Source organism: Micromonospora sp. NPDC051141 (assembly GCF_044455765.1).
Lineage (GTDB): Bacteria > Actinomycetota > Actinomycetes > Mycobacteriales > Micromonosporaceae > Micromonospora.
Window position 1 is genome coordinate 219937 of record NZ_JBITFD010000007.1, and the last position, 101473, is coordinate 321409.

The window sequence follows — 101473 nt, forward strand, 5'->3', positions numbered from 1 at the left end:
ACGAGGGCGGGTGTGGGCAGCCGGGCGGGTGGGGGCGGGTGGAGATCGGGCGGAGGCGGGACGAGGTGTGGGCGGAGGCCGTGGGGCGGGTACGGCGGGGGGCGGCGCTGGCCGTCGACTACGGGCACCTGCGGGACGCCCGGCCCGTCGACGGGACGGTGACCGGGTACCGGAACGGGCGGCAGGTGCCGCCGGTGCCGGACGGGTCGTGCGACGTGACCGCGCACGTCGCCATCGACTCGGTCGCCTCCGCCGGTGAGCGGGTCGCGCGGTGCGCGTACACCCTGGTGTCGCAGCGGGCGGCGCTGCGGGCGCTCGGGGCCGACGGCGGGCGACCGCCGCTGAGCCTGGCCTCCCGGGACCCGGCCGGCTACCTGCGGGCGCTGGCCACCGCGTCGGCGGTGGCCGAGCTGACCGACCCGGCCGGCCTCGGCGGGCACTGGTGGCTGTGGCAGCCGGTCGGCGTCGACCTCGATCCGCTTCTGGCACGATGACGGGCATGACCACGGACGCCGGCGACCTCCGCGAACTGACCGTCGGGACCGGCGCCGGCGGTGAGCAGCTCGGCACCGACATGGTGCTCAACATCGGGCCGCAGCACCCGTCGACGCACGGCGTGCTCCGGCTGCGCCTGGTGCTCGACGGCGAGCGGGTGGTCGCCGCCGAGCCGATCGTCGGCTACATGCACCGGGGCGCGGAGAAACTCTTCGAGGTACGCGACTACCGGCAGATCATCGTGCTCGCCAACCGGCACGACTGGCTCTCCGCGTTCTCCAACGAGCTGGGCGTGGTGCTCGCGGTGGAACGGCTGATGGGCATGGAGGTGCCGGAGCGCGCCACCTGGCTGCGGATGGCGCTGGCCGAGCTGAACCGGGTGCTCAACCATCTGATGTTCCTCGGCTCCTACCCGCTGGAGATCGGCGCGATCACGCCGATGTTCTACGCGTTCCGGGAACGGGAGACCATCCAGGCGGTGATGGAGGAGGTCTCCGGCGGCCGGATCCACTACATGTTCAACCGGGTCGGCGGTCTCAAGGAAGAGGTGCCGGCCGGGTGGACCGGCCGCGCCCGCGCCGCCATCGGCGAGGTCCGCCGCCGGATGCCGGACCTGGACAACCTGATCCGGCGAAACGAGATCTTCCTGGCCCGTACCGTCGGCGTCGGCGTGCTCTCCGCGGCCGACGCCGCCGCGTTCGGCGCGTCCGGGCCGGTCGGCCGGGCCTCCGGCCTCGACCTCGACCTGCGCCGGGACGAGCCCTACCTGGCGTACGACCAGCTCGACGTGCCGGTGGTGACGAAGACCGCCGGGGACTGCCACGCCCGCTTCGAGGTGCTGCTCGACCAGGTGTACGCGTCGCTCGACCTCGCCGAGCAGTGCCTGGACCGGGTGGACCGGATCAGCGGGCCGGTGAACACCCGACTGCCCAAGGTCGTCAAGGCGCCCGAGGGGCACACGTACGCCTGGACCGAGAACCCGCTCGGCATCAACGGGTACTACCTGGTGTCGCGGGGCGAGAAGACGCCGTGGCGGCTCAAGCTGCGCACCGCTTCGTACGCGAACGTGCAGGCGCTGTCGACGCTGCTGCCCGGTTGTCTGGTGCCGGACCTGATCGCCATCCTCGGCTCGATGTTCTTCGTGGTGGGCGACATCGACAAGTGATCTGCGGCGCGGCAGCGCCGACCCGGCGTCGGTGTGTCGGCGCTGTCGGCGCTGTCGGCGCTGTCGGAGCTGTCGGAGCTGTCGGCGCGGTCGGCGCGGTCGGTGCGTCGGGTCGGGTGCTGTCGGGGTCGGCGTCCGGCGCCGCGCGGCGCGGTCAGCGCCAGCGGTCGGCGGTGTCCCGGGGCGGGCGACCGTAACCGTCCGGCTCCGGGCGGCGCCACTCCGGCTCGGGCTGCCGTTCCGGCCCGGGCTGCTGCCACTCCGGCTCGGGCCGCTGCCACTCGGGCTGGGGCTGCCGCCACTCCGGTTGGCCGCTACGTGGGGTCGGCGGTCGCCACGCGTCCGGCACCGGCACCCCACCGGGCGGCAGCGCCGGCTGGCTCTCCCCCGACCAGCCGTCGCCCGACGACGGCTCCCGCTCGTGCCGCGGTCCCCCGACGTCGTGGTACGCCGGCTCGCGGTCGTGGCGGGTCGGGCCGGTGCCGTCGTGGCCGGGTGGCGTGGGCGTGCCGCGGACGGAGGCCCACCGGTCCTCGATCCGGTACCCGGTGCCACCGCCGTCGGCGTGCACCGCGGCCCGCCGTTCCCCGACCCGGACCTCCCGTCCCTGACCGTCGTCGCGGACCTCGGCCCAGCGGTTGCCGGCACGCAACTCGGACCAGTGGCCGCCGTCCGGCTCGCCGACCGCCGCCCGGCCGTACGGTTCGGGCGACGCCGTCCGCTCGGGCGTTCCGGTCGGCGGCCAACCGGCCTCCGCGGGCGACGGCCGACCGGTCCGGTCGTCAGCCGACCCGGACCAGGGGCGCTGCTCGTCCGCCGGCCGGCCCGCCCGCGAGCCGGTCGACCACCCGTCCTCGGCCGGCCGCGCCGGCCAACCCCGCGCACCGCCTGTCGCACGACCGACGCCGGCCCAGGGATGCTCCCGCCCGTCACCGGTGCCGGTGCCGGTGCCGGTGCCGGTGCCGGTGCCGGTGCCGAATTGTTCGTCGCCCGGTGTGTCAGACCGGAAGCCGTCAGCCCGTCCACCCTCGTTCCGCGAACCGGGCCACGCCCCGCCGTCCCGCGCGCCGTCGTCTCGTACACCCGGCCACGCGCCGCCGTCGTCCCGGGCAGCGGACCAGGCACCGCCGTGATCCCGCGAACCCGGCCACACGCCGCCGTCCGGTCCGCCGCCGTCCCGGCTGTCGGGCCACGCCCGCTCCGGGCCGGACGAGGAGGGCCCGGGCCAGGCATCCTGCCCGGCACCCGGCCAACCGGCGCGCGCGTGGTCGTCCCCGGCCGGCTCACGGTGGCCGGCACCGCGCCGGCCGGCCGGTTCCGCACCGGGCGGCCGGTCCTCCGCCGACGGGGACCAGCGGCCGGCGTACCCCCCGTACCGGGTGCCGGCCGGGTCGCCACCGCCGTCCACGAAGGTGTGCCGCGTGGTGACGTGCACGGTCTCGGTGTGGTGGACCACCCCGACCGGACGGGATTCCGGTCGGGCAGCCGGTCCGGGTGCCCGCGCCGCGCCGTACCCACCGCCGGCGGACCGTTCCGCGTCCCGCCCGGTGGGCGGCGGCTCCGTGCCGTAGCTGCCGAACTCCGAGCGCTCGGCACGCCGGGCCGGGCCGGCCGCGTGGCTGCCGGGCTCCGCGTACTCACCGGCCGGGTGGTCGCGATCGACGCCGGGCGGCCCGGGTCGCGCCCGGCCCGCCACGGCGTACGCGTCGGATCCGGACCGCTCGGCCCGGTCGTCGACGTGGCTGCCGGCGGCATCCGAACGACCGGCCCACGGCGGGTCGACCTGCTGGTCGGTGCCGAAACGACCCCCCGTCACCGGGTTCGGCTCATCCTCGTCGGGGCCGGCCGGATGGGCCCGTCCCGCGTCGTACGCGCCGGCGACCGGGACCCGGGCCCGCCCGCCCGGGCGTTCCTCGGCGGGTGGGGTGGCCAGGCCCGCAGCCGCCGCGTCGAGCCGTCGGCGCACCGCGCCGGCCGCTTCCTCCGCCCGTTGGGCCTGGTCGAGCGCCTGGTTCCCGCGTTGGGCGGCGGCCACGATCTCGGCCCGCAACTCCCGGCGGAGCTGCTCCAGCTCCTCGCGCAAGCCCTCGGACACGGCCCCGTCGCCGCCGCTGTCGGACCGCAGCGCGATGGAGAGGCCGATCAGCACGACCGCGAGGATCGCGAGCACGGCACCGAACCGGAGCGTGCCGTTGCCGTCGGCGACCAGCAGGATCAACGCCGCCAGGGGGGCCAACCCCACACCGATCCAGAACAGGATCGTCAGTGGCGTCGGGGTGCGCTTGTCGGCGGGGATGACCGAGGCTGGCATGGGTGAGCAGAGTACCGAGAGTTCCATCGGAGTGGAACGGGTCGGCACAGTCGGATGCCCGCACCGCCGGCCGGGTCGCCGGTTCCGCCGCACCGCCGGCCGGTCACACCGGCCGGCGGCAACGGCGAGCGATCAGCTGGTGGCGAGCGCGGCGTCGGACGAGAAGACCAGACCGACGCTTGCGGAACCGGTCTTCAGCGCGTTCTTGGTCTGCGGGCCGCCCGCGTCCAGCGAGCTGAACGAGCCGGCCTTGAAGTCGTAGACCTCGACGAGCCCGGCCTGGCACTTCGGCCGCTGCGGGCACTCCGGCGGGCCGGCCAGCACGGTGGCCTGACCGGAGCACTTCGCGGCCAGATCGGAGAGCGTGGAGACGCCGTACTTGTCGGCGAAGGCCTTGGTGACGGCGAACGCGTTCTGGTCCTGCGCCTGGGACGGCTGGCCGAACACCAGGCCGGACTTGTCGCCCTCGGTCTTGAGCGCGGCGACCGTCTTCTCCAGCTCGGGCGAGGAGATCGGCTGGGCGTCCTTGCCGTTGGCCTTCGTGTTGAGGAACTCCGCCATGGTGGCGGCGTACTCCGGGACGACCTGGATCTGGCCCTTCTCCAGGGCCGGCTCGTAGAGCTCCCGGTTGCCGATGGTCTGCACCTTGACCTGGTATCCGGCCGCGGTGAGCGCGATCTTGTAGAGCTCGGCGACGGTCTGGCTCTCGCTGAAGTTGCCGGCGCCGACCGTGACCTGGCCGCCCGGCCCCTTCTCGATCCCGTCGGTCACGCCGTTGGCGCCGGCGAACTCCTGCGCCGCCACCTGGGGCGTCTTCCGGTCGACGTCGACCGCCCGGTTGAGCTGGATCAGCTTCGGGGTGTCGAGCTTCGCGGAGACCTTGTCCAGCGCGGCGACCAACTGCGGGGTGGCCGCCTTCTTGTTGATCGCGGGAAGGACGTTGTCGGTGTTCTGGAGCTTCTTGTCGTCGGTGAGGACGACGAGCTGGTCACCCGCCACCGGGGCGCAACCGGCACCCGAGGCGCCCGCCTCGGGCGCGTCGGTGCCGGACGAGCCGGCGTCACCGCAGCCGGTGAGGAGACCCGCCGCGACGAGGGCGCCGAAGGCCCCCGCGAGCAGCCGTGAACGTGCGCGCATCAGCGCCCGCCTTCCGTGTCCCGGCGCGACCCTCCGGGCCGGCCGCGTGTCCGACGGGCGATCCGAACGCCGCCCGCGACTTCACCCAACATCCTCCGGAACCGACCGACAAACCCGAGGGCGTTTTCGTCATCCGATCGTCACCGGACCGTCGACATCACGGTGACCGGCGTCTCACGGCCGCGTCGGCGAGGGCCAGCGGACGGGTCAGCCGCCGGCCGTGGCCGCCACCGCACGGCGGTTCGCCCGCCGCCGGGCCCGCCGCAGCGGGCGCGGCGTGACCAACCGCTCCACCACCGCGAGCACGCCCTCGACCAGCAGCGCCAGGCCGGCCACCAGGACCCCGCCGGCGATGATCTGGCCGCCGCCGGCGGCGATGTCGAGGCCGAAGCCGGCGCGGATGATCTGGCCCAACCCGCCGCCGTTGACGAAGGACGCCAGCGCGGCGGTGGCCACCACCTGCACGGCCGCGGTCCGGAACCCGGCCGCCAGGTAGGGCACCGACAGCGGCAGCTCCACCCGGCGCAGCACCTGCCCGCCGGAGAGCCCCATGCCGCGCGCGGCGTCCCGGGCCTCCGCGTCGGCCTGCCGGACCCCGGTGTACGCGTTCGCCAGCAGCGGCGGCACCGCGAAGACGGCGAGCGCCACCACCACCGAGGCGCGGCCGAACCCGAGGAAGGTCAGCGGCAGGATGGTCAGCAACGCCAGCGTGGGGATCGCCAGCGTGACGTTGGAGACCAGCAGCACCACGCCACCGCCCCGACCGCTGTGCCCGAGCCAGAGGCCGATCGGCCAGGCCACCAGGCAGCCGAGCAGCACCGCCAGGGCGGACATGCTCAGGTGCTCGCCCAGCCGGTCCAGCACGCCACCGGGGTTGGTCCAGTTCAGCGGGTCGTTCAGCCAGGTCACCGCCGCCTCGACCGGGTTCACCGGGCTGACCTTCCGTTCGCGACTGCGGGGCTCCGCCGCGCCGCACTCCGCACGCTCACGAGTTTCTCCCGCGCAGCCAGGGGGTGAGCAGCCGGCCCACGCCGGCCAGGACCAGGTCGAGCACCAGCGCCAGCAGCACGCAGAGCACCGTGCCGGTCATGATCTGCGCCTTGTAGAAGTTGTTCTGGAAGCCGGCGAAGATGAGCTGGCCGAGCCCGCCCCGGCCCACCACCACCCCGACCGTGACCAGCGCGACCGTGGAGACGGTGGCCAGGCGTACGCCGGTGAGGATGCCGGGCAGCGCCAGCGGCAGCTCGATCCGGAACAGCCGGCCCCAGCGGCCGTACCCCATGCCCTCGGCGGCCTCCCGCACCTCGGGCGGCACCTGGTTCAGGCCGGCCATCGTGTTGCGCACGATCACCAGCAGCGCGTACAACGCCACCACGGTGAGCACGGTCACCGCGCCGATGCCGAGGTACGGGGCGAGGAACGCGAACAGCGCCAGCGACGGGATCGTGTAGAGCACCCCGGTCAGCGCCAGGATGGACGCGGCCAGCGACCGGAACCAGTACGCTGCCACCGCGAGCGGCAGCGCCACCAGCGCGGCGATCACCACGGCCCGGGCGGTCAGCCAGGTGTGCTCGCGCAACGCGGCGAGGATGCTGTCAGAGTTGTCCCGCACGTACCGCCAGGAGAACCACGGATTACCCGGGGCGGCCCGGTAGCTCAGGTGGAGGAACACACGTGGACGTTACCCCGGAGACCCCCGCCGGTCACGGCGCCGCCTCGATCACGCTGGAGCGCATCCGCAAGCGCTACCCGGACGGCACCGAAGCGGTCCGTGAGCTGAGCCTGGAGGTGAGGGCCGGCGAGCTGGTGGTGCTGATCGGCCCGTCCGGCTGCGGCAAGTCCACCGTGCTGCGGATGATCAACCGGCTGATCGAGCCGACCGACGGTCGGATCCTGCTCGGCGACGACGACGTCACCCGGGTCGACCCGGTGACGTTGCGTCGCCGCATCGGCTACGTGATCCAGAACGTCGGCCTCTTCCCGCACCAGACCGTGGCCGCCAACGTGGCCACCGTGCCGGGGCTGCTGGGCTGGTCCCGGGACCGGACCCGGGCCCGGGTCGGCGAGCTGCTGGAGCTGGTCGGGCTCGACCCGGCGCAGTTCGGCAGGCGCTACCCGCACGAACTCTCCGGTGGCCAGCGGCAACGGGTCGGGGTGGCGCGTGCGCTCGCCGCCGACCCGGTGGTGCTGCTGATGGACGAGCCGTTCTCGGCGGTCGACCCGATCGTCCGGACCCGGTTGCAGGAGGAGTTCCTCCGGTTGCAGGCCGAGGTCCGCAAGACCATCGTGCTGGTCACCCACGACCTCGACGAGGCGGTCCGGCTGGGCGACCGGATCGCGGTGCTGTCCGAGGGCGGGGTGTTGGAACAGTACGACCGGCCGGCCGCGCTGCTCGGCTCGCCCGCCTCGGCGTTCGTCCGCGAGTTCGTCGGCGCCGACCGGGGCATCCGGCAGCTCGCGGTCACCCCGGTGACCCGCGCGGTGCTCGACCCGCTCCCGGCCGGCGACACCGACGGGCTGCCCACGGTGGCGCTGGGCAGCTCGGCCTACGACGCGCTGGGCACGCTGCTCACCGCCGGCGCCGACCGGGCCGTGGTAACCGAGGACGGCCGTCCACTGGGGCTGCTCGCCCGCACCCGGGTGCTGACCCTGGGCGCGGTCGACTGAGCCGACCCGGCCGGATCATCGCCCCGGCCAGGCCGATGATCCCGGCGAGGTCAGGCCGGCCCGACCTGGCCAGGCCGACGATCCCGGGTGCGGTCAGGCCCGGCCGCCCAGGCTGGCCAGGCCGACGATCCAGCCGGCGAAGAAGCCGTACGCGGCGCCGGTGCTCGCGGCCTGGAACGCGGCGTAGAGCGTGCCGTGCGGCCCGAGCAGCGTGGCGAGCAGCGCGCTGAGCCCGGCGGCCAGGGCGTACGCGCCCCAACCGGAGAGGAACTGGCTGCCCGAGGCCGCCACCCGGTCGACCTGCGGACCGGGCAGCAGGTAGAGCAGCGCCGCAGCCAGCACGATCAACAGGATCGCCCGCAGGTTGGTGGCGAGCATCCCCTCGTCCGCGTGCCACCGCCAGGCCGGCCAGGCCAGCAGCCGCAGGAACCAACCACCGGCGCCGGTCGGGTCGGTGTGCTGCTGCGCCCAGTCGACGTACATCGGGCTGCCGCCGACCGCGACGAGCAGGAACGCGGCGAGCGTGCCGGTACCGGCGGCCGTGCCGTACCGGCTGACGGTGCGCGGGCGGTTGGTGAGGGCCATGGCACGGCCAGTTCCCGGGGCACCGCGGCGGGCAAACCTGCCCGGTCGTCGGACCGCCGCCGGCCGGCGTACGGCCACCGGATCAGTGCTTCATCAGGTAGTCCATGAAGGCGGCCCGCAGCAGCGGCGCGGACTCCTCGTACCCGTGCCCGGTCAGCTCGCGCCACAGCGCGTTGGCCTCGTCGATGGTCGGCCCGACCGAGTTGGGCGCGCCGTCCAGGGCCGCCGCCTCGTCGGCGTTCGGCAGGTGCCGCAGCACCGACCAGAAGAACCTGACGTCGCGACGCTCCCGGGCCAGGTGGAACGCCTGCTCGCGCAACTCCTCGGTGGAGAGCTTGTCGAGCTCGTCGAAGGTACGGCCGCCGGGGGCAGGAGTCTCCGTCATGCCGCCGAGCCTAACCGCCGAGATCAGCTCCGGCCCGCCGGACGCGACGCCACCGGCCGACGTCAGCGGCCGTCGGTGTCCCAGCGTCGCGGCTCGTTCTCCCAGCGCGGCGCCTCCCAGGCGTCGACCGGGGTGTCGGTGTCCCGCACCGGCAGCACCGACGGCCAGGTGTCGGTCGGCTCGGGCCTCGGCGGCATCACCCAACCGCCGCTGATCGTGCCGTCGCCGGGCGGCCGGGGCGGCGCGGGCGCGCCCACGGCGGGCCCGGCCGGGCGGGGCCGGCCGAACGTCTCCACCAGACGGGTGACCACCAGCCCACCGCCGAGGACGGCGCCGCCCACCGCCCACCGGCTGATCGTCCAGCCGTGCGCGTCGGCCCAGATCTGGAACACCACCACCAGGCAGACCGCCAGCAGCGCGCCGAAGATGCCGCCACGCCGGCCGTACGCGCTGGTGCCGCCGAGCAGCACGGTGCCGACCGCCAGCACGGACCAGTCCAGCCCGGTGCCCGGCGGTACCGGGCCGTGCCCGTTCGCGGCGATCAGCACGCCGCCGAGCATGGCCAGCACGGTGGAGCCGACGAGCGCCAGCGCGGTCACCGTGGCGGCCACCGCGCCCCGCCGACGCGCCGGGTCGGCGACCGGACGGAACCGGCCGAGCAGCCGGCGTACCGGTTTGATCGCGCCGAACAGACCGCCGAGGACGGCCACCGCGGCGAAGCCGACGAAGAGGTAGAGCGCGGTGCGGCGGGGGTCGTAGTCGCCCTGGACCGCGACCGGGACGGTCCGGCGCTCCAGCCAGACGATCACGCCGGCCGCGCCGGCCAGGCTCGCCGCCCAGCCGGGCACGTGCGGCACCACGACGGCCAGGGCGAGCGCCAGCCCACCGACCGCCGCCACCGCCAGCGCCGGCAGCAGCGCGTCGCGGAGACCCCGGTCGCCCTGCTCGGCGAAGTGCACCGCGGCGGCCAGCGCGACCGGGCCGACCGCGAGGTTCACCGCGGCGGCCCGCAGGCTCAGTCCGGCGGCCAACGTGAGCAGGCCCAGCCCGGCCACGTCGACGAGCAGCATCTTCAGCGCGCCGCCGCGCAACGCGTCCGAATCCTCCCGCCAGAGCAGCCAGGTCACCGTGATCAGGCCGGCCAGCAGCAGGAACTCCCAGACCACGTGCACCGCGATCCGGTCCCGGCCGGGCTCGCCGTGGGAGGGGTCGTCGAAGACGTTCTCCAGCACCGCGGCGGGCACGCCGGACGGCGTGTCCGGTGGCAGTGTCCGGCCCGACTCGTCGTACCCCATTGGCCCGTGCCTCCCAGGTGGCCGCGTCCGGCCCACTCGCGGGCGGACCGGCGGCGGCCGTCGCTCTCCGGTCGCCAGGGACGGTACCTGCGGGCGGTGACGGGGGAAACCCTGTGCTCAGCGGCGCCCGCGCGGCGTCTCCCGATCGCCCGGTTCCCGGTCCTCGTCGTCCTCCTGCTCGGGCACCCGGCACGAGCGCTCCAGCCAGAGCGCCGCGGCGACCAGGGCCAGCGCGGCGACCAGGCCGGCCACCGCGGCCGGACGGTCGCCGGCGGCGGCGTTGGTCCGCTCCACGAAGAGCCAGCCGGCCAGCCCGGCGTAGAAGCCGGCGAAGATGGCCCCGGCCAGCGCGGACGCCTTGGCGAGCACCACGAACCGGGCGACCAGGAGCGGGTTCACCGGCTCCCGGCCGGGCCGGCGCTCGACCCGGGCGCGGGTGTTGGCCGCCGCGTAGCCCTCCAGCACGGCCAGCCCGGCCAGCGTGATCACCGGCAGCCACGGCAGGTCGGGGGCGAAGTCGTAATAGAAACCGCTGATCAGCAGCCAGGCCACCGCGGCGGCGGCCAGACCGGCCACCACCAGCGTGGAGACCCGGGTCGGCCCCATCCGGAAGCGGTCGGGGTCCTGCGGGGGCCGGGCCGTACTCATGCGTCCGACTCTAGCGTCAGATCGGGCCGTGGGCTCAGTTCCAGGGCGTCGGCGGCCAGCGGCTCGGCGTTGAGCAGGTCGGTCAGCCAGCCGTGCCCGGGCAGCCGGCCGTGCGGCTCGATGTCGATCCACGGCCGCAGCACGAACGCGCGCAGGTGCGCCCGGGGGTGCGGCAGGGTCAGCTCGGGATCGTCGCTGAGCACCGGCTGCCCGGCGGCGTCCCAGACCGCGACGACGTCCACGTCGAGCGTGCGCGGCCCGTACCGGCGGGCCGGGTCGCGGGTCCGGCCGGCCGCCGCCTCCGCGGCCCGGGCCCGCGCCAGCCAGTCCGCCGGCGCCGCCGCCGGGTCCGCGACCATCACCGCCGCGTTCAGGTACGCGGGCTGGTCGGCGTCCCCCCACGGTGGAGTCTCGTAGACGCCGGAGACCAGCAGCACGTCGCCGCCGAGCGTGGCCACCGCGCCGCGCAAATGGTCGAGGCGGTCGCCGAGGTTGCTGCCGATCGACAGCACGGCCCGGCTCACCGGGTACGCCGCATCGTGACGGCCACGTCGTGGAAGGCGTGCGGGATCGGAGCCTCCGGCTTGTGCACGGTCACCGTCGCGGCGACGACCAGCGGCTCGGCCAGGCAGACCGCGAGCAGCCGGTCGGCGAGCGTCTCGATCAGGTTCACCGGCTCGCCGGTGAGCACCGCGACCAACCGCTCGGCCAGTTCGCCGTAGTGCACGGTGTCGGTCACCTCGTCGGACCGGGCGGCCGGGGCCAGGTCGAGTTCGAGCACCGCGTCGACCACGAACTCCTGCCCCTGGGCCCGCTCGAAGTCGTAGACCCCGTGCCGCCCGTGCGCCCGCAGGCCGGTCAACTCGATCCGGTCGGTCATCGGTGTCCCTCTCCGGCCGTGCCGGCGCTCGTGGTGGCCAGTCGGGGGCGGCCGGTGGCCCGCCAGACCGCGAGCGCGTCGGCGGTGCCGCGGACGTCGTGCACGCGTACCCCCCAGGCGCCGGCGGCGACGGCGAGCACGCTTGTCGCGATGGTCGCGGCCGCCCGTCCGGCGGTGGGGCGCGGCTCGCCGGCCGGGTCGGCGAGCAACCGGCCCAGGTAGGACTTGCGGCTGGCCCCGAAGAGCAGCGGGAAGCCGAGGTCGACCAGCTCGGGCAGGCGGGCGCTGAGTTCCCAGTTGTGCGCGGCGGTCTTCGCGAAGCCGAGCCCGGGGTCGACGATGATCCGGTCGGCGGCGACGCCGGCGGCGAGCGCCGCGTCGACACGCTGGCCCAACTCGGCCCGGACGTCGGCCACCACGTCGGTGTAGGTGGCCAGGTCGCGCATGCCACGCGAGTGGCCCCGCCAGTGCATGAGCACCCAGGGGCAGCCGGCGTCCCGGACCACCCGGGCCATGTCCGGGTCGGCGAGCCCGCCGGAGACGTCGTTCACCACGTCCGCACCGGCCGCGAGCACCGCCTCGGCGACGCGGGCCCGGCTGGTATCGATGCTGACCGGGATGCCGGCGGCGCTCAGTTCACGGATCACCGGCAGCACCCGGGCGGTCTCGGTCTCCGCGTCGACCCGGTCGGCGCCGGGCCGGGTGGACTCGCCGCCGACGTCGACCAGGTCCGCGCCGGCCGCGCGGAGTCGCACCCCGTGTGCGACGGCGGCGTCCAGATCGGCGTATCTGCCGCCGTCGGAGAAGGAGTCGGGGGTGACGTTGAGGACGCCCATCACCACCGGGGCGTCCGCTCGTACCAGATCGGTCACGGACCCGACAGTACCGTTCGCCAGCAGGGCTTCCGGCGACCGGGCGCGACCCGGATACGACGCCCCTGACGTGCGCATTGGAACAGGTGTACGATCGGTCGTCCGGGTCGAAGCGGGTCCACTCTTCGCGGCTTGTCGCAAAGGTGGCCGGCCCGTACGCTTTGGAATTGCCCAGCATCGAGATGGCGAAGCCCGGAGGGGAGGGCCGAAGCGGGAAGAATCCGCCCAAAGCTCACCACTCTTCGTGGTGGGTGACGGACGCAGCGTCGACGGCGCTGTTCCCGTCGAGCACCATCCCGCCAGGCTTGTCCAACTGCACCATCGCGGCGCCGCCGGCCGCGACCTTTGGGGAGGTTTCCAGTGATCGCCATCGAGCTCATGGCAACGGCGTCCACCGCCGTCGACCACGCGCTCCACACCCTGGCGTCGACTCCACTCGCCGAGCCGGCTCCGAAGGGCATCGACACCGACAACGTCGTCACGTTCTTCGCCAGCAAGGTCGCGCCGATCCTGCTCGCCGTGCTCGGCGTGATCTTCATCGGGCGGGCCAGCCGAGGTGAGATCTCCAAGGTGCTGACCAGCTCCGCCATCGCCATCATCGGGCTGGCCTTCATCGCCGGCGCGGCCACACTCTTCTTCGTCGGCGACTACCTGATCAACCTCATCTTCGAGTAGGGCGTTGGGCGACGATGCGGCTGCGCACCGACGACGACATCTACCGGGCTCGCCTCGTCTACCTGGGGCCGCCCGGCTACACCCTGCCCGTCCATCTGCCGTACGCCCAGTACGGCCTGTTCATGCTGCTCGTACCCCTCTACGTGTTCATCCACTGGTTGTTCACGCTCCAGGTCGAGCTCTTCCCCGCCTGGGAGATCTCGCTCGCCATCGTGACGACCTCGTTCATCTTCCGGTACGTCGACCCGGACCGGCCGGCGCGCATGGTCATCCGGACCGCGCTGACCGACTGGCGACGCACCCGGGAGCCGGCCGCCGAGCTGCGGGACCCGCGCCTCGTCGCGAGCCGGATCAGGATCCGGGAGGAACTGGCATGACCGGGCGCAGGCCGACGACGCAGACGAACGACGCGGGTGAGGCGGTCGCATGAGTCGCTCCTCCACGCCGGGTTCCCCGGCCGGACGCCCGGCCGACACGCCTGGTAACCGTGCGCGATCGTTCGACTACCCGCCGGACGAGGATCTGGACGAGGTCGTGCTGGACCCGGCGCTCGTCACCAGCCCCGGCCACGGTCGCGTCGGCGTATTCCAGCCGCCACGCCCGCTCGGTCCGCGCGGTGGTGACGCCGCTCGCGAGCCGGTCCGTCCCGACGGCGACATCGACTCGCCGTTCCTCGACCTGTTCGGCGGCGCGCAGCCCCGGATCCGCCGCCCCGCCGCCGCCACCCCGCCGGCCCTGCCGGTCGAGCCGGTGGTGGCCCCGCCCCGACGCGGCGTCGGCGGCGTCGGGCGCGACGCGCTGCCGATCCCGCACCAGCCCGCCGCGCCGGCCGAACCCGCGCCGCCGGCCCGGCCCGAACCGCCGGCCCGGGAGCCCGCCCCCGGCGTACGCGCGGTGGAGCGACAGCGGCCGGAGCACGCGCTCGCCGCGCCCGCCGCGCCGCCCGCGCTCGACCCGCCGCCGGCGACCCGCAGCCGGGTGCCGCTCCAGGTGGGCGACCGGCTAGCGCTCCGCCCCATCGCCGAGCCGGAGCCGGCTGTCGAACCCGTGCTCCCGCCGGCCGCGCACGCCGAGCTCGGAGCCGCCGCGCACCGCACCGACCCGCGTGAGGCGGCACCCGACCTGCTGGACCGGCCGGCGCCGTCCCGGGAGGTCGGCTGGCCCGCGCACCGTGAGGTGACGCCGCCCCGGCAACGCTCGGCCGACCGCCGGAACAAGCCGGCCAAGCCGGTCCGGGTCCGCGCCCCGAAGATCAAGTTCGGCGACCGGGACCCGGCCGTCGAGCTGGCCATCACCGAGATCGCCGGCCACCTCACCTTCACCCCCAACACGGTGACCGCCTGGTACTGGCTGCCCGAGGTGCGCTGGGCGTTCCGCCCCGACGCGGAACGCGAGGCGCTGCTCTCGGCCATCTCCGAGCAGTACGCCGGCCTGGCCGGATTCCGGCTGCACCTGCGCCGCACCACCCGGCCCTTCCCGGCCGACGAGTGGGCGCGCACCATCGACGCGCACACCGCCACCCCGCTGCCCGACGTCCCCGGCACCGCCGGCTGGGCCGACCACCTGGTCGCCGCCCAGCGACACCTCATGTCCGTCAACCACGCCGAGGGCCAGACCTACCTCGGGGTCACCTTCGCCCGCCGGTCGCTCGGCGACTCGCTCACCGAACGCCTGCTGCGCACGTTCGGCCGGGGCACCGCCGACGGCGAGCGGCGCCGGCTGGGCCGCACCGTCGAGCAGTTCGACGAGGTGCTCGGCGCGTTCGGCATGCGCGGGCGCCGGGTCACCGCGCCCGAGCTGGAGTGGCTGCTCTACCGCTCGGTGGCGCTCTGCATGGCGCCGCCCGGCGTGCTCTCCCCGATCACCAACGGCCGGTGGGAACGCGGCGACCTGCTGGCCCTCACCGAGCAGGTCGAGCGCTACCGCACCCCGTACGGCTCCACCGTGAAGCTGGTCAACCGGATGACCGGCGAGGAACGGCACGTGGCCGTGCTCGCGGTCGGCCGGATGGAACCGCTGGAGATCCCCGAGCGGCACGAGCCCTGGCTGCACTTCCACGAGCGGCTGCCGTGGCCGATGGAGCTGTCCACCCGGGTCGACCTCCTCGGCCCCAACGACTCCTTCCGGAACCTCGAACACCGGCTCCGGATGATCCGCTCCCAGCAGCTCGACTACGCCGAGCACGGCATCGACGCCCCGCCCGAGCTGGAGCGGCTGGCCAAACGGGCCCTGGTGATCGGGGATGAGATGACCACCGGGCTGCCTGTCGACTCGGCCCGGGCGCACGGCTGGCACCGGATCGCGGTCGGCGGTCGCACCCGCGAGGAATGCCTGGAGCGGGCCCGCCGCCTGATCCAGCTCTACTCCCGCGAGCTGCGCATCTCGCTCCAGCACCCGAAGAACCAGGACTGGCTGGCCCGCGAGTTCATCCCCGGCGAGCCCATCGCCAACACCGGATACGTCCGGCGGATGCCGGTCCAACTGCTCGCCGCCGCGCTGCCCCAGGCCGCGTCCACGGTCGGCGACCGGCGCGGCGACCTGATCGGCCGGACCGCCGGCACCTGCCGTCGCCCGGTCTTCCTCGACCTGCACTTCCCGATGGAGGTCCGCGAACGCTCCGGGCTCGCCGTCTTCGTCGCCGAACCGGGCGGCGGCAAGTCCACGCTGCTCGGCGCGCTCGGCTACCTGGCCGCGCGGCGCGGCGTGCAGGTGACGCTGCTCGACCCGTCCGGCCCGCTGGCCCGGCTCTGCGCCATGCCCGAGCTGGCGCCCTACTCGCGGGTACTCAACCTGACCGGCTCGGAACAGGGGACGCTGGCCCCGTACGCGCTGATCCCCACGCCGCTGCGCAGCGAGTTCGGCACCGGGGCGGCCGGCGACCGGGAGTTCGAGATCGCCGTCTCCAACGCCCGCGCCGAACGCCGGATGCTGGTGCAGGACATCTGCATGATGCTGGTGCCACCGCAGGTGGCCCGGGAGGCGTCCACCGCCACCCTGTTCCGGCACGCCGTACGCCAGGTGCCGGCCGAGGAGACCTCCACCCTGGACGACGTGGTCGCCTGCCTCCAGGGGCTCGACGACGACGCCGGCCGCGAACTGGCGAACCTGCTGCTCGACACCGCCGAGATGCCGCTGGCGATGCTCTTCTTCGGCCGCCCGCCGGAAGGACTGCTCGGCGCCGACGCGGCGCTCACCGTGATCACCATGGCCGGTCTCCGGCTGCCCGACCTCAAGATCGAGCGCGAGTACTGGTCGGCCGAGGAGGCCCTGGCCCTGCCGATGCTGCACACCGCGCACCGGCTGGCGGTCCGCCGCTGCTACGGCGGGTCGATGGCGTCCCGAAAGCTCGTCGGCCTGGACGAGGCGCACTTCATGGAGGGTTGGCGCTCCGGACGGTCGTTCCTGGTCCGGCTCGCCCGCGACTCCCGGAAGTGGAACCTCGCCGCGCTTGTCGCCTCGCAGAACCCGAAGGACATCCTCGGCCTCGACGTGCAGAACCTCGTCTCCACCGTCTTCGTCGGCCGGATCGCCGAGGACAGCGAGATCGCCTCCGAGGCGCTGCGGCTGCTCCGGGTGCCGGTCGACGACGGCTACGAGGCCACCCTCGCCTCGCTCTCCCAGGCCGACAGCGGTTCCGCCAACCGGCTCGGGTTCCGTGAGTTCGTCATGCGCGACGTCGACGGACGCGTGCAGAAGGTCCGGGTCGACGTGTCGTACGTCGACGGGCTGCTGAAGCACCTGGACACCACCCCTGCCGCGGTCGCCCAGGCCGCCGGCCAACTGCCGACCGTGCTGGCTGATCTGGAGGCGTGACATGGCGAGGGCCCGGGCACGGATCACGGCGCTCCTCATCGCCCTCGGCGTGCTCGCCGGGGCCACGATCTCCTGGCCGCTGATCGGGGCCACACCGGCGTACGCGGCCGGCCCGGTCACCCAGGCGCGGGCCGAACTGTGCAGCACCAAGGAGTGGCAGGCCGACTTCCGGGCCTGCGTGGGCAAGCTCAAGGCGGTCAGCGAGGACCAGGTCGAGTGCCGCAACGCCCCGGTGCCCGGCGCGCCGGACTCCGGCCTCGCCGGCTGGTTCGCGGCCCGTCCCGACTCCGCCAAGCAGCCCGGCCCCAAGGGCCTCTACAGCGACTACGGGTACGCCGGCTACAGCTACACCACGTACGACGTGGACGGCGGCTGTGCCTCGTCCGTGCTCCACCCGGACTACCGCTTCACCACGATGGTGGCGAACGGCGAGTTCATGTTCGCCAACGCGGTGATCGGCGCGTCGAACGCGCTGCGGGAGCGCGCGTGGGACCCGCGGACCATGTGGCGCTGGGCGGACCCGCTGGTGGAGCAGGCCACCAAGGCCGTCTACCAGAAGGTGTTCAGCGTCTTCGGCATCATCACCATCTGCGTGGTCGGCCTCTACCTGCTCTGGCGCTCCCGCCAGTCGGACATGAGCAACGCGATGACCACTGCCGGCTGGGCGATCCTGGTGATGGTGGCGGTGACCGCGCTGGCCGCCTGGCCGGTGAAGTCCGCGAACATCGCCGACAGCACGCTGATCACCACCCTCGGCGTGGTACACGACGCGGTCGGCCCGTCCGCGAAGGACACCCCTCCCGGTCAGTGCGATGACCCGAACCCCGAGTCGTGCAAGGACCATCGCCCCCCGGCCGTACGGGCCAGCGACACCGCGACCGAGACCATGCTCTACCGCAACTGGCTGCGGGGTGTGCTCGGCTCCGCGGACAGCGAAACCGCCAAGAAGTATGGCCCTGCCCTCTACGACGCCAAGTCGCTGACCTGGGAGGAAGCGGAGAAGCTCCGCCAGAACCCGGCGACCCGCGAAGGCACCATCAAGGCCAAGCAACAACAGTGGGCCCGGGTCGCCGAGCAGATCAAGTCGGAGGATCCGGAGGCGTACGAGTACCTCCAGGGCACCAAGGACATGGACCGGATCGGCGCCGGCTTCATCGCGGTGCTGGCCTCGCTGCTGTTCGCCATGTTCGACCTCACCGCGTCGGTGCTGGTGCTGCTCGGCTTCCTGATCTTCCGGTGGGCGGTGATCGCCGCGCCCATTCTCGGCACGGTCGGGTTGATGCGCCCGGCCAGCGCCGGGCTCCGCCGGCTGGCGAACGCCGTGGTGGCCGCCGTGTTCAACATCGCCATCTTCGGCACCGGCGCGGCCATCTACCTCTTCGCCGTCGACCTGATCATGAACACGGCCACCCTGCCGGGTTGGCTCCAGGTGGTCCTGGTCTGGCTCTGCGGGGTGGTGGGCTGGCTGTTGCTGCGGCCGTACCGGCGGATCACCCAGCTCGGCGGCAAGGACAGCAGCGAGGCGGTCAGCTCGGCCGGCTCGTGGCACCGCCGGTTCTTCCGGGACATGCGGGTCGCCGCCCGGCTGGACGTCGCCGAGCCCGGCGGCACCAACGAGCCGGCGTTCGGCCGGCGTCGCGGCGTCGTCGCCGACCAGCGCAGCCTCCGACCGGAGGCCCGGCACGAGGATCCCGCGCACGCCGCCACACCCGTCGAGCGGGAGCGGCCGGACGGACGGGAACGGCCGGACGAGGCGCCCGCGCCGGAGCGCACCGGCGGACGGCCCACCACTGCCCCCCGGCCGCGCCGGGCGCCGTCCACCTGGACCGAGCCGGACGTGCCCGAGGAGGTCCCCTCCTACGCCGTCTACCGACCCGACTCGGCGGACCGGGCGACCGCACCGGCCACCCGGCCGGCGCCGCGGATCCGCTCCGAGGCCAGGTGACCTTCGATGCGACGGGCGCTGGAGTTCCTCTTCACCCGGGTCCTCCGGTCCCGGCTCGGCATCGCCCTGGTGATCGCCGTTCTCGTCTTCGGGGTGATCGGCGCGGCACGGCTGGTCTCCGGAGCCGGCGACGGGGGCGTCGGCGTGGCCGTCCGTCCCACCCAACCGATCAGCACCGTGGATCCTGAGGCGGGTGAGGACGGGGTGCTGTCCAGCCCGCCGGCGGCGGTCGCCCCGAAGACCCGCCCCGGTGAGCCCACCCCCGAGCAGGTGGCCGGACGCTTCACCTCCGCCTGGCTGGCCGGTCCGGGCAGCACCGGCGACGCCTGGCAGGCCCGGCTGCGTCCGCTCTCCACGCCTGCGCTGGTGGAGAAGATGGCCGGGGCCGACCCGGAGACCGTGCCGGCCCGGCGGACCACCGGCCCGCCGACGCTCCGCCCCCGCACCGAGACCTTCGTAGAGGCGCTGATCCCGCTGGACGACGGCACGCTCCGGCTCGAACTGGTCGCCCCGGACGGGCCGTGGTTGGTGGACGCGGTCGACTGGGAGCGGTCGTGAGCGCCGTCGGGCAGGTCCGCCGCAAGGTCCGGGTCGGCGTGCTGGTCACCGCGGTCACCGGCGTACTCGCCCTACTCTGCTGCGTGGGTGGCGCTGCCGCCTTCTTCCTCACCGAACTGGGCGGCGATCGGGAGGACCCGAAGCTCGCCGGTCTGACCTGCGACCCCACCTATCAGGTGACCCTGACCGGGGACATGCCACGCTTCGCCGAGTACGGCGAGGGCCAGCTGCGCAACGCCGCCGCCATCATCAAGACGGGCCAGGACATGAAGGTGCCGGCCCGGGGATGGGTGATCGCGTTGGCCACCGCGATGCAGGAGTCGGCGCTGCGCAACCTGGCCAACAGCCGCGTGCCGGCGTCGCTGGCGCTGCCGCACGAGGGGGTCGGCGCCGACCACGACTCGGTGGGCCTGTTTCAGCAGCGGCCGGGCTGGGGCAGCGTCGAACAGCGGATGACGCCGTCGTACGCGGCGCACAAGTTCTACCAGAAGATGGTGAAGGTGCCGAACTGGCAGCAACGGCCGCTGTCCGTGGTGGCGCAGCGGGTTCAGGTCAGTGCGTTCCCGGATGCCTATGCCAAGCACGAGGAGCTGGCGGGGCGGATCGTCGACGCGCTCGCCGGTGGGGCGGCCCGGACCGTGGAGATCGCCGGCAAGGCGGTCTGTGACGCCGCCGCCGGGGCCCGGATCGCCGCCTCCGGCTGGACCGCACCGCTGCCCGGCGGGGTGGTTTCCGGTTTCCGGACCGATGCCCGCCCGAGCCACGACGGCGTGGACCTGGCCGCGGACAAGCGCACCGAGATCCACGCCGCGTCGGCCGGCCGCGTGCTGGTCGCCCGGTGCGACCCCGACCACTCCGGCCGGCGGGACTGCGACCGGGACGGCTGGCCGGACAAGGGCGGCTGCGGGTGGTTCGTCGACATCCTGCATGCCGGCGGCTTCATCACCCGCTACTGCCACATGATCGAACGACCCCGGGTACGTCCGGGTCAGGAGGTCGCCGCCGGTGAGGTGATCGGGCTCTCCGGCACCAGCGGCAACTCCTCCGGCCCGCACCTGCACTTCGAGGTGCACCACGACAGCGACCGGTCCAGCCGCGGTGCGGAGAACCCGGTGCCGTTCATGCGCGAGCGCGGTGCGCCCCTCACCGGGACCGGATGAGTTCGCCGCCGATGAGCAATCCGCTGCCCGACCCGTTCGCGGACCGCCCCGACTGGGCTCCGCTGCCACCCCGCCCGATCGAGATCGTGCCGGCCACCGGCGGAACCGAGCTGCGCGGCCGCCGGGTGCTGGTCGGCCTGCCCGGCCTCGGCTGGCGCGGTGACCTGCGCGCCGACGAGCGGGTGGTGCAGGGCAGCCGCACCTACGTGCCGGTCATCCCGGAACACGAGTGGTACCGGGCCGAGTCCGAGCAGGTGGAGGTGTTCGCGCCGCTGGTGCCGGTGGAACGCGTCTGGGTGGAGACGGTCGGCGGGCGGAGACCGCCGACCGGTCCGGCCGAGTCGGGCATCCGGCTGGTGTCGCTGGACGCGCCCACCCGCCGACCACCCACTCCGGTCTTCGAGACCGACGCGGTGACCGGACGGCGCGTGGTGCACGTCGACGACGGCACGGAGCGGCGTGACCTGCGGGCCGTCACCGAGACCTACTCCGGCGCGGACGGCGACATCTGCGTCCGGGTGGCATCCGAGCTGGAGTGGTACCGCTGGGCGTGGCGCGGACAGGCGCCGACCACCCTGGAGGTGCCGGTCCACCTGCTCTGGCTGGAGTAGCGGCCGCTAGCCGATCTTGCCGCTCCCGCACACTCGCCAGCCGTCCCGCTCAGCCACCCGGAACTGCCAGTCCTCTCGCCGACTGCTTCGGGTCTGTCCGTCAGCCGAGCTGGAAATAGTCAAAGTCGTGCTTACCGACTCATCAGCACCATTCTTGACTCTGGTTAGCGGGCCCCAGCTGACGCGGACTACAACACCGAAATTCGCCTCACGCTGTTCCACCTCCGCACGAAGACCGCGGATCGCATCAAGATCACCTTCTGAGGTGCAGGAGAATTCCTCTGCCTTGGTGTCGTTGCGCTCCACCAGGTAAGCCCGGAGATAGTTGTCCACCACCACGTCCGGGGCGCTGCGGTCCGGGGCGGTCGCCCGGTCGTACAGCACGAAGCCGACCACCGCGCCGCCCGCGCAGAGCAACGCCACCACTCCCGCGACGACCGCGAGCACGGTGCGCAGCGGGCGCTTGGGGCGGGCCGGAGCCGGCGCGGGCGCGGGCGGCGCCAACTGCTCCGGCGGGGTCCGCTGCGCCGGTACTCGGGAGACCTGGGAACCGGCGGGGGGCTGCACTGATTCCACCTCCTGAGGCTATCGGCTGCGGGCCGCGTACCCAATGCCTCAGAACTGGCGGATCGTGGCGAACCGCCGGGCGGACCTCGTCCGGCGACGGGTGAGGCTGCTCACCGGTGCGCAGCTCACCGCGCCGACCGACATCCCGGTGGACCGCTCCTGACTGGGTTACCGTCACAGCTCGGGGGGAAGATGTCGGCCTCGGGAAGAGAGGTGGACGCGGTGGCGACTCCGAAGGCGCGTGCCGGCCGGGCCGCCGCGCTGCACCGCAGGGCCGAGGCCGCGGCGACTGCGGCCGCCGGCATCCTCGACGAGATCCGGCCCGCGCCCGCCGACCACCACCGGCAGTACGAGCTGGCCGAGCGCCTGCGCGCGGCGGCCGAGCGGGTGGCGCCCGGCTGGGCCGGCGCTGCGTGGGAGTCCCTGGCACCGGCCACCCCGCCCGGTGACGGTCCGCCGGCTCGGGTGCGGGTCGGCAGCGCCGCGCCGCTCGACGACGCCCGCTTCCCGGCGCTGGTGCCGCTGCTCGGCAGTGGCCACCTGAGCGTCGACACCGATGCCTCCGAACCGCGGGTGGCGGGGCTGCTCCGGGCGCTGCTGCTGCGTCTGTTCGCGGCGACGCCGGCGGGCGCGTTGCTGGCCCGGGTGGTCGACGGGGGTCAGGGCGACACGTTCGCGGGTTTCGCGGCGCTGGCCGACGCCGGTCTGCTGCCGCCGCCCGTCACCGATCTGGCCGGGCTGCGTGCGGTGCTGGCCGAGGCGGAGCAGTGGGTGGCCGCCGGCACCGCCCGGCAGCGCGGCCACGACCGTACGCTGCTGCTCGTGGTGGCCGCCACGCCCGACGGCACCGCTCCGGCCGACGTGGACCGACTCGCCGACCTGGCCGAGCGTGGTCCCCGGGCCGGGTTGCACCTGGTGGTCGCCGGCTGGCCGGCCGGCGTCCCGCTGCCCCGGGCCACGCCGCTCGCGGTGCGCACCGCGTACGCGCTTGTCGGTGACCCGCCGGCGGCCGGGTTCAGCGGCCCGGGCGTCGAGGCGCCCGGCGGGTTGAACTCGCCGGTGTTCCTGGACGACGATCCGCCGGCCGAGGTGGTGGCGGAGGTGTGCCGGCGGCTGGCCCGGCAGATCGAGGACGGGTCGCGGCTGGCCCTGGCCGATCTGCTGCCGGCCGACGGGTTCTGGGCCGACGGTTCGGCCGACGGGCTCAGCACCACGGTCGGTGACGCGGCCGGGCGCCCGGTGAGTCTCGGGTTCACCGAGCTGACCCCGCACTGGCTGGTGAGCGGCCGGTCACAGGCCGGGCGTTCGGCGTTCCTCACCGACACGCTGTTCGGGCTGGCCGCCCGGTACGGCCCGGACGAGCTGGAGCTCTACCTGGCCGACCTGGGCGACGGGGAGTCCTTCGTGGAGTTCCTCCAGACCGAGCGGGACCGTTCCTGGGTACCGCAGGTCCGCGCCGCCGGGATGGCCGCCGACCGGGAGTACGTCGGGGACCTCTTCGGTGAGCTGGAGGCGGAGGCGCGCCGCCGTGAGGAGGCGTCCCGGCGGGCCGGCGGGCAGCGGTACGCCGAGCTGCGCCAGCACCAACCGCTGCCCCGGATCGTCTGTGTGATCGACAACTTCCCGCTGGTGCTGCGCGACCGGGACCGGCTCGCCACCGACCTGCTGGCCCGGTTGGACGCGTTGGCCCGGGTCGCCCGCGCGTACGGAATCCATCTGGTCCTGGCCGGCGAGGGTGACCTGGGCATCGGTGGTCCGCGCGATCCGCTGCTCGGCCAGTTCCCGGTGCGGGTGGCGCTGCCCGGCGGCTCGGCGGTGCTGGAGCCGGCGAACGACTCGGCGGCCGGCCTGCCGGTGGGCAGCGCGGTGGTGAACACGGCCGGCGGCCTCGGTGGCCCGCGTGGCGCGACCCGCGGCCACGAGCGGATGATCCGCTTCCCGGACCCGTACGGGGATCCGGACGTCCTCGCCGACCTGCGACGGCGGCTGTGGTCGGCGCGGCCGGAGACGGCGGTTCCGCCGGTGGTGTTCGCCGGCTACGCCCGCCCGCTGCTCGCCAACGATCCGCGGCACCGGGCCGCGCTGGCCGGGCGGGTGCCTGCGCCGGCCGCGCTGCTGGGCCGCGCGGTGGACGTGCGGCGCAGCACGGTGGCGGTGCCGCTCGGGCCGGTCGCGGGCCGGAACCTGGCGGTGCTGGGTGGGGACGAGGAGGCCGAGCGGCTGCTGGTCACCGCCGTGCGCAGCGCGGCGGCGGCGCATCCGGACGCCGGGCGGTTCGTGCTGGCGCCGCTGGCGAACGGGTCGGCCGAGCCGGCCGGCGTGCTGGCGGCCGAGCTGGCCGGGCGGCACCGGGTGGAGACGGTCGACGCCGGCGGGCTGCGGGCGGCCATCGAGGCGGACGAGCCGGGTTACCTGGTGGTGTTCGGGCTGGACGTGCCGGACGCCGCCGAGTTGCCGCCGGAGCTGCTGCGGTCGTTGCTGTTGGAGGGTCCGCCGGCCGGCCGGCACCTGCTCGGCTGGTGGCGTACCCCGGCGCCGCTGGCCGGGCTGCTCGGGCCCGGGGGCGAGGTGGACAAGCTCACCGCCGTGGCGGTCACCGACGTGCCGGGTGGGCGGCTGGAGCGACTCTTCGACCGGCCGGTGTGGTGGCATCCCCGGCCGGGTCGCGCGGTGCTGTGGGACGGCCCGGAGGAGCAGGGCACGGTCTTCGTGCCGTTCGGCACCGGGGAGGCGGCCCGATGAGCGGGGCTCCGACGGCGGTGCCCGGGCCGCGCGTGGGTGATCCGACGGTGACGGTGGACCCGGCCGAGTCGGCCTGGGCGGAGTACGTCGCGGCGGCGCGGCAGCTCGACGGCGTACGCCGGGCGGCGGCGACGGCCGCCGGGGAGCAGGCCCGGTCGGTGACGGCGGCCCGCGAGGAGCTGACCGGGGTACGCGAGCGGCTGGCCGCGCAGCAGTCCCGGCTGCGTGAGCTGGGCGTACCGGCGATCTCGCTGGCCCCGACGCCGCCGGAGGTGGGCGAGGCGGCCCGGTCGATGGCGGGTGGGCCGTCCGCCGTGCTGGCGGCGCTGCGGGCTGCCGGCGGCTGGGCGGACGCCGCGGACGACACGTTGGCCGCGCACGGCCTGCCCCGGCTGGCCCGCTGGCCGGCCCGCCCGCGCAACCTGCTGGTGTACGGGCCGTTGGCGTTTGTGGTGCCGCTGTTGCAGCTCGTCCTCTACGCGGTCGCGGGTGCCGGGCCGGTGACCGTGCTGGCGCTGCTGGTGGGGCTGCCGCTGCCGGCGGTGGCGTTCATGCTGGGTTGGCTGGCGGTCGGGCGGGTGTTCCGGCCGCGCCCGACCGACCGGGTGGACCGGACGCCCCGGTTCGGCGCGCTGGTCTGCCTGGTCCCGGCCGTGCTCACCGCCGCCGGTCTGCTGCTGGCCATGCTGCCCGGCTGACCCGACACCGGGGGGACGACCGCGGCCACACGGGAAGAGCGCGGGTCAGCGGTGCATGATCAGCGCCATCGCCTCGGCCCGCGACTTGGCGTCGTTCTGGAGGCCGCCCCGGACCGCCGAGGTGATGGTCTTGGCGCCGGACTTCTGGATGCCGCGCATCGCCATGCACATGTGCTCGCACTCGAGCACCACGATGACGCCGCGCGGGGCCAGGCTGGACATCAGCAGGTCGGCGATCTGCGACGTGAGCCGCTCCTGCACCTGCGGCCGGCGGGCGAACACCTCGACCAGTCGGGCCAGCTTGGACAGGCCGGTGATCCGGCCGTCCGGCCCGGGGATGTAGCCGATGTGGGCGCTGCCCCGGAACGGCAGCAGGTGGTGCTCGCACAGGCTCATCACGTCGATGTCCCGGACGAGCACCAGCTCCTCGTGGTTGGCCTCGAAGGTGGTGCGGAGCACCTGCGCCGGGTCGACGCGCAGGCCGGCGAAGAGTTCGGCGTACGCGCGGGCGACCCGGGCCGGTGTCTGCTGGAGGCCGTCCCGGTCCGGGTCCTCACCGACCGCGATGAGGATCTCCCGGACCGCCTTCTCGATCCGGCCGAGGTCGACGCTGTCCTCGACCGGGCCGCCGGTGAGCTTGCCGCTGATCAGGCGCGCGGCCACGTAGTCGAGCGCGTCGTCCCCGTCGGGCTCGGTCGCGGAAACGGCCGGCTCCCGGTGGGGGGAGCCGGCCGTCGGGTCGGTGCTCAGTGCGAACCGTCCGAGTTGTTGCTGGCGCCGCCGACCGAGATGCCGTCGGCGGTGGCCTGCGCCTTGAGCGCGTCCTTCTCGGCCGGGGTGAGCACGGGCGGCTCGGTGGAGGGCTGGCGCTTGCCGAAGCCGTGGTACGGCGCCATCGGCGGCCGCTTGACCACGCGGGCGCAGATCCGGGCCATGTCGGCGGTGGAGAGCGTCTCCTTCTCCATCAGCTCCAGGACCATGTTGTCCAGGACGTCCCGGTACTCCACCAGGATCTCCCAGGCCTCGTCGTGGGCCAGCTCGATCAACGCGCGCATCTCGCCGTCGATCTCGGCGGCCACCGAGTCGGAGTAGTCCCGCTCGTGGCCCATGTTGCGGCCGAGGAACGGTTCGTCGCCGCTGGTGCCGTACTTGATCGCGCCGAGCTTGGAGCTCATGCCGTACTGGGTGATCATCGCGCGGGCCAACTGGGTGGCCTTCTCGATGTCGTTGCCGGCGCCGGTGGTCGGCTCGTGGAACACGAGTTCCTCGGCCGCCCGGCCGCCCAGCGCGTACGCCAGGGTGTCAATCATCTCGGCCCGGGTCTGGGTGTACTTGTCCTCGGTGGGGAGGACCAGCGTGTGCCCCAGCGACCGGCCCCGGGACAGGATGGTCACCTTGTGCACCGGCGCGGCGTGCGGCAGCGCCCAGGCGACGAGCGCGTGCCCACCCTCGTGGTACGCGGTGATCTTCTTCTCCTGGTCGCTCATCACCCGGGTGCGGCGCTGCGGGCCGGCGATCACCCGGTCGATCGACTCCTCAAGCGAGTCGTTGGAGATCGCCCGCTGCTCCTTGCGCGCGGTGAGCAGCGCGGACTCGTTGATCACGTTGGCCAGGTCGGCACCGGAGAAGCCCGGGGTACGCCGGGCCACCGCGTCGAGGTCGACGTCGGGCGTGAACGGCTTGCCCTTGGCGTGCACCCGCAGGATGGCCTTGCGGCCCTCCATGTCGGGGGCGTCGACCGGGATCTGCCTGTCGAACCGGCCCGGGCGCAGCAGCGCCGGGTCGAGGATGTCCGGCCGGTTGGTGGCGGCGATCAGGATGACGCCGCCCTTGGTGTCGAAGCCGTCCATCTCGACCAGGAGCTGGTTGAGCGTCTGCTCCCGCTCGTCGTGGCCGCCGCCCATGCCGGCGCCACGGTGGCGGCCGACCGCGTCGATCTCGTCGACGAAGACGATCGCCGGCGCGTTCGACTTGGCCTGCTCGAACAGGTCACGGACCCGGCTGGCGCCGACACCGACGAACATCTCGACGAAGTCGGAGCCGGAGATGGAGTAGAAGGGCACGCCGGCCTCGCCGGCCACGGCGCGGGCCAGCAGCGTCTTACCGGTACCGGGCGGGCCGAAGAGGAGCACGCCCTTCGGGATCTTGGCACCCAGGGCCTGGTACTTCGCCGGGTTCTGCAGGAAGTCCTTGATCTCGTGCAGTTCCTCGACGGCCTCTTCCGCCCCGGCCACGTCCGCGAAGGTCGTCTTCGGCGTGTCCTTGGTGATCATCTTCGCCTTGGACTTGCCGAAGTTGAGCACCCGCGAGCCGCCGCCCTGCATCTGCGACATGAAGAACAGCAGCAGGAGCACGAGCAACGCGATGGGGAGGAGATTGACCAGCAGGCTGACCCAGATGCTGTCCGACGACACCTTGGTGTCGACCGGGCCGGTGATCCGGTCCGCCGCCTCGGCCTCGCGGACCTGGTTCCAGACCTGGCCGCCGACCTCGTACGGGAACTGCGCCTCGATCTTGTCGGTGGTGGTGTCGTCGAACTTGGCCTTGTCCTTCAGGTCGAGCTGGAGCGTCTGCTCCTTGTCCTGGAAGACGACCTTCTCGATACCGCCCTTGTTGAGCTGGTCGAGCGCGACGGACGTGTCCACCCGGTGGTAGCTCGGACCAGCGGTGAACAGTTGACTGAGCACAACGGCGCCGAGGATGACCAGGATGATCCAGACCACCGGTCGGCGGAAGAAACGCGTACGTTCCATGCTGTCGTCGGGCACCGAGGCGCCCGCATCCTCCTGATCGACGTCCTGACCGTCTGAATGGTGTCGCCGCCTCGGGCGGCGGCCGGGGCCGCCGTGCGGGCCGGCCCGACCCCCGGGGCGCGCGAACTGCCGCACCACGGTCACTCGACGGTACACCGTTCGTGCCGGATGTGAGCTTGCGAGCCCGGCACTTACGCGTACGGCGAACCAGGGTTTGAGCCGGCGTGGCGGGGAGCTCCGCACCCGACCGGCCCATGCCGCACGGTCACGCGGCTCGGAGGGTCGGGCGTGGAGAGTGCCTCCACGTCACCGGCCCCTACCGTAGACCGAAAGGCTGAGAGCCCGCTGAACGTCCGCTGACGAGCGGCTCGACGGCGGCGCTCAGGCCCGCGCGTAGACCTCGGGCTTGAGCACCCCGACGTACGGCACCTCGCGGTAGCGCTCGCCGAAGTCGAGCCCGTAGCCGACCACGAACTCGGTCGGGATGTCGAAACCGACGTACTTCACCGGCACCTGCACCTTGACCGCGTCCGGCTTACGGAACAGGGCGACCACCTCGACGCTGGCCGCGGAGCGCGACTCCAGGTACCGCAGCAGCCAGGACAGGGTGAGGCCGGAGTCGACGATGTCCTCGACCACCACCACGTGCCGGCCGGCGATGTCCCGGTCCAGGTCCTTGAGGATGCGGACCACCCCGGACGAGGTGGTGCCCTGGCCGTACGACGAGACGGCCATGAACTCCAGCTCGGCGGGCGGGCCCTGACGGCCCAACGCGCGGGCGAAGTCGGCCATGAACATGACCGCGCCCTTGAGCACGCAGACGAGCAGGAGACCGTCCTCGACGTGCGCGTAGTCCGCCGAGACCTGCTTGGCGAGTTCCGCGGTCTTCTCGCGGATCTGCGCCTCGGAGATGATCACGTGGTCGATGTCGGCGTCGTACCAGGAGCCGTCAGCCATGCTCCTAGCCTGCCGTACGCCGGATGGTCGCCGTCGGCGGGGCCGCCCCTTTTGGCGCGGTCCCGCCGGGGATCTTCGGCGCGAACAGAACAATTCACCTCAGCAGGTACGGGAGCGCCAGCGCCGCCCGTCGTCGGTGGGCTTCCAGTCGGCCGAGTCGCGGGTGTCGGCGGTGAACCCGAGGGCGCTGGCGCCGGCCAGCAGGAGCAGGAACAGCAGGAGCAGGAGGACGGTCATGGCGGCGCTCGCTTTCGCATGGTTGGTTCGCTTTTCGCCGCCGGTGCGCACCGGACACCACCAAGTCTGCGACCCGCCGTCCGACCCGGACAGTGGCAGAAATGCCCGCGAGCATCGATTTCCTGCCACCTGCCGGGTTACCCTCGTCACATGTTGCGCTCGGTGGCCGTGCTGGCGATGGACCGGGTGGCCACGTTCGAGTTGGGCGTGTTCGCCGAGGTGTTCGGCACCGACCGCACCGACGACGGCTTCCCCGCCTACCGGTTCCAGGTCTGCTCGCCGGACGGCGGGGCGGTGCGCACCTCGTCCGGGTTCCACCTCCAGCCGCACGCCGACCTGGCCCCGCTCGACGACGCGGACCTCGTCGCGGTCCCCGCGCACTTCAGCGGCGTCGCCGTGCCCGGCGAGGACGACCTGCGGGCCATCCCGCCCGCCGTGCTCGCGGCGCTGCGCCGGGCCGCCGCCCGCGGGGCGTACGTGTTGAGCGTCTGCTCGGGCGCGTTCGTGCTCGGCGCGGCCGGCCTGCTGGACGACCGGGAGTGCACCACCCACTGGCTCTACGTCGACGAGTTGCAGCGTCGCAATCCCCGGGCCCGGGTCCGCTGCAACTCGCTCTACGTCCAGGACGGCCGGCTGCTCACCAGCGCCGGCACGGCCGCCGGGATCGACGCCTGCCTGCACCTGCTCCGCCAGGAGCACGGCTCGGCGACCGCCACCCGGCTGGCCCGGCGGATGGTGGTCCCGCCGCACCGCGACGGCGGCCAGGCGCAGTACGTCGAGGCGCCGATCCCGAAGGCGCCGGAGGCGCCCACGCTCGAACCGGTGCTGGAGTGGCTGATGGGCCACCTCGACCGCGGCGTGACCGTGGACGAGTTGGCCGCCCGGGCCGGGATGGCCCCGCGTACGTTCGCCCGCCGGTTCCGCGCCGAAACCGGCACCACGCCGCACGACTGGCTGACCAACCAGCGGGTGCTGCTGGCCCGGCGGCTGCTGGAGGACACCCGGCTCAGCGTGGAGAGCGTCGCCGACCGGGCCGGCTTCGGTGACGCGGCGGCGCTGCGGCACCACTTCACCCGCCGGGTCGGCACCACGCCGCACGCGTACCGGACCACGTTCCGCGAGCGCGCCGACGCCTGAGCACCTGGTGTCGAGCGGGGCCCCGCCTATACCGGAGGCGTTAAGCGGGGGCCCCTCCTTGCACCAGGCGGGCGGCGTGGCGGCGCACCTGGTGGCCGCCGGGGAGGTGGACCGGGCCCTGGCCACGCCAGGCGGTGACGAGCGCGTCCAGCGCCGCCACGTGCCGGTGGGACAGCGCGGCCGGCGCGGCGCCCAACTCCCGCGCCCAGGCGTGCAGCACCCGGGCGCGGACCGCCGCCGGCAACGCGGCCAATCCGTCGACCGAGAGCCCGCCACCGGCGGCCCGGACGTCGGCGAGCGCGTCGCCGGCCAGCGTGTCGAGCGCGGCGGTGTCCGCCGCGAGCAGGCGTGCGGTCCGGGCGAGGTTCGCCACCACGCCGGGCCCGAGCGCGTCGACGAGCGCCGGCAACGCGTCGGCCCGGACCCGCGCCCGGGCGTACGCGGAATCGGTGTTGTGCGGGTCGGTCCACGCCGCCAGCCCGAGCGCGGCGCAGGCGGCTCGGGTGTCGGACCGGGGCACGTCGAGCAGCGGACGCAGCAGCGGCACCCCGTCCCGCTCGCGCCGCTCCGGCATCCCGGCGAGCCCGCGCGGTCCGGCGCCCCGGGCCAGCGCGAGCAGCACCGTCTCCGCCTGGTCGTCCCGGGTGTGCCCGAGCAGCACCCCGGCCGCGTCGTGTCGCCGGGCGACGGCGACAAGCGCCTCGTAGCGGGCCTCCCGGGCGGCTGCCTCGGGGCCGCCGTCGCGCCCGGCCACGCGTACCGCCACCACCTCGACCGGGTCGAACCCGGCCGCGCGGGCCCAACCGGCGACCGCGGCGGCCCGCTCGGGCGAACCGGCCTGCAGGCCGTGGTCGACGGTCACCAGGCCGGCCGCGCGGCCGAGCCGGGGCGCCACGAACGCGGTGGCCGCGGCGAGCGCCAGCGAGTCGGCCCCGCCGGAGCAGGCCACCAGCACCGGTCCGGGCCCGGACAGGTCGGTCAGCAGCCGGCGTACGGCGAGCCGCACGGCGGCCACCGACGGCGCCGGGGCGGGCGCCTGCGGCGTCACCGGTCCCGTCGGTGTGCCCGGTTCGGTCGACGCGGCCGGTACCGCCCAGGTGGGCGGCCCGGTCGGGGCGGCCGGTTCAGCCGGCGGTCGGGGTGGCACCGGCCGGCCCGTGCACCCGGGACACCCAGGCGTCCGGGTCGCCCAGCTCGTCGAGCCGGGGCAGCGTGAGCGGGGAGGAGAAGATCTTGTTGAAGCCGGCCATGCCGACCCGGTCCACCACGCCGTGCACGAACTTCCGGCCCTCGGCGTACTGACGCATCTTGACCTCGATGCCGAGCAGCCGGCGGATCGCCTTCTCCAGCGGGTTGCCGGACTCGCGGCGGCGGTTGAACGACGCCCGGATCGACTCGACGCTGGGAATGACCTGCGGGCCGACGCCGTCCATCACGAACTCGGCGTGCCCCTCCAGCAGCGTCATCAGCGCGGTCAGCCGGTCCAGCACGGCGCGCTGCGCCGGGGTTTGCACGATGTCGAGCACGCTGGCCCGGCTCTCCGGGTCCTTGACCGCGTCGGAGAGCGTGGCGACGCCGCGGCGCAGGCGCTCCAGCAGGTGCTCGCCGCCCTGCGAGGCGTCCACGAACGCCTGCACCTCGCCCAGGAAGTAGGCGCGCATCCACGGCACGGCGGTGAACTGGGTGCGGTGGGTGACCTCGTGCAGGCACACCCAGAGCCGGAAGTCCCGCGGGTCGGCGCCGAGCTTCCGCTCCACCTCGACGATGTTCGGCGCCACCAGCAGCAGTTGGCCGGGGTCGCCGGCGAAGACCTCGTACTGGCCGAGCACCCGGCCGGAGAGGTACGCCAGCACGGTGCCGGCCTGCACGCCGGTCACCCGGGAGCCGATCGCCTCGGTGAGCGCGCCCGGCCGCTTGTCCCCGGAGAGCCGTTCCACCAGCGGCGAGACGACCTCACGCAGCCCGGCGATGTTGGCCGCCGCCCAGTCGCGGCGGTCGACCACGCGGACCGGCGGGTGCGCCACCTGGGCCCGCAGGCCGGTGTAGTCGGCGACGTGCCCGGCGGCCTCCTCGGTCAGCCGGCGCAGGTCGCCGACCACGTCGGTGGCCTCGGCGTACGACACCCGGGGGCCCGACTTGCTCAGCGCCCCCGCGGTAGCGGCGGCCAGATCCCAGTCCACGAACTGCGCCATGAACCCACCGTACCCGCGCCGCGACACCCCCACCCGGGCTCGCCCGGCCGGATCGACGCCGGTCGGTCAGCGGCAGCCGCAGCCGGCCAGCGCGGAGGTGATCCGGTCGAGCGCCTGCCGGGTCTCGTCGAGCGAGCCCGTCGTCCGGTCGGTGAGCACGGCGAACGTGAGCAGCCGGCCGTCGACCGTGGTGACCGTGCCGGCGATGGCGTTCACCCCGGACAGTGTGCCGGTCTTGGCGCGCACCACGCCGGCGCCGGTCCGCGTCGCGGCCACCTGGTAACGCTCGTCGAGCGTGCCGGACCAGCCGCCGACCGGCAGGCCGCCGAAGATCGCGGCCAACTCGGGGTGGCTCCCGTTGCCGGCGAGCGTGATCAGGTCGGTGAGCAGCGACGGGCTGATCCGGTTGGTGCGGGACAGCCCGCTGCCGTCGGCCAGGCTGATCTCACCGGCCGGCAGGCCGAGACCGCCGAGCACCTCGTCGGTGGCCGCCGCGCCGCCGACGAAGGACCCGGGCTTGCCCTTGGCCAGCGCCACCTGGCGGGCCATCGCCTCGGCGATCACGTTGTCGCTGTCGCTGATCATGATGTCGACCAGCCGGATCACCGGCAGGGACTCGACAGTGCCCAGTTCGGCGCCGGGCGAGGTGCCGGAGCCACCGGCGGCCGGCGCGGTGCCCCGCGTCACCTGCGCGGCGCCCCCGGTGAGCCCGAGCAGCTTGGCGAACTGCCGGCCGGCGGTCAGGTCCGGCTGGGGGACCCGCTCGGCGGCGTGGTTGGTCTCCTCCGCGGTACGCCGGGCCTGCGCCGGGTCCTTCCGGGCGCCGTCGGTCATCAGCGCGGTGATCGCCGCGCCGAACCCGCCGGTGGGGATGTCGGCGTCCCAGCCGGGTTCGAAGACCGGGCCGCTGAACAGCGTCGCGTCCACGACGACCTTGGTCGGGGCGGTGCCACCGAGCGCGGTGCGCACCTGGGCGGCCAGGTCGTCCAGCCGGGCCGCGCCCGGGTAGAAGGCGTTCTTCCGGTCCACCGCGAGGGTCGGGTCGCCGCCGCCGACCAGGACCACCTCGCCCGGGTTCGGGCCGGCCACCGCGCGGGTGGGAATCCGGTACGCGGGGCCGCGCGCGGCGAGCACCGCGACGCCGGTGGCGAGCTTGGTCACCGAGGCGGGCACCGTCGGCGCGTCCGCTCCCCTGCCGTAGAGCGCCTGGCCGGTGGTCACGTCCGCCACCGAGACGTTCACCCGGTCCCCGAGTGCGGCAGCGCGCACCAGCGGGTCCAGCGCGGCGCGGAGCCCGGCCACGGTGGGCAGCGGGGCGTTGCCGTCCGGCCCGGCCAGCACCGCCGGCGGATCGGGCTCGGGCGGTGCGGCGGTCGCGCCGGACGAGGCGCCCCCGTTGCCCAGCCAGCCGGCCACCGGGCCGGGGCGGAGCACCGCCAGCCCGGCCACGGCCAGGATCAGCACCAGCACGCCGGCCAGCGCCGCGACCAGCCGGCCGCGGCGACGCGGCGGGACCGGGGGCGGGGCGGGCGGGGGCGGCGCGATGCCGGCCGGTGGGACCGGTGGGCTCACCGGCACCGGAGCCGGCCAGTTCCCGGCCGGCCGGTCGTCGGGGCGGGCCGCGCCGGTGGGCGGAGTCGTCCGGTGGGTGAGGTTGGCGCCCGGCACGGACACCCGGCCGGTGGCGCCGGCCGGGCCGGAACCGGATCCGACGGACCGCCGCCCGTCAACCCCTCCGGGGCGGTAGTGTGAGTCTTCCCTCCCCACGGCCCCCTCCTCCCCGCTCGAAATCACCTTGGGTGACACTACTTCGGTCCGAACACTATGCGGCGGCCGGAGCCGGCGGGGGCGTTCTCCCGTGCGGGCGGCGAGCCGGTGGTTCCGTTAGCCAGCGTGGGCAAACGAGGGAGCGTGGGAGATGGATTTCGACGTCACGGTTGAGATCCCGAAGGGTCACCGCAACAAGTACGAGGTGGACCACGCGACCGGCCGGATCCGGCTGGACCGCACCCTCTTCACCTCCACGCAGTACCCCGCCGACTACGGCTTCATCGAGGGCACCCTGGGCGAGGACGGCGACCCGCTGGACGCGCTCGTGCTGGTCCCCGAGCCCACCTTCCCGGGCTGCCTGATCCGCTGCCGCACCATCGGCATGTTCCGGATGACGGACGAGAAGGGCGGCGACGACAAGGTCCTCTGCGTGCCCTACGAGGACCCGCGCCAGGAGCACCTGCGCGACATCCACCACCTGGGCGAGTTCGACCGGCTGGAGATCCAGCACTTCTTCGAGGTCTACAAGGACCTGGAGCCGGGCAAGTCGGTCGAGGGCGCGACCTGGGTCGGCCGGGTCGAGGCGGAGGCGGAGATCGTCAACTCGTACCGCCGGGCCAAGGAGGCCGCGGAGCGCGGCGAGACGCTGCACTGACGGCGAGACTTCCGGGGCCCGGGTCGCATCGGCGACCCGGGCCGCTCGCTGTTCAGGCGAGCAGGCCGCGGGCCCGGTCGTAGAGGTCGAGCACCGCGCAGGCCACCGGCACCACGGCCACCACCAGCGCGGTGTCGGTCAGGTCGGCCAGCCGGCCGAGGTACGGCGAGACGGGCCGACGGGCGTACGTGGCGCCGGCGGTGATCGCGACCAGTGCCAGGGCCAGCCCGCCGACGGTCAGCGCGAGGCGGCCCCCGGGCCCGGCCCGCTCCGCCAGCACCACGCCGAGCAGCGCGTACCCGGCCAGGCCGGCGGCGACGGCCGGCACCCGGTGCCGCACCGCCACGAAGAGCCGGGAGCGCAGCAGCAGCACCCCGGCGGCGACGGCGACAAGCAGCCGCCCGGCGGCATCCCCGGCGGCGACGAGCACCACGACGGCGCCCACGGCCAGCACCGCGTGCCCGAGCAGCATCCCGGTCAACGCCTCCTCGGCGCGGGCCACGGCCGCGTGCACCCGTCCCCGGTCGGGCAGGTCGCGGGTGCCGGCGGGGGCGGGCAGGGTGAGCGGCGGCAGCGGCAGCTTGCCGACCCGGATGGCCAGCAGCGGCAGCCCGCCTAGCGCGAAGACCAGGACGGCGAGCAGCACGGCCGCGGTGCCGGCCGGGTCGAGCAGCAGCGCGCCGAGCGCGGCCACCGCGCCGACCGCGCCGACCGTCACGCCGGCCACCGGGACCCGGGACCGGTGCGCCACGCCGAGCAGGCCGAGCACCGCCACCAGCAGCACCGCCACCGAGCCGACAAGCAGTTCGGGGGCGCCGACCCAGCGCAGGCCGGGGATCGGGCCGACCGGGTCGCCGGAACCGACCGCGAGCGCGCCGGCCGCCGCCGCCCAGGGCAGCGCGTACCCGCCGAGCGTGACGCCGACCGGGCCGTCGCCGTAGGCCCGGGAGGCCGCGGTGGCGGCGAGCACCAGGATCAGGGCGCCCGCCGCGGCGACCGGCCAGCCGCGCCCGCCGGGACCGGCGGACAGCACCGCGACCAGCCCGACCGCCAGCGGCACGGCGGCGCCGGCCAGCGCGGCGGCCCGGGTCGCCCCGGCCGACCAGGCGACGCCCCGGCGGCGGGCGCCGTCCACGATCGCCTCGACCACGTCGTCGTACTCCAGCTCGGGCCACTCGGCGCGGGCCGGCACGAGATGCAGCACCTCGCCGTCGCGGACGCCCTGCGGCAGCAGCGCCTGGGCGGTGGCCAGCACCGCGCCGTCGGTGCGTCGCAGCACCCAGCCGCCGTGCCGTTCGCCGTCGTCGGCGAGCCCCTCCCCGGCGTGCCGGAGCACCTCGGGCAACAGCTCGGCCAGGGGAACCTGCTCCGGCAGGGCCACGTCGACCCGTCGCCGGGGCGCGCTGATCGTGACCCGGGCGAGCCCGCTTGTCATCGACGCATCTCCATCATCGAGCCGGAACGGTGGGCTGACGGACGGAAGGACTTTACCTACTATGAGCCAGGCTCGGGTTACCGAGAGCCATGGGAGGCCGTGTGTCCACTGTCGTCATCAAGCGACCGCCGCGCCGGCCGGCCCCGGAGATCCCGGTCGGTGAGCTGCCCGTCGAGGCGCCGCCGGAGATCCCGGTGGCGACCGGCGGGCGCTGGCAGCAGGCGCTGATGGTGCTGCCGATGCTCGGCGGGACGGTGGCCATGGCGATGATGTTCGGCCGGGGCGGCGGCGCCTACTCGTACGTGGTGGGCGGCATGTTCGGGCTCTCCTCGCTGGCCATGCTGGTGACCACCTGGGGCAGCGCCGGCCCGAAGAAGTCCGAGCTGATGGCCGCCCGTCGGGAGTACCTGCGCCACCTGGCCACGCTGCGTCGCCGGGTCCGGGAGACGGCCGGCGCCCAGCGCGCCGGGCTCGCCTACCGCCACCCGGAGCCGGGGCGGCTCTGGTCCACCGTCGACAGCCACCGGGTCTGGGAACGGCGGCCGGGTGACCCGGACTTCGCGGTGGTCCGGGTCGGCGTCGGGCCGCAGACGCTGGCCACCCCGCTGGTCCCGCCGGTCACCCGGCCGCTGGAGGAGCTGGAGCCGATGACCGCCGGGGCGCTGCGGCGCTTCCTGGACGCGTACTCGGTGGTGCCGGACCTGCCGGTGGCGCTGTCGCTGCGCAGCTTCGCCCGGGTCTTCGTGCGCGGCCCGGCCGGCGAGGTACGCGGCACCGGCTCGCCGGCCGCCCGGGCGCTGGCCCGGGCGGTGCTCACCCAGCTCGCCGTCTTCCACGCCCCGGACGAGCTGCTGATCGCGGTCTGCGCCGGCCCGGAGCGCCGGGACCGGTGGGAGTGGGTGAAGTGGCTGCCGCACGCCCACCACCCGGCGCGCACCGACGCGCTCGGCCCGGTGCGGCTGGTCACCAGCGCCGCCGCCGACCTGGAACGACTCCTCGACGACGTGCTCGGCAGCCGGTCCCGGTTCAGCCCGCACGGCCCGGCCACCGACGGGCCGCACGTCGTGGTGGTGCTCGACGGCGGCGACCTGACCGGGGCCGCCGACCTGGCCGGCGACGGCGGCATCGACGCGGTCACCGTGCTCGACCTGGACACGCCGCCGCCCCGGCTGCTCGACCGGTACGCGCTGCTGCTCGACCTGGTCGACGGCCGGCTGCACTCGCACTCGGCGGAGGGGCCCGCCGAGGTGGGCGCCGCCGACGCGTTGCCGACGGCCGACGCGGAGGCGGTCGCGCGGCGGCTCGCGCCGCTGCGGCTGGCCGGCGCGGTACGCGGGTCGGACGCGCCGCCCGGTGCCGAGCCGGGTCTGCCGGAGCTGCTCGGTCTCGGCGACCCGGACGGTTTCACCGCCGAGCAGGGCTGGGCGCCCCGCGCCGCCCGGGACCGGCTACGGGTGCCGATCGGGGTGGGCGCCGACGGCGGGGCGATCGACCTCGACCTCAAGGAGTCGGCGCTGGACGGCATGGGCCCGCACGGGCTGCTGATCGGCGCCACCGGCTCCGGCAAGTCGGAGCTGCTGCGCACGCTGGTGCTCGGCCTGGCCGCGACGCACAGCTCGGAGCAGCTCAACTTCGTGCTTGTCGACTTCAAGGGCGGCGCCACGTTCGCGCCGTTCGAGCGCCTGCCGCACACCGCCGCCGTGATCACCAATTTGGCGGACGCGCTGCCGCTCGTCGACCGGATGGTCGACGCGATCAACGGGGAGCTGATGCGCCGCCAGGAGCTGCTGCGCCGGGCCGGCAACTTCGCGAGCGTGCGTGACTACGAGCGGGCGCGTGCCGCCGGCAGTCCGCTCGCCCCGCTGCCGTCGCTGCTGCTGGTCTGCGACGAGTTCTCCGAGCTGCTCTCCGCCAAGCCCGACTTCATCGACCTGTTCGTGCAGATCGGCCGGCTGGGCCGGTCGCTCGGCGTGCACCTGCTGCTGGCCAGTCAACGGCTGGAGGAGGGCCGGCTGCGGGGGTTGGACACCCACCTGTCGTACCGGATCGGGTTGCGCACGTTCTCCACGTTGGAGTCCCGGACGGTGCTCGGCGTGCCGGACGCGTACGAGTTGCCCCGCAGCCCGGGGCACGGGTACCTGCGCTCCGGCACCGAGCCGCTGGTCCGGTTCAAGGCGGCGTACGTCTCCGGCGCGGTGCGTCGGCGCACCGGCCCGGCGGGTGCGTCCGGCGTCGGCGCCGCGCGGGTGCTCGCGTTCTCCACCCACCTCGCGCCGGTGCCCGCGCCGGCCGCGCCGGCCGCGCTCCCGGCCGAGGAGGAGAGCGGCGAGACGCTGCTCGACCTGCTTGTCGACCGGCTGGCCGGGCAGGGCCCGCCGGCGCACCGGGTGTGGCTGCCGCCGCTGGACGCCTCCCCCACGCTCGACGAGCTGCTCGGCCCGGTCGGCGTCGACCCGGTCCGCGGGCTCACCGTGGCCAATCCCGAGCTGCACGGCGCGTTGCAGGTGCCGGTGGCGGTGGTGGACAAGCCGTTCGAGCAGCGGCGGGACCTGTTCTGGCTGGCGTTGGACGGCGCGGCCGGGCACGTCGCGGTGGTCGGCACCACCCGCAGCGGCCGGTCCGCCGTGCTGCGCACGCTGGTCTGCGCGCTGGCGCTCACCCACACCCCGGCCGAGGTGCAGGTCTACTGCCTGGACTTCGGTGGCGGCACGCTCGGCGCGCTGCGGGACCTGCCGCACGTCGGCGGCGTGAGCGGGCGGACCGACGGCACCGCGGTGCGCCGTACCGTCGGGGAGGTCGCCGGCCTGCTCGCCGAGCGGGAACGGCGCTTCACCGAGTCCGGGGTGGAGTCGATGGCGGCGTGGCGCCGGCGACGGGCCGCGACACCGGCGGCCGGCACCGACCCGTTCGGGGACGTGTTCCTGGTCGTCGACGGCTGGAACACGCTGCGCGGCGAGTACGAGGACCTGGAACCGCTGGTCACCGAGCTGGCCACCCGGGGGCTGGCGTACGGGGTGCACGTGGTGGCGAGCGCGCTGCGCTGGTCGGACTTCCGCCCGGCGATCCGTGACCTGTTCGGCTCCCGGCTGGAGCTGCGCCTCGGCGACCCGGCCGATTCGGTGGTGGTCAAGCGCGCGCTGGCGGCCACCGTGCCGGAGGAGCGGCCGGGGCGCGGCATCACCGCCGGCGGGCTGCACTTCCTCACCGCCGAGCCCCGGTCGGCCGCGCTGGGGGACGCGACCGCCGACCTGGTGAAGGCCGTCGCCGACGGGTGGTCCGGCCCGGTGGCGCCCCGGGTGCGGCTGCTCCCGCCGGTGCTGCCGTACGCCGAACTGGACCAGAGCGCGACGACCGGGCTGGCGTTCCCGGTCGGGGTGGCGGAGGCGGATCTGGCCCCGGTGGTGCTGGACTTCGCCACCGAGCCGAACTTCGTGGTCTTCGGCGACGCCGAGTGCGGCAAGTCCTCGTTCCTGCGCGCGCTGGCCACCTCGATCGTCCGCCGGTTCACCCCGGAGCAGGCCCGGGTGATCCTGGTCGACTACCGGCGCAGCCTGATGGGCGCCATCGAGACCGCGCACCTGATCGGGTACGGCACGGCCGCGCCGCACACCACCGAGCTGATCGAGTCGGCGGCCGGTTACCTCCGGGGGCGGCAGCCCGGCCCGGAGGTGACCCCGACCGAGTTGCGTGCCCGGACGTGGTGGACCGGGCCGGAGCTGTTCGTGCTGGTGGACGACTACGACCTGGTGGCCGGCGGGCCGACCAACCCGCTGCGCGCGCTGGAGGAGCACCTGCCGCACGCCCGGGACGTCGGGCTGCACCTGGTGCTGGCGCGGCGCTCCGGCGGCGCCGGGCGGACCGCGTACGAGCCGATCATCCAGCGGCTGCGGGAGCTGTCCACCGCCGGGCTGGTGATGTCCGGCGGCCCGGAGGAGGGGCCGCTCGTCGGCCAGGTGAAGGCCGGTCCGCTGCCACCCGGTCGGGCCCGCCTGGTCACCCGGCGTGAGGGCGTCCGTCTGGTGCAGTTGGCTCATCTCCCGCCCGGATGAGCCGGGTGCGCCGAGTTGCCCCGGGACGGCCGGGACTACCGGTAATCTCCGAGCAGCATGTGTCGGCCGCGACGGAATGGCTGGGGAATGTGACTGGGGATCGGCAGGGGCTTCCCGGCGTGCCGTCCCGGCGTCTCGCCGGGCGTGCGCTGCTGGCCGGCGCGGCGGCGTTGGCCGTCACGGCCGGCCCGCTGGCCCCGCCGGCACACGCCGCGCCGGCCACCGTCCGGGTGCCGGCCTGGTCCGCGCCGGAGCGCGTGTTCCGGGCCGACCAGGTCCGCGACGAGCAGTGGCAGTTGGCGGAGCTGCGGGCGAAGACCGCCTGGCGGACGTCGACCGGGCGCGGCGTGGTGGTCGCGGTGATCGACTCCGGGGTGGACGCTTCGCACCCCGACCTGGCCGGTCAGGTGCTGCCCGGCCTCGACCTGGTCGAGCCGGGCGGCACGGACGAGCCGGACCCGGTGGGGCACGGCACCACGGTGGCCGGGCTGATCGCCGGGCGGGCCGACGACGACCACGGCGTGGTGGGGCTGGCACCGGACGCCCGGATCCTGCCGGTCCGGGTGCTGGACGCGGAGAACCGGTACGACGACGCGTTGATCATCGCGAAGGCGGTGCGCTGGGCGGTCGACAACGGCGCCCGGGTGGTGAACCTGTCGCTCGGGGGCGGCGGCGACAGCCCGGCGCTGGCCGCGGCGCTCGACTACGCGTTCGCCCGGGACGTGGTGGTGGTCGCCTGCACCGGCAACCTGGCCACCTCGACCACCACCCAGGTCTGGTACCCGGCCCGTGAGCCGGGCGTGCTGGCGGTCACCGGCCTGGACCGCGACAGCGAGAACCTCTGGTCCGGCTCGATCACCGGCCACGAGACCACGCTCAGCGCCCCGGCCACGGCGCTCTACGGCGCCCGCTCCCGGGGCGGCTACTGGCGGGTGCAGGGGACGAGCTTCGCCGCGCCGTTGGTCGCCGCGACGGCCGCCCTGGTCCGGGCCCGCTATCCGCGGATGTCGGCCGGGGACGTGGTGAACCGGCTGGTCAGCACCGCCCGGGACCTCGGCCCGACCGGCCGGGACGACCGGTTCGGGTACGGCATGGTCGACCCGGTGGCCGCGCTCACCGCCGACGTGGCGCCGGTGGGGCGCAACCCGCTCGACGACAACGCCGCCCCGGGCGTGGTGGGCTTCGGTCCCGCCCCGGGCGAGGGCCCGGACACCCGGGCCGCGGCGGCGGGGCAGGGCGGCGATCCGTTCGGTCGCCCGCGGCCGGCCGGTTGGTCGGCCGGCGCGGCGGGCCAGACCGACGACCCCGCTCCGGGACGGCTCTGGACCGGGCTGGCCCTGCTCGTCGCCCTGGTCACCGGCTCCGCGCTGGTGGTGCGCCGGTTCCGGCGGGCCCGCCGCTGACCGGCGGGTCTGACCACGCCCTGCCCTGGGTAGTGAACGCCGCATGAACAGCACCGGGCCGGCGTCCACGCGCGACCGGTCGTGGCGGAGCCGCCGCCTCGACCCCGACCACTCGCTGGGACTACGCCTCAGCCTGGCCGCCGCCGCGGCGATCCTGGTGCTGGTGCCGTTCGCCCTGCTCGCGCTTCTGGTGCTGGGCGCCTGGCCGCCGCTGCTCCGGCTGGACGCCTCGGTCACCGACGCGTTCCACGGATACGCGGTGCACCATCCGCTGTGGGTCCGGGTGATGACGGTCTGGACGCACGCGTTCGGGCCGGGTCCGCTGCGGGTGGCCGCCGCGGTGGCGGTGGTCTGGCTGCTGCGGCGCGGGGCGCCCCGGCTGGCGGTCTGGGTGGTCACCACGATGCTCGTCGGCGGCCTGCTCGGCGCGCTGCTCAAGCTGCTGGTCGGCCGGGACCGGCCGGACCTGCTCGAACCGGTGGCCCGGGCCGCCGGCTACTCCTTCCCGTCCGGTCACGCGCTGAACGCGGCGCTGGCCGCCGGGGTGCTGCTGTTGCTCTTCCTGCCGTTCGCCCGCGACAACCGCGCCGGCCGCATCGCGCTCTGGACGGCGGCGACGCTGCTCACGGTGGTGACCGGGTTGAGCCGGATCGCGCTGGGCGTGCACTGGACCAGCGACGTGGTGGGCGGCTGGGTGCTGGGGGTGGCCACGGTCGCCGCCACCACCGCCGCGTTCGCCACCTGGCGCGCCGGGGCCGGCCGGCGGCCGGCCCGCCCGCTGCGCGAGGGGGTCGAGCCGGAACTGGCCGACCCGGAGGATCGACACGCGTAACAGGACGGCCACCTGGGTAAAGGGCGGCTCATGTCCGATGTCGCGGTCCAGATCGCCCGGCGCGTCCTGCTGCCGGTGGCCCTGCTCTTCGCCGTGATGGTGGGGTTGGGCCTGCTGGTCACCCGGGTGCTCACGCACACCTGGCCGTTCACCGTGGAGGACGCGGTGAACCGCGAGTTCGCCGGTGACCGGTCGTCCGGCTGGAACGACGTGTCGCTGGTCTTCAGCACGCTGGCCAGCACCCAGATGATCGTCGTGGTGACGGTGCTGGCCGCGCTGGTGCTGCGGCTGGTGCTGCACCGCTGGCGGGAGCCGATCTTCCTCTGCGCGGCGGTCAGCGCGCAGGCGCTGATCTTCCTGTTCACCACCATGGTCATCGACCGGAACCGGCCGGCGGTGGAGCACATGGACGCCTCTCCCCCGACGTCCAGCTTCCCCTCCGGGCACACCTCGGCGGCGACCGCGCTCTACGTCGGCCTCGCGGTGCTGCTGGCGCTGCGGGCGCGCAGCACCCCGGCCAAGGTCACCTGGTGGACGCTGCTGGTGCTGGTGCCGGTCGGTGTGGCGCTCACCCGCATGTACCGGGGCATGCACCACCCCAGCGACGTGGTGGCCTCGTTCGTCAACGGCGGCACCTGTGTCGCGATCATGGCGCGGGCGGTGCTCGACCGCACGCTCACCTGGGGCCGGGCGAACCTGTCGCTGAGCCGGCCGGGCGACGACGTCGCGCCGGCGGGAGCCACTGCCGGCGGCTGAACCGTTCTCGGGCGGTGAGGATTCGACCGTCCGAATATCGTCATCATCGAAGCCGACTTTTCCCGGAATTTGCGGGACGCGCTCGTATCACTCTGGTGGTACGAGGGGCCTCGATGGGACGGAGAGCCGGAATGGCGCGACAGGAATCCTTCGGGCGGAGCCTGCTGGTGTCCGTCGACGCCCGCGGTTACGGCGCCGCGGACGGCCGCCGGCAGGCCAACTTCCAGGAAGCCCTGGTACGACTGCTCGACGAAGCCGCGGAGCGGGCCGACCTGCACCGTTCCTCGTGGCGACGGCAGCCGGCCGGGGACGGCGAGCTGGCCCTGCTGCCCCCGGACGCTCCGGAAGACCTGCTGATCGACGACTTCGTTCCCGCTCTCGACAGGTGCGTGGCCCGCCACAACGCCGACCTGACGACGCCGGCCCGGCTGCGGCTGCGCCTAGCCGTCCACCACGGTGTGGCCTTTCCCGGCGCGAACGGCTATGTGGGCGCGGGCGTCGTCGTGGTGAGTCGCCTGGTGGACTGCGGGGCCGCCCGCAGGATCCAGGACGCGGCCGACGACATCGGCCTGGTGCTCATCCTCTCCAACCGGGTCTACCTGGACACCGTGGCCCAGCGACACACGCATCTCGACCCGGCGCGGGATCTGGTGCGGGTGCCGGTGCAGGTGAAGGAGTACCGCGAGGACGCCTGGCTGCACGTGCCCCGCTACCGCGCCGAAGGGCTGCGTGACCTGCTCGACAGCCACCCGGCGCCCGACGTCGGGTCGACCGGCCCCGCCCGACCCGACGTCGAGGAGCGGTCGGACGCCACGGCTGCCCCGCCGGTGGCGGCGGCCCGGCCGGGCGAGCCGAACGCCTGGACCCGCCGGTACCAGGCGGAGGTGATAAGCGAGTTCAACGGGCCCGTCAAGGCCGAGGTGATCGGCATCAAGAAGGTGGACGGCCGTGGGTGAGGTCGCCGCCCCAGGGCGCGAACCCGACGACCGGCCGGCCCCGGACGCCTCGACGGCACCCGGCGGCGACCCCGGTGACCGCGGAGGTGCCGACGCGGACGGCCACCGGGGACCACGTGTGCCCCACGACGATCCGGTCCCGTCGGCGGGTGGCGGCAGCCGCGGCGACAGGCCGGACGCGCCGCCCGCGACCGACGCCGCGGGCACCGCGACGGCGGGGCCACGCGACGGCTGGCAGAACCACCTGCCGCAGGTGATGCAGGTCTTCAACGGCCAGGTCACCAGCGACGTGGTGGGCGTGGCCGGTGGGGAGGGCCGTGACCGCCGTCCTGTGACCGGCAAGCTCGAAGCCGCGGAGGTGGACCTCGAACTGGGCCACTTCATCCCCCCGTCGGCGTACGACCGGGCGCTGGAGGCGCTGCTCACCGAACGCATCGTGGTCCTGTGCGGGGCCACCGGCAGTGGAAAGCGGACCAGTGCGCTCGGCCTGCTACGCGACGCCACCCACCTCCCGCTCGTGGTGCTCTCCTCCGTCATCACGCTCAAGGAGTTGGCGCAGCGCAGCTACGAGCCCGGATACGGCTACCTGGTGGTGAACCACCAGGGCGAGGGCAGCGTCGCGGAACGGGACTTCACGTGGCGGACGGTTCGCGACCGGATCCGCGAGTGCGAGGCCTACCTGGTGGTGACCACCGCCGACCACGACGGCGTCGTGGAGACGGTCCGGCAGTTCCCCTGGCAGCGGCCCGACCTCCGGGCGGTGTTGCGGGGATGGCTGGCCGGCACGTCCGTCGAGCCGGCGCTGGCCGAGACCCTCGCGGATCAGCTCACCGACGAGTACACGATGGGCGACGTCGCGAGGATCGCTCGCCGGGTCGCCGCCGGCGAGCCCTACCGGGACGTCCTGGCCGAGTTCGAGGCCGGTTCCGCGTCCCGGGTCCAGGAGTGGTTCGACAAGGAGCCGAGCGTCCAGGAGGTGCTGGAGGTGACGGTGCTGGCCTTCCTGGAGGGCGTCAACCACCGGACGCTGGAGGCCCAGGCCGTCCGCCTGGAACGGCTGCTGGCCGACCGGCTGCGGGACGAGCAGCCCGGCCGGGAGCGGCCGGCCGTGGAACCCGGGTCGCTCGCGTTGCCCGCCGGTCGACGGCGGCGGACCACAGGCGACGGACTGATCGCGAGCGAACAGGTCAGCCTCGGTGTCACCACCCGCCCGCTGCCCGTGTTCCGCCGGCCCGAGTACCGCCGACACATCCTCGCCGAACTGTGCAGGCGTTACGACAGCCCGTTCTGGGACGCGATGCGGGAATGGCTACAGGCACTGGTGGTGGGCGAGTCCGCGGTGCGGTGTGCGCAGGGCCTGGCCTGGCTGGCCGCGGTCGACTTCGACGAGGTCGAGCAGTCGTACCTCGATCCGTGGTCGCGTGGCGAGGCGGGCTGGACCGGCCAGACGACGGCCGCCTATCTCCTGTGGTGGATGTGCCTCAACGAGGAGACCACCCCCGCCGCCCTCGGCCTGGCCAAGTACTGGGCCTCGCACGGCAACCCGCGGCAGCGGTGGACCGCGGCCATGGCGTACGGCGGCGAACTCGGCATCCGCGAGCCGACCCAGGCGGTCAACCGCCTGTGGCACCTGGTGACGACGAGCGCGGACGGCGACGAGGAGGCCGCGTCCGCCCTCGCCATGCTGTTCGCCACGCTGACCGTGCACACCGAGGAGGCCGGCCGGGTCGTGTCGCTCCTGACCCGCGTCCTCCGCCGGCCACCGCGCCGGCCGGGCGACGCGCGGGTCGTCGACCGGGCGCGGCTGGTGCTGTTCAAGGTGCTGCTGATCCGCGATCCGGACCGTGGGGAACTCGCTTCCTTCATGTTTCTCGACAAGCATCCGGAGCGCGTCGCCGATGTCTCGACGCTGTGGGCGGAGGCGATCTGCAACCGTCCCCACCGGGAGACGGTCCTGAACGCGCTCTGGTCGGGCCTCCACCGCCTGGGGCGGATCAGCGCGACACCTGTCGCGCACGCCCATGCCCTGGCGCAGGGCCTGGCCGCGGCGCTGCCCCCGGCCGAGGCGCTGAGCTTCCAGCACGACTTCCGACTCGTCGACGTCCGACGCGGCAACCCTTCCCGGCCGGCGCAGCAGTCCCTCGCCCTCGTCCTGTTGGACGTGCTCGAACGGTACTGCCGGGCCCCTCGACCGAAGGACTGACATGACCACCAGTTACCCGATCCTGAGCCAGGACTATCTCGCGCCCGCGCCGAGCAGAGGAATGCTGGGCATGCGCAGGAAGACGCGGGCCGGGCAGCGGCTGCCGCGTCCGCACGCACACCAGGTGCTGGTGTACCGCGTGGACGGGTCGTACGTCGTCGACGACGGACGGCTGCCGCCGGACGACGCACAGGTCGTCCGGGCGACGCACGTCAGCCTCGTCGACCGGGGCAGTGAGGTCCCGGTCGTGGTCCAGTTCACCGTCAGCTCGGCGGAGGCGAGCGACTTCACGGTGCGGGCGACGTTCGTCTGCTCCGTGACCGACCCGGTGCGGGTGGTCCGCGAGAACGTCAACGCCCACACCGCGCTCCTGACCTACCTGAAGCGCTACCACCGGTTGTCCCAGATGGGCGTGGGACATCGGATGTCCCAGGTCAACCAGGTGCGGCGCGCGGTCGAGGGCCACCTCCGGGCGTACACCGAGAAGCGTCCCGCGATGATCCCGGGGCTGCACGCCACGTTCGCCGCGGTGGAGGTGCTGACCCCCGACGAGGTGGCCGCCTTCGAAAAGGCCCTGCGGGAGAAGCACCGCAAGCACCTGCTGGACACCGCGGACCAGGACTACACGCACGCCCTGGCGACCGGGCAGGACCGGAACGTCCGCGACCGCGCGGACGAGGACCGCGAGCATCGGCAGCGGATCGAGGTGGAGACCGAGGAGCACGCCGACCTCGTCGAGTTGACGCGGCTACGCCGCCGGCTCCGGATCCAGGAGATCGAGAGCGAGGCGGCACGCCTGCGGGCCGCGCAGGCCGTGGACATGATCGGCGGCGATCCGATCAAGGCGCAGATCTACGCGCACACCGTGGGCGACCTCGGCGCGAAGGAGCTGGCGGAGAGCATGCTCGCGCAGGAGGAGCGCAGGGACGACGCGCGGCGCGCCGACGAGGCGCAACGCCTCCAGTGGGAACGGGAGGACCAGCTCCGACGGGGACGGGAGCAACGCGAGGACCAGCAGCGGCGGATGGCGATCAACGTCGAGGTGATCCAGGAGATGGCGAAGCACGGGCACGCCAACCTCCTCAACATCCGGCTGGAGCGCATCATCGCGGAGGTGACCGGCACCCCCCTCGACGAGCTGAGCGGGCCCCCTCCGGCGGCGGTCGGCCGCTCGGCGCACACCGAGATCGAGGCGTCCGAGCGGGCCGTCCCGGACGACGGCGGCGAGGCGCGCACCGGCGGCCGGGTGGACGACGACATGGGATTGCGGGAAGAGGATGACTGACACGCTGCCCGCCTCGTCCGTGACGGCCGGCGGCGACGTCGCCGGCACGGAGCCGTACCGCCCGGCCCCGCCCGCCCACGGGCCGGCGCGGTGGGCCCGGCGTCTCGTGGGGGTCCGGGAGGATCTGCTGGACTGGGTGCCCGAGGAGCGCCCCCGCTATGCCCGTCTCGGGCTCATCGTGGTGAACACGGGACTGATGGCGGCGCTCTCGCTGGCGACCGCGCTGCACCGGGTGGTGGACGTCCCGTGGCCGGCCATCGTGCCGGCGGCGCTCTTCTGGGGTTTCCTGGTCGTCACCATCGACAGTTGGTTGATCTCCAGCACCCACGGGCTGCTCGGCGGCCGGCGGCTCGCGCTCTTCGTCCCACGTCTGGTCATCGCCCTGCTGATGGGCGCCGTGATCGCGGAACCCCTGTTGCTGTGGGCCTTCCAGCCCGCCATCCACGCCCAGCTCGACCGGACCCGCAACGGCGAGGTCAACGAGATCGCCGGACGGCTCAAGCAGTGCAACCCGGCCGACGGCTCCGCTGTCGACGTCGACGCCTGCGGCACGTTCCGCCTCCCGCTGGCGAGCCCGGACGACGAGCGGGAGAAGTTGCGCCGGGCGACCGCGGAACGGAACCTGCTCCGCGCCCAGGTCGACAAGTCCAGCGCGGAACTGCGTCGCCGCCAGGCCTTCGCCGAGAAGGAGTGTGCCGGAAGGTCGGGGCCCGGCCTGTCGGGGACCGCGGGTAAGGGTTTCCGGTGCGACAACGCCTGGAAGGTGGTCGAGCAGTACCGCCAGGACAGCCGGATCGTCGAGCGGCAGGCCAGGCTCGACCAGTTGGACGCCGCCATCGCCGCCTCCACGAACACCCTGGCCGGCCGGACGGCTGACTACGCCGCGCAGGTCGACCGGGCCATCGCGGCCAGGCTGGACGAAGAACGGCAGATCAGGAAGCCGATCGGTGTGCTCGACGAGGACCGCGCCCTCGGCGAACTCTCCCGGCAGAGCGGCTTCGTGCTCGCCGCGCAATGGCTGGTCCGACTGCTGCTCATCACGATCGACTGCCTGCCGGTGTTGGCGAAGTTCCTCGGTGGCAGCACCACCTACGACCTGATCGTCAACCGGCAGATCGAGGCGGGCAAGCGTATGCACCACTCGCTCCTCTCCACCCACGAGCGCCGCACCCAGGCGGCGTCCGACGTGGCGATCCGAGAGATCGACCACGACCGGGACACCCGGATCCAGGCGGTGGACGAGGCCGACCGGGTCGCCCAGGCCCGCTACGACGCGGAACTGGACGCCGAGATCGATCGGCTGGCCGAGCGGTACAGCCGCGACCCCCGGGACGACGACTGATGCCCGGGACGGCAGTCGCCGCCCGCCACCGATCAGGCGGCCGGGAAGTCGAGCTTGGCGCGCAACCGGTGGAGATCCCGGACGACCAGCGAGCGGTATCCCGTCTCGACCAGTCCGTCCCGGCGCAACACGCGCAGCGCCCGCTGCACCGTGTCCTCGGAGGCGCCGACCATCGCGGCGAGTTCGCCCTGCCGCAGCGGCAGCGGAATCCGGACAACACCGGGTGCGGCGGGTTCACCGGCGAGGACCGCGAGTTCGACGAGGACACTCACCAGCCGGCTCTGCAACGGCTGGGTGGCGAACTCGACCCGGCGTCGGTTCGCCGCCGCGAGCCGCTCCGCGACGACGGCCGCCACCTGCACCGCGGCCTCCGGGTTGCGGCCGAGGAAGTGGCGGAACACCGACGCCACGATCACGCGCGCCGTGACCGGCGAACACGCCACCACCGAGGCCTGACGTGGGTGCCCACTGGTCGCCGCCAGCTCGCCCACCGTGTCTCCCGGGCCGCGTACCGCCAGGAGCGCCTGCCCCTCACCGGCCGCCATCGTCACCTTGGCGAACCCGCTGAGCAGGAGGAGCACATGGCTGTCGTCCCGTCCCTCGTGGATCATCCGGGCCCCGTCGGCGTACCGCCGCACCGCCCCCAGCCCGAGCAGTTCGTCACGCACCGGCGCCGACAGTCGGCCCAACAGGCTCCCGGATCTCCACGGTGGAGTTGCTCTCAATCGTCGCCCCCAGTCCACGGCCAGCCGATCAGGCAGGCAGTCGTCGCCCATCAGGCTGATTCATGGGCCCGGCCGGCACAACCACGTACCGGCCGGGTTCGGAGCCGAAAGCAGGAGCAGTCACCGGCGCACCGGTCGCGTCCCCCCGAAAGCGGCCCGACGCGGCCCTGCGGAAAGGCAAGGCCCATGCGACAAAAGACGTCTCGCCGCCCGGAACGGTCATCCGGACGCGGACGACCGCCGACCCCGTCCGCTCCGTCGGACGTCGAGCACGCGTGGCGGGCGCTGACCGTGGCGTTGGAGATGGTGAAGCACGCGGAGACGAAGGCGGCAGCCACGCTGGCCGCCGCCGGCGTGCTGGGCGGGGTTCTCTACACCTTCGCGCAGCGCCTCGACCGCCCCGGACCGGCTCTGGTGGTGGCGGTGACCGGTGCGGCCGTCCTCCTCGTCTCCGCGGTGATCGGCGCCGGGCTGGCGTTGCGTCCGAGGGCGGGCCCGCGCGGCGGACCGGTGAGTCTCCTCTACCACCAGAGCGTCGCGGACCTGTACCGGCGTGGCCCCGACGAGTACGTCGACGCGTTGCGGGGCCTGGTACGGGACCCGGACGCCCTGATCCGGGCCGTCGCCACCCAGGTCTGGGTCAACGCACACGTGGCGAGCGCGAAGTACCGGTGGGGCAATCTGGGCGTGTTCGGTCTCCTCGGCGGCACCTGCCTGCTGGCCGTCGCCGCGGCGGTCGCCCGGCACTCGTCCGGCTGATCGGCCGGGCGTCGCTCAGGTGCAGTCGCCGGTGGCCACGCCCCGGGTGCGTTCCGCGCCGGCCAGCGCCACCGACCGCGCCTCGGCGGCGGTCACCGCGAAGCCGGTGTTCGGGTCGTCCGCCGCCGCTGCGAAGATCACGCCGAGCACCAGCCCGTTCGAGGAGACCAGCGGGCCGCCGGAGTTGCCGCTGCGCACCAACGCGCGGATCGTGTAGATCTCCCGCGTCACGTCCCCGGAGGAGTAGATGTCCGGCCCGGTGATCCGGTCGACGTCCCGCACCCGGGCCGGTCGGGCGTCGTACGGGCCGTCCAGGGGGAAGCCGAGCACGATCGCGTCCGCCCCGCTGGCCGCCGCACCGGCGGCGAAGCGCAGCGACGGCCCGGGCAGCCCCGGCACGTAGAGCACGGCCAAATCCCGATCCGGGTCGTAGACCACCACCTCGCCGTCGTACCGCTCGCCGCGCAGTTCCACCGCCACCGAACGGGTGCCGGCCACCACGTGCGCGTTGGTCATCACCCGGTCGTCGGCGTAGACGAAGCCGGAGCCCTCGATCCGGCGGGAGCAGCTCGGCGCGGAGCCGAGCACCTTCACCACCGACCGCTTGCTGTTCTGCACCACCTGGGAGTTGGCCAGCGCCGGGTCGGGCGGCGAGACCTGCCGGGCGTTGGTGCTGCCCAGGCCGTTGAACACGTCGGGGAAGCCGTTGGTGTCGACGGTGTCCCGCAGGGCGGTGGAGAGTTCCTGCGCCCGGTCGGGCAGCACCCGGTCCACCACGGTGAGCAACGCGCTGTCCTTGACCGAGGCGGCCAGCCAGGGCACCGACGAGGAACCCAGCGGCACCGCGACCAGCCAGGCCACCAGCATGACCGCGATGACCGAGATGAACGCGCCGCCGACGTCGTCGACCTTCTTGCCGGCCGGCCCGGTGATGGCCGCGCGCAGGTTGGAGCCGAGCCAGCCGGCCAGCGCCTGCCCCAGCACGGCGAGCCCGAAGATCGCCACCAGGGAGATCAACACCCGGGTGCCGCTGGACGCGAACTGCCTGGCGATCAGCGGGCCGACCTGGAGGCCGAGCAACGCGCCCAGGAAGAAGCCCGAGAACGACAGCGCTCCGACGACGAAGCCCTGGCGGTATCCGCTGATCGCGAACACGAGCATGAGCAGGAGCAGGACGAGATCCACGGCGGACACGCCCCAAGGGTACGGGCACCGGGCCGGTGGCCGGCTCAGCGCTCGCTGAACGTGACCTGAGGATCCGTGCGGGTGATCAGCGCACCGGGCTCTCGTCGGCCGCGTCGGTGCCGGCCGAGGGGGCCGGGGTGGCGCCGACCGGCGGCAGTTCCCACACCCGCGAGCGGGGCCAGGGCCGGGCCCAGCCGCCCATCTCCAACAGCCGGTCGATCACGCCGCCGGTGAAGCCCCAGACCAGCATGCCGCGGACCGAGAACGCGGGGCCGATCCAGCCGCTGGGATGGCGTACCCGCATGCGGTTGTCCGGGTCGACCAGCTCGGCGACCGGCAGTCGGGCGACGTGCGCGACCTCGGCCGGCTCGCGCGGGTGGACCGGGTGCGGGTCGTGCCACCAGGCGAGCACCGGGGTCACCACGAAGTCGCTGACCGGGATCCACAGCCGGGGCAGTTCGGCCAACACGGTGACGCTGGCCGGGTCGAGGCCGACCTCCTCGTTCGCCTCGCGCAGCGCGGTGGCGCGGGCGTCGGCGTCCTCCGGGTCGGCCGCGCCGCCGGGGAAGGCCGGCTGCCCGGCGTGGTTGCGCAGCGTGGCGGCGCGCTGGAGGACCAGCATGTCCGGCCCGGCGCCGGGTTCCTCGCCGAGCAGCACCAGCACGGCGCTCTCCCGGCCGCCGGTCTCCGGCGTGGTGAGCTGGGTGAAGTCCTCGGCCCGGGCGCTGCCGAGCCGGCCCAGCAGCGGGTCCAGCCATCCGGGCGGCGTCCGGGTCACACCCGCACCCCGAGGTGCGTGCGGACCAGCGCGGCGAGGCGGGCGTCGTCGAGCGCGCCGGTCCCCTCGATGTGCCGGATCCGGCCGTCCGCGTCGACCAGGACGGTCAACGGGAACGCGCTGCGTTCGAGCGCGCGCTCGAACGCGTCGCCCTGGTCGAGCAGCATCGGGAAGTCGATGCCGAAGTCCTCGCCGAGGGACTGCGCGCCGCCGCGGCTGTCCCGGCTGTTCACGCCGATCACCTGGAACCGGCCGTCGGCCCGGTCGCTGAGCCGCTGGAACGCGGGCAGCTCCTTGCGGCAGGGCGGGCACCAGGACGCCCACACGTTGATCACGGCGGGGCCCTTCACGTCGCGCAGCTTCACCGGCGCGCCGCCGGTGAAGCAGTTGAGCGCCAGGTCGGGCAGCGGATCACCGGGCCGGCCGGCCGGCGACGGCGCGGCCGAGGCCGGCGCCGCGGTCAGCGGGGCGCAGTCGGCGAACGGCGAGGGACGCTCCGCGCGGGTGGCCGACGCCGGGCCGGCCGGCTCCTCGGCCGGGGCGGTGCAGCCCGCCGCCAGCAGCAGCGGGACGAGCAGGAACGCGAGCCGGCGGGTCACGGCACGTCCGCCACGGTCGCCTGCTGCGGCACCAGGTCCGGGTCGAGGCCGACGGCCGCCGCGAGGTCCCGCGCGCGGGGGCCCTTCAGCAGCTTGGCCGCGGCGGCCGGCTCGGTCGGCCCGGTGCCGTACGCGGGGCAGAGCTTCGCCAGCGTGCACGCGCCGCAGGCCGGCTTGCGGGCGTGGCAGACCCGACGACCGTGGAAGATGATCCGGTGCGACAGCATGGTCCAGTCCCGCTTGGGATAGAGTGCGCCGATCACGTGTTCGATCTTGACCGGGTCGGTCTCGGTGGTCAGCTCCCACCGCTGCACCAGCCGCTGGAAGTGGGTGTCGACGGTGATGCCCGGAACGTCGAACGCGTTGCCGAGGATCACGTTCGCGGTCTTGCGCCCGATCCCGGGCAGGGTGACCAGGTCGGCGAGCCGGCCGGGCACCTCGCCGTCGTACCGCTCGCAGAGCGCGCGGCCCAGGTTGATCAGCGATCTGGTCTTGTTGCGGTAGAAACCGGTGGGCCGGATCAGCTCCTCCAGCTCGACACGGTCCGCCCCGGCGTAGTCGGCGGCGGTGCGGTAGCGGGCGAACAGCTTCGGCGTGACCTCGTTGACCTTCTTGTCGGTGCACTGGGCGGACAGGATCGTGGCGACCGCCAGCTCCAGCGCGTTGCCGTGGTCGAGTTCACAGTGCGCGTCGGGGTGGGTCTCGGTCAGCACCCGCCCGATGCGGCGGGCCCGACGCGTACGGCCAAGATCGGTCTCGGGGGAGCGCGTGGTCACGCCGGCCAGCCTACGTCGCGGGGCCGACGCCCCGGTGGGTCGACGCGGGGCGGCGTGCGCTCAGCCACCCGCCGGTGCGCTGATCTTGCCGTTCGCGTCGAGCTTCGCGCCGGTGTCCGGGAAGTCCGCCCGGGTCACCTCGCGCACCAGCCCGAGGCCGCGGTCCTGCCGATCGACGGAGGGTCGGCCGACGCCGTTCATCACGGTGGAGGTGAACGTGCCGCCGACGAAGCGGCCCTCGGCGGTGAGCGACACCTTGAGCACGCCGCCGTAGCCGAGCCGACCGGCGCTCTGCAACGACTTCCCGCCGCCGGCGAAGTTGCCCAGGCTGTAGGCGATCAGCTTGCCCTGGTAGAACTCCAGGCCCCGCAGCACGTGCGGGCCGTGCCCGATCACCAGGTCCGCGCCGGCGTCGATCACGGTACGGGCGAAACGCATCGGGTCGCCCCGGTTCTCCCCGACGTACATCTCGGTGCCGGGCTTGACCCGGGTCTTGTCCGCGCCCTCGGCGCCCATGTGCACCTGCACCACCACGAGCTTGGCCATCCCCTTGGCCATCTCGATGACCTGCTTGGCGGCGTCCAGGTCGATCAGGCTGTTCGACCAGGGGTACGACGAGAAGCCCACCACTGCCACCTTGACGCCGTTGACGTCCACGACGGTGATCTCGCCGGGCGCGCCGGTGTGCTTGAGGCCGTGCGCCTCCAGCGCCGACTGGGTGTTCTCGTAGCCCTGTTGGCCGTAGTCGTTGCCGTGGTTGTTGGCCTGGTTGAGCAGTTGGAACCCGGCCGAGCGCAGGTGCGCGGCGTAGCCGGGCGGCGCCCGGAACTGGTAGCAGTTCTGCGGGTTCGGGCCGCACTTACCGGCGCCGGTGTCGTCGGTGAGCGGCTCCTCCAGGTTGCCCATCACCAGGTCGCCCTTGAGCGCGGACTTCACGTCGTCGAAGAAGCCCTTGCCGCCGTTGGGCGGCAGCCGGTTCGGCGCGTTCCCCATGATCACGTCACCGGTCGCGGTCAGCGAGATCGACGGCTCGGTCGACTCGCCGGAGGCGGCCGGCTGGTCGCCGGACGCGGGGCCGGCCGACCCGGTCGACCCGCCGCCCTGCCCGTTCTGCCAGAGCGGGCCGTCGCCGTCGCCGGAGTCCGAGCAGCCGGCGGCGAGCAGGACCGCGAAGAGCGCGGCCAGCGCGGCGAGGCGCGGGCGGGGGACGGCACGGCGTGGCACGGGACCGACGGGGCGGGGCCCGGCGACGCGGCGGGAACGGGGCACAGAGTGGGCGGAAGCGTACATCGTCGGCGACGCTACCGCCCCGGGGACGCCGCGACGAGGGCCGAATGGCCGGAATACCGGTCTGCGCACGTCAGCCGGCCCGCCGGTCGGACCAGGGCACGACCGGGCCGGCGCCGCCGGCGCGCACGGCGGCGTGCACGGCCCGGGCCAGCGGGGCGCCCCAGGTCGAGCGCGGGCCGCCGTACGGGGCCGGCACGCCGTCGGCGGGGCAGAGCACGGTGACCGCGTCGGTGGCGGTGCCGGTGGCCGGCAGCCCCAGCTCCCAGATCGCCTGCGCCTTCGCCTCGGTGGCGGTGGCCACCGCGTTGACAAGCGCGGCCTCCCCGAGCCGGACCGGCACGTGCACCACGATGTTGACGGTGCCGACCGGGTGGGCCGGCGCGGGCCCGGCCGCCGTGGCCGGGGCGTCGGTGGTCTCCCGGCCGCCGCCGACCGGCGCGGCGGCCCAGACCGGGGTGCCCAGACCGACCGTCGCCCAGACCCGCACGCCGCCGTCGTCGCGGTGCACCACCTCGGTCACGTCCACGCCGGTGAGCAGCCCGACCCCGGGCCCGCCCAGGCCCAGGTCCCGGGCCAGTTCGGCCAGGTGGGCGGCCGGGTCGTCCCGGTCGTACGTCATCGGCACGGTCGCGTTGACCACCCACCGGCGGACGCCGATCCCCCCGCCCAGCGGGGCGGAGCCGACCGCCAGCAGCGGCTTGTCGGCCCGCCACACCAACAGCGGGATGTCCCACCCGGCTTCGGACCGGCTGGTCAGGATCGGCTCGCACAGCACGCCGGTCACCCTACGATCAGATGGGGACCGGTGGCACCCGGCCCGGTGCCGGGGGGCCGGATCCAGGGGTGCACCTCCGATTCCTGCTCATGTGCGCCTAGACTGGCGGCGCGCGAGGGATCAGCGGACGGCGGACCCGGGCCGACGGACGGCACGCGCAGGCGGAGGTGCGCGATGGACGAGGTACTGGCCCGCAGCGGGATCTTCCAGGGTGTCGACCCGGAGGCTGCCGAGGCGCTCGCCAAGGAGATGGAGACGATCGAGGTCCGCAAGGGCGAGGTCGTCTTCAACGAGGGCGAGCCCGGTGACAGTCTCTACATCCTCCTGTCCGGCAAGATCAAGGTGGGTCGCCGCGCGGCGGACGGCCGGCAGAACCTGATCGCCGTGATGGGCCCGTCGGACATGGTCGGCGAGTTGTCGCTGTTCGACCCCGGCCCGCGGACGGCGACCGCCACGGCGGTCACCGACACCCGGCTGGTCCGGCTGCGCAAGCAGGCCCTGCGGCCGTGGCTCAACAACCGGCCCGAGATCGCCGAGCAGCTCCTGCGGGTGCTGGCCCGCAGGCTGCGCCGGACGAACGACTCGCTCGCCGACCTGATCTTCACGGACGTGCCCGGCCGGGTCGCCAAGAACCTGCTCCAGATGGCCGGCCGGTTCGGCACCCGCGACGGCGGCGTGCTGCGGGTGACCCACGACCTCACCCAGGAGGAGATCGCCCAGCTCGTCGGCGCGTCCCGGGAGACCGTCAACAAGGCGCTCGCCGACTTCGCCTCGCGCGGCTGGCTGCGGCTGGACGGCAAGAGCATCATCATCCTCGACCCGGAGCGCCTGGCCCGACGCGCGCGGGTCTGACCTTCCGCACCTCCGCCCCGGCCCGGCCCGCCCCCACGCGGTCCGGGCCGGCGCGTGTCTGCCCGGCGCAGAATTCCTGGACGTCCCCGGCGGCCGACGTCCAGGCTGGGGCGATGATCGATCGTGTCGCCGTCCTCTCCGACATCCACGGTGTGCTGCCGGCGCTGGAGGCCGTCCTGGCCGAGCCGGACGTGGCCGCCGCCGACCTGATCGTGCTCACCGGGGACATCGCCTCCGGCCCGCAGCCGGTCGAGGTGCTGGACCGGCTCGCCGCGCTCGGCGACCGCGCCCGCTGGGTCGGCGGGAACGGCGAGCGCGAACTGGTCGAGGCGCGGGCCGGGAAGCCGTCGGAGATCGAGGTCGCCAACTGGGCCGCCGCGCAGCTCCGGGACGACCAGGTGGCCCGGCTGGCCGCGCTGCCACCGCACGTCACGCTGCCGGTGACCGGGCTCGGCGACGTGCTGTTCTGCCACGCGACGCCCCGCGACGACGAGGAGGTCGTGCTCGTCGACTCGCGGCCGGAACGCTGGGCCGAGGTCTTCGCCGGCCTGCCGGCCGAGGTCGGCACCGTGGTCTGCGGGCACACCCACATGCCGTACACCCGGTTGGCCGACCGTCGCCTGGTGGTCAACCCGGGCAGTGTCGGCATGCCGTACGGGGGCGCGGGCGCCTGGTGGGCGCTGCTCGGTCCGGGGGTGCAGTTGCGCCGCACCCGGTTCGACGTGGACGCCGTCTGCGCCGAGGTGGTCGCCGGGTCCGGCTTCCCGGAGGCGGCGCAGTGGGCCGACGAGTACCTGCGCGGCGGATACTCCGACCTGGACGCGCTCACCGCCTTCGGCCCCCGGGACGGTCGCTGACGGGTACCCGACGTCCACGCTGGACGGGGGCGTCCTGAGCCGCGACTCTGCGATAGCGTGGCCTGATGGGACGGCGGTACCGGGTGCTTCTCGTCTCCAGCAGCGGTGGCGTCCTGCTGGACCTGCTGGCGCTCCGCCCCTGGTGGGCCCAGCACGATCCGGTCTGGGTCGCGGTCCGGGCCCCCGACACCGAGGTGGCGTTGGCCGGGCAGCGGGTGCACTGGCAGCCCGAGTTGTCGACCCGCACCCGGCTGCGGGTGCTGCCGGCGACCTGGCGGGCGCTGCGGCTGCTGCGCCGCGAGCGACCCGACGTGGTGGTGTCGGCCGGCACCGGCGTGGCCGTCGGCGTCTTCCTCGCCGCCCGCCTGCTCCGGGTGCCGGCGCTGTGGTTGGAGACGTTCAACATGACCGGGCCCGCCGGCTCCGCCGCCCGGCTCTGCTCCCGGCTCGCCGCCGCGGTGCTGGTGCAGCGCCCCGCCCTGCTGGCGTCCCGCCCCCGCGCGGTGCTCATCGGGGAGCTTTACTGACCATGGCCCGCGTCCTGGTCACCGTCGGCATGGGTCCGTGGCCATTCGACCGCCTGATCCACGGCGTCGCGCCGCTCTGCGCCGCGCACGAGGTGTTCGTCCAGACCGGCACGTCGACAGTGACGCCGCCGTGCCCGCACGAGGCGTTCCTGCCCCTGGACGACCTGCGCGAGCGGCTGGCCGCCGCCGACGTGGTGATCACCCACGCGGGGAACACCGTGCGCCTGGTCCAGCGGCTCGGCCGGGTGCCGGTGGCGGTGGCCCGGGAGGCCGCGCGGGGCGAGATGGGCAACGACCACCAGGTCGCCTACCTGCGCGACGAGGAGCGTTCCGGCCGGGTGATCGCGGTGTGGGACGCGGCCGACCTGCCGGCCGTGGTGGCCGCGCACCCGGAGCGGCAGCGGCGGTTGCTGGCCGACCGCCCGCTGCCCGGCGCGGTCGACGGCGCCCGGTTGGCCGCCACGTTGGACGCGCTCTGCGCCCGGCTGGTCCGATGAGCCGGGCCGACGAGCGCCCGGCTGGTCCGATGAGCCGGGCCGACGAGCGCCCGGCCGGTCCGACGAGCCGCGCCGACGAGCGCCCGGCCGGTCCGACGAGCCGGGCCGACGCGGCGACCCGCCGACCGGGCCCGCAGCCCTTCGCCACCCACCCGCTGCGCCGGTACGCGTTCGCCTGGTCCGCGCTGGCCGGCCGCACCGGCCGGCACCTCGACCTGGGCTGCGGCCCCGGGGACTTCCTCGCCGCGCTGCACGAACACGGCACCGTGACCTGCGAGGGCGCCGACCCGCACCCCGACTATCTCGCCGGGTTGGCCGCCCGCCACCCCGACCTGCCACTGCACCGGCTGCGGGTCGGTCGGCCGCTGCCGTTCACCGACTGTCGCTTCGACTCGGTCAGCCTGCTCGACGTGCTGGAGCACGTGCCCGACGAGGCCGCGCTGCTCGCCGAGACGCACCGGGTGCTCGTTCCCGGGGGGCTGCTGGTGCTCACCGTGCCGCGCCGGCACGTGTTCAGCTTCCTCGACCCCGACAACGCGAAGTTCGACTTCCCCCGGCTGCATCGTCGCGTCTACTCGTGGCGGTTCGGGTCGCAGGTGTGGCACAGCCGGTTCGCGGACCTCTCGAACGACCTGCGCGGGGACATGTCGGTCGGCCGGGACCGGCACACCAACTATCGCACCGCCGACCTGCTCGACCTGCTGCGCGCGGCCGGCTTCGCGCCGACCACGGTGACCGGCGCCAACCTGTTCTGGCGGTGGTTGCAGATCCCGGCGCTGCTCACCGGCGGTTCGGTACGCCGCCTGCTGGAGCGCGGCATCCACCTCGACGGCCGGCTGTTCCGCGCGGCCAACCTCTTCGTCGTCGCCCGGAGGCAGCCGTGAGCGTCACCCACCCCACCCGGAGGCAGCCGTGAGCGTGGCCGACACCGCGCGGCTGGCCTGGTTCTTCGGCCGGCTCGCCATCAAGGAGCGGGTCGCGCCCCGGCTGCACGTCCGGCCGCTGGTCGCCGAGCTGTTCCTCACCGACAACTGCAACCTGCGCTGCACGAGCTGCGGCTGCTGGACCACCAACACCAAGGGTGAGCTGTCCACCGAGGAGTGGCGGGACGTCCTGCGGCAACTCGTCGCGATGCGCATCCACAAGGTGAACTTCACCGGCGGTGAGCCGTTGATCCGGCCGGACGCGGTGACCCTGATGGCGTACGCCCGCCAGGTGGGCGTACGCCACCTGCACCTGAACACCAACGGCATCCGGCTCACCCCGCCCGTCCTCGACGAGGTGCTCGCCGCGGGCGTACGCAGCTTCAACGTCTCGGTCGACGGCCCGACGGCGCTGGTGCACGACCGGATCCGGGGCCGGCTCGGCGCGTTCGAGACAACCACCCGGCACCTGCGGAACCTGATCGCGGAGCGCGACCGGCTCGGCCTGAAGGTGCGGATGAACTTCACCGTCATGCGGGACAACGTGGACAGCCTGCCCGGCATCGCGGCGCTGGCCCAGGAGCTGGGCGTGGCGCTCTACCTCAACCTGGTCACCGACCGGACGTTCCTGTTCCGCACCGACGCGGTCACCGGGCAGACCGACGTGGCCGGCGACCGGCTCGACGCGGCGCTTGCCGAGTTGGAGGCGATGGCCCGGGCAGACCAGCGGTGGTTGCCGCGCTACTCGGAGCTGCGGTACCTGCGCGGGCACTTCGACGATCTCGTGCAACGGGACCTCCCCTGCGCCGAGTCGCAGCTCAAGCTGATGGTGCACTCCCGGGGCGAGATCGGCGGCTGTTGGGCGCACGACCCGACCGCCTCGGTCCGGCAGCGCCCGATCGCCGAGATCGTCGACGCCCCGGAGTACCGCGCCGAGCACGCGCGACTGTTCCGCAAGGAGTGCGTCGGCTGCGGCAGCAACTACAGCCTCAACCTGCGCTGGCGGCCGGGCACCTACCTGGCCGACCGGCAGTGGCGGCGCGGGCGGCGCAGCCTTGTCTGAGCCGATGCGCCCGAGCCAGCCGCTGTACGACGCGCTGGCGCCCGGCTACGAGGAGCACTTCGCGGTGCCGCACCGGCGCGCGTACGACGATCTGGCGTGGGAGCGGGTCAGCGCGCTGCTGCCGCCCGACGGCCCGGTGGTGGACGCCGGCTGCGGGGTGGGCCGCTGGGCCCGACGCCTGCTCGACCTGGGCCATCCGGTGACCGGCGTGGAGCAGGCGCCGGGGATGGTCGCCGAGCTGCGCCGCCGCCCGCCCGGTCCCGGCTTCACGCTTGTCGAGGGCTCGATGACGGAGGTGACGCTGCCCGCCACGGCCGGCGCGGTGCTGGCGATGGGTTCGCTGCAATACACCGCCGATCCCGAGCGGGCGGTGGCGCACCTGGCCGGCTGGCTGCGTCCGGGCGGGGTGCTGGCGGTGCTCGTCGACTCGCTTGTGGGCCTGGTGCTGGAGCTGGTCGGCGCCGGCCGGGACGACGAGGCGGTCGACCGGTTGGCCCGGCGCCGGGGCGTCTGGCGGGCCGACGGGCACGCTGCCGACCTGCACCTGCTGGACCGCGCCCGGTTGGTGGCGGCGTTCACCGCCGCCGGCCTGGTCGAGGTCCGCAGCGCCGGGTTGCTGGTCAGCGCCGGGCCGTTGGGCCGGGCGGGGCTGGCCGGGCGGCTCGCCGCCGACCGGGACGCGCTGCTGGCGTTGGAGCGCCGGCTCGGCGACGACCCGGTCCTCGCCGACGCCGGCAAGCAACTGCTGGTGACCGGCCGCCTCCCGACCTGACCGCCCGCCTGACCACCCGGCCCGCCAGCCGGCGCCGGCGAGTTTCAGCCCAGGCAGCGGCGCAGCGCGGCGACCACCCGTTCCGCCTGCTCCACGGTGAGTTCCGACGACATCGGCAGGGCGAGCGCCTCGGCGTCCAGCCGGTCGGTCACCGGCAGCCGTTCGCCGCCGCCGAGCGGGCCGCGGTGGATCGCCGCGAAGTAGGGCTTGGTCTGCACGCCGAGCGCGGCCAGCGCGTCCGCCACCCGGTCCCGGTCGGCGATCCGGGCCACCCAGTGCACCCAGCAGTGCCGGTCCCCGGGGCGGACCTGCTGGAACTCCACCGGCAGGGTGCGGGCGGCGGCGGCGTACACCTCGGCCACCTCGGCCCGCCGGCGGACCAGTGTGTCCAGCTCCGCGAGCTGGTCGACCGCGACGACGGCGTGCAGCTCGTTCATCAGCTCCGAGCGGGTCCAGCCGGCCGGCGCGGCGAGCACCGCCTCGGCGGCGTCGGCGGGCAGCACCAGGGCGCCGCCGGCCCCACCGGCGGAGACCACCTTGGCGAAGCTCATCGAGTACGAGTGGGCCAGCGCCTGCTGTGCCACCGGGCGGCCCTGGTGCAGGCTGCCGAGGGCAGCGGCGGAGTCGGCCAGCAGCGCCACGCCGGCGGGGTCGCAGACCGCCCGCAGGGCCGGGTAGTCGCACGGGTTGCCGAACGTGTCCACGGCGAGCACCACGCGTACGCCGCCCCTCTCGACGGCGCTGGCGACGGCCGCCGGGTCGAGCGTCCAGGTCGCGGCGTCCACGTCGACGAAGCGCAGCGCGTACCCGAGCTGGACCAGGATCTCCGCCGTCGCGGGGAACGTGTACGACGGCAGCACCGCCACGTCGCCGGGGCGGGCCGGGCCGACGGTGGCGGCCACCATGATCCGTAGTGCGGCGGTGCCGGACGCGGTGACCAGCACCCGGTAGTCGTCGTCGAGTTCCAGCTCCTTGCCCAGCCGTTCGGTCAGCTCCCGCGTCCACCGGTTGCCGTGCTTGACCTCGCCGCTGGCGAGCGCCGCCTGCTGGCGGTCGGCCACCAGGTCGGGGTGGGCGGGCGGCGGCGGCACGACGACCGGCAACGGCGGCCGGAACACGGGTGCCCGGTCGGCGTCCACCGCGTCGACCAGTTCCGCCAGGCGCGGGCGGAGCGGCGGCACGCGGTGACCGGCGGCGGTCAGCTTGTCGGTGACCACCAGGCCGGAGCTGTCCGGCGTACGGCGGGGGGTGGTCAGCAGCGGCGCCGACGACCCACACAGGTCGCGGATCCAGGTGGCGAGGTCGACCAGGGACACCGGCTCCCCGCCGACGTTCCAGACGCCGGGGCCGATCCCGTCGAGCAGCATCCGGGCGAGGGCGTCGGCGGGCAGGAAGCTGCGTACGGCGTCCGCGGTGACCGGCAGCGGCAGCCCCTGGCGGGCCCGGCGGACCAGCCGGGTGGCGACCCGGTGCTGTCCCGCGCCGAAGGCGTTCGCGAGCCGGAGCACGGTCAGCCGGTCGGGGTCGACCGCGCCGGCGACGAGCCGTTCCTGGGCGAGCTTCGCCAGCGCGTACGTCCACCGGCCGCTCGGGTCGGCGTCGGCCATGGCCCGGGCCAGCGGGGCGGCCCGCCAGGGCGGGCAGGGCGTCCGGGCCAGTTCGCGGGCGGCGGCGCACCAGCCGTCGAGATCCTCGACGGACCACGGCAGGTCGGGTGCGGTCTCCTCGGTGAGCGGACCGGCGGCGGCGCCGTACACCTCGACGGAGGAGGTCAGCACCACCCGGCGGCCGGCCAGCCGGGGCAGCAGCCGGGCGGTGCTGATCGCGTTGTCGAGCGGCAGCGTCCAGGGCCGGCGGGGGCGCGGCTCGCTGGCGCCGAGCAGCACCACGACGAGGCCGGGCGGCAGCTCGGGTGGGTCGTCGACCAGGAGGTCGACGCGGATCCAGTCGGGCGCGCCGGTGTTCGTGCCGGCCGGCGGATGCCGGTCCACGACGGTCACCCGCGCACCGGCGGCCAGCAGTGCCTCGGCGGTCGCGGCGCCCAGGAAACCGGAACCGCCGACCAGCACGAATTCATCCATCGTCGTGCCTCCCCGTGAACCGAGCACAGTATCGCGGAACGGACCGGTCGAGGGGTGTCGGATAGCGGCGGCAGAAAAAGTCAGGCTTGACTGTTTGTTTCCCGGGCGGGACGCTGTCCCCGTGCCCACCGCACCGACCCGCGTCCCGCAGCAGGAACGCAGCCGCGCCACCCAGGCCCGGCTGCTGGAGGCGACCGTCGAGTGCCTCATCGAACACGGCTGGTCCGGCACCACGACCACGGTGGTGGCCGCCCGGGCCGGCGTCTCCCGGGGCGCCCAGTTGCACCACTACCCCACCAAGGCCGCCCTGGTCACCGCCGCCGTCGCCCACCTCGCCGAACGCCGGGCGGTGGAGCTGCGCACCGAGGCGGACGCGCTGCCGGCCGGCCCGCGACGGCTGGACCGGGTGATCGACCTGCTCGGCGCCGCCTTCACCGGGCCGCTCTTCGTCGCCGCCCTCGAACTCTGGGTCGCCGCCCGCACCGACGCCGAGCTGCGCGACGCGCTGGTGCCGCTGGAGGCCACGGTGGGCCGGGAGATGCACCGGCTCACCGTCGAGCTGCTCGGCGTGGACGAACGCCGGCCCGGCATCCGCGAGGCCGTGCAGGCCACCCTCGACCTGCTCCGCGGGCTGGGCGTGGCCAACCTGCTCAACGACGACTCACCCCGCCGCACCGCCCTGCTGCGGATGTGGAAGCGCCAACTCGCCACCCTGCTCACCCCCGACGCCCCCTGACCGGCCCACCCGCCCGGAGGCACCATGGTCGACGCGACCGCACTGCTCGCGGATCTCACCGCCGAGTCCGACCAGCTCGACGCGCTCGTCAGCGCGCTGCCACCGGAGGACTGGGCCCGGGACACCCCGGCCGCCGGCTGGACCGTCGCCCACCAGATCGCCCACCTGGCCTGGACCGACCACGTGGCCGGGCTCGCCGCCACCGACCCCGACGCGTTCTACGCCTCGGTGCTGTCCGCGCCCGACCCGGCCCGGCTGGTCGACGACGGGGCCGAGTCCTTCCTCACCCCGCCGGCCGCGCTGCTGGCCCGCTGGCGGGACGGCCGCACCGCGCTCGCGGCGGCCCTGGCCGCCACCCCGGCCGGCGAGAAGCTGCCCTGGTACGGCACCCGGATGTCGCCCGCCTCGATGGCCACCGCCCGGCTCATGGAGACCTGGGCGCACGGCGAGGACGTCGCCGACGCGCTCGGTGTCACCCGCGCCCCGACCGCCCGGCTGCGGCACGTCGCGCACCTCGGCTTCCGTACCCTCGGGCACGGCTTCGCCGCGCACGGCCGCCCGGTGCCGACGGACCCGGTCCGGGTCGAACTCACCGCACCGGCGGGCGACGAGGTCTGGGCCTTCGGACCGGCCGCGGCGACCGACCGGTTGACCGGGCCGGCGCTCGACTTCTGCCTGCTGGTCACGCAGCGCCGGCACCGCGCCGACCTGTCCCTGGCCGCGACCGGGCCGGTCGCCGACGAGTGGCTGGACGTGGCCCAGGCGTTCGCCGGGCCACCCGGCGCCGGCCGGGCGGCGGAGGCCCGCCCATGAGCGGGGTGCTGCGCGTCGGCAACGCGTCCGGGTTCTACGGTGACCGGTTCGCCGCCTGGCGGGAGATGCTCGACGGCGGCGAGCTGGACGTGCTGACCGGCGACTACCTGGCCGAGCTGACCATGCTGATCCTCGGTCGCGACCGGATGCGCGACGCGTCGCTGGGGTACGCGAAGACGTTCCTGCGACAGGCGGAGGGCGTGCTCGGCACCGCGTCGGAGCGCGGGGTCACGCTGGTCACCAACGCCGGCGGCCTCAACCCGGCCGGGCTGGCCGACGCGATCCGGTCGCTCGCCGCACGACTCGGCCTCGACGTGCGGGTCGGGTACGTCGAGGGCGACGCGCTCCAGCGGCCGGACGCGCTGACCGCGAACGCGTACCTGGGCGCGTTCGGGATCGCGGCCTGCCTCCACGCGGGCGCGGACGTGGTGGTGACCGGGCGGGTCACCGACGCGTCGCTGGCGGTCGGCCCGGCGATCGCCCGGTTCGGCTGGACCCGGGACGACCTCGACGCGCTGGCCGGGGCGACCGTGGCCGGGCACCTGATCGAGTGCGGGGCGCAGGTCACCGGCGGCAACTTCAGCTTCTTCACCGAGCTGCCGGACGGCGGCCGGCGCCCCGGCTTCCCGATCGCCGAGCTGCACCCGGACGGCACGTCGGTGCTCACCAAGCACCCCGGCACCGGCGGCGCGGTCACCGTCGAGACGGTCACCGCGCAACTGCTGTACGAGGTGGGCGGGCCGGACTACCTCGGGCCGGACGTGGTGACCCGGCTGGACACGGTCCGGCTGGAGCAGGCGGGGCCGGACCGGGTACGCGTCTCCGCCGTACGCGGCACGCCCCCGCCGGACACGCTCAAGGTGGGCGTCAACAACCTGGGCGGCTTCCGCAACTCGATGACGTTCGTGCTGTGCGGGCTGGACATCCCGGCCAAGGCGGCCCTGGTCCGGGGTCAGGTGACGGATGCGGTGGGCCCGGACGGGCTGGAGTTCACGCTGGCCCGCACCGACCACCCGGACGCGGCCGACACCGAGGCGGCGAGCGCGCTGCTGCACGTACACCTGCGCGACGTTGACAGGGCGCGGGCCGGGCGGGCGTTCTCGGCGGCGGCGGTGGAGCTGGCGCTGGCCTCCTACCCGGGCTGCACGCTGACCACGTTGCCCGGCGACGCCACCCCGTACGGCATCTTCACCTCGGACACCGTGCCCCAGGACGCGGTGACGCACGTCGCGGTGCTTCCCTCCGGCGAGCGCGTGCCGATCCCCCCGCCCTCCGTGGTGGGTGGTTTGCCGGGGCCCCCTGTTATGCACCAGGCGTTAACGGGGAGCCCTTCCTTGCACCGCACGCGGCGGGGGGCGCTGGGGGAGCTGGTGGGGGCGCGGTCGGGGGACAAGGGTGGGGACGCCAACCTCGGCGTCTGGGCCCGCACGGACGCCACCTGGGCCTGGCTGCGCGGCTGGCTGACCGTGGCGCGGCTGGCCGAACTGCTGCCGGAGACCGCCCCGCTGAGCGTGGAGCGGTACGAGCTGCCGAACCTGCGCGCGGTCAACTTCGTGATCCGCGGGCTGCTCGGGGCGGGCGTGGCCGCGTCCACCCGGTTCGACCCGCAGGCCAAGGCGCTCGGCGAGCTGCTCCGGGCCCGGGTGGTCGACCTGCCGGCGGAGGTGCCGGCATGACCATCGTGGACACCCCGGAGCGTCGCCACCTTCGCGAGCTGACCCGCGCCTTCGTCACCCGGGAGGTGCTGCCGCACCTGGCCGACTGGGAGCGGGCCGGTGAGGTGCCCCGCTCGCTGCACGAGACCGCCGCGAAGGTCGGGCTGCTCGGCATCGGCTTCCCGGAGTCGGTCGGTGGCAGCGGCGGCGACCTGCTCGACTCGATCGTGGTCACCGAGGAGATCATCCGCTCCGGCGGCTCGTCCGGGCTGATCGCCGCGTTGTTCACGCACGGCATCGCGCTCCCGCACATCGTCGCGGCGCAGGACGAGCACCTGATCGACACGTACGTCCGGCCCACGCTGGGCGGGACGATGATCGGCGCGTTGGCGATCACCGAACCGGACGGCGGCTCGGACGTGGCCGCCATCCGCACCTGCGCGGTCCGCGACGGCGACCACTACGTGGTGAACGGCGCGAAGACGTACATCACCAGCGGCGTCCGGGCGGACTTCGTGACCACCGCGGTCTGCACCGACTTTCCCGGCTCCGGTTCGCTCAGCCTGCTGGTGATCGACAAGGGGACGCCCGGGTTCACCGTGGGCCGGCGGCTGGAGAAGCTGGGCTGGCACTGCTCGGACACCGCCGAGCTGTCCTTCGTCGACGTGCGGGTGCCGGTGGCGAACCGGGTCGGCCCGGAGGACACCGCCTTCCTGGCCATCATGCAGCAGTTCGCCGCCGAGCGGCTGTCGCTTGCCACGAGTGCGTACGCGACCGCGCAGCGCTGCGTGGACCTGGCGGTGCGGTGGTGCCGGGACCGTTCCACGTTCGGTCGTCCGCTCGCGAGCCGGCAGCTCGTCCGGCACCGGCTGGCCGAGATGCACACCCGCGCCGAGGCGGCCCGCGCGTACGTACACGAGGTGGCCGAGCGGGTGGCCCGACCACTCCAGCTCGGCGCGTCTGGCGCCGCGCCGCGACCTGGAGCAGTCGGCGGGCAGCCGGTGGTGACCGAGGTGGCGATGGCGAAGAACGTGGCGGTGGCCGCCTGCGACCACGTGGTGGACGCCGCGCTGCAACTGCACGGCGGCTTCGGCTACCTGCGCGACGCGGAGGTGGAGCGGCACTACCGGGACGCCCGCATCCTCGGCATCGGCGGCGGCACCACCGAGATCATGAACGAGATCATCGCGAAGGGCATGGGCCTGTGAGCACTGTTCTGGAAAGCGCGATCGACACCTCCGCGCCCGCCTTCGCGGCCAACCGGGAGGCGCTGCTGGAGCGCCTCGCCGAGTTGGAGACCGCGCTGGACCAGGCGCGGGCCGGCGGCGGCGAGAAGTACGTGACCCGGCACCACAAGCGCGGCAAGCTGCTCCCCCGGGAACGCATCGAGCTGCTGCTCGACCCGGACAGCCCGTTCCTGGAGCTGTCGCCGGTGGCCGCGTACGGCACGGATTTCCCGGTCGGCGCCAGCACCGTGACCGGGATCGGCGTGGTCGAGGGCGTGGAGTGCCTGGTCGTGGCGAACGACCCGACGGTACGCGGCGGCGCGATCAACCCGTGGTCGTTGGCGAAGACGCGCCGGGCGGGTGAGATCGCGCTGGCCAACCGGCTGCCGATGGTGAACCTGGTCGAGTCGGCCGGCGCGGACCTGCCCTCCCAGGCGGAGATCTTCATTCCCGGCGGGCGGGTGTTCCGGGACCTGACGCGGCTCTCCGCGGCGAAGATCCCCACGGTCAGCGTGGTGTTCGGCAACGCCACCGCCGGCGGCGCGTACGTGCCCGGCATGTCGGACTTCACCATCATGATCCGGGACCGGTCGCAGGTCTACCTGGCCGGGCCGCCGCTGGTGAAGATGGCCACCGGCGAGGTCACCGACGACGAGTCGCTGGGCGGCGCGACGATGCACGCCACCACGTCCGGCCTGGCCGACTTCCTCGCCGAGGACGAGCGGGACGGCATCCGGCTGGCCCGGCAGTGCGTACGCCGGCTCAACTGGCGCAAGGGCGGCCCACCGCCGCGCACCCCGTCCCCGCGTCCACCCCGGTACGACCCGGAGGAGCTGCTCGGCATCGCCAGCGCCGACCTGAAGGTGCCGTTCGACCCGCGCGAGGTGCTCGCCCGGGTGCTCGACGACAGCGCGTTCGACGAGTTCAAGCCCGGCTACGGCACGGCGCTGGTGACCGGCTGGGGCGAGCTGCACGGCTGGCCGGTCGGCGTGCTGGCGAACGCCCGGGGCGTGCTGTTCGGCGAGGAGGCGCAGAAGGCGGCCCAGTTCATCCAGCTCGCCAACGCGGCCGACACGCCGCTGGTCTTCCTCCAGAACACCACCGGCTACATGGTCGGCACCGAGTACGAACAACGCGGCATCATCAAGCACGGCGCGCTGATGATCAACGCGGTGTCGAACTCCACGGTGCCGCACCTGACGGTCAACCTGGGCGCCTCGTACGGCGCCGGCAACTACGGCATGTGCGGCCGGGCGTACGAGCCGAGGTTCCTGTTCACCTGGCCGAACGCGAAGTCGGCGGTGATGGGCCCGGCACAGTTGGCCGGCGTGCTGTCGATCGTGGCCCGGCAGGCCGCCGCGGCCCGGGGGCGCGACTACGACGAGGACTCCGACACCGCCATGCGGATGATGGTCGAGCAGCAGATCGAGTCGCAGTCCGGCGCGCTGTTCCTCTCCGGCCGGCTCTACGACGACGGGGTGATCGACCCCCGGGACACCCGTACCGTCCTCGGGCTCTGCCTGTCGGCGATCCACAACGGACCGGTGAAGGGCGCCGACGGGTTCGGCGTCTTCCGGATGTAGGGGGCTGGCAAATGATCACTCGACTTCTGGTGGCCAACCGGGGGGAGATCGCCCGCCGGGTCTTCGCCACCTGCCGGGCGCTCGGCGTGGCCACGGTCGCCGTGCACTCCGACGCGGACGCCGACGCGCCGTTCGTCGCCGAGGCCGACCACGCGGTCCGGCTGCCGGGGAACACGCCGGCCGAGACGTACCTGCGGATCGACCTCATCCTGGACGCGGCCCGGCGCTCCGGCGCGGACGCCGTCCACCCCGGCTACGGCTTCCTGGCCGAGAACGCGGAGTTCGCGGCGGCGGTGACCGACGCGGGCCTGACCTGGGTCGGCCCGTCCGCCAAGGCGATCGCCGCGATGGGCGACAAGATGGCGGCCAAGGCGCTGCTCGCCGACGCGGGCGTGCCGATGTTGCCCACCTGGACCGATCCCGACCAGGTCACCGCGTTCCCGGTGCTGGTCAAGGCCAGTGCCGGCGGCGGCGGCCGGGGCATGCGGATCGTCCGCGACGCGGCCGGGCTCGCCGAGGCCGTCGCGGGCGCGCGCCGCGAGGCGGCGGCGGCGTTCGGCGACGGCACCGTCTTCGTCGAGCGGTACGTCGAACGTGGCCGGCACGTCGAGGTGCAGATCTTCGGCGACAGCCACGGCACGATCGTGGCGCTCGGGGTACGCGACTGTTCGATCCAGCGCCGGCACCAGAAGATCGTCGAGGAGGCACCCGGGGTGCTGCCCGACGAGGTGCGCGAGCGGCTGCACTCGGCGGCGGTGGCGGCCGGCCGGGCGGTCGACTACGTCGGCGCGGGCACGGTGGAGTTCCTGCTGGCGCCGGACGGGCAGGTGCACTTCCTGGAGATGAACACCCGGCTCCAGGTCGAGCACCCGGTCACCGAGCTGACCACCGGCTTGGACCTGGTCCAGCTGCAACTGCTGGTCGCCGAGGGCGAGCCGCTGCCGGTCACCACCACGCCGGCCGCCGACGGCCACGCCATCGAGGTCCGGCTCTGCGCGGAGGAACCGGCCGAGGGGTTCCGCCCGGCCACCGGCACGCTGCACCGGTTCGCGATCCCCGGCGTCGACGCCGAGTTCGGGCCCACCCGGGCACTGCGCCTGGACTCCGGAGTGGTGGACGGCTCGACGGTGAGCGTGCACTACGACTCGATGCTGGCCAAGGTGGTCGCCTGGGCGCCCACCCGCACCGAGGCGGCCCGTGCCCTGGCCGGCGCGCTGGCCCGGGCCGAACTGCACGGCGTGGCCACCAACCGGGACCTGCTGGTCCGGGTGCTGCGCAGTCCCGAGTTCGCCGCCGCCGACGTGGACACCGGTTTCCTGGACCGGCACCCCGAGGTCTTCGCGCCCCTGCTGCCGGCCGACCAGCTCCCGGTGGCGGCGCTCGCCGCCGCGCTGTCCGGGGCCGCCGCGCGCCGGGCCGCCGCGCCGGTGCTGGCCGGGCTGCCGTCGGGCTGGCGCAACGTGCCGGCTCATCCGCAGGTCACCCGCTTCACCGATTTCGAGATCCACTACCGCCTCACCCGCACCGGCGCCCTCGCCGAGTGGACAAGCACGGGCCCCCTCTTAACGCCTGGGGTAGAGGAGGGGCCCCCTCTTAACGCCGACGCTCCCGAGGTGGAGCTGGTGTCGGCCGACCCGGACCGGGTGGTGCTCGACGTGGACGGGGTGCGGCGCGCGTTCCGCGTACACCGGGTGGGGTCGTCGGTCTTCGTGGACGGCCCGGACGGGGCGGCGAGCCTCACCGAACTGCCGCGGCTGCCCCGGCCCACCGCGGCGCTGGCGGCCGGGTCGCTGCTCGCGCCGCTGCCCGGCGCGGTGACCCGGGTGCACGTCGAGGTCGGCCAGCGGGTCGCCGCCGGTGACCTGCTGCTGACGCTGGAAGCGATGAAGCTCGAACACCCCGTGCTCGCCCCGGCCGACGGCGTGGTGGCGGAGCTGCCGGTCGCGCCCGGCGGCCAGGTGGAGACGGGTGCCGTGCTGGCCGTGGTCGACCCCGAGGAGGACCCGCAGTGAACTTCGACCTCACCCCCGAACAGGACCAGCTCCGCGACGCGGTACGCGCGCTGGGCCGCCGGTACGGCCACCCCTACTTCGTGGCCAAGGCCAAGGCGGGAGAACACACCACCGAGCTGTGGCACGAGGCCGGACGGCTCGGCTACCTCGGCGTCAACATCCCCACCGAGTACGGCGGCGGGGGCGGCGGCATCACCGAACTGGCGCTGGTCTGCGAGGAGCTGGCCGCGGCGGGCTGCCCGCTGCTGCTGCTCGTGGTCTCCCCCGCCATCGCCGCCACCGTGATCAACAAGCACGGCACGGAGGAGCAGCGCAAGAAGCACCTGCCCGGCCTCGCCGACGGCTCCCAGAAGATCGTCTTCGCGATCACCGAGCCGGACGCCGGGTCGAACTTCCACCGCCTCGGCACGGTGGCCCGCCGCGACGGCGACGACTGGCTGCTCACCGGCCGCAAGGTCTACATCTCCGGGGTCGACGAGGCCGACCATGTGCTGGTGGTGGCGAGGACCGAGGATGCCTCCTCCGGGAAGCTCAAGCCGGCGTTGTTCATCGTGCCGACCGACGCGCCCGGCCTGGAGAAATCCAGGCTGGACATGGAGATCCTCTCCCCGGAGAACCAGTTCCAGCTCTTCCTGGACGACGTCCGGCTGCCCGCCGACGCGCTCGTCGGTGAGTCGCTGGACGCCGGCCTGCCGGCGTTGTTCGCCGGGCTCAACCCGGAACGGATCACGGTCGCCGCGATGGGCGCCGGCACCGGCCGCTACGCCGTCGAGAAGGCGTCCGAGTACACCGCCACCCGCAAGGTCTGGGGCGGGCGCTCGATCGGCTCGCACCAGGGCGTCTCGCACCCGCTCGCGCACGCCGCCGTCCAGGTGGAGCTGGCCCGGCTCATGATCTACAAGGCGGCCAGCCTCTACGACGCCGGCCGCGACCTGGAGGCCGGCGTCTCCGGCAACATGGCCAAGTACGCGGCCGGTGAGGCCGCCGCGCTCGCCGTGGACACCGCCGTCCAGGCGCTCGGCGGGGCCGGCATGACCACCGAGTACGGCGTGGCGACGCTGCTCGGCGCCGTACGCGCCGGCCGGATCGCCCCGGTCAGCCGCGAGATGATCCTCAACTTCGTCGCCCAACACGTCCTGGGCCAGGACAAGTCCTACTGACCGCCGGCTCTGGCACGACGAGTGGAACGCCATGGGTGTCTCCGGCCCCGTTTGGCACCCATGACGTTCCACTCGCGCTCGTCATGGCACGACGAGTGGAACGGCATGGGTGTCTCCGGCTTCGCTTTCCCGGAGGGTGGGCGAGACTGGCGGAGTGGGGGCGGATGAGGTGGAGCGGGCGGGTGAGCGGCTGTACGCCGTGTTCGCCCGGCACCCGATGCCGGCCGACATGGCGGCGTGCGAGCACTGCGTGGACCCGGCCGACGTCGATCGCTTCCGGCGGACGCCGCTGCGCTTGCTGACGCCGGACCAGCTCGGCAGCTACCTGTCCAACCCCGGCACCTGGGGCGACGGGAGCGAACTGCCGCACCTGGTGCCCCGGCTGCTGACCGCGTACGCCGCCGGCGAGATGGTCGACCAGTCGTGGCCGGACACGCTGGCCCGCCGGATCGCCGGGCACTGGGCGGACTGGACGCCCGTCGAGCGGTACGCGGTGGAGGACTTCCTCCGCGCCTGGTGGCGGTCGACGCTGACCTCGTGGCCGTCCGAGCATCCGCCGGAGGACATCCTGGACGCGGTGGCCGCGCTGGAGCTGGACCTCGGCCCATACCTGGCGGCCTTCGCCGAGCTGCCCGGTCCGGCGTCCAGCCGCCACCTCGCGGAGATCGTGCGGTGGTCGGCACCCGACGATCGGGCGGGACGCGCACTGGACCGCTGGTTGGCCTCCGACACCCCGGCCGAACTGTTGTGGGCCGCGGCGGTCGTCGACGCGGGAACCCCGCTCGGCGACGAGCTGGCCGAGGCGGCCACCCTGGCCGACCTGCTCCGCAGGACACGCTGACCCGGGGTCGGGGCAGATCTTGGAAGCAAACGGCCCTCGGAGGGGGCCTCTTCTTCCAAGATCCGTGTGCGGGTTGCGAGCCGCGCCGGTCAGCGGACCGTGCGGCAGGCGGCGTCGATGCGGTGGACCGGGCGGACCCGGCGACCCAGCCCCTCCAGCAGGGAATCCTCCACGTGGAAGTCACGCACCCGGAGCTGCCGCCGGGGCAGCTCGTCCTCGCTCGGGCAGAGCACCTGCGCGCGTACCTGGCCGACCGGCAGGTAGCGGACGCCGCCACGCTCCTGGAGCAGCACGACGTCGACGTCGTCCACGGTGACCACGTGACCCCGGACGTCCTCGGTGACGCCGGGCGACGTCTCGACGGTGGTGACGGTCAGCGGCAGCACCGGCGTGCTGATCACCGGCAGCGCGGCCCAGACCAGCATGGCCAGCACCGCCGCCTCGGTGATCGAGGCGAGCGGCCGGACCACCGCCGCCGGCAGCGGACCGGTCACGAACAACGCCAGCACCGGGGGTACGACAAGCAGCGCCAACGCCAGCGCCTCCCCCTGCCGGCCGGCGTCGAGCAGGGTGGGCCCGAGCAGCCAGAGGTACCCGGCGAACCCGGCGGCGAGCAGCAGCAGCCGCGGCACCCGCTGCTCGTGCAGCCGTTCCGGGCGGAGCTGGAACGCGGCCACGAACGCCGGCAGCAGCAGCGGCAGGTAGAGCAGCGGCCAGGTGACCAGGGCGAGCAGGAAGCTGGCCACCGCGAACCAGGCCGGCGTGCTGTCCACCCAGCGGGCGAAGAGCGGCCGACGGATTCCGGGCGGCATCCGGTCCACGCTGACCCGCAGCACCGCGCCGAGCGCGAACACCGCGACCAGGGCGGTGGAGAGCAGCGCGGCGGCGGTGGTGAGGAAGCCGGCCAGCAGGTTCACCGTGCCGACGTTGGCGACCAGCAGCAGCGTGGTCTGCAACTCGCCGCCCGCCTCGACGCCGAGCCGCAGCACCGAGAAGACGGCTGGCACCCCGACGACCGCGGTCCAGAACGACTGGGTGGCCCGCGCACGACGCTCGGCCGGGTCGGCCGGCGGTGGCACGGCCCGTCCCGACGCGGCGACACCCGGGCCGGCGGTCCCGGCCGCGGCAGCCTCCGGAGCGGCAGTGCCCGCGCCCGGACCGGCAGTGCCCGCCCCCGGACCGGCAGTGCCCGCCGGGACGGCGTCCGGCGGGGCGGTCATCGCCGGGGCGCCTTGTCGTCGAAGTCGACGAGCTTCGGCACGTTCAGCGGCTGCGGCTGGGACTTGTCCGCCTTGAGCCACGGCCCGAGCGTGCGGTTGTACGCGGTCAGCCACGGGCTGCTGATCCCGTCCCGCCCTTCCAGGTAACTCTTCTGGAGCGCGAACGCGACCAGGTCACGCAGCGCCGGGTCGCCGATCGGCACACCGATGCCGAGCAGCTCGCTGGTGCCGAACGGCATGTCGACGATCTCGAACTCGGTGGGGTACTGGGACAGGAAGCCGGCCAGGATCGTCTCGTCGGAGCTGACCACGTCGTACCGCTTCTCCCGGATGCCCCGTACGCAGTCGCCGACGGTCTTCACCACGTACGCCCGGACCTGGTGCTTCTCCAGTTCCGCCTCGGTGGTGGAGCCGCCGCTGGTGCACACGCGCAGCCCCGGCCGGCGCAGGTCCTCGATGGTGCGGACCCGGTCGCGCAGCCGCGTCGGCACCATCACCTCCTGCGTGGTGACGAAGTACGGCCCGGCGAAGCTGATCAGTTTCTGGCGCTCCTCGGTCATCGAGAAGCTCGACACGATCAGGTCGACGGTCCCGCCCTGGAGCGCGGGGATGCGGTCCTCGGTGGCCAGCGCCACCCACTGGATGCGCTGCTCACCCTGGAAGCCGAGAAACGCGGCGATGTAGCGGGCGATCTCCACGTCGAAGCCGATGTGCGCGCCGTTGCGCAGCTCGCCCATCAGCGGCTCGGTCTCCGACACCCCGATCTTGATCTTCGCCTGACCGTCGATGTGCGAGTCGTGCAGCTTGTCGAGCACCGAGGGCAGCGGGGGTTCGCGGCGGTTGTCGCAGCCGGCGGCGGCGGCCAGGGTGAGTGTCAGCGCCACGGCCAGCGTGGTGGCGAGGGAACGGAGCCGGTGGGGAGAGATCTCGGGCATCGGACACCTCGATCGCGGGACACGACGACGGGAAACTCAGCGTAGCGGCCACCACACAATGCGCTGTGCCGCACGGCCCGGGGTACGGCGGACGCCCGATCGCCCGCCGCACCCCGGGGGTCCGTCAGCGGACGGTCAGCGTGCCGACCGCCGGCCGCGGCGTGCTCACCGGCGGCAGCCGCCTCGGCTCACCCCGACCGGGCGCGCCGGCACGGGCCAGCTCGCTCTTGGTCGCGGCCACCCGGCCGGTCGGCGGGTCCTCCCGGAACGGCTGGGCGTCACCGACGCAACGCGCGCCCTTGGCCGGCGGCTTGCCCGTGAGCAGGTACGCGTCGATCTTCCCGGTCACGCACGCCGAGGTGCCGTACGCGGTGTGCCCCCAACTGTCGCTGCTCAGCAGTCGACTGTTCGGCAGCAGCGCGGCCGAGCTGACCGCACCCTGGTAGCTGGTCGCCGGGTCCCAGTAGTTGCCGACCACGAGCACCGGGGCGGCGGTGGTGCGGTTGAACGGGCCGGTGTAGGCGTCCTCGTCGCGCACCGTCCAGGTGTCGCGGGCGCAGGGCGCGGTGCCCCAGGCCCAGAGCCGCCCGAAGTACGGTGCCCGCTGGTCCTCCCTGGCCGTCAGCGCCGGCCAGGCGTCCGCGTTCCTCGGGTGGTACGCGTCGGTGCAGTCGACGGTCAGGAACGTCTCCAGACCGTTGTTGTAGGGGAAGTCGTACCCCCGCTGCTGCCGGGCCTGCGCGGCACGGGCGGCGAGCGCCCTGCGGGCCGTCGCGGCGGCGACCCTGCCGGTGGCCGGGTCGGTCGCGGCCAGCAGTTGCACGGTGATGTCCACGACCGACTGCCAGCCGTACGGGTCGTAGAGCGCGTTGAGCGTGGCGCCGACGAAGTCGGCGTAGCTGACGGTGAACGAGCCGTACTCCGGGTCGTCGATCACGGCCGGCTTCTTGCGCAGCCGCTTCGCCACCGTGTCGTACCCGGCGACCGGGTCACCGCCGGCGGCCAGCGCGCACTGCTCCGCGCCGACCTTGCCGCACCGCACCAGGATCTCGTGCAGCGCCCGGTACGCGCCGTCGGCGCTGCGCAGCCGCGTCTCCTGGAGCTGGTTGCGGGCCGGGCCCCGACCGACCCAGGCGTTCGGGTCGAGCACGCCGTCGACGACGAGCGCGCGGAACCGGTCCGGGAACATGTTGGCGTAGTACTGGCCCAGCGCGGTGCCGTAGCTGAAGCCCAGATAGCTGAGCTTCTGGTCGCCGACCGCCCGGCGCAGCACGTCCATGTCGCGGGCCACCTCGGCGGTGGAGGCCGCGCCGGTCAGCGGCTTGCCGGTGGTCGAGCACGCCGTGCCGACCGCCTTCGAGGCGGCGACGTACGCCTTCTCCTCCGCCTTCGTCCACGGGAACGCGACGTTCAGCCCGGCGTACGCCCGGGTCTGCTCCTTGACGGTGCGGAAGCACCTGATGTTGTCGCTGGCCTCGACGCCGCGCGGGTCGACGCCGACCACGTCGAAGCGGTCGAGCAGGTCGTCACCGAGGAAGTAGGGCGCGGCGAGCGCGATGCTGGTGCCGGAGCCGCCCGGACCGCCCGGGTTGAGGAACAGGCTGCCGACCTTGTGCTGCTGGTCGCGGGCCCTGACCCGGAGCAGCGCGATCTCGGTGGTGGCGCCCTTCGGGTTGTCGTAGTCGAGCGGGAGCCGGACCGTGGTGCACTCGGCGTAGTCGTAGCAGGCGTACCAGTCCAGCTTCGGCGTCGGTACGCGGTCCACCCGACGTGCCTCGGCCGCGCTGGTGCGGTCGTACGTCGGCGGTTGAGGTGTCGGCGCGGCCACGGCGGGCGAGACGGCCGATCCGGCGAGGAGGATCCCGGCGATCCCGGTTGCGGCGAGGGGCCGGATTACACGGGGCATGTGACTGCCTTCCGGTGGGGAACAGATCCGTCGAGGAGCACCTCGACCCCGTCACTTTAGGATTCCCCCACGACCGGAAGTGACCCCCAAAGGCGGACTGATGCCGCAAAATGCCGAGTTATGTAACGATTTTTTCTCGATCGACGCTTTTCCCGATCCGATGTGGAGCCGGGAGTGACGGGAAGCCGTCCCGGGTCGACGGTTGACAGGTCGACGCGCTAAGCCATGCTTGTCGGGTGAGTTCGTTCCCGAGGTTCGATGCGCGGGTGAAGGCCGTCGCCGCGTCCGCGGCGACGGTGGCGGCGCTGGTGACGCTGGCGGTGTGGCGACCGCCCGGCATCCTGTCGGTGGTGCTGGCCCTGGTCTGCGTCGTGCTGGGCATGATCGCCGGCGTGACGATCACTGCCGCCCGGCACGCGCCCGGCGGCGGGGTCGCCGCACCGTCGGTCGAGGGCTGGCCGGCCCCCGACCCGGGGTACGGCGTGGACGCCGACACGCTGGAGGCGATCGACCCGCGTGCGGTGCGGAACCTGCGCACCCCGGGCGGCGCTCCGATCGACGCGGACACGTTGGAGGCGCTCGACCCGAGGGCGGTTCGCGGGCTGCGCGCGGCCGGCGCGCTCGACGCCGACACGCTGGAGGCGCTCGACCCGAGGTCGGTGCGACAGCAGCGGACGGTGAACGGGATCGGCGACCGGTGAGCGCGGCGATCGCGCTCCGCGACCGGTGAGCGCGGTGGACGGGCTCAGCGACCGGTGAGCGCGGTGGACGCGCTCAGCGACCGGTGAGTGTGGGGCGGGCCAGCGCGTTCACGCCCTGCCCGGCCAGGCAGCGGTAGGTGCGGTCGGCTTCGCTCTCGGCCGGTGGCAGCACCTCCAGGTTCCATCCGGTCCCCGACTTGACGCCGCTGACCAGCCGGAACGTGCCCGCGTTGCAGACCTTGCGGACGGCCGGATCGGCGGCGACCGCGTCGTGGCCGGCCCCGGTCAGACCGGTCGGCAGGTCACCGGCGGCGTAGGTCTCCCAGGTGTGCTGGCCGTCGCACGGCACCCGGCTCGCCTCGGCGCGTTCGCGGCGCAGGCGCACCGGGCCGTAGCACTCCAACTCGGGCGCACAGCGCGCACCGGCCGGAAGGCGGACGTCGGCGGACGCGCAGCCGGGCAGCGGCGTCATCCCGGCCGCGCCGCTGGCCACCGGTGTCGGCGACACCACCGGCGGGGTGCCGCCGGCCAGCCAGGCGCCGCCGGCGGCCGAGGCGGCCAACGCCAGCACCCCGGCTCCGCCGAGGAACCAGCGTCTCGGCCAGCGCCGGCTCCGCGCCGGCACGGTCGGGTGGTCGTCCCGGACCGGCTGCCGCGGGCTCGGCCCGCCGCTACGGTCGTACGGGCCGCCGGTGCGGTCGTACCGGCCGCCGGTGAACGGGGGCGCCGGGGTGCCGGGGTCGAGCGGGAGCGCGGCGAGCAGGCCGCGCAACTCCACGGCGGACGGCCGCTCGCCCGGGTCGTTGGACATGCCCAGGCGCAGCACGTCGATCAGTTCGTCGGGCACCCCGGGCAGGCCGGGGATCGGGTGCTGGAACATCTCCAGCACGGTGACCAGGCTCGGGTTGCGCTCGGACTGCCAGCGCGGCGGCCGGCCGTGCATCACCGCGTAGAGCGTGGCGCAGAGCGCGTACACGTCGACGGCCGGGCTGGGCGGGCTGTGGTTGAACATCTCCGGCGGCGCGTACGCCGGGGTGAGCACCTCCAGCGTCACCGACGCGTCGCGCACCTCGGCCAGCACCGCCAGCCCGAAGTCGGCGAGCACCGCCGAGTTGAACTCGGAGTGCAGGATGTTGGCCGGCTTGACGTCGCGGTGCAGCACGCCGGCCGCGTGCGAGTGGGCCAGCGCGTCGGCGATCTTCACGCCGAGGTCGCGGGTCTCCGACGCGTCGAGCGGCGAGGTGCGCATCCGTTCCGCGTACGAGCCGTCGCACAGCTCCATGATGAGGTAGGGGTGCTGGTCGACGGTGACCCCGACGTCGAAGAGGTCGACCACGTGCGGGTGCGACGACATCCGCCCGGCGGCGCGGGCCTCGCGCAGGAAGCGGGCCTGGTCGCGCTCGTTGTTCAGCGTCCGGTTCTCGACCTTGACGGCCACCTCGCGCCCCACCGAGATCTGGGTGGCCCGATAGACGGTGGCGTAACCACCACGGGCAAACACTGACAGGTCGGTCAGACCGGGCACGATGGGCAGCCGCATGGCGCCGGGCGGGGTCTCGGTCACGGCTCGAAAATACCCAACGGTCCCGGTCGGTCAGCGCGCCGCGTCGGAGGCGGGCGCCGGCGCGGAGTCGTCCGACCCGGTCGGGACCGCCGGATCGACGGCTCCCCGACGGGCGTCCCACCACAGGCCGGCGGCGGTCGCGAGCGCGCCCAGCCCCTCCCAGGCGGCCACCCCGAAGAACCGGTCCGGCGCGACGTCGGAGAGCACCGCGATGGTGAACACGGTGAACGTGACCAGCCGGAACCAGACCGTGAACCGGTAGAACGGCCGCCACTCGGTGGCCACCGCGAGCAGGTAGTAGACCCCCATGTTGAACGAGGCCATCGAGGACGCGGTGAGGAACGTGCCGGTGTAGTCACCAGGGGCACGCTCGGCCGGCACCTCGAAGCCGAGCAGGCGCAGCTGCGTCTCCGGCCAGAGCAGACCCAACGCGCCGAGCAGCAGCGCCAGAAGCCCGAAGACCGCGATCGTCCAGCCGGCGCCGGAGCGCGGCAGCCTCATCGTCCCTCCCCACGAACTCCTCCGACGGCGCTCGCCGGCCGCCCCACGCTAACCGGCCCCACCGACGAGCACATCCCCGGAACCGGCAGAACAGGGGGTGCTCAGCCGGCGAGGCGCGACCGCAGCGCGTCCGCGGCGACCCGCTCGCTGAGCTGCTCGGTGGCGTACGCCAGGCGGACCGCGTCCTCGGCGCTGGCCAGCGCCTCCGCAGGGCGGCCGGCGGCGTCCAGCGCCTCGGCCAGCGCCAGCCCGGCGACGACCTGGCTGCGGACGTCCTCCGCGGGGGCGGCGACCGCCCGCTGCGCCCAGTCCAACGCCTGCTCCCGCTGGCCGTGGGCGAGCAGCGCGGCAGAATACCGGGCCATCGTCTGTCGCCGGGAGATCAGCAGCGAGGGCGCGTTCGCCGCCACCATGGCCACCGGGGCGAGTAGTCCCACCGCGGTCCCCGGGTCACCGGCCGCGACCCGGGCCATCGCGAGCAGCACCCGCGGCGCGACCTGGGCCGGCGCCTGCGGGTTGTGCGGCTCCACACTGGTCAGCACCGACCGCGCCTCCCGCTCGGCGGTCTCGCAGTCGCCCATGTCCAGCGCGACGAAGCCGCGCAGCGTGCCGGCCATGCCGGTGAGCAGCGGATGGGTGGTGCGGTCGGCGTACTCCAAGGCGTCGGAGAACAGGTCGGCGGCGTGCTCCGGCTCGCCCAGCCCGCGCGCCACCACCCCGCGCACCACGAGCGCGAAGCCCTGCCCCCAGTCGTCGCCCACCTCGGCGAAGTCCCGGTACGCGCGCCGCGCCGCGCGGTCCGCCTCGGCGAGGTCGCCCAGCTCGGCGGTGGCGTACGCCTCGACCGCCCGCAGTGTGCCCACCGCCCACGCCTCGCCGACCCGCTCCCCGAACGGCAGGAACACCTGGGCCAGCCGGCACGCCTCGCGCAGCCGGCCGGCGAGCAGCCGGGCGAACGCGGTGGTGCCGCGCAGCCAGGCCCGCCCGTACGGGTCCTTCAGCTCGGCGAACAGCCGGGCGGCCCGGCCGAGCACCGCGTCGGTGCCGGCGAAGTCGCCCCGGGTGGTGGTCACCCAGGCCAGGTTCTGCAACGACCAGGCCTGCCCGCGCGGATCCTTCGCGGCGAGGCTGACCTGGTAGGAGGCGGCCAGCCGGCTGCTCGCCTGCCCCAGCCGGCCGGCGATGAAGTCGGCCATGCCGAGCCGGCGCATCGCCGAGGCCCGCAGCGTGGGCAGGTCGGCCGAGGTGGCCACCTGCAACGCCTCGGAGTAGCTGCGTTCGGCGCGCTCGGCGTCACCGAGCGTCTGCTGGGCCTGCCCGGCCAGCAGCAGCGCCGCGGCCCGGGTGGCGGCCTCGCCGGTGTTCGCGGCGATCTTCTCGGCCGCGGCGAGCGCGTCGGTCGGGCGGCCGATCTGCAACAACGCGCGGGCGTGCACCACCCGGTCGGCCGGGGGCACCGCGCCCCGGGCCAGTTCGGCCGCGCGTTCGGCGTACTCGACGGCGAGCGCCGGCTCGCCGACGCGCAGCGACCGGCGGGCGGCCCGGCCCAGCGCGGCCACGCCCAGGCCGGCGACCGCGCGGGCCGGCGCGTCCGGGCGGAGCTTGACCGCGTCGGCGAGCGCGGTGGCCCGCTCGACGTGCTCGGCGACGAAGTCGTCGCGGGCCGCCTCGGTGAACCCGCCCGCCGGGGTGCCCGCCCCGGTCACGCTCTCCGGGGCGGCCCAGCGGGCCAGCGCGGCGTGCCGCTCGGCCAGCTCCGCCTTGCTCACCCCGGTGTACGCGGCCTCCCGCATCAGCGGGGTGGCGAACGCGAACCCGGTGCGGGTGCGGTGCAGCATGCGACGTTGCAGCAGCTCCTCGACGGCGCGGTCCAGCTCGACCGCGGCCACCGCGGCGGGCCGCCCGTCCCGCCCGACCCGCTGCTCGCGCAGCGCCTCCAGCGCGCCGGCGGCCACCGTGTCGCCGACCACCGCGGCGTCGCGCAGCACCGAGCGGGCGTCCGGCGGCAACGCGTCGATGCGCGCCGCGAGCACGGCGGCCAGGTCCCGGGAGAGCAGCCGGCTGCCCAGCGAGCCGGGGGCCAGCCGCCAGGCCACGTCCGCGCCGCGCCCCACGCCGGCGGTCAACGCGCCGCGTTCCATCAGCAGCGTGACCAGTTCGGCCAGGTAGAACGGGTTGCCCTGGGCGGTGGCGAGCAGCCGGTCCGCGTCGGCCTGGGGCAGCCGGCCCCCGGCCAGGTAGCTGGTCAGCAGCCGGGCCGCGTCCGCGCCGCGCAGCGGCGGCAACGCGTGCACCTCGGCGTCCGCGAGCCGGGTGAGCGCGCCCGCGGTACGCACCAGCTCGGGACGGCCGAGCAGCAGCACCAGCACCGGGCCGGTGAGCCGGTTGAGGGTCAACGCGAGCGCCTTGACCGTCTCGGCGGTGGCGTCGTGCAGGTCGTCCACCACGATCACCAGCGGGGCCTCGCCGGCCAGCGCGCTGAGCAGGTCCGCGACCGCGTTCGGCACCACCTCGGCGTCCGCCGGGCCGGTGGCGGCGTTCCACTCGACGCTCTCCGCGGCGGGTGGCAGCTCGGCGTACCCGAGCAGGGCCAGGAGCTGGTCCACCGCGATCGGCGGCGGGTCGCCGGGGAGCCGGGCGAGGCGCTGGCCGAGCCGGCGCAGGCGTTCCTCGACCGCCGGCCGGGTCACCGCGGTCGCCGCGTCGCCGGGCAGGCCGACCGCGGCGCGGACCAGGTCGGCCAGCGGCGCCAGCCGGCGTCGTTCGCCGAACGCGGCGCAGCGGACCGACAGCACCCGGGCGCCGGTGTGCGCCGCGTACCGGCCGGCGCCGACGTCGTAGCCGGCGGCGAGGCGCTCCACCTCGGCGGCGAACCGGGACTTGCCGATGCCCGCCTCGGCGGTCATCAGCAGCACCCGGGGCTCACCCCGGTCGATCACCTCGGCGAGCCGGCCGGCCATCCGGCCGATCTCGGTCTCCCGGCCCACGTAGGGCGCCTCGTCGCCGAGGCCGGACCGGGTGCCCGGCGCGTCCAGCAGGCCCAGCAGCTCGTACGCCTCCACGGGTTCGCGCTTGCCCTTGAGCCGCAGCGGGCGCAGCGCCCGCCAGGAGGCGACGTGTCGGGTGGCGGTGGAGGTCCGCGCGCCGGCGTAGATCGCGCCGACCGCGGCGGCGTCGGCGAGGCGCGCGGCGGTGTTCACCGTGTCGCCGATGACGGTGTACTCGATGGCGGCCTGGATGCCGGCGATGACGTCCCCGGTGTTGAGCCCGACCCGCAGGCCGAGCGGCGCGCCACCGCCCCGCTCGTCGTCGAGCACCCGGCGGACGGCCCGCTGCATGGACAGCGCCGCACGGACCGCCCGCTCGGCGTCGTCCTCGTGCGCGACCGGCGCGCCGAAGACCGCCATGATCCCGTCGCCGGTGAGCTTGTCGACGTGCCCGCCGAACGTCTTGACCGCGCCGGCCAGCGCGGCGAGCACCCGGTCGGTGACCGCGCCGACCCGCTCCGGGTCCAGGTCCTCCGACCAGGAGGTGAATTCGGAGAGGTCACCGAAGAGCACGGTGACCACCCGGCGCTCGGCGGCCGGCAGCGTGGCGGCGGCCGGCAGCGCCGCCCCGCAGTTGTGGCAGAACCGCGCGCCGGGCACGGCGACGGTCCCGCACACCGGGCAGGTCACGGCTGCTCCACCCCGAGGTGTTCGAGCTGGGCGCGGACCGACCACTCGGCGGCCCACCACAGCGACCGGTCGACGTCGGCGTAGACCACGGCGACCACCTCGGGCGCGGTGCGGGCGCCCGCGGCCACCGCGGCGCGCACCTGGTCGAGCCGGGCCCGCCGGTGGGCCAGGTAGAACTCGGCCGCCGCGCCGCAGTCGGCGAGCGCCGGGCCGTGGCCCGGCAGCGCCGGGATCCCCCGGTACGTCGAGAGCAGTTCCAGGCTGGCGAGGTAGTCCCCGAGGTGCCCGTCCGGGTGGGCGACCACGGTGGTGCCCCGGCCGAGGATGGTGTCGCCGGTCAGCACCACCCGCTCCCCGGCGTGCTCGACCAGCAGGCAGACCGAGTCGGCGGTGTGCCCGGGGGTGGGCAGCAGCCGGAGGCCGAGGCCGGCGTCGGGCGTGGTCGCGGCGGTCAGTGGCTCGCCCCCGGCGGTGTGCGCCGGGTCGGCGGCCAGCACCGGCACGCCGCCGAGCAGCTCACGCAGTCGGGGCGCGCCCTCGGTGTGATCCGGGTGCCCGTGCGTGATCAGCACCCAGCCGACCGGCCCGTGCGCCGCGATCGCGGCCAGGTGCCCCTCGTCGGCCGGGCCCGGGTCGACCACCACGGCCGGCGCGTCCGGCTCGGCCCGCAGCACCCAGGTGTTCGTCCCGTCGAGCGTCATCGGCCCCGGGTTGGGCGCACGCAGCAGCGAAACCCATCCCGGCAACTCGTCCGCCAGCGCCCCTGCGGCCCCCGTCACACGCCCACCCATGGCAGCGATCGTACGACCCCACCCGCCATCCCCCGCGATCTTGCACTTCCGGCCCGGGGTTTGTCCTCGTTCGAGGCTTCTGCCGGGGCGGAACCTGCAAGATCGCGGGGACGGGGCGTTACGCGACCTCGACGATGACCTCGACCTCGACCGGGGCGTCGAGGGGGAGTTCCGCCACGCCGACCGCGCTCCGGGCGTGCCGGCCGGCCTCGCCGAAGACGGCGCCGAACAGGTCGGAGGCGCCGTTGATGACGCCGGGCTGGCCGGTGAAGCCGGGCGCGCTGGCCACGAAGCCGGACAGCTTCACGATCTTGACGACGTTCTCCAGCCCGACCAGCGCGTCGATCGCGGCGAGCGCATTCAACGCGCACCGCTCCGCCAGGTCCTTGGCCTGCTCGGCGGAGACACCGTTGCCGACCTTGCCGGTGGCGAGCAGCTTGCCGTCGGCCATCGGGAGCTGACCGGAGACGTAGACGTGCTGCCCGGACTGGACGGCCGGCACGTAGCTGGCCACCGGCGGCACCACCTCGGGCAGCGTCAGACCGAGTTCGGCGAGTTTCGCGTGGGGTCCGTTGCTCATTCGTCAGCCCTTCGGGCGCTTCAGGTACGCGACGAGCTGCTCCGGGTTCGGTCCGGGCACCACGGAGACCAGCTCCCAGCCGTCCTCGCCCCAGTTGTCGAGGATCTGCTTGGTCGCGTGGACCAGCAGCGGGACCGTGGCGTATTCCCACTTCTGCATCGGAGGAAGGCTCCCTTGCCTGACTTGGACTTCGGTCAGGCACAGCCTACGGTCCGACCGCCTCAGCCAGACGCGGGACGCTGCTCCGGGGCGGGCGACTCGCCGCAGGGGCCCTCGTGCTCGTAGCGCTGCGGGCAGCGACTGCGGTCGGGCAGCAGCAGGTCGCAGAAGACGCGGTGCCGGTTGTTCTGGTCGTCGGCGGTGGAGACGGTGGTCTCGCCGGCGTCCAGCTCGGCCAGGAAGCCGAGCGAGGTGGCCACGATGCCGGCGAGCGCGGTCGCGGCGGCCAGGTCGGGCACCCGCACCGGCAGGTGGATGACGTAGCCCGGCTCGTCCTCGTCCCGCCGGCGACCGGCCGGCCGGAGCAGCGTGCGGACCACCTCGACCGGAGGCCGGTACGAGCGCTCGTTGAACGGTGTGCCCGCGCCGGGGCCGTCGGCGTCCCCGGGCCGGGCGGCCCGGTCACCGGGGGGAAACTGGGCTCGGGGAATGTTCTCCGCGTCGCGCATCCGCTGCCTCCGGACGTCGTACCTGCTCATGGGCACCACCGCGCGGCTCGGAATCCCCCGGTCCGGCCGCCGTGTCGCGACGAACGTAGGACGTGGCCGGCCATCGCGACAACGGGACGCGCATGAATGATCACGTCGAGTCACATATGTGACACAAGGGTGGTCCGGAACGCGACGGCGCTCTCGCGTCCGGCACGCCATGACGCGGGGCTGGCAAGTGGCCCGCCGACCGCTACCCTTCCGGACTGGGCGCGCGCGGTCGCGCACCCATCCACCTCGACCCCGTGCCCGTCGCCTGGGGCGGCGACGGGCGCGCCGCAACCCGGGGGAGACCGATGACCCAACCGCCCGCCGGTGGCACGCCCGGCACGCCCGGCGAACCGATCCCGCAGCCCGTGTCCGCCGGGGCCCTCCCGCCGACCGGGCCCGGTCAGCCGCCACCCGGCGCCGGCCCGCCGCCGGGGCTCGGCCACCCGCCGTACCCGCCCGCCGCGCCGCCGCGCAAACGCCCGACCCTGCTGATCGTCTCGCTCGTACTGGCCGCGGCGGTCCTGCTGTGCGGCGGCGGTGGCACCGCCGCGTTCCTCGCCCTCCGTGACGGCGCGGACGGCCAGGGCGCGACGGAGCCGCAGGTGGCGGTGGACGGCTTCCTCAAGGCCGTCTACCAGGAGCGGGACGCCGACAAGGCGGCCACGTTCGTCTGCTCCGCGGCCCGCGACGACGAGAAGATCGCCGCCAAGGTCGCCGAGGTGCAGAAGTACGCCGGGCAGTACCAGAACCCCCGCTTCCGCTGGACCAACCCGACGGTCGACAACCAGACCGGGGACCGCGCCACGGTCTCCACCAAGGTCACCATGACCACCGCCGACGAGAAGGTCGCCGATCAGGACCTGCGCTTCACCGTGGTGCGGAAGACGGGTTGGTGGGTCTGCGAGGTCGGCTGATCCCGGCGGCTGGTTAGGCTCGACGGATGGCAGCGAGTGAGCAGCCGGCCGAGTCCGCCGGCAGATGGCCGGGCCGCCTGCACGTGGTGACCGGCAAGGGTGGCACCGGGAAGACCAGCGTGGCCGCCGCGCTGGCCCTCGGGCTGGCCGCCGGGGGCCGGCGCACGCTGCTGGTCGAGGTCGAGGGCCGGCAGGGCATCGCCCAACTCTTCGGCACCGACCCGCTGCCGTACGAGGAGCGGCACCTCACCGACGCGCCCGGCGGCGGTGAGGTGCGGGCGCTGGCGGTCGACGCCGAGGAGGCTCTCCTCGAATACCTGGACATGTTCTACAAGCTCGGCGCCGCCGGCCGGGCGCTGCGCAAGCTCGGGGCGATCGACTTCGCCACCACGATCGCCCCCGGGCTGCGTGACGTGCTGCTCACCGGCAAGGTGAAGGAGGCCACCACCCGCACCTCGGGATCCCGCCGGGCGTACGACGCGGTGGTGCTGGACGCGCCGCCGACCGGGCGGATCGGCCGTTTCCTCAACGTCACCGCGGAGACCGCCCGGCTGGCCAAGGTGGGCCCGATCAAGACCCAGAGCGAGGGTGTCTCCGCGCTGCTCCGCTCCCCGATGACCGCGGTGCACGTGGTCACGCTGCTGGAGGAGATGCCGGTCCAGGAGACGCTCGACGCGGTGGCCGACCTGACCCAGTTCGGCTTCCCGGTCGGCCGGGTGATCGTCAACGGCGTCCGTCCGCCGGTGCCGGCCGGTCGCGCGGTGACCTCGGCCGAGCTGAAGCGGGGGTTGGCCGCCGCCGGCCTGCCGACCGACGCCCGGACCGTGGCCGGCCTCGCCGAGGAGGCCCGCGACCAGCGGGTACGCCGCGAGCTGGAGGACTCGCTCCGCGGTGACCTGGTGGAGTTGGGGCTGCCCCTGATCGAGCTGCCGCTGCTGCCCGACGGGGTCGACCGGGCCGGGCTGGAGACGCTGGCCGAGACGCTCGTCCGGGCGGATTGACTCACACCTGAGGCCGGCTGCGGAGCAGAGAGCCCCTCGGGACCGATACGCTCGATTGGTGCCTTCCGAAGACGCGGCGCCTCCGCTGGACGTCGACCAGATCCTCGCCGACCCCGGCGTGCGGATCGTGGTCTGCTGCGGGGCGGGCGGCGTGGGCAAGACGACCACCGCCGCGGCGCTTGCGCTGCGGGCGGCCGAGCGGCACGGCCGGCGGACGGTGGTGCTCACCATCGACCCGGCCCGCCGGCTGGCCCAGTCGCTCGGCCTGACCGAGCTGGACAACACTCCCCGACAGGTCAAGGGCCTCGACGTCGAGACCAGCGGCGGCGAGCTGCACGCCATGATGCTCGACATGAAGCGCACGTTCGACGACGTGGTGCTCCAGCACACCGACCCGGCGAAGGCGGCGGAGATCTTCGCCAACCCCTTCTACCAGGCGATGAGTTCCACCTTCGCCGGCACGCAGGAATACATGGCGATGGAGAAGTTGGGCCAGCTCCACGCCCGCGGCGAGTGGGATCTGATCGTGGTGGACACGCCGCCGTCGCGCTCCGCGCTCGACTTCCTCGACGCGCCGGCCCGGTTGTCCCGGTTCCTCGACGGCCGGATGCTGCGGCTGCTGCTGGCCCCGGCGCGCAGCGGTGGGCGAAGCATGTTCAGCCTGGTGACGGCGAGCTTCGGGATGTTCTCCAAGGTGGTGCAGAAGGTGCTCGGCGCGCAACTGCTCACCGACCTGTCCGGTTTCGTCGCCGCGCTCGACTCGATGTTCGGCGGGTTCCGGCAGCGGGCCGAGCAGACGTACCGCATCCTCCAGGCCGACGAGACCGCGTTCCTGCTGGTCGCGGCACCGGAGTCGGACGCGGTCCGGGAGGCCGCCTACTTCGCGGGCCGGTTGCGGGACGAGCGGATGCCGCTGGCCGGGCTGGTGCTCAACCGGGTGCACCAGCCCGCCGCGCCGGGGCTGTCCGCGGAGCGGAGCCTGGCCGCCGCGGAGCGACTGGCCGGCGTCGGCGGGCACGAGGGCACCGTCGAGGTGTTGCGAGCGCACGCCGCGCTGGCCCAGCAGGCGGTCCGCGAGGAGCGGGTGGCGGCCCGGTTCACCGAGGCGTTCCCGGCGGTGCCGGCGGTGTCGGTGCCGGCGCAGCCCGCCGACGTGCACGACGTCGACGGGCTGCGGACGATCGGCGAGGCGATCAGCCGGCGGTGAAACGCGCCGGCCGGCCCCGTCAGGAGGTGGCGGTGGTGACCAGGATCTTGTCCTTGCCGGCCTTCTCCTTGGCGTTCTTCCTCATGGCCGCCTCGAACATCTTGCGCCAGCTCGTCACCTGCGGGTGACGGCGGAGCAGCGCGCGGCGCTCGCGTTCGGTCATGCCGCCCCACACGCCGAACTCGATCCGGTTGTCGAGCGCGTCGGCCAGGCACTCGTACCGAACTGGGCAGCTCCGGCAGATCCTCTTCGCCACGTTCTGTTCGGCGCCCTGTACGAACAACGCGTCCGGGTCCCCGTTCTGACACGCCGCCAGTGACGGCCAGTCAGTGATCATGCCCATCTGTACACGTCCCCCCTTGCAGTACTTACCGACGTCGCGCGAGCAGCCGCGAACTTCCCCCCGGTCGTCCGGCCGGCCTCCCCAGGGCGGCACGGACGACGTGTGGCTGCGATCGCCGTCACCATCATGCTGTGTAGTCACCCGATTACGCAACGTTGTCGGCGAAATCCCTAATTTCCGGACACTCCCGGCGTGCCGGGCCTTCGCCGGCCGTCTACCCGGCTCCGGTACGGAAAAACGCCGCGCCGATCCCCCGATCGGCGGAGACTTCTGCGGATCTCACGCAACCCTGTGCCAGGGTTCGTGCGTTTAGCACAACGAGGCCGGCGCGGGATGGAAATGGGGAAAGTTCCCCGTGCGCCGGCCGATCCCTGCTCGCGTACCCTGTCGAGGTGACCTGGATGCGGAAACGTGACCACAATGTCTTCACCAACGCCGCATCGCTGCTGATCTGCGGCCTGCTGGCCGGCGTGGTGGTCGCCGCGGCGGCCTTCCCCGCGGTGGCGATGACCGGGCTTGCCGCCAAGGCCGGTTCGGAGACGTTCGGCGCGCTGCCCAAGGAGTTGACGGTGGCCCGGGCCCCGCAGATCACCTATCTGCTCGCCTCCGACGGCAAGACGCCGCTCGCCACCATGTACGACGAGAACCGCAAGGACGTCAAGCTCAAGGACATCTCGCCGTACATGGTGAAGGCCATCATCGCGGCCGAGGACCACGACTTCTACAAGCACAACGGCGTGGACCTCAACGGCGTCGCCCGGGCGTTCGTCAACAACCAGTCCACCGGCTCGTCCCGGCAGGGCGCGTCCACGCTCACCATGCAGTACGTCCGGCTGGCCATCTCCTACTCGGCCACCCACCCGGCCGACGTGGTCGCCGCGACCGAGGACACCAGCACCCGCAAGCTGCGCGAGATGAGCCTGGCGCTCCAGGTCGACAAGGAGCTCTCCAAGGACGAGATCCTGGAGCGGTACCTGAACATCGCCGCGTTCGGCAACGGCGCGTACGGCGTCTACGCCGCCAGCCAGGTCTACTTCGGCAAGCCGCCGAGCAAGCTCGACATCCAGGAGTCGGCGATGCTCGCCGGCATGGTGAAGGCGCCGACCGCGTTCGACCCGACCACCAAGGCCGGCTACCCGGAGGCGGTCGGTCGGCGCGACTACGTCATCCAGAACATGGTGCAGACCGGCGCGATCACGCAGCCCGAGGCGGACGCCGCCAAGAAGATCAAGCTCCAGGTGCGGGACAAGCGCACGCCGAACGGCTGCGTGCAGACCAACACCAACTCCTGGGGCTTCTTCTGCGACTACTTCTACCGCTGGTGGCTCCAGCAGGAGACGTTCGGCGGCACCTCGTACGACCGGGAGCGGCGGCTCAAGAGCGGCGGCTACACCATCGTCACCAGCATGGACGTGCAGGCGCAGAAGGCCGCCGACAAGGCGGTCCGTAACCACCTGAGCGAGAGCAGCAAGGCGGCCCGGATGGTGGCCGTGGTCGAGCCGGGCACCGGCCGGGTCCGGGCGGTGGCGGTGAACCGGAAGTTCAAGATCGACGACCCGAAGAACCCGCAGAACAAGCTCTCCAGTGACCCGCGCAAGGCCAAGAAGAAGATCCGGGGCAACTACCCGAACACCGTGAACCCGCTGGTCACCGGCGGTCCCGGCATCTCCGGCTACCAGGCCGGCTCGACCTTCAAGATCTTCACGCTGGTGGCCGCGCTGGAGAAGGGCTACCCGCTCAGCTACAGCATCAACGCGCAGAAGGTCTTCAAGTCCGACTACCCGGTCGAGTTCAACTCCCCGGCCGCCTGCCCCGGCACCAACAAGTACTGCCCGCAGAACGCCAACGAGTCGATGGCCGGCATGCACAACATGTGGAGCGGCTTCGGCTTCTCGGTGAACACGTTCTTCATCGACCTCCAGCAGCGGGTCGGCGCGGAGAACGTGGTCAAGGCGGCGCAGAAGCTCGGCATCAGTTTCCGCTCGTCGGAGGACGCCAAACTCGCGGCCAACCCGCACCAGTGGGGCGCGTTCAGCCTCGGCGTCTCGCAGACCACCCCGCTGGAGCTGGCCAACGCGTACGCCACGCTGGCCGCCGACGGCAAGTACTGCGAGCCGATCCCGGTGCAGGAGATCCGCGGCCCGGACGGCGACAAGCTCGACATCGCCAACCCGCGCTGCGAGCAGCGGATCAGCACCGAGGTGGCCCGCGCCGCCGTGGACGCCGCCCGCTGCCCGGTCGGTGACCGCTCCGCCACCTCGAAGTGCGGCACCGCCACCGCCGGCAACGTCCGCGGCATCGTCAAGGCGCCGGTGGCCGGCAAGTCCGGCACCACCGACTCGGAGAAGACGTCGGCCCTGGTCGCCATGACCAAGCAGTACGCGGTGGCCGGCATCATGGCCGACCCGGACTGGGCGCAGACCAACCAGCAGATGGGCCACGACGTGCCCAACGGCATCAACCCGGCGGTCTACGAGACGCTGCGGGACGCCATGAAGGGCAAGGAACGGAAGAACTTCACCCCGCCGGACGGCAAGATCGTGATGGGTGACCAGCGCTCGATCCCGGGCGTCAAGTGCGAGTCCGTCGACACCGCCAAGTCGCGGATCAAGGGCGCCGGCTTCGAGCCGGTGGTGTCCAGCAACAAGGTGCCGTCGGAGTGCCCGGCGGGCACCGCGGCCGGCACCAGCCCGGACGGGCGCACCATCAAGGGCGGCGTGGTGCTGATCGAGGTCAGCTCCGGCCAGGGCGCGCCGAAGCCGGGCAACTCCGCCGGGCCGGGTGGGCCGGCCACCCCGCCGGGCAACGGCAACGGCCGACCGGGACGCCCTGGCCGCGGCTGACCGGCGAACGACGACGACGGGCGGGCACCCCAGCGGGGGCCCGCCCGTTCCGTTGCGGTCGGCGCGTCTACAGGCCGAGCTGGCGGCGTACCTCGGCGGCGACCCGGCCCCCCTCGGCCCGGCCGGCCACCGCCGCCTGGGCCGCCTTCATGGCCGGGCCCATCTGCGCCTTGCCGGTGAAGCCGCCCGCGGCGAGCGCCCCCGCGACCAGCTCGGCCAGCTCGTCGTCGGGGAGCTGCTTCGGCAGGTAGCGCTCCAGCACCTCGCCCTCGGCGGTCTCCTTGCCGGCCTGCTCGGCGCGCCCGGCGTCGGCGAACGCGGCAGCCGCCTCGCGCCGCTTCTTCGCCTCCTTGGTCAGCACCGCGAGCACCTCGTCATCGCTGAGCTCGCGCTTCTCGCGGCCGGCGACCTCGGCGTTGCCAACGGCCGCGAGAGCCATCCGCAGCGTGGAGGTGGTCAGCTCGTCGCGCGCCTTCAACGCGGCGCGCATGTCGGTGGTGAGACGGTCCTTCAGCGTGCTCATGGTCGGTGAAACTACCCTGAACAGCATGCGAAAGCGCACACTATTCCGGCTCGCGGCCGGAACCGCCGCCGCCGGCGCGGCCACGCTGGCCTACGCGTCGCTCGTCGAGCGCAACCTGTTCACCCTCCGCCGGTACGACGTGCCGGTGCTCCCGACCGACGCCGAACCACTGCGCGTGCTCCACCTGTCGGACCTGCACATGATGCCCACCCAGCGGCGCAAGCAGGACTGGGTGGCCTCGCTGGCGGCGCTCGACCCGGACCTGGTGGTGGTCACCGGCGACAACATGGCCGACCCGGAGGCGGTGCCCGGTGTGCTGCGCGCGCTCCAGCCGCTGCTCGACCTGCCCGGCGCGTTCGTGTTCGGCTCCAACGACTACACCGGCCCGGTGCTGAAGAACCCGTTCACCTACTTCCTGCCGGACCGGGAGTACACCGAGGGCGTCTCACTGCCGTACGAGGAACTGCGCGGCATCCTCACCGGCGCCGGCTGGGCGGACCTGAACAACGCCCGCACCACGCTCAAGGCAGGTGGGCGGGCGATCGAGGTCGTCGGCGTGGACGATCCACACATCGAGCGGGACGACTACGACGCGGTGACCGGGCCGGTCGGCGCCGAGGTCGCGCTGTCGATCGCGCTGGCCCACTCACCGGAGCCGGCCGTGCTGGACCGGATGGCCGCCGACGGCTTCGGGCTGCTGCTCGCCGGGCACACCCACGGCGGGCAGGTCTGCGTGCCCGGGTACGGCGCGCTGGTGACCAACTGCGGGCTGCCCCGGTCGATGGCGCGCGGGCTGCACCGCTGGCCCGGCTCGGACTCCTGGCTGCACGTCTCCGCCGGCCTGGGCACCCACCCGACCGCCCCGGTCCGCTTCGCCTGCCCACCCGAGGCGAGCATCCTGACCCTGATCCCCCGCTGACGCCCACCTCTGGCGATCTTGGTACGGATCGGCCCTCGGCGGGGCGGATCCGGACCAAGATCCAGGCGTCGTGTGGGGTGGGGGGTACCGAGTTGGACCCCGGAGACGGGTGGGCTACTATTTGTCGGCACGCCTCGGGGTGTGGCGCAGCTTGGTAGCGCGCTTCGTTCGGGACGAAGAGGTCGTCGGTTCGAATCCGGCCACCCCGACCAGAGGTAACAACGGATCAGGGTCCTCCACGGAGGGCCCTGATCCGTTTTTGTCGCACATCGCACGACGCTGAGCGGCCCGTCCACGATTCGACGACGCGGTGGTGAGTCAGCTTTACGTCTAATGGTCGCGCCGCTGCCCACCAGTGGTGATCGTGTGTGGTGGTGCCGATTCACGGATGCTTGAAGGAGCAGGTTGATGGGGGTTCCTGAGTTGGCGGGCGTCGTCATGCCGTACGTGACCGCGGTGGCCGGGGCGTACGGCGGGGCGGTGGTCCAGCGGGTGGTGGATCAGTCCGCCGACGCGACCGCCGACGCGGGTCTGGGCGTGGGTCGACGGTTGTTGCGGCGATTGTTGGGGTCGGGTCGATCGGCCCAGATCGGTCAGGCGGTGACGGAGGTCGGTGAGCAGCCCGACGACGAGACCGGCCGGGAGCTGCTGCGGGCGCTGGTGATGAAGGCCCTGTCCGAGGACACCGGACTCGCGACGGATGTGGCGCGGGTGCTTGCCGACGCCGGGGTGCCCGGGGCGGTCACGGTGATCGGTTCCCAGGGGGTACAGGTGGGGTCACACAACACGCAGACCAACCACTTCGGGCTGTCGCCGGACGGCGGGCGGTGACGACAGAACCGGACGGTGCGGGGCCGCCGCCGCGGGTGCGGGTGGATCGGTCGTCGGGAGTGCAGATCGGCTCGCACAACTCGCAGACGAACGTGGGCGTGGACGGGTCGCGATTGCCGCCGCCGCAACGGGTCGCTGAAGGTCCGGACGACGGTGGCACGGTGCACAATCTGCCGGACGGGTCGCAGGTGTTCGTGGGCCGGGATCTGACGCAGCTCGACGCGTTGCTGGGGAGTGCCGCGTCGGGGGTGGCGGTCGGACAGGCGGCTGTGCACGGTCTGGGCGGAGTCGGCAAGTCGGAGTTGGTACTGCACTACGCCCGTCACCGGTTGGAACGGTACCGCCTGGTGTGGTGGGTGATCGCGGACAGCCCGGACGCGATCGAGGTCGGGCTGGGTGAACTGACCCTGCGGTTGCATCCGGCGGCGACGCTGGCTGACGCCCACGAGTGGGCGGTGGGCTGGTTGCAGGCCCACTCGGGGTGGCTGCTGGTGTTGGACAATGTCGAGAACCTGGATCACATCCTCGGGCTGTTGGGTCTGATTCGTGGGCGGGGGGACATCCTGGTGACGACCCGCCGGGACGTGGGCACCGCGTGGTGGCGTCGTTCAGGTTTGACGCCATTACGGCTCGGGGTGCTCGACCGGGCGGACAGTGTGGATCTGTTGCACCAATTGACCGGCCTGGACGATCCGGACGGGGCAGCCGGGCTTGCCGAGGAGATGGGTGATCTGCCGTTGGCGTTGGAGCAGGCCGCCGCCTTCATCAGCCGCCAGCCCGATGTCGACTTCGACGGTTACCGGCAACGACTCATTCACCGTTTCTCCCGCATGGCCACCCACGCCGGGGGTGACGGTCGGTCGCAGCGGACCATCGCCGGGGTGTGGCAGATCACCATGCAGACAGTCGCCGAGCAGATGCCGCTGGCCGCGCGGGTGTTGGACGTGCTGGCCTGGCTGGCTCCCGACGGGCTGCCGGTGGACGTGCTGTATCCGCTGGCCGACGATCCCGACGATGCCCGCGACGCGGTGGCCCTACTCGTCTCGTACAACATGATCAGCCGGACGGACGCGACGGTCGGGGTGCACCGCCTGGTCCAGGCGGTCACCCGGCTGAACCAACCCGCCGAGGACCTCGACAGCCCGGTGGACGATGCCACCGGGCTGCTGGTTGCGGCCGTCCCGGGCGACCCGTTGGCCAACCCGGCAGGCTGGCCCCGATGGACCGCGCTGCTCCCCCACATCGACGTTTTGACCGGCGCCGTTCCAGCCGAAGCCCGCACGCCCGAGCAGTTGTACCTAGCCGATCGCGCCGCGACCTTTCGGCAGGGACAGGGACAACATGCCGCGGCCATCAGCCAATTCGAACGGGTGCTGGCCGACCGTCGGCGGATCCTCGGCGACGACCATCCGGACACCCTGTCCTCGGTCCACAACCTGGCCAGCGTCTACACGGCAGTGGGGCGGGTCACCGAAGCGATCCGCTTGTTCGAACAGGTGCTGGCCGACTGTCGACGGGTCCTCGGCGACGACCATCCGAACACCCTGACCTCGGCCAGCAACCTGGCCGGAGCCTACGAGTCGGCCGGGTGGGTCACCAAGGCGATCACCCTCTATGAGCACGTGCTGGCGGATCATCGACGAACCCTCGGCGACGACCACCCGGACACCCTGTCCTCGATCCACAACCTGGCTGGCGCCTACGAGTCGGCGGGGCGGGCCGCCGAAGCCATCACCCTGTATGAGCAGGTGCTGACAGATCGTCGGCGGATCCTCGGCGACGACCACCCGCGCACCCTGTCCTCGATCAACAATCTGGCGTACACCTACGACTCGGTGGGGCGGACCGCCGAGGCGATCGACCTGTACCAGCAGGTGCTCGCGGACCGTCGACGAACCCTCGGCGACGACCACCCGCACACCCTGAACTCGGTCAACAACCTGGCCTGCGCCTACGAGTCAGCGGGGCTGACCACCGAAGCCACGACGCTGTACGAGCAGGTGCTCGCCGACTGCCGGCGGATCCTCGGCGACGACCACCCGCACACCCTGACCTCCATCAACAACCTGGCCGGCGCCTACAAGACAGCGGGGCGAATCACCGAGGCGATCACCCTGTTCGAGCAGGTGCTGGCCGACTGCCGGCGCGTCCTCGGCGACGACCACCCGCACAGCCTGGCGTCGGCCAACAACCTGGCCGGCGCCTACCGAACGGTGGGGCGAATCACCGAGGCGATCACCCTGCTCGCACAGGTGCTGGCCGACTGCCGGCGCGTCCTCGGCGACGACCACCCGAACACTCTGGCGTCGGCCAACAACCTGGCCGGAAGCTACGAATCAGCGGGGCTGACCACCGAAGCCATCGCCCTGTACGACCAGGCGCTGGCCGACGGCCTGCGATTTCTCGGCGACGAGCATCGGCTCACCCGAACGATTGCGGCCAACCGTCAGCGGGCCATCGACGACATGCGGACCAGCGGGAACAGGGACGACAGCACCAGCGTCAACGGCGGCGGCCAGGGGGACCACGAGACTCCCACGACGCGGCCAAGACCGCCCACGCCCTGACCGTGGACGACGCATCACGCCGGCCGGGATCCGTCGGCGGCCAGCCGGCCGGGACGGCACAGGCTGAGGACGACCGACGAGCGGCGTACCGCGGTCAGACCCGTCACACCAGACCGGGACGATCTCCCGGCTACGGGCGGCTGGCCGATTCACCTGGCAAGGTAGACGCATGCCAGCGATGATCCGATCCCGCCTGACCGATTGGACCACCGTCGTACCCGTGCTCGCCGTGCTCCTGCTCGTCTTCACCTGGGGGCGGGAGCTGCCCGGCGTGCTGATCTTCGTGGTGGCCGCCCTGCTCGCCGCCGCGGTGCTGGCCGCCGTCCACCACGCCGAGGTGGTGGCGCACAAGGTGGGCGAGCCGTACGGCTCGCTGGTGCTGGCGGTCGCGGTCACCGTGATCGAGGTCGGCCTGATCGTCACGCTGATGATCAGCGGTGGGGACAAGACACAGGCGCTCGCCCGGGACACCGTCTTCGCCGCCGTGATGATCACTTGTAACGGCATCCTCGGCCTGTCGCTCTTGCTCGGCGCGCTACGCCGGCAGGTGGCGGTGTTCAACCCGGAGGGCACCGGCGGGGCGCTGGCCACCGTGGCGACGCTCGCCACGCTCAGCCTGGTGGTGCCCACGTTCACCACCAGCCGGCCCGGTCCGGAGTTCTCCCCCGGTCAGCTCGCCTTCGCGGCGGTCGCCTCGCTCGCGCTCTACCTGCTGTTCGTGATGGTGCAGACCGGTCGGCACCGCGACTACTTCCTTCCGGTCACCCAGGAGGGCAGCATCCTGGCGGAGGACACCGACGGCGACGGGCACGCCGAGCCGCCGTCCACACGTACCGCGCTGGCCAGCCTGGCGCTGCTGGTGGTGGCGCTGGTCGCGGTGGTCGGTGACGCGAAGACCATCTCCCCGGCGATCGAGTCCGCAGTCCAGGCGGCCAACCTGCCGCAGGCGTTCGTCGGCGTGGTCATCGCGCTGCTGGTGCTGGCGCCGGAGACGCTGGCCGCCGCGCGGGCGGCCCGCCGGGACCGCGTGCAGATCAGCCTGAACCTGGCGCTCGGCTCGGCGATGGCCAGCATCGGCCTGACCATCCCGGCCATCGCGATCGCCTCGATCTGGCTGGACGGCCCGCTGCTGCTGGGGCTGGGCGGGACCCAGATGACGCTGCTGGCGCTGACCGCAGTGACCGCCGTGCTCACCGTGGTGCCGGGGCGGGCCACCGTGCTCCAGGGCGGGGTGCACCTGGTGCTGCTCGCCGCGTTCGTCTTCCTGGCCGCGAGCCCGTGACCGCGTCGGAATTCCGTCTCCCCCGCGTCCGGTGATCGGCCGAAAGGCCGTTGCCTGCCCTGAATGGGAACGGTTTGATGCCCGCAACTGTCCGGGCGGGCGCCCGGACGGCAACGGGAGGACATCCACTGTGTTCAGTGCCAGGCCACATCGTGGCCTCATCGGCCTGCTCGGGTTGACCCTGGGGGTCACCGGGCTGACGGTCGTCACCACCGACGGCGCCGCCGTGGCGGCGCCGCACTACACCACCCCACCCCAGGTGCAGGGCGGCTGGGTCGACTCGGCCACCCCCGCGAAGGCGTACAACTGGGCCGAGGGCGTCAACATGCCGCTCGGCACCCGGGTCGACGACGCCGGAACGTCGCACACCTCGCGGATCTACGCCACCTTCGACCTGTCCCAGTTCGAGGGCGGTCGGAAGATCTACGGCGGAACGGTCTTCATCCAGGAGCAGACCGCCGCGGACTGCACGAAGCGGGCGATCGAGATCTGGCGTACGAAGCAGGTGGGCTCCACCCCCACCTGGAACCGGCAGCCGGAGCCGATCGGCAAGCTCGACGAGATCCTGACGCCGGAGTACTGCCCCCGGGCCAGCATCTCCTTCGACGTGGGCGCCGCCGTCCAGGAGGCGGTGGCGCAGAAGCAGCGGCGGATCACCTTCCTGCTTCGGGTCCCGGAGCAGTACGAGTCGGACCCGGCGTACGCGCGTGAGCTGAACTGGTACAAGCAGGTCCAGCTCAGCGTGCAGTACAACTCGTTGCCCACGGTCGACAACACGCGCCTCTACAACGGCGGCTTCGCCTGCACCCAGTTGCGGCCGTACCCGAAGATCGGCTCCTTCGCCCACGTGCTCCAGGCGGTCGGCTCCGACGCCGACGAGTGGGACCAGCGCAACCTGCGTACCGACGTGGCGTTCTGGCCGGTGGGTCACCCGGAGCAGCGGCGGGAGCTGAGCGGCGAGCACGGCATCTCGGGCCGGGCGAACACGGTCCAACTGCCTGCCGACGCGCTGGCCGACGGCACCTCGTACGTCTGGCAGGCACGTGTCGGCGACGGCGCGGACACGTCCGCCTGGTCGAAGAAGTGCTACTTCAGCTATGACGCCACCGCGCCGACGGCACCGACGGTGACGTCGTCGAACTACCCCTCCGCGGAGACCGGCCAGTGGGTGCCGGCCGGCGAGCCGGGTGTCTTCACGTTCTCCGGCAACGGCAAGAAGGACGTGGCGGGCTTCCAGTACGGCTGGGGGGACCTCGGGGTCAACGTCTGCGAGTGGAGCGGTGACCTCGGCCAACTGGTCTGCCCCGACCCGCTGAGCTATCCCGGTACGGTGCGGGCCGACTCACCAGGCGGCACGGCGACGGTGACCCTCAGTCCGAACAGCGCCGGCCCGCAGCGGCTCACCGTGCGCTCGATCGACCTCGCCGGCAACGTCTCCACGCCGGTGGTCTACCAGGTGTACGTGCCGTCGTCGGCACCGCAGGTGGAGACGCCGGACGGACCGCCGGAGTGGAACAAGGACGTGCTGCTGAGGCTCACCCCGGCGGCTGGCCTCACCGGGGTGGAAGAGTACGAGATCACTCTGAACAACGACCCGCCGGAGACTCGACGGGCCGACGAGGACGGCGTCGCCTACTTCAGCTTCCGGGCCACCCATCCGAACGGCTACCGGGTCACTGTGCGCAGCCGCAGCGCCAACGGGTTCGTCTCGGAGGAGCGTTCCTGGTGGGCCTACTTCGACCCGTGGCCGGGCGTGCGGTCGGACGTCTACGGACAGCCGGCCGACGGAAGCCCGGTGGGCGGGGTCGGGGTGCCGGGCACCTTCACCTTCTCGCCGCCGCCCGGGTGGACGGACGTGGCGACCTACCGGTACGCGTTCGGCGACGACGGCGAGTTCACCGACGTGACCGCCGACGGTGACGGTCGGGCGACCGTGACGTGGACGCCGCAGACCAGCGGGTGGATCACCCTGACGGTCTTCGCGGTCAAGGCCGACGGCACGTTCAGCGAGTACGCCAACTGGTACTCGTTCGAGGTCGCCGGCACCGCCTGATTGGTGGGAGCGGGGCGGGGTGGACGGGGATCGTCCGCCCCGCCCCGTCAGTCGTGCAGCTCGGTGCGGGCCACCTCGGCGAACGCCGCGCTCAGGTAGTCGGCGAACGGGCGTCCGGTGACCGCCAGCAGGTCGGCGACGAGCAGCGGGGCGTGCCGGGCGACCGTCGCCGGGTCGGGCGGGCTGTCGTCGTCGCCCGGGTCGTAGACGCCGAGCGCGCCGGCCAGCAGCACCAGCAGCACGTGCGGGTCGACCTCGGGCCACCACGTCGCGGCCGACCGGACGCAACGCTCCAGCACCTGGCGTACGTCGTCGCCGTCCAGCCCGTCCGGATGCCCCTCCTCCAGCAGCAGCCGCACCGCGCCGCCGAGCACCAGCCCGGCCCGGTCGGCGGCGGCGAGCCGCTCCACCGCCGGCCGGTACGCCTCCGCGTCCCGCTCCCGGGCCGCGTCGACCGCGTCCGTGGCGCTCACGGCGATCTCGCGGGCCGAGGCGGGCAGATGACGCCACGTCGCACTCACCGCCCCAGCATGACAGACCCCCCTCTCCCCACCCCTCCCCTCCCCACTCGTTGATCAAGGAGTTTGCGTCGCCGCGCGGCGCTATCTCGACGCAAACTCCTTGATCAACGCGCCGTGGGTGGGGGTGGGGGTGGGGGACGGCGGTGGGGGGGGGGGGGGGGGGGGGGGGGGGGGGGGGGGGGGGGGGGGGGGGGGGGGGGGGGGGGGGGGGGGGGGGGGGGGGGGGGGGGGGGGGGGGGG

At 73.9% G+C, this 101473-nt stretch carries 89 protein-coding genes and 1 tRNA gene (1 of these 90 cut by a window edge); 49 read left to right on the forward strand and 41 right to left on the reverse strand.

From position 1 onward, the window contains the following. Together ACIA6B_RS16200 and ACIA6B_RS16205 are read left to right on the forward strand one after the other, a co-directional pair. Positions 1-494, forward strand: partial view of an SAM-dependent methyltransferase gene (locus tag ACIA6B_RS16200; RefSeq protein WP_396774149.1) — the 3' end only. Its footprint begins 592 nt before the window's first position; 494 of the gene's 1086 nt are visible here — the last part of the coding sequence; its start codon lies beyond the left edge, outside the window; the stop codon is at positions 492-494. Further along, positions 491-1660 carry an NADH-quinone oxidoreductase subunit D gene (locus ACIA6B_RS16205; RefSeq protein WP_181570726.1) on the forward strand — a complete coding sequence of 390 codons (1170 nt, stop codon included), beginning with the start codon at positions 491-493 and terminating at the stop codon, positions 1658-1660. Before ACIA6B_RS16200 ends, ACIA6B_RS16205 begins: the two co-directional genes overlap by 4 nt. Positions 1661-1814: 154 nt before the next feature. Here ACIA6B_RS16205 and ACIA6B_RS16210 read toward each other — a convergent pair whose 3' ends face one another. The 4 genes from ACIA6B_RS16210 to ACIA6B_RS16225 form a co-directional block, all read right to left on the reverse strand. Then, positions 1815-3971, reverse strand: a complete 2157-nt coding sequence (locus ACIA6B_RS16210; RefSeq protein ID WP_396774012.1) for a hypothetical protein — start codon at positions 3969-3971, stop codon at positions 1815-1817. A 132-nt stretch (positions 3972-4103) separates the two neighbouring features. Continuing rightward, complete coding sequence (locus ACIA6B_RS16215) at positions 4104-5108, reverse strand: glycine betaine ABC transporter substrate-binding protein (protein ID WP_396774013.1); 1005 nt, start codon at positions 5106-5108, stop codon at positions 4104-4106. Positions 5109-5315: 207 nt separating this feature from the next. After that, entirely contained in the window at positions 5316-6038 is a 723-nt protein-coding gene (locus ACIA6B_RS16220; protein WP_396774015.1) for an ABC transporter permease, read from the reverse strand. 55 nt (positions 6039-6093) lie between these two features. Next, the gene (locus ACIA6B_RS16225) at positions 6094-6780 is read right to left on the reverse strand and encodes an ABC transporter permease (protein ID WP_396774017.1); all 687 of its coding nucleotides are present in this window, start codon (positions 6778-6780) and stop codon (positions 6094-6096) included. 2 nt (positions 6781-6782) lie between these two features. Between ACIA6B_RS16225 and ACIA6B_RS16230 the strand changes: the two genes are divergently transcribed. Then, a complete protein-coding gene (locus tag ACIA6B_RS16230) occupies positions 6783-7775 on the forward strand; it encodes an ABC transporter ATP-binding protein (RefSeq protein WP_396774019.1) in 993 nt (330 codons plus the stop codon). Positions 7776-7868: 93 nt separating this feature from the next. Here the strand turns inward: ACIA6B_RS16230 and ACIA6B_RS16235 are convergent, their stop codons facing one another. From ACIA6B_RS16235 to folP, 7 genes are all read right to left on the reverse strand, one after another. Next, positions 7869-8360 (reverse strand): hypothetical protein, encoded by a 492-nt coding sequence (locus ACIA6B_RS16235; RefSeq protein ID WP_396774020.1) that lies wholly within the window; start codon positions 8358-8360, stop codon positions 7869-7871. 82 nt (positions 8361-8442) lie between these two features. Continuing rightward, positions 8443-8745: a hypothetical protein gene (locus tag ACIA6B_RS16240; RefSeq protein WP_396774022.1), complete on the reverse strand. Its 303-nt coding sequence runs from the start codon at positions 8743-8745 to the stop codon at positions 8443-8445. Positions 8746-8807: 62 nt separating this feature from the next. Further along, the gene (locus ACIA6B_RS16245) at positions 8808-10040 is read right to left on the reverse strand and encodes an ABC transporter permease (protein ID WP_396774023.1); all 1233 of its coding nucleotides are present in this window, start codon (positions 10038-10040) and stop codon (positions 8808-8810) included. A gap of 117 nt (positions 10041-10157) precedes the next feature. After that, a complete protein-coding gene (locus tag ACIA6B_RS16250) occupies positions 10158-10688 on the reverse strand; it encodes a DUF3180 domain-containing protein (RefSeq protein WP_396774025.1) in 531 nt (176 codons plus the stop codon). Then, on the reverse strand, positions 10685-11212 hold the full coding sequence (gene folK, locus ACIA6B_RS16255) for a 2-amino-4-hydroxy-6-hydroxymethyldihydropteridine diphosphokinase (protein ID WP_357299802.1): 528 nt from the start codon (positions 11210-11212) through the stop codon (positions 10685-10687). Before folK ends, ACIA6B_RS16250 begins: the two co-directional genes overlap by 4 nt. Then, positions 11209-11568 (reverse strand): dihydroneopterin aldolase, encoded by a 360-nt coding sequence (folB, locus tag ACIA6B_RS16260; RefSeq protein WP_281934391.1) that lies wholly within the window; start codon positions 11566-11568, stop codon positions 11209-11211. The genes folK and folB overlap by 4 nt, the downstream gene beginning before the upstream one ends. Next, positions 11565-12440, reverse strand: coding sequence for a dihydropteroate synthase (gene folP / locus ACIA6B_RS16265; RefSeq protein WP_396774028.1), 876 nt, complete (start codon positions 12438-12440; stop codon positions 11565-11567). The genes folB and folP overlap by 4 nt, the downstream gene beginning before the upstream one ends. A 360-nt stretch (positions 12441-12800) precedes the next feature. Here folP and ACIA6B_RS16270 point away from each other — a divergent pair, with 360 nt between their 5' ends. The 7 genes from ACIA6B_RS16270 to ACIA6B_RS16300 are packed head-to-tail and all read left to right on the forward strand — an operon-like array spanning position 12801 to position 21202. Continuing rightward, complete coding sequence (locus ACIA6B_RS16270; RefSeq protein WP_091070155.1) at positions 12801-13115, forward strand: hypothetical protein; 315 nt, start codon at positions 12801-12803, stop codon at positions 13113-13115. A 14-nt stretch (positions 13116-13129) separates the two neighbouring features. Next, positions 13130-13492 (forward strand): hypothetical protein, encoded by a 363-nt coding sequence (locus ACIA6B_RS16275; protein ID WP_089157613.1) that lies wholly within the window; start codon positions 13130-13132, stop codon positions 13490-13492. Between the two features lie 49 nt (positions 13493-13541). Further along, positions 13542-16928, forward strand: a complete 3387-nt coding sequence (locus ACIA6B_RS16280) for an ATP-binding protein (RefSeq protein WP_396774030.1) — start codon at positions 13542-13544, stop codon at positions 16926-16928. 1 nt (position 16929) lies between these two features. Further along, the gene (locus ACIA6B_RS16285; protein WP_396774032.1) at positions 16930-18873 is read left to right on the forward strand and encodes an MFS transporter; all 1944 of its coding nucleotides are present in this window, start codon (positions 16930-16932) and stop codon (positions 18871-18873) included. A gap of 6 nt (positions 18874-18879) precedes the next feature. After that, positions 18880-19431: a hypothetical protein gene (locus tag ACIA6B_RS16290; protein WP_396774034.1), complete on the forward strand. Its 552-nt coding sequence runs from the start codon at positions 18880-18882 to the stop codon at positions 19429-19431. Then, positions 19428-20591, forward strand: coding sequence for a M23 family metallopeptidase (locus ACIA6B_RS16295; RefSeq protein ID WP_396774036.1), 1164 nt, complete (start codon positions 19428-19430; stop codon positions 20589-20591). Before ACIA6B_RS16290 ends, ACIA6B_RS16295 begins: the two co-directional genes overlap by 4 nt. An 11-nt stretch (positions 20592-20602) precedes the next feature. After that, entirely contained in the window at positions 20603-21202 is a 600-nt protein-coding gene (locus tag ACIA6B_RS16300; protein ID WP_396774151.1) for a hypothetical protein, read from the forward strand. A gap of 6 nt (positions 21203-21208) precedes the next feature. Here the strand turns inward: ACIA6B_RS16300 and ACIA6B_RS16305 are convergent, their stop codons facing one another. After that, complete coding sequence (locus tag ACIA6B_RS16305; protein ID WP_396774153.1) at positions 21209-21769, reverse strand: hypothetical protein; 561 nt, start codon at positions 21767-21769, stop codon at positions 21209-21211. A 192-nt stretch (positions 21770-21961) separates the two neighbouring features. Here ACIA6B_RS16305 and ACIA6B_RS16310 point away from each other — a divergent pair, with 192 nt between their 5' ends. Together ACIA6B_RS16310 and ACIA6B_RS16315 are read left to right on the forward strand one after the other, a co-directional pair. Continuing rightward, positions 21962-24511, forward strand: coding sequence for an FtsK/SpoIIIE domain-containing protein (locus tag ACIA6B_RS16310; RefSeq protein ID WP_396774038.1), 2550 nt, complete (start codon positions 21962-21964; stop codon positions 24509-24511). Continuing rightward, on the forward strand, positions 24508-25209 hold the full coding sequence (locus ACIA6B_RS16315; protein ID WP_396774040.1) for a hypothetical protein: 702 nt from the start codon (positions 24508-24510) through the stop codon (positions 25207-25209). Before ACIA6B_RS16310 ends, ACIA6B_RS16315 begins: the two co-directional genes overlap by 4 nt. 45 nt (positions 25210-25254) lie before the next feature. On the opposite strand, the gene folE is transcribed toward ACIA6B_RS16315, so the two are convergent. From folE to ACIA6B_RS16335, 4 genes are all read right to left on the reverse strand, one after another. After that, a complete protein-coding gene (gene folE / locus ACIA6B_RS16320) occupies positions 25255-25872 on the reverse strand; it encodes a GTP cyclohydrolase I FolE (protein WP_107159537.1) in 618 nt (205 codons plus the stop codon). Between the two features lie 83 nt (positions 25873-25955). Next, positions 25956-27962, reverse strand: coding sequence for an ATP-dependent zinc metalloprotease FtsH (gene ftsH, locus ACIA6B_RS16325; protein ID WP_396774042.1), 2007 nt, complete (start codon positions 27960-27962; stop codon positions 25956-25958). A gap of 381 nt (positions 27963-28343) precedes the next feature. Beyond that, entirely contained in the window at positions 28344-28919 is a 576-nt protein-coding gene (gene hpt, locus ACIA6B_RS16330) for a hypoxanthine phosphoribosyltransferase (RefSeq protein WP_281934365.1), read from the reverse strand. Positions 28920-29018: 99 nt separating this feature from the next. Further along, complete coding sequence (locus tag ACIA6B_RS16335) at positions 29019-29156, reverse strand: hypothetical protein (protein WP_199199870.1); 138 nt, start codon at positions 29154-29156, stop codon at positions 29019-29021. A 150-nt stretch (positions 29157-29306) separates the two neighbouring features. On the opposite strand from ACIA6B_RS16335, the gene ACIA6B_RS16340 reads away from it, so the two are divergent. Beyond that, positions 29307-30293: a GlxA family transcriptional regulator gene (locus tag ACIA6B_RS16340; RefSeq protein ID WP_396774044.1), complete on the forward strand. Its 987-nt coding sequence runs from the start codon at positions 29307-29309 to the stop codon at positions 30291-30293. A gap of 40 nt (positions 30294-30333) precedes the next feature. Here the strand turns inward: ACIA6B_RS16340 and tilS are convergent, their stop codons facing one another. From tilS to dacB, 3 genes are all read right to left on the reverse strand, one after another. Next, complete coding sequence (gene tilS, locus ACIA6B_RS16345; protein WP_396774046.1) at positions 30334-31341, reverse strand: tRNA lysidine(34) synthetase TilS; 1008 nt, start codon at positions 31339-31341, stop codon at positions 30334-30336. A 76-nt stretch (positions 31342-31417) separates the two neighbouring features. Further along, a complete protein-coding gene (locus tag ACIA6B_RS16350; protein WP_396774048.1) occupies positions 31418-32485 on the reverse strand; it encodes a zinc-dependent metalloprotease in 1068 nt (355 codons plus the stop codon). Between the two features lie 66 nt (positions 32486-32551). Next, on the reverse strand, positions 32552-34063 hold the full coding sequence (gene dacB, locus ACIA6B_RS16355; protein ID WP_396774155.1) for a D-alanyl-D-alanine carboxypeptidase/D-alanyl-D-alanine-endopeptidase: 1512 nt from the start codon (positions 34061-34063) through the stop codon (positions 32552-32554). A 340-nt stretch (positions 34064-34403) separates the two neighbouring features. On the opposite strand from dacB, the gene ACIA6B_RS16360 reads away from it, so the two are divergent. Continuing rightward, a complete protein-coding gene (locus ACIA6B_RS16360) occupies positions 34404-34910 on the forward strand; it encodes an inorganic diphosphatase (protein WP_091070192.1) in 507 nt (168 codons plus the stop codon). A 52-nt stretch (positions 34911-34962) separates the two neighbouring features. Here the strand turns inward: ACIA6B_RS16360 and eccD are convergent, their stop codons facing one another. After that, a complete protein-coding gene (gene eccD, locus ACIA6B_RS16365) occupies positions 34963-36345 on the reverse strand; it encodes a type VII secretion integral membrane protein EccD (protein ID WP_396774050.1) in 1383 nt (460 codons plus the stop codon). A gap of 101 nt (positions 36346-36446) precedes the next feature. On the opposite strand from eccD, the gene eccCa reads away from it, so the two are divergent. The 8 genes from eccCa to ACIA6B_RS16405 all read left to right on the forward strand — a co-directional run bounded on the left by eccCa (position 36447) and on the right by ACIA6B_RS16405 (position 49171). Next, a complete protein-coding gene (eccCa, locus tag ACIA6B_RS16370) occupies positions 36447-40394 on the forward strand; it encodes a type VII secretion protein EccCa (RefSeq protein ID WP_396774052.1) in 3948 nt (1315 codons plus the stop codon). 89 nt (positions 40395-40483) lie between these two features. Continuing rightward, positions 40484-41797 (forward strand): type VII secretion-associated serine protease mycosin, encoded by a 1314-nt coding sequence (gene mycP / locus ACIA6B_RS16375; RefSeq protein ID WP_396774053.1) that lies wholly within the window; start codon positions 40484-40486, stop codon positions 41795-41797. 43 nt (positions 41798-41840) lie between these two features. After that, positions 41841-42629 (forward strand): phosphatase PAP2 family protein, encoded by a 789-nt coding sequence (locus ACIA6B_RS16380; RefSeq protein WP_396774055.1) that lies wholly within the window; start codon positions 41841-41843, stop codon positions 42627-42629. Positions 42630-42659: 30 nt separating this feature from the next. Next, entirely contained in the window at positions 42660-43385 is a 726-nt protein-coding gene (locus ACIA6B_RS16385) for a phosphatase PAP2 family protein (RefSeq protein WP_396774057.1), read from the forward strand. A 131-nt stretch (positions 43386-43516) separates the two neighbouring features. Continuing rightward, the gene (locus tag ACIA6B_RS16390) at positions 43517-44341 is read left to right on the forward strand and encodes a hypothetical protein (RefSeq protein ID WP_396774058.1); all 825 of its coding nucleotides are present in this window, start codon (positions 43517-43519) and stop codon (positions 44339-44341) included. Positions 44342-44459: 118 nt separating this feature from the next. Continuing rightward, on the forward strand, positions 44460-46544 hold the full coding sequence (locus tag ACIA6B_RS16395) for a hypothetical protein (protein ID WP_396774060.1): 2085 nt from the start codon (positions 44460-44462) through the stop codon (positions 46542-46544). Position 46545: 1 nt separating this feature from the next. After that, on the forward strand, positions 46546-47829 hold the full coding sequence (locus tag ACIA6B_RS16400) for a hypothetical protein (RefSeq protein ID WP_396774062.1): 1284 nt from the start codon (positions 46546-46548) through the stop codon (positions 47827-47829). Beyond that, positions 47822-49171: a DUF4407 domain-containing protein gene (locus ACIA6B_RS16405; protein ID WP_396774064.1), complete on the forward strand. Its 1350-nt coding sequence runs from the start codon at positions 47822-47824 to the stop codon at positions 49169-49171. The genes ACIA6B_RS16400 and ACIA6B_RS16405 overlap by 8 nt, the downstream gene beginning before the upstream one ends. Before the next feature lie 32 nt (positions 49172-49203). Here ACIA6B_RS16405 and ACIA6B_RS16410 read toward each other — a convergent pair whose 3' ends face one another. After that, complete coding sequence (locus ACIA6B_RS16410) at positions 49204-49839, reverse strand: Crp/Fnr family transcriptional regulator (protein ID WP_396774066.1); 636 nt, start codon at positions 49837-49839, stop codon at positions 49204-49206. A gap of 360 nt (positions 49840-50199) precedes the next feature. Here ACIA6B_RS16410 and ACIA6B_RS16415 point away from each other — a divergent pair, with 360 nt between their 5' ends. Continuing rightward, positions 50200-50655, forward strand: coding sequence for a Pycsar system effector family protein (locus ACIA6B_RS16415; protein ID WP_396774068.1), 456 nt, complete (start codon positions 50200-50202; stop codon positions 50653-50655). A gap of 15 nt (positions 50656-50670) precedes the next feature. Here the strand turns inward: ACIA6B_RS16415 and ACIA6B_RS16420 are convergent, their stop codons facing one another. The 6 genes from ACIA6B_RS16420 to ACIA6B_RS16445 all read right to left on the reverse strand — a co-directional run bounded on the left by ACIA6B_RS16420 (position 50671) and on the right by ACIA6B_RS16445 (position 56058). Continuing rightward, a complete protein-coding gene (locus ACIA6B_RS16420; RefSeq protein WP_281934339.1) occupies positions 50671-51849 on the reverse strand; it encodes a MarP family serine protease in 1179 nt (392 codons plus the stop codon). Between the two features lie 76 nt (positions 51850-51925). Continuing rightward, positions 51926-52618 carry an NUDIX hydrolase gene (locus ACIA6B_RS16425; RefSeq protein ID WP_396774070.1) on the reverse strand — a complete coding sequence of 231 codons (693 nt, stop codon included), beginning with the start codon at positions 52616-52618 and terminating at the stop codon, positions 51926-51928. Next, positions 52615-53217 carry a TlpA family protein disulfide reductase gene (locus ACIA6B_RS16430; protein ID WP_396774072.1) on the reverse strand — a complete coding sequence of 201 codons (603 nt, stop codon included), beginning with the start codon at positions 53215-53217 and terminating at the stop codon, positions 52615-52617. The genes ACIA6B_RS16425 and ACIA6B_RS16430 overlap by 4 nt, the downstream gene beginning before the upstream one ends. After that, positions 53214-53993: an endonuclease III gene (gene nth / locus ACIA6B_RS16435; RefSeq protein WP_396774074.1), complete on the reverse strand. Its 780-nt coding sequence runs from the start codon at positions 53991-53993 to the stop codon at positions 53214-53216. Before nth ends, ACIA6B_RS16430 begins: the two co-directional genes overlap by 4 nt. Before the next feature lie 60 nt (positions 53994-54053). Then, entirely contained in the window at positions 54054-55217 is a 1164-nt protein-coding gene (locus ACIA6B_RS16440) for a CapA family protein (protein ID WP_396774076.1), read from the reverse strand. 136 nt (positions 55218-55353) lie between these two features. After that, a complete protein-coding gene (locus ACIA6B_RS16445) occupies positions 55354-56058 on the reverse strand; it encodes an adenosylcobinamide amidohydrolase (RefSeq protein WP_396774156.1) in 705 nt (234 codons plus the stop codon). A gap of 174 nt (positions 56059-56232) precedes the next feature. On the opposite strand from ACIA6B_RS16445, the gene ACIA6B_RS16450 reads away from it, so the two are divergent. From ACIA6B_RS16450 to ACIA6B_RS16480, 7 genes are all read left to right on the forward strand, one after another. After that, a complete protein-coding gene (locus tag ACIA6B_RS16450; protein ID WP_007073398.1) occupies positions 56233-56910 on the forward strand; it encodes a Crp/Fnr family transcriptional regulator in 678 nt (225 codons plus the stop codon). Positions 56911-57023: 113 nt separating this feature from the next. Beyond that, positions 57024-57767 carry a metallophosphoesterase family protein gene (locus ACIA6B_RS16455; protein WP_396774077.1) on the forward strand — a complete coding sequence of 248 codons (744 nt, stop codon included), beginning with the start codon at positions 57024-57026 and terminating at the stop codon, positions 57765-57767. Between the two features lie 65 nt (positions 57768-57832). Then, positions 57833-58294: a glycosyltransferase gene (locus ACIA6B_RS16460; RefSeq protein WP_396774079.1), complete on the forward strand. Its 462-nt coding sequence runs from the start codon at positions 57833-57835 to the stop codon at positions 58292-58294. 2 nt (positions 58295-58296) lie between these two features. Next, complete coding sequence (locus tag ACIA6B_RS16465) at positions 58297-58791, forward strand: hypothetical protein (protein ID WP_396774080.1); 495 nt, start codon at positions 58297-58299, stop codon at positions 58789-58791. Next, positions 58788-59675, forward strand: coding sequence for a class I SAM-dependent methyltransferase (locus ACIA6B_RS16470; RefSeq protein ID WP_396774082.1), 888 nt, complete (start codon positions 58788-58790; stop codon positions 59673-59675). The genes ACIA6B_RS16465 and ACIA6B_RS16470 overlap by 4 nt, the downstream gene beginning before the upstream one ends. Positions 59676-59703: 28 nt before the next feature. After that, positions 59704-60777 carry a radical SAM protein gene (locus tag ACIA6B_RS16475; RefSeq protein ID WP_396774084.1) on the forward strand — a complete coding sequence of 358 codons (1074 nt, stop codon included), beginning with the start codon at positions 59704-59706 and terminating at the stop codon, positions 60775-60777. A gap of 4 nt (positions 60778-60781) precedes the next feature. Further along, complete coding sequence (locus ACIA6B_RS16480; RefSeq protein ID WP_396774086.1) at positions 60782-61549, forward strand: class I SAM-dependent methyltransferase; 768 nt, start codon at positions 60782-60784, stop codon at positions 61547-61549. 44 nt (positions 61550-61593) lie between these two features. Here the strand turns inward: ACIA6B_RS16480 and ACIA6B_RS16485 are convergent, their stop codons facing one another. Next, complete coding sequence (locus tag ACIA6B_RS16485) at positions 61594-63630, reverse strand: aminotransferase class I/II-fold pyridoxal phosphate-dependent enzyme (RefSeq protein ID WP_396774088.1); 2037 nt, start codon at positions 63628-63630, stop codon at positions 61594-61596. A gap of 121 nt (positions 63631-63751) precedes the next feature. Between ACIA6B_RS16485 and ACIA6B_RS16490 the strand changes: the two genes are divergently transcribed. The 8 genes from ACIA6B_RS16490 (at position 63752) to ACIA6B_RS16525 (ending at position 73656) form a co-directional block, all read left to right on the forward strand. Beyond that, a complete protein-coding gene (locus ACIA6B_RS16490; protein ID WP_396774089.1) occupies positions 63752-64366 on the forward strand; it encodes a TetR/AcrR family transcriptional regulator in 615 nt (204 codons plus the stop codon). A 24-nt stretch (positions 64367-64390) separates the two neighbouring features. After that, a complete protein-coding gene (locus ACIA6B_RS16495; RefSeq protein ID WP_396774091.1) occupies positions 64391-65179 on the forward strand; it encodes a TIGR03084 family metal-binding protein in 789 nt (262 codons plus the stop codon). After that, positions 65176-66855, forward strand: coding sequence for an acyclic terpene utilization AtuA family protein (locus tag ACIA6B_RS16500; protein ID WP_396774093.1), 1680 nt, complete (start codon positions 65176-65178; stop codon positions 66853-66855). Before ACIA6B_RS16495 ends, ACIA6B_RS16500 begins: the two co-directional genes overlap by 4 nt. Further along, positions 66852-68042 carry an acyl-CoA dehydrogenase family protein gene (locus ACIA6B_RS16505; protein ID WP_396774095.1) on the forward strand — a complete coding sequence of 397 codons (1191 nt, stop codon included), beginning with the start codon at positions 66852-66854 and terminating at the stop codon, positions 68040-68042. Before ACIA6B_RS16500 ends, ACIA6B_RS16505 begins: the two co-directional genes overlap by 4 nt. Next, complete coding sequence (locus ACIA6B_RS16510; protein WP_396774097.1) at positions 68039-69643, forward strand: acyl-CoA carboxylase subunit beta; 1605 nt, start codon at positions 68039-68041, stop codon at positions 69641-69643. Before ACIA6B_RS16505 ends, ACIA6B_RS16510 begins: the two co-directional genes overlap by 4 nt. A gap of 11 nt (positions 69644-69654) precedes the next feature. Then, positions 69655-71655, forward strand: coding sequence for a biotin carboxylase N-terminal domain-containing protein (locus tag ACIA6B_RS16515; protein WP_396774099.1), 2001 nt, complete (start codon positions 69655-69657; stop codon positions 71653-71655). Further along, positions 71652-72815 (forward strand): acyl-CoA dehydrogenase family protein, encoded by a 1164-nt coding sequence (locus ACIA6B_RS16520; RefSeq protein WP_396774101.1) that lies wholly within the window; start codon positions 71652-71654, stop codon positions 72813-72815. Before ACIA6B_RS16515 ends, ACIA6B_RS16520 begins: the two co-directional genes overlap by 4 nt. Before the next feature lie 154 nt (positions 72816-72969). Beyond that, complete coding sequence (locus ACIA6B_RS16525; protein ID WP_396774103.1) at positions 72970-73656, forward strand: hypothetical protein; 687 nt, start codon at positions 72970-72972, stop codon at positions 73654-73656. A gap of 89 nt (positions 73657-73745) precedes the next feature. Here the strand turns inward: ACIA6B_RS16525 and ACIA6B_RS16530 are convergent, their stop codons facing one another. The 3 genes from ACIA6B_RS16530 to ACIA6B_RS16540 form a co-directional block, all read right to left on the reverse strand. Continuing rightward, complete coding sequence (locus ACIA6B_RS16530; protein ID WP_396774105.1) at positions 73746-74735, reverse strand: hypothetical protein; 990 nt, start codon at positions 74733-74735, stop codon at positions 73746-73748. Positions 74736-74872: 137 nt separating this feature from the next. Next, on the reverse strand, positions 74873-75811 hold the full coding sequence (locus tag ACIA6B_RS16535) for a transporter substrate-binding domain-containing protein (RefSeq protein ID WP_396774107.1): 939 nt from the start codon (positions 75809-75811) through the stop codon (positions 74873-74875). A 124-nt stretch (positions 75812-75935) separates the two neighbouring features. Next, the gene (locus tag ACIA6B_RS16540) at positions 75936-77717 is read right to left on the reverse strand and encodes an alpha/beta hydrolase (RefSeq protein WP_396774109.1); all 1782 of its coding nucleotides are present in this window, start codon (positions 77715-77717) and stop codon (positions 75936-75938) included. Positions 77718-77953: 236 nt separating this feature from the next. Here ACIA6B_RS16540 and ACIA6B_RS16545 point away from each other — a divergent pair, with 236 nt between their 5' ends. Then, on the forward strand, positions 77954-78418 hold the full coding sequence (locus ACIA6B_RS16545; RefSeq protein ID WP_396774111.1) for a hypothetical protein: 465 nt from the start codon (positions 77954-77956) through the stop codon (positions 78416-78418). Positions 78419-78491: 73 nt separating this feature from the next. Here the strand turns inward: ACIA6B_RS16545 and ACIA6B_RS16550 are convergent, their stop codons facing one another. The 7 genes from ACIA6B_RS16550 to ACIA6B_RS16580 form a co-directional block, all read right to left on the reverse strand. Further along, on the reverse strand, positions 78492-79982 hold the full coding sequence (locus tag ACIA6B_RS16550; RefSeq protein ID WP_396774113.1) for a serine/threonine-protein kinase: 1491 nt from the start codon (positions 79980-79982) through the stop codon (positions 78492-78494). Between the two features lie 30 nt (positions 79983-80012). Then, complete coding sequence (locus tag ACIA6B_RS16555) at positions 80013-80483, reverse strand: hypothetical protein (protein WP_396774114.1); 471 nt, start codon at positions 80481-80483, stop codon at positions 80013-80015. A 101-nt stretch (positions 80484-80584) separates the two neighbouring features. Beyond that, positions 80585-84160, reverse strand: a complete 3576-nt coding sequence (locus ACIA6B_RS16560; RefSeq protein WP_396774116.1) for an adenylate/guanylate cyclase domain-containing protein — start codon at positions 84158-84160, stop codon at positions 80585-80587. Beyond that, entirely contained in the window at positions 84157-84951 is a 795-nt protein-coding gene (locus ACIA6B_RS16565) for an MBL fold metallo-hydrolase (protein ID WP_396774118.1), read from the reverse strand. Before ACIA6B_RS16565 ends, ACIA6B_RS16560 begins: the two co-directional genes overlap by 4 nt. A 118-nt stretch (positions 84952-85069) precedes the next feature. Beyond that, complete coding sequence (locus tag ACIA6B_RS16570) at positions 85070-85531, reverse strand: RidA family protein (RefSeq protein ID WP_396774120.1); 462 nt, start codon at positions 85529-85531, stop codon at positions 85070-85072. A 3-nt stretch (positions 85532-85534) separates the two neighbouring features. Continuing rightward, positions 85535-85690, reverse strand: coding sequence for a DUF4177 domain-containing protein (locus ACIA6B_RS16575; protein WP_013289021.1), 156 nt, complete (start codon positions 85688-85690; stop codon positions 85535-85537). Positions 85691-85752: 62 nt separating this feature from the next. Continuing rightward, a complete protein-coding gene (locus tag ACIA6B_RS16580) occupies positions 85753-86199 on the reverse strand; it encodes a hypothetical protein (protein ID WP_396774158.1) in 447 nt (148 codons plus the stop codon). Positions 86200-86534: 335 nt separating this feature from the next. Between ACIA6B_RS16580 and ACIA6B_RS16585 the strand changes: the two genes are divergently transcribed. From ACIA6B_RS16585 to ACIA6B_RS16595, 3 genes are read left to right on the forward strand one after another with little or no spacing between them, the layout of a single operon-like run. Further along, positions 86535-87143, forward strand: a complete 609-nt coding sequence (locus tag ACIA6B_RS16585; RefSeq protein ID WP_396774121.1) for a hypothetical protein — start codon at positions 86535-86537, stop codon at positions 87141-87143. Between the two features lie 26 nt (positions 87144-87169). Beyond that, entirely contained in the window at positions 87170-88144 is a 975-nt protein-coding gene (locus ACIA6B_RS16590; RefSeq protein WP_396774122.1) for an ArsA-related P-loop ATPase, read from the forward strand. A gap of 55 nt (positions 88145-88199) precedes the next feature. Next, complete coding sequence (locus ACIA6B_RS16595; protein ID WP_396774123.1) at positions 88200-89351, forward strand: ArsA family ATPase; 1152 nt, start codon at positions 88200-88202, stop codon at positions 89349-89351. 19 nt (positions 89352-89370) lie between these two features. On the opposite strand, the gene ACIA6B_RS16600 is transcribed toward ACIA6B_RS16595, so the two are convergent. Further along, entirely contained in the window at positions 89371-89694 is a 324-nt protein-coding gene (locus ACIA6B_RS16600) for a WhiB family transcriptional regulator (RefSeq protein WP_107159621.1), read from the reverse strand. 401 nt (positions 89695-90095) lie between these two features. Here ACIA6B_RS16600 and ACIA6B_RS16605 point away from each other — a divergent pair, with 401 nt between their 5' ends. Continuing rightward, positions 90096-92537 carry a transglycosylase domain-containing protein gene (locus tag ACIA6B_RS16605; RefSeq protein ID WP_396774125.1) on the forward strand — a complete coding sequence of 814 codons (2442 nt, stop codon included), beginning with the start codon at positions 90096-90098 and terminating at the stop codon, positions 92535-92537. Between the two features lie 67 nt (positions 92538-92604). Here ACIA6B_RS16605 and ACIA6B_RS16610 read toward each other — a convergent pair whose 3' ends face one another. Beyond that, complete coding sequence (locus tag ACIA6B_RS16610; RefSeq protein WP_281934275.1) at positions 92605-93060, reverse strand: GatB/YqeY domain-containing protein; 456 nt, start codon at positions 93058-93060, stop codon at positions 92605-92607. A 25-nt stretch (positions 93061-93085) separates the two neighbouring features. Between ACIA6B_RS16610 and ACIA6B_RS16615 the strand changes: the two genes are divergently transcribed. From ACIA6B_RS16615 to ACIA6B_RS16640, 6 genes are all read left to right on the forward strand, one after another. Next, a complete protein-coding gene (locus ACIA6B_RS16615) occupies positions 93086-93979 on the forward strand; it encodes a metallophosphoesterase (RefSeq protein ID WP_396774127.1) in 894 nt (297 codons plus the stop codon). Positions 93980-94114: 135 nt separating this feature from the next. Further along, positions 94115-94191, forward strand: a tRNA-Pro gene (locus ACIA6B_RS16620). 196 nt (positions 94192-94387) lie between these two features. Continuing rightward, positions 94388-94810, forward strand: coding sequence for a hypothetical protein (locus ACIA6B_RS16625; RefSeq protein ID WP_396774129.1), 423 nt, complete (start codon positions 94388-94390; stop codon positions 94808-94810). A gap of 161 nt (positions 94811-94971) precedes the next feature. Continuing rightward, entirely contained in the window at positions 94972-97377 is a 2406-nt protein-coding gene (gene fxsT / locus ACIA6B_RS16630) for an FxSxx-COOH system tetratricopeptide repeat protein (protein WP_396774131.1), read from the forward strand. Between the two features lie 178 nt (positions 97378-97555). Beyond that, positions 97556-98659 carry a calcium:proton antiporter gene (locus ACIA6B_RS16635; RefSeq protein WP_396774160.1) on the forward strand — a complete coding sequence of 368 codons (1104 nt, stop codon included), beginning with the start codon at positions 97556-97558 and terminating at the stop codon, positions 98657-98659. 130 nt (positions 98660-98789) lie between these two features. After that, positions 98790-100712, forward strand: a complete 1923-nt coding sequence (locus ACIA6B_RS16640) for a hypothetical protein (protein WP_396774133.1) — start codon at positions 98790-98792, stop codon at positions 100710-100712. A 47-nt stretch (positions 100713-100759) separates the two neighbouring features. Here ACIA6B_RS16640 and ACIA6B_RS16645 read toward each other — a convergent pair whose 3' ends face one another. Beyond that, positions 100760-101233, reverse strand: coding sequence for a hypothetical protein (locus ACIA6B_RS16645; RefSeq protein ID WP_396774135.1), 474 nt, complete (start codon positions 101231-101233; stop codon positions 100760-100762). Positions 101234-101473 lie beyond the last annotated feature (240 nt).

What these genes read in the sequence shown, in the direction of transcription:
- ACIA6B_RS16335 (WP_199199870.1), bottom strand. Translation starts at nt 29,156, where the DNA reads ATGACCGTCCTCCTGCTCCTGCTGTTCCTGCTCCTGCTGGCCGGCGCC.
- ACIA6B_RS16250 (WP_396774025.1), bottom strand. Translation starts at nt 10,688, where the DNA reads ATGAGTACGGCCCGGCCCCCGCAGGACCCCGACCGCTTCCGGATGGGG.
- ACIA6B_RS16240 (WP_396774022.1), bottom strand. Translation starts at nt 8,745, where the DNA reads ATGACGGAGACTCCTGCCCCCGGCGGCCGTACCTTCGACGAGCTCGAC.
- ACIA6B_RS16605 (WP_396774125.1), top strand. Translation starts at nt 90,096, where the DNA reads ATGCGGAAACGTGACCACAATGTCTTCACCAACGCCGCATCGCTGCTG.
- ACIA6B_RS16505 (WP_396774095.1), top strand. Translation starts at nt 66,852, where the DNA reads ATGACCATCGTGGACACCCCGGAGCGTCGCCACCTTCGCGAGCTGACC.
- ACIA6B_RS16470 (WP_396774082.1), top strand. Translation starts at nt 58,788, where the DNA reads ATGAGCCGGGCCGACGAGCGCCCGGCTGGTCCGATGAGCCGGGCCGAC.
- ACIA6B_RS16210 (WP_396774012.1), bottom strand. Translation starts at nt 3,971, where the DNA reads ATGCCAGCCTCGGTCATCCCCGCCGACAAGCGCACCCCGACGCCACTG.
- ACIA6B_RS16480 (WP_396774086.1), top strand. Translation starts at nt 60,782, where the DNA reads ATGCGCCCGAGCCAGCCGCTGTACGACGCGCTGGCGCCCGGCTACGAG.
- ACIA6B_RS16615 (WP_396774127.1), top strand. Translation starts at nt 93,086, where the DNA reads ATGCGAAAGCGCACACTATTCCGGCTCGCGGCCGGAACCGCCGCCGCC.
- ACIA6B_RS16610 (WP_281934275.1), bottom strand. Translation starts at nt 93,060, where the DNA reads ATGAGCACGCTGAAGGACCGTCTCACCACCGACATGCGCGCCGCGTTG.
- ACIA6B_RS16575 (WP_013289021.1), bottom strand. Translation starts at nt 85,690, where the DNA reads ATGCAGAAGTGGGAATACGCCACGGTCCCGCTGCTGGTCCACGCGACC.
- ACIA6B_RS16580 (WP_396774158.1), bottom strand. Translation starts at nt 86,199, where the DNA reads ATGCGCGACGCGGAGAACATTCCCCGAGCCCAGTTTCCCCCCGGTGAC.
- ACIA6B_RS16585 (WP_396774121.1), top strand. Translation starts at nt 86,535, where the DNA reads ATGACCCAACCGCCCGCCGGTGGCACGCCCGGCACGCCCGGCGAACCG.
- ACIA6B_RS16285 (WP_396774032.1), top strand. Translation starts at nt 16,930, where the DNA reads ATGGCGAGGGCCCGGGCACGGATCACGGCGCTCCTCATCGCCCTCGGC.
- ACIA6B_RS16280 (WP_396774030.1), top strand. Translation starts at nt 13,542, where the DNA reads ATGAGTCGCTCCTCCACGCCGGGTTCCCCGGCCGGACGCCCGGCCGAC.
- ACIA6B_RS16625 (WP_396774129.1), top strand. Translation starts at nt 94,388, where the DNA reads ATGGGGGTTCCTGAGTTGGCGGGCGTCGTCATGCCGTACGTGACCGCG.
- ACIA6B_RS16535 (WP_396774107.1), bottom strand. Translation starts at nt 75,811, where the DNA reads ATGCCCGAGATCTCTCCCCACCGGCTCCGTTCCCTCGCCACCACGCTG.
- ACIA6B_RS16310 (WP_396774038.1), top strand. Translation starts at nt 21,962, where the DNA reads ATGTCGGCCTCGGGAAGAGAGGTGGACGCGGTGGCGACTCCGAAGGCG.
- ACIA6B_RS16600 (WP_107159621.1), bottom strand. Translation starts at nt 89,694, where the DNA reads ATGGGCATGATCACTGACTGGCCGTCACTGGCGGCGTGTCAGAACGGG.
- ACIA6B_RS16565 (WP_396774118.1), bottom strand. Translation starts at nt 84,951, where the DNA reads ATGGGTGGGCGTGTGACGGGGGCCGCAGGGGCGCTGGCGGACGAGTTG.
- ACIA6B_RS16405 (WP_396774064.1), top strand. Translation starts at nt 47,822, where the DNA reads ATGACTGACACGCTGCCCGCCTCGTCCGTGACGGCCGGCGGCGACGTC.
- ACIA6B_RS16205 (WP_181570726.1), top strand. Translation starts at nt 491, where the DNA reads ATGACGGGCATGACCACGGACGCCGGCGACCTCCGCGAACTGACCGTC.
- ACIA6B_RS16290 (WP_396774034.1), top strand. Translation starts at nt 18,880, where the DNA reads ATGCGACGGGCGCTGGAGTTCCTCTTCACCCGGGTCCTCCGGTCCCGG.
- folB (WP_281934391.1), bottom strand. Translation starts at nt 11,568, where the DNA reads ATGACCGACCGGATCGAGTTGACCGGCCTGCGGGCGCACGGGCGGCAC.
- ACIA6B_RS16300 (WP_396774151.1), top strand. Translation starts at nt 20,603, where the DNA reads ATGAGCAATCCGCTGCCCGACCCGTTCGCGGACCGCCCCGACTGGGCT.
- ACIA6B_RS16540 (WP_396774109.1), bottom strand. Translation starts at nt 77,717, where the DNA reads ATGCCCCGTGTAATCCGGCCCCTCGCCGCAACCGGGATCGCCGGGATC.
- ACIA6B_RS16570 (WP_396774120.1), bottom strand. Translation starts at nt 85,531, where the DNA reads ATGAGCAACGGACCCCACGCGAAACTCGCCGAACTCGGTCTGACGCTG.
- ftsH (WP_396774042.1), bottom strand. Translation starts at nt 27,962, where the DNA reads ATGGAACGTACGCGTTTCTTCCGCCGACCGGTGGTCTGGATCATCCTG.
- ACIA6B_RS16460 (WP_396774079.1), top strand. Translation starts at nt 57,833, where the DNA reads ATGGGACGGCGGTACCGGGTGCTTCTCGTCTCCAGCAGCGGTGGCGTC.
- ACIA6B_RS16495 (WP_396774091.1), top strand. Translation starts at nt 64,391, where the DNA reads ATGGTCGACGCGACCGCACTGCTCGCGGATCTCACCGCCGAGTCCGAC.
- ACIA6B_RS16245 (WP_396774023.1), bottom strand. Translation starts at nt 10,040, where the DNA reads ATGGGGTACGACGAGTCGGGCCGGACACTGCCACCGGACACGCCGTCC.
- ACIA6B_RS16400 (WP_396774062.1), top strand. Translation starts at nt 46,546, where the DNA reads ATGACCACCAGTTACCCGATCCTGAGCCAGGACTATCTCGCGCCCGCG.
- ACIA6B_RS16215 (WP_396774013.1), bottom strand. Translation starts at nt 5,108, where the DNA reads ATGCGCGCACGTTCACGGCTGCTCGCGGGGGCCTTCGGCGCCCTCGTC.
- ACIA6B_RS16350 (WP_396774048.1), bottom strand. Translation starts at nt 32,485, where the DNA reads ATGGCGCAGTTCGTGGACTGGGATCTGGCCGCCGCTACCGCGGGGGCG.
- ACIA6B_RS16415 (WP_396774068.1), top strand. Translation starts at nt 50,200, where the DNA reads ATGGTGAAGCACGCGGAGACGAAGGCGGCAGCCACGCTGGCCGCCGCC.
- ACIA6B_RS16500 (WP_396774093.1), top strand. Translation starts at nt 65,176, where the DNA reads ATGAGCGGGGTGCTGCGCGTCGGCAACGCGTCCGGGTTCTACGGTGAC.
- ACIA6B_RS16455 (WP_396774077.1), top strand. Translation starts at nt 57,024, where the DNA reads ATGATCGATCGTGTCGCCGTCCTCTCCGACATCCACGGTGTGCTGCCG.
- ACIA6B_RS16340 (WP_396774044.1), top strand. Translation starts at nt 29,307, where the DNA reads ATGTTGCGCTCGGTGGCCGTGCTGGCGATGGACCGGGTGGCCACGTTC.
- hpt (WP_281934365.1), bottom strand. Translation starts at nt 28,919, where the DNA reads ATGGCTGACGGCTCCTGGTACGACGCCGACATCGACCACGTGATCATC.
- ACIA6B_RS16555 (WP_396774114.1), bottom strand. Translation starts at nt 80,483, where the DNA reads ATGAGGCTGCCGCGCTCCGGCGCCGGCTGGACGATCGCGGTCTTCGGG.
- ACIA6B_RS16360 (WP_091070192.1), top strand. Translation starts at nt 34,404, where the DNA reads ATGGATTTCGACGTCACGGTTGAGATCCCGAAGGGTCACCGCAACAAG.
- ACIA6B_RS16390 (WP_396774058.1), top strand. Translation starts at nt 43,517, where the DNA reads ATGGCGCGACAGGAATCCTTCGGGCGGAGCCTGCTGGTGTCCGTCGAC.
- ACIA6B_RS16635 (WP_396774160.1), top strand. Translation starts at nt 97,556, where the DNA reads ATGATCCGATCCCGCCTGACCGATTGGACCACCGTCGTACCCGTGCTC.
- eccD (WP_396774050.1), bottom strand. Translation starts at nt 36,345, where the DNA reads ATGACAAGCGGGCTCGCCCGGGTCACGATCAGCGCGCCCCGGCGACGG.
- ACIA6B_RS16385 (WP_396774057.1), top strand. Translation starts at nt 42,660, where the DNA reads ATGTCCGATGTCGCGGTCCAGATCGCCCGGCGCGTCCTGCTGCCGGTG.
- ACIA6B_RS16465 (WP_396774080.1), top strand. Translation starts at nt 58,297, where the DNA reads ATGGCCCGCGTCCTGGTCACCGTCGGCATGGGTCCGTGGCCATTCGAC.
- ACIA6B_RS16590 (WP_396774122.1), top strand. Translation starts at nt 87,170, where the DNA reads ATGGCAGCGAGTGAGCAGCCGGCCGAGTCCGCCGGCAGATGGCCGGGC.
- ACIA6B_RS16235 (WP_396774020.1), bottom strand. Translation starts at nt 8,360, where the DNA reads ATGGCCCTCACCAACCGCCCGCGCACCGTCAGCCGGTACGGCACGGCC.
- ACIA6B_RS16485 (WP_396774088.1), bottom strand. Translation starts at nt 63,630, where the DNA reads ATGGATGAATTCGTGCTGGTCGGCGGTTCCGGTTTCCTGGGCGCCGCG.
- ACIA6B_RS16515 (WP_396774099.1), top strand. Translation starts at nt 69,655, where the DNA reads ATGATCACTCGACTTCTGGTGGCCAACCGGGGGGAGATCGCCCGCCGG.
- ACIA6B_RS16275 (WP_089157613.1), top strand. Translation starts at nt 13,130, where the DNA reads ATGCGGCTGCGCACCGACGACGACATCTACCGGGCTCGCCTCGTCTAC.
- ACIA6B_RS16315 (WP_396774040.1), top strand. Translation starts at nt 24,508, where the DNA reads ATGAGCGGGGCTCCGACGGCGGTGCCCGGGCCGCGCGTGGGTGATCCG.
- ACIA6B_RS16380 (WP_396774055.1), top strand. Translation starts at nt 41,841, where the DNA reads ATGAACAGCACCGGGCCGGCGTCCACGCGCGACCGGTCGTGGCGGAGC.
- ACIA6B_RS16450 (WP_007073398.1), top strand. Translation starts at nt 56,233, where the DNA reads ATGGACGAGGTACTGGCCCGCAGCGGGATCTTCCAGGGTGTCGACCCG.